Raw genomic sequence first — 111182 nt, 5'->3', positions numbered from 1 at the left:
GGCCGCTGGCACCAAGAAGAAAAAGGTCGACCCGAAAACCGGCAAGAAGATCGCCAAGAAACCCGCGGCGAAAACCCCGGCCAAGCGCAACACGGTGAACAAGCCGAAGAACGATGCAGGACTGGTCAGCCAGGACGGCCTGGCGCCGCTCAAGCGCAAGGCGCCGTCGACCGACGCCTGATGATTGCTTCGGTCACCGGCAGCTATTGCCGGTGACCCTCACTGCACCTGTTCCTCGACCTCACCGCCGATCTCTTCGAGCTCCTGCAGACGCTGGTCGTAAGCATCGCAATCGGTGGCGTGCTGGCCGCTGCTTTCGGGCTGCGCCTGCTTGAGCTCCTGACGCAGCACCGCGGCCCGCTGTGGGTCGCGCTGGGTAATTTCTTCGATCTTGGCCGCCAGCTCCTGGGCCTTGGCGGTCGCTTCGTCGGCCGTACAAGCCTGCGCCTGGCCCATGCCGTAACAGGCCGTTGAAAAACTACCTACGTCGCCATTGCTGCGTTAAAAACAGCCTAAAAATGCTCATTTACAGCAAGTAAACTGCGCTTTTTCGGCTGTTTTTGCCTTGCACTGGCTTCCTCGCCTACATTTTTCAACGGCCTGTAAAAGGTCAGGCCGCAAAGCGGCGCGATGTGCTTGATCATGCTCGAATCCTCACACTTTGCAGGGTCATGTCCGAGCGGTTGAGTGCCTGCCAGCGCTGAAGGTTCAGGGCTTCGGTCTACTGCTTGTTGTTCAGGCTGCGCACGGTCAAATCCAGGGCCTTCTGCATGTCCAGCCGGGCGGAGCGGCCGATGTCCTTGTCGTTGAGATCGAAGCCGCGTTCCGATGGCAGGATCGGCGCGGTGAGGTCATCGGCGTCGGTGGGCTCGAAGTCGAATTCTTCGCCGATGGTCATGGCGCTGCGGCGCAGCAGCATGCGCAGCTGATCGGGATGCAGATCGGGGTTGATCGACATCAGCGAAGCCACCACGCCGGCCACCAGCGGCGTGGCATAGGAGGTGCCGCAATGCACGCTGCCCTGCTGGTTCTCTTCAGCCGTGGAGGCGCGTACGCAGGCGGCGGCGGTGATGTCCACGCGGGTGTCGACGTTCGACGAGCTGCGCCGTTTCACGTACGCCGGGTCGTCTACGGCGACATCCTTGCGGTCGCTGCGCTGGTGGCCGCCAACCACGAACAGTTGCTCGGTGACGAACGAGGAGGGCAGACGATAGTCATCGGCACCGGAAAACGAGGCGCCGTTGCCGGCCGAGTTGATCACCACCACATCCGGATGCTCGCGGCGCAGCCACAGGAAGAATTCCTCCAGCAGCTCTTCATAGCCGCTCATGGCCACGCCCGAGCGAACCAGCGAGTCGATCTCGTCGCCGTGAATGTTCTTCGCGCCGATACGGTGGATGCCCCAGCTCCAGTTCAGCACCCGCACGCCGTCCTCGACCAGGTTGACCGAGGCTGCGATGTTGGCGGTGATGCCGGCATCCGAGTTGCGGTCGACGATCACCTCGAAGCCCGGGCCGGCGCCATCCAGGCCACGCAGAAAGCCGGTGTTGCCACCGTCGTCCCAGCGTGCCGCCAGGATGCCCGCCACGGTGGAGCCGTGGCCGTCCGGCTTGTCGGCGTCGCGGCTGTACAGGCGAGTGTGAGGCGTGTTGCCCTGACGCTCGGCGGCGCCCAGGTAGTCCTTGAAATCCGGCGCGTCGAAGTCGACGTTGCGCTCGATCAGGCCGATGCGCACCGGCTTGGTGGCGATGGGCGAGCGTTTGGACGGAATGCGCCGCTGGTAGTAGTTGACCGCGTCGACGAAACGGTTGGCCGCCCATTCCTCCTCGCCCAACTGCTCCTCGTTGCTGGCGCCAGCGGACGCTTCCTGCTCCTCGGCGGAGGATTCCTCGATCACCACGGCGTCCACGCTCAGCTCGCTGCCCAGGCGCAGCACCATGGCGTCACGCTGGATCAGATCCTTGGCCGGCAGGCGCAACTGGTAAGTGTTGAGCGGCGCGATGGCGCCGACCACTCCGGCGCCATATTTGCTGGCCAGCGCCTTGGCGGTATCCAGGCCGTGGGCATCTTCCTCGATGACCACGCTGACCAGATCGACATAGGTGTTGAGGCCGTCCATGTTCTTTGCCACCTCACCTGGCTTGGCTGCCAGCACGTGGCTGCCGGCCATCGACAGCCACACCGGGTTGCTCACCTCGTCGCCCTGTTTCAGCCATAGCGGGCCGCTCTTGTAGCCCTTGCTGTCGAGGGTGATGCGCAGCCCGTCCTCACGTTTCACGGCGCTGGCCGGCAGCGGCTTGCCATCGAGCAGCACCTGCAGCTCGCCGTCGGCCAGTCCGCGTGCGGTCAGGCAGAAGGTCTGGCGCTGGGTATCGAGCACGTCTTCGCAGCGATACAGGTGCTTGAGCCGCAACGGCTCGGCCGCCAGTGCCGATGGCGCGATGCTTGCCACGAGCAGAGCGCTGAGAACGGGGCGCAGCAGGGGCCGGCTGAGCATGGCGAAATCCTTTGTGCAGGGGGGATGCGCCTCAGACTGGCGGCGCAGGCCTTGGTTCAGGCTGCGTTCGGCAGATAGCCCGAACCTTGTTCGCGGCGCTGGCGTCACACCTTCACAGGCGCTTGTGGCGCCGAAGAGAAGGGAGACGAGGCTATGACGACTCATCAGCACACCCACAACTGGGATCTTGTCGAGCGCATGCTCCACGCGGTGCAGAACGGTGCGGGCCAGCCGTTCGTGCCACGCCGCTGCGCCGAGGAATTGGCCGACGCCTTGCAGCAGGCCGGCAAACCGGTCGACAACGTCGACTCATTGAAAGCGCAGGCCGACGACTACGAGGCCACGCTGCTCAAGGGCGGCTACATCGAGCCGCGCCCCGAGGAGGAAGGTGGCAATGGCGAGAACTTCGTCCTCACCCCGCGCGGTGCTCAGTTGTTGAGCATGATCGACAGCACCTTCCCCGGTGAGGAACACCCGCGCGAGGTGCTCGACCGCCACGGCCTGGCAGCGCTGAACCCCGAGGTGTTCGACGGGCTGGCGCCACGGGCGACGCTGGTCTGATACCCACCTGCGCCCTGGCCGCGTAAACTGTGCGCTGATGACCTGGCTCGCCAGGCCACGGGTACGGTCGGCGCGGCGAGGGCGGTTGTGCAATGAAATGGTGGGCAATCGGACTGCTGCTGTTGGCGATCGACGTCACGGCCGACGAGCTGAGGATCGGCTTCGGTACGCACAAGCCACCCTATATCTTCGAAGGCGAGCAGCGCGGCATCGAGTACGACATCGTGGTCGCTGCGGCCCGTGCCGCGGGCATCACCGTCGTGCCTTCCTATGCGCCGATGGAGCGCCTGCACCGTGCATTCAGCCGTGGCGAGCTCGACGGCATCGCCACCACGCGTCTGCAGGGCGGTGTGACGAGCTTCTATTCTCAGCCCTATATTCGCTACGACAACGTGGCAGTCGCCCTGACTTCGCGCGGTTACCGAATCGAGCACATCGCTGACCTGGGCAAGCACTCGGTGCGCGCCTTCCAGCGCGCGCGAGTGCTGTTGGGCGAGGAGTTCCAGCGCATGGCCGAGGCCAACCCGCGTTATCACGAAGAGGCCCAGCAGATCGCCCGCAACCGCTTTTTGTACAGCGGCCGTGTGGAGGTGGTGATCGCCGATCGGCGGATCCTGCGCTATTTCAACCGTGAGGTTTACCGCCAGGTGGACGTCAGCCAGCCGATCAGCGAATACCCGTTGTTCCCTCCCACGCCCTATCAGCTGGGGTTGCGTGACCAGTCGATGCGCGATCGCTTCGATCAGGGGCTGGCCGACATCATCGCCAGTGGCGAGTACGCCCAGATCGAGCGCCGCTACGCCATGTACTGAACCGACTCTTCATTGGGTCGTTTCTTCTGACTCGTCTTCGAGGGTGGCGGCCAGCATCTCGGTCTCGATCGGGCGCGTCTCGACGCTGAAATCGGCGATTTCGATGGAGCCCTTGCCTTCGCCCATCAGGTGAAAGGAGAACGCCTTGCGGGTGTCCAGATTGTCGAAGGTGAAGCTCAGCTCCACTGGCTGGCCCTTTTTCAGCCGCGGTATCTCCGGGACGTTGATCAGCACGTCACGGTCGAATTCCTTGGTCTTCAGGCGCAGCGTGGCGCCGGCTTCGCTCATGTTCAGCGCGTTGATCTTCAGGGTCACGCGGGTCTGGGTGCCCTTGGGCAGCTCCAGATACTGGGCGCCGATCAGGTTGTCGGCCCAGTCGTCCCCGGGCGTGGCACGCAGGCGAATGCGCTCGTTGCTGGCGAACTGCAGCAGTTGGTTGCCCTGGCCATCGCTGAGCGAACGATCCAGCAGCTCGGCACGCAGGCTCACCTGGCGTGCCGGCTTGCCACTGACGCGGCCCAGGTACTCGGCCTGCTCGGCAATGAATCCCGGGCTGGCATAGCGCCGGCAGACCTGCTGGAAGTTGCACTCGGTCAGCGTGCCCTGGCCATCGTGCTCGCGCAGCAAGCCGTTGGTATAGGAAATGATCTGGCGGCCGTGGCTGTAATCGCGCAGCATCGAGCGCCCGGCGATGTTCTCCGGCAGCGGCAGGGCCAGGTAGTCGAGCACCGAGGCGGTCAGGTCGATGTGCCCGTACACGCCACTCTTGAGCGACGGCAGTTGCGCCTGCTCGGGCGCCAGCATCAGGTTGAAACCCCAGGCTGACGCCAGGCGCACGTTCTCGATGCCGTGGGATTCGTCCGAGGTCACCACTACCAGGGTGTCGTCGAGCACGCCGCGTTTTTGCAGGGCATCGAGGAAATCGCCAATGGCGTCGTCCAGGTAGGCAATGGCCGCCTGCTTGGCGCTGGCGTGGCGGGCGAGGTAGTCGTCCGGCGCGGAGTAGGGCTGGTGGGTGCCGACGGTCAGCAGGGTCAGCATCCATGGCGTCTTCTGCGTGCGCAGGCCGTCGACGTAGCTCAGCGCGCCTTCGAAATAAGCCTTGTCGTCCATGCCCCAGGCGAAGTCGAGGTAGGGCGTGTTGCGGAACCAGTCGCGGCCCAGGGTCTTGTCGAAGCCCATGCGCGGCATGATCTGGTCCTTGGCCATGAAGCGCAGCCCGGCGCCCTGCAGGAAATGCGTGCTGAAACCGTTGTCGCGCAATTGCGCCGGCAGGCACTGGGCCGCGCGCTGGGCGTTGCCCAGCAGCTCGATGCCCTTGGGAGTGCCCGAGGCCAGTTTGTCGTAGTCGCCACAGAGCATGGCGTACAGCCCGCGAATGGTCTGGTGGGCATGCAGCACGTAGTCGCTGGTGAGCATGCCGCGCTCGGCCCAGGCGCTCAGGCGCGGCATCAAGTCATCCTGGTAACTGCTGCCGATGGCCCGTCGGCTGGCATCGAGATAGGCACCGGGAATGCCTTCCAGGGTGATGATCAGCACGTTGCGGGCGCGGCCTGGTTCGGCCAGCAGCGGCGTGCCGTCCATGTCCAGGCGGGTGAGGCCGGTGATGTCCGGTGGGCTGTTGGGCTGGCCACGAGTCATCCAGTCCTCGACGCCCAGCTGGGCGACGCTGATGCCTTCGGCTAGCCATTTGTGCGGCAGGTTGAACTGCACCCACTGGTCCGCTTCGCTGGGGCTGCGGTACTGGTAGGCGGCATGGGCAGTGAGCAGCGCCATTGGTGCCAGCAGCCAGACCGCCGACGGCTTGCGCACGCGCACACGGAAGGCGAGCAGGATGAGGAACGCCAGCGCGGCGGCGATGGAGGCGCCTGCCAGCCAGGGGTGAGTGAGGCCACCGCCCTGGGTCGAGTGGCTGAGAAACTGTGTGTCGGTCAGGTAATGCAGGTCGGCCGGCTCGGGCATGCGGCCCACCGCGCTGACCAGCTCGATGGTGCCCAGGTTGAGCACCACCCAGATCAACGCCAGTGGAAGGCCCAGCAGCAGGCGGCGACGCAGCGCCAGCCATAACAGCAGGCTGCCAATGGCCAGATCGGAGAGGTAGCCGAACGGATGGGACCAGCCCAGCGCGTAACGGCTGAGCAGCGGCAATGCAATAAACAGGACAACCAACACCAGCAGGATGCTGGCCGGCCGCTGCAGCCAGGGGCTGAGAGAACGCACGTATCTTCCTTAAACGATGATCGACAGACGATGGCTTTCAGCGTGCTTCACGGCTTGGGCGAAGGGCTGAGCGCTGATAAAGCGACTGACATCATTTTGAAACATGCGTGTGCTCATCGCTAGCGACAAGCGCCGAAGACGCGAAATAAGTCGTTCAAATCATTGCCCGGACGGGCGAGGGGGAGGGACTAGTACCTAGGCTGCCGACCTGGCGCCCGGTATCGGGCGCTGCAGGTCGATACAGACGAAATTACTTCTTGGAAATGGTGATGTGGCGGCTGGCAGGGCCATTGGTCTGGCCGCTGACGCCCTTGGCGATCTCTTGGATCTTGCCGCCGGACTTGAGGAACGCCGCTACCTGAGCGTCGATCGATTCACTGGTTTCCACCGCGGGAGCGGGTTTGGCTTTGCTGTGGGATGCTTTGACGCGCATGACGGTCATATTGCCTACTCGAGTCATCAAGATGGCCGCCCATTGTATCACCGCTGAGCGCTCAGCTGTTCATTCGATGACCAGTGGGCAAACGGCTGGTTGCCGGTCGGGCTTCGCGGCGACGACTCGGGTACACTGCCGGCCTGAAAACGAGGGTAGGTACCATGGCTGTTATCGGACGTATGAATTCCTTGCAGGTCGTCAAGCACACCGACTTCGGTCTGTATCTGGACGGCGGCGCGGACGGCGAGATTCTCTTGCCCAAACGCTATATTCCCAAGGACACGCCGAGCGATGTGGACGACTGGCTCAACGTGTTCGTCTATCTGGACAGCGAAGACAAACTGATCGCCACCACCGACAAGCCCAAGGTGCAGGTCGGCGAGTTCGCCAGCCTCAAGGTCGTCGACATCAACCGAGTCGGCCTGTTTCTCGACTGGGGCCTGCCCAAGGACCTGCTGCTGCCGCATTCGGAAGAAAAGCGCCCATTGCAAATCGGCGATTACTGCGTGGTGCACGTATTCGTCGACAAGCGCAGCCGCCGCATCACCGCCACCGCGCGCCTTGACCGCTACCTGGACAAGGTGCCGGCGACCTACCAGGCCGGCGACGAAGTCGACCTGCTGGTGGTCGAGCCGACCGACATGGGTTTCAAGGCGATCATCAACGGCAAGCACTGGGGCCTGATCCACAAGAACGAGGTGATCGGTTTCATGCGTGGTGGCATCCGCCAGCCGGGTTTCATCAAGGAAATGCGCAGCGACGGCAAGATCAGCCTCAGCCTGCAGCCAGTCGGCCAGCAAGTGGCTGACAGCCTTGGCGAACAGATTCTCCAGCGCCTGCGTGACAGCGGCGGCATGCTGGAGTTGAGCGACAAGAGCTCGCCAGAACGCATCAGCGCGATGTTCCGGGTCAGCAAGGGCAACTTCAAGAAAGCCATCGGCGGCCTCTACAAGCAGGGCCTGATCCGCATCCATGACGAGCGCATCGAACTGGTGAAGTAACCACGCGACGGGCAGGCGCCACAAAAAGCACTTGAGCGACACGCGGCGCTTGCCAATAATGCGAGCCCCGCCGGTGTAGCTCAGTCGGTAGAGCAGCGCACTCGTAACGCGAAGGTCGTAGGTTCGATTCCTGTCTCCGGCACCATCTCAATATGTGAAGTCAGTGCCCCGGAAGCCGCCAATTGGCGGTTTTTTATTGTGTCGATGCATCTGACGATCAAGCTTGCCAGTGCATTTTGTATTCGAGAAGCATTGGCAATTGAGAGTGGCTGCAGATAGCGCTAAGCTCGCGCTCTCTCTTTCACGCTGATGCTTCCCTGTGATCACGCAAAAGCCATCATCGCTTCTGGCCTGCTTCATTTCCGAGCGCAAGCGCCTGGTTCATTACCTGACCGGCCGCACCGGCTGTGCGGCCACGGCCGAAGACATCCTGCAGGACGCCTGGCTCAAGCTCGACCGCTCCGAGAACCGCGGGCCGGTGGGCAATCCCCTGGCGTATCTGCAGCGCATAGCGCGCAATCTGGCCATCGACAATGCCCGCGCGCACTCGCGTCGGCGGCTCGATACCGTCGAAGTCGAGGCCTTGTTGGCATTTCCCGACGAGGCCCCGAATGCCGAGCAGAAAGTCAGCGATGCCCAGCAGCTGGAGTGTCTGGCGCAGATCGTCGAGGAGCTTCCAGCACGCTGCCGTGATCTGTTTCTGGCCGCGCGCATCGAAGGCACGCCGCACAAGCAGCTGGCCGAGCGTTTCGGGGTCAGCGTGCGCACCGTCGAACTGGAGGTCGCCCGGGCGCTGGATCATTGCAGCGAGCGCTTGCGGCAGATCAGCGGCGAGGCGGGGGGATAGCATGGTGCTGGTGTACAGTACCGCCTCTGCCGCCGATGCCTGCCTGTGATGACTCAACCTGCCGCACCCGAACCGTCCGACATGACCCTGAGCCAGCAGGCCAACGCCTGGGTGGCGAGGCTGACCTCCGGGCACGCCACCGTGGAAGACGCCGCGGCCCTGCGCCAGTGGTGCGCGCAAAGCGAAGCGCACGCTGCGGCCTATCGCGAGGCGACGCGCCTGTGGCGTCAGGCCGGCAGCTTGGCAACGCCACGGCGTTTCAAGCCGCGCCGCAGGTTGTTCGCGGCCAGCGCCGTAGCGGCCTGCCTGGCGCTGGCCGTGGTGGGCGGCACCTTGCTCGGCGTAGTGCCTGATGGTCGCGCGCTGCTGGCCGACCATCACACCCAGCGCGCCGAGCACAAGATCATCGATCTGGCCGATGGCAGTCAGGCGGAGCTGGACGCCGAAACACGCTTGAGCGTTGATTTCAGTGCGGCGCAGCGGCGTCTCGATCTGGCCGATGGCGCGGCGCTCTTTAATGTTCAGCACGATACCGCGCGGCCATTCGTGGTGCATGCCGCGGACATGACGGTGACCGCTGTCGGCACCGTGTTCGAGGTGCGCCACCTGGCCGCTGGCATCAGCGTGACCTGTACCGAAGGCGTGGTCGAGGTGCGCCAGGGCGATGGCACCCGGCAGCGAATCAAGGCCGGCGAGCAGGTGGTCTACAGCGCGGCGGGTGCCAGCCCGCTGCAGCGCATCGACAGCACCAGGGAACTGGCCTGGCGCGAGGGCGTGATGGTGTTTCGCAACCGGCCGCTGCAGGAGCTGGTGCACGAACTCAATCGCTATCACCAGGGACGTATCGTGATCGCCAGCGAGAAGGTTGCGCAGATGCCGGTCAGTGGCGTGTTCCACCTCAATCGCGCCGACGAGGCGCTGCGCCATATCGAGCAGGCCCTGCAGCTCAGTGCCATGCGCCTGCCGGCGGGCGTTGTGGTGCTGCGCTGAACTATTTTGCAGATTCCTTTGCGGGTCGCTTCTCCGAGCAGCGTCATTGAGGTAAGAGCGCCATCTAGCGCGCTTATCTGACGACGCTTCGGGGTATGTAATGGGGAAGATGCGCAATCCACGCTGCAAGAAAACGACTGCTGGTACCCGCCACATGCTGGCCTGTTCGCTGCTGCTGGCCATCGCCGGCCTGCCGGCCCAGCCGCTGCTGGCTGCGGATGCGGCCGCCGATTCGGCACGCGAGCAACAACGGCTGCGTTTCGACATTCCCCCGCAACCTCTGGATGAAGCGCTGGCCAGCTATGGCATCAGCAGTGGCGTGCAGGTGCTTTACGGGGCGTCGCTGACCGGCGGCCTGCAGTCCAGCGCGGTGCAGGGCGAGATGACTCGCCAGCAGGCGCTGGCGCAACTCTTGTCGGGAACCGGCCTGAGCTATCGTTTCACTGCCGAACGCAGCGCCACGCTGAGCGCCGAGTCCACCCCCGCGCCTGCGTTAGGCAGCCTGGAATTGTCGCCATTGATGGTCAGCGGCGAGAAGATCGGTCGCACCCTGGAGCAGACCATGACCAGCGTCGCGGTCAATACCGATGACGACCTGCGCGAACATGCCGACAAGGACTTGGGTGACGTGTTCGCCCGCACGCCTGGCGTCTACACCCAGGCCGGCAACGAGAACTGGGGCATTCGCGGCGTACCGGTTTCCGGGTTCGACGATCAGGGCCCGGCCACCCTCAACGGTGCAGTATCGGTATTCGTCGACGGCGCTCAGCAGCCCAATCGCGCCCTGACCCTCGGGCCTGTCCCGTTGTGGGACGTGGAGCAGGTGGAAGTGCTGATGGGCCCGCAGTCCACCACCCAGGGCCGTAACTCCCTGGCTGGGGCAGTGGTGGTGCAGACCCGTAACCCGACGTTCGAGCCGGACCTGCGCGCGCAGACCCGTGTCGGCAATCATGGCGAGCGGGGCGCGGCGGTTGCCGTCGGTGGCGCCCTGGTCGACCAGGTGGTGGCGGGGCGCCTGGCCGTCGATTACCAGGACGGCGATGGTTACATCGACAACATCACCACCGGCGGCAACGCCAACCCGCAGCGAGCCAGTACTGTGCGCGGCAAGCTGCTGGTACTGCCCAGCGACGGCCTGGACGTGCTGCTCAGCTATTCGCGCGGCGAGAACCGCCAGGGCGAAAACTCCAGCCTGCGTCAGGGCGACCGCGTGCGTTACTACAAGGTCGCTTCCAACACCCAGGCGTACGACGACCTCGAGCAGGACACCGGCAGCGCCAAGATCGACTATCGCCTGGACGACTTCTGGACCTTGACCAGCCAGACCGCGCTGACCCGCGCAGACTACCGGGCACTGCTGGATTTCGACCAGGGCGCCACGGCCAATCGGGAAGCGCATCGCCGCCAGGACACAAGACTGTTCAGCGAGGAATTGCGCCTGGGCTACGAAGGGGAGGATGTGCGCGGTTTCGTAGGCGCCTATTACGGTCGTACTACCAATGATTACCATGATCGGTTAACCAACAACGGTACGCTGCTGGGCACCGTAATGGGTGATACTCGGATTGATAACCGCGCACTGTTCGGCGAGCTGAACTGGACCTTCGCGCCAAAATGGACGCTGATCACCGGATTGCGCTATGACCGCGAGCGCAACCGGACCGACGTGCAGCAGGACGACTTCTCTACGCCCGGCAAGGTCTCCAATACGTTCAGCGCGCTGTTGCCCAAGCTTGGCCTGGATTACCAGTTCGCCGATAGCCAGTACCTGGGCGTTACCGTGCAGAAGGGCTACCGCGGCGGTGGCGTGAACGTCAGGGCAGGTGGCGGACATGTCGCCTATGATCCGGAATACACCACCAACTACGAGCTCTCCTATCGTGGCGCCTGGCGCGAGGAAAGCGTACGCTTGCGTGTCAACCTCTTCTATACGGACTGGAAGGATCAGCAGGTCAGCGTGCTTGACGACGACGGGAACTTCTTCCAGGTCTATAACGCAGCCAACAGCACCATCAAGGGGCTTGAAGTTTTCCTCGAACAGGACCTGACCAGCCAGTTGAACATCAACGCCGGTCTGGCTTATACCGATGGACGATACGGTGACTTCGTGACCGGCGACGGCGAAGACATGGGTGGAAAACCATTCCTTTATGCGCCCCGCTACAAGGCCTCGACCGGCGCGCGCTACCGCTTCGCCAATGGCCTGATGGTGGGCGCAGACTTGGTGTATCAGGAAGGTGCGCCGAGTCAGTACGAGTTCGGTGCCGACGGCAAGGTCACCCGCACCCATGTGGCCGATCACTACGTACTGATGAACCTCAATGCCGGATACGCGCTGACCGAGCAACTGCTGCTATCGGGCTACGTGAAGAACCTATTCGACAAGCACTACATCACCAACAACCGCAACGACGAGATCATCGACGTCGGTGCGCCGCGCAGCTTCGGGCTGGTGCTCGACTACAAGCTGTAGGGCGCCGCCATGCCTGATCGGCCCGAACCTTCGGGACCATCAGGCTACTTCGCTGCCGAGCAGTAGGCGCAATTCGTTCATCAAGAAGGCCGGCCCCTGGTACAGCGCCTTGGAGGAGAGGGTATGGGTGCGTTCATCGACCCGTACCAGCAGTTGCGGCACGCCCTGAATGCCGAAACGGTTCATCAGTGCCTGGGTGGTCTGGATGCGTTCGTCGGTCTGCCGCGCAAGCGCTTCGCAAGAAGCCAGTTGCCGAGCCAGCACCACGCTGTCGATTTGGTGGCCGATCCTGATGAGGAATTGGGCCGTCAAGCGCGCCACCACCTGGGTGTTGGACGTGTTTTCACCTTGCAGGTACCTGGCCAGTTGCAGGTGTCTGAGTAGACGTGGCTCGAGGGTGGCGTCGATCTGTTGAGCTGCCGTCAGGGCGCGGTTGATAGGGGACGAGTCGAATGCGGTGTCGGTATCGGCCAGCACCTTGTCACGGTAGGCGATGCTGAAGACCTCCCGGGTTGCCGCTTCTATGCGTTGGTCATTGCTCCAGGCGTGGGCCGCCCAGGCGGTCGACAGGGTGCGGGCGCCAGCGCCGGAGAATAACCCGCTCGGCAGCATGTTCAGTTGCCCTGGCCAGCGATCGGCCAAAGTCGCGAGGATTTGTGAGCTGGCATAGCACCAGCCGCACAGTGGATCGAAAATGTACAAAAGATTGAACGATGTCATGAGCTGTCCTCGATAAGGAAGATCGCGGCACCATACTGCTTCGATGGGCTAGGAAATAGGCAGGTCGGGTTGCAACTGTGTTGCGCAGGCCGTGCAGATCGGTAAGCGGGTAGGCGGCAATCTTCACATCAGGTGGCGAACCAGGGCGGCTACCAGTATGCCCGCGGCAATGGCGGCAAGCGGCTTTTTGACCAGCAGCATGACGACGGCAGTGCTCAGCAGCGCCAGCCTGGCGCCTGCATCGCCTTCGAGCGCCAGTGGCGCGAGAATCGCCACCAGCACCGAGCCGGACATGGCGCTGATGAACTGCTGGGTTCTCAGGTTGATCGGCACGAAGGACATCACGAACACGCCACCCCAACGGGTGGCCAGGGTGACCACGGCCATGACGACCACCACGATCAGGGCGCCGGATCCGGCTGTTTCGAGCATCATGGCTGTTTCTCCATCCATAGTGCGCCCAGGGCACCGCCGGCCAGGGCACCGACCACCACGTGGCTGTTGCTGGGCAGGTACCAGTAGGCCAGCAGCGATGCGACGGCGGCGACCGCCCAGATGATCAGGATGCGCAGATTCTTCTGCCCGCCGACCACCATGGCCAGCAGGAAGCAGCCCATCACCATGTCGAGGCCGAAGCTCACCGGGTCGTCGATGGCGCTACCGAAATAGATGCCCAGCCAGGTGCCGACCAACCAGGCCAGCCACAGCGCCAGGCCGCCCCCGAGCAGCAGGCCGAGGCCGGGCTTGCCGGCACCGAATGCCTGCATCGACATGGCCCAGTTGGCGTCGGACGCCACCAGCATCACGCCATAGCGCTTGGCCGGCGGCAGGCTGCTGAGCCAGGGATACAGCGTGGCGCCCATCAGCAGATGGCGGGCATTGATGGCGAAGACCGTCAGCGCCAGCGGCACCAGCGGAATGTGCGTGCCCCACAGATCCAGCGCGGCGAACTGCGAGGCACCGGCGAATACCAGGGCGCTCATGACCAGGCTGGTTTCACTGCTCAGCCCGGTTTGCGTGGCGGCGAGCCCGAATGCCAGGCCGAACAGCACCACGAAGGCCGAAATCGGCAGAAATTGCCGAAAGCCATCCCAGGTCAGTGCGAGGTCGAGTGCTTGTAAAGGGCGTTGCTCTTGGGCGGACATGGGGTTCCTGATGGTCGTGATCAAGCGGCGCCGCTGGGTGCTTCGGCGCGGCGAAGGAAATCGGAATCGGCCGTTTGGCTGGCCGATTCCATAGGGCGGCTATCAGCCCTTCAACGGCGGTGTACGCGGCGGAATCTGCCGTTTGCTACCGGTCGACTCGTAGGCCGAGGCCAGGTGCAGCAGCGCGTTATCGTCATAGGCGCGGCCGGCGAAGGTCAGGCCGACCGGCATGCCGATATCGGCCATCACGCCCATGGGCACGGTCACGGTCGGCACGCCGAGGTGGCGAATGGCGAGGTTGCCGTTGGCGACCCAGATGCCGTTGCTCCAGGCGATGTCGGCGGACTGCAGGTTCACGTCGGCATCGGCCGGGCCCACGTCGGCAACGGTGGGGAACAGCACGGCGTCCAGCCTGAGCGCGTCCATCCACTGTTCGAGGTCGAGCTGGCGGGTCTTTTCCAGGCCGCGCAGGCCGTCCGGCACGCTGGCGATTTCGTCCCAGGCCTTGAGGCCGCGCTGGGCCATGCGCACGTACTCGTCCATGCCGGCGGCCAGGTCGTCTTCACGGTTGGGCAGGGTACCGGGGTCATGGGGGAAGATCTGCGGGCCGTCGACGTCGGCCAACTGATTGAGCTTCGGATCACCGTTGGCGCGCAGGAAGTCATCGAAGGCCCAGCCCGACAGTTCCCACAGCTCGTCATGCAGGAACTGGCGGGACACCAGGCCGCGGTTGAACACCGTCGGCGCGCCAGGGCGATCGCCCTCGCAGTTGGAGACCAGCGGGAAATCCACCTCGACCACCGTGGCACCGGCCTTTTCCAGGGCGGCGCGAGCCTGCTCCCACAGCGCGATCACCGAGGCCCGAGTATGGATGCGCTGGCCGGTCGGGCCGCCAATGCCGGGCTTTTCGCTGGTGCCGGCCAATTCGTCCTTGTTGATGTACATACGCGGCACGCCCAGGCGTTTGCCTTTCAGGGCTTGGGGGCTGGCGGCCAAGTCCAGGTAGGACGCCGGGCGTACCTCGCTGGCCTTGGGAATCGGCACCCAGGTCTGCAGGCGCCACAGATCGCCGCGGGCATCGGCGTCGTCGGCGACCACCACGTCCAGCACTTCGAACAGGTCGGCCATGCGGCGGGCAAAAGGCACCACCACGTCCATGGTCGGAGTCAGCGGCCAGTTGCCGCGCACCGAGATCACCCCGCGCGATGGCGTGTAGGCGCACAGGCCGTTGTTCGACGCCGGGCCGCGGCCGCTCGACCAGGTTTCCTCGGCCAGGCCGAAGGCAGAGAAGCTCGCGGCGGTCGCGGTGCCGGCTCCGTTGGAGGAGCCGGAGGCGAACGGTGCGGTGAGGTAGTTGGCGTTGTAGGGACTTTCGGCGCGGCCATAGACGCCGCGCTGCATGCCGCCATTGGCCATCGGCGGCATATTGGTCTTGCCCAGGCAGATGGCGCCGGCCGCACGCAGGCGCTCGATGGTGAAGGCGTCGCGCTGGGCGACCAGATCCTTGAAGGCCGGGCTGCCCGAGGCGGCGGTCAGGCCCTTGACCAGGTAGCTGTCCTTGGCGGTGTAAGGAATTCCATCCAACGGGCTCAGGGTTTCGCCACACGCGCGACGGGCATCGGAGGCCTCGGCCTCTGTCAGGGCATCGGGGTTATGCACCACCACGGCGTTGAGTCGGGTGGCCGTATCGGCGCCGTCGTAGGCATCGATCCGCGCGAGGTAGGCCCTGACCAGTTCGACCGCAGTGACGCGGCCAGCCTCGAGCGCGGCGCGCAGCTCGGCGATGGAGACTTCGGTTACCTCGAACATGCTGTCACCCCTGATGGCTCATGGGCCGGCGACGTTCTTTGCGCGCCTGATGCCCGGTGCAATGGCGGCTCGCATGGAGCCGGTCGACCGTCGATTCTAGTGCCAGCCGTGCAGAAGGGGCAGCCCCAGGCGTTCAATTTTTTGCACAGGCCTGATGTTGTACAGTGGCGTCTGAATTCCAGTGAGGTGCCGCAATGCCCGATTCGATGAAGCCCGTGAGCCTGGACAAGGCCTATCGACTGCTCAGCCATGGCCCGACGGTGCTGGTATCGGCTCGTCATGACGGGGTCGACGGGGTGATGGCCGCCGCCTGGGCCTGTGCCCTGGATTTCGATCCCCCCAAGCTGACCGTGGTGCTCGACAAGATCACCGCTACCCGTGTGCTGATCGAGCGCAGCGGGCAGTTCGTCATCCAGGTACCCACCGCCGCGCAACTGGAACTGACCTATCAGGTCGGCTCGCGCAGCCTCAATGATGAACCGGGCAAGCTGGCCGACAGTGGCGTCGAGCTGCTTTCCATGGGGGATCTGGATCTGCCGTTCGTGGCCGGTTGCTCGGCGTGGATGGCCTGCCGCCTGATCGACGAGCCTCATAACCAGCAGGCGTACGACCTGTTCATCGGCGAAGTCACCGCGGCATGGGCCGACGACCGGGTATTTCGCGATGGGCGCTGGCATTTCGAGGACGCCGATCCGGCCTGGCGCAGCCTTCACCATGTCGCCGGCGGTCACTTTTATGGCATCGGCGAGGCGCTGACCCGCAAATGATCCGCGTCTGGCGTTGTCCCAGATAGACATGCATCGAGGGCGCGTTCGCGCCCCTTACGGAGTTCGCCATGAAAGCATCGATCAGTCTTGCTCTGGCGCTGACCATCATGGCCGGCGCTTGTGCCGCGTCTGCCGATGAGCGTGCGCCGCAGACCATTCGCGTGATCCCCAAGGCGTATGTCAGCCCCGGAGCGAGCGGCAGCGTCGACACTTACGAGCGCCAGGAGCGCTACAACCTCTACGGTGGCCAGCGTATTCCCCAGGGCATCGACTCCAGTCGCTATGAAAGCGGCCAGCGCAGCTCCACCTTCGAAACCCGCGGCGGTATCCGTCAGAGCATCGAGTATCCCAACGGTTACGAGGTGCAGCGCTATCCGGGGCAGGGCACCCAGCGGTACGAGCAGCGTCGATAGGCCGCATTAGACTTTGGTCTAAAAAGCCGAGTGCTTCGACTAAGGTCGTCTGTCGCAAGTCGAATGCTGACATACAGTTATCCGTACCAGCATCCTGCTGTGGAGGATAACAATAAAATGAACGACAGCATCTACCGGCGGATCGAGCAAAATCCGCGCTTTCAGGAGCTAGTAGCCAAGCGCGAGCGATTCGCCTGGATACTCTCTGCCATCATGCTCGGCATCTATGTCGGCTTCATTCTGCTCATCGCCTTCGTGCCTGGCCTGCTCGGAACCCGCATCAGTGCGGATTCGCCGATCACCTGGGGCATTCCCATCGGCGTCGGCGTGATCCTGTCGGCCTTCGTGCTGACGGGTATCTACGTGCGCCGCGCCAACAGCGAATTCGACAACCTGAACCAGGCCATCCTGGACGAGGTGGGCAAATGATCGGCCGTATCCTTAGCGCCCTGGCCCTGATGGCCATGGCACCGGCCCTGTGGGCCGACGCGCTGACCGGTGACGTGCAGCGTCAGGCGGTCAACACACCTGCCATCGTGATGTTCCTGGCCTTCGTCGGTGGCACCCTTTGCATCACCTACTGGGCTTCGAAGCGCAGCAAGTCGACATCCGACTTCTATACCGCAGGGGGCGGTATCACTGGCTTCCAGAACGGCCTGGCAATCGCCGGTGACTACATGTCGGCGGCATCTTTCCTGGGTATTTCCGCCCTGGTGTTCACCTCAGGCTACGACGGCCTGATCTACTCGATCGGCTTCCTGGTCGGCTGGCCGGTGATCCTCTTCCTGATCGCCGAGCGCCTGCGCAACCTGGGTAAATACACCTTCGCTGACGTAGCTTCCTACCGCCTCAAGCAGAAGGAAATCCGCACCCTCTCGGCCAGTGGCTCGCTGGTGGTGGTGGCTTTCTACCTGATCGCGCAGATGGTCGGTGCCGGCAAGCTGATCCAGCTGCTGTTCGGTCTCGACTACCACGTGGCCGTGGTGCTGGTCGGCATCCTGATGGTGATGTACGTGCTGTTCGGCGGCATGCTGGCCACCACCTGGGTACAGATCATCAAGGCGGTGCTGCTGCTCTCCGGTGCGTCGTTCATGGCGCTGATGGTGATGAAGCACGTCGGTTTCAACTTCGCGACCCTGTTCTCCGAAGCCATCAAGGTGCACGCCAACGGCGAAGCGATCATGAGCCCGGGGGGCCTGGTCAAGGATCCGATCTCGGCGATCTCCCTCGGCCTGGCGCTGATGTTCGGTACTGCCGGCCTGCCGCACATCCTGATGCGCTTCTTCACCGTGAGCGATGCCAAGGAAGCCCGCAAGTCGGTGTTCTACGCCACCGGTTTCATCGGCTACTTCTACATCCTGACCTTCATCATCGGCTTCGGCGCGATTCTGCTGGTCAGCACCAACCCGGCCTTCAAGGACGCCACCGGCGCGCTGCTGGGCGGCAACAACATGGCGGCGGTGCACCTGGCCAACGCAGTGGGCGGCAGCATCTTCCTGGGCTTCATCTCGGCCGTGGCCTTCGCCACCATCCTCGCGGTGGTTGCCGGTCTGACCCTGGCAGGCGCTTCGGCGGTTTCCCATGACCTGTACGCCAGCGTGTTCAAGAAGGGCAACGTAAACGAGAAGGACGAGCTGCGCGTTTCGAAGATCACTACCGTGTGCCTGGGTGTCCTGGCCATCGGCCTGGGGATTCTTTTCGAGAAGCAGAACATCGCTTTCATGGTCGGCCTGGCGTTCTCCATCGCGGCGAGCTGTAACTTCCCGGTGTTGTTCCTCTCCATGTACTGGAAGAACCTGACCACCCGCGGCGCCATGATCGGCGGCTGGCTGGGCCTGATCACCGCAGTGGTGCTGATGGTGCTCGGCCCGACCATCTGGGTCTCGGTACTCGGCCACGCGAAGGCGATCTTCCCGTACGAATACCCGGCGCTGTTCTCGATCATCACGGCCTTCGTCGGCATCTGGTTCTTCTCGATCACCGACAAGTCCAAGGCTGCCGAAGAAGAACGTGCGCTGTTCCTGCCACAATTCGTGCGTTCGCACACCGGCCTGGGGGCCAGCGGCGCTTCGGCCCACTGATCCATATCGGGTAGACAAAGGGCGATCTTCGGGTCGCCCTTTTTCATTCTGGTGCCGCACAGATAGATGGAGGGGCGAGCGTGCCTGCTTACCGCCCATGGCCAAGCCGGCAGCGACGGGCAGTCAACGCGGCGCCTCGTGGTCTGGCAGAGGGGCGTCGGCAGGCTGGGCGGGCTTGAGCGCTTATAGCCTGTTCACGTCTTGTATGCGCATGAAGGGGCAACTACAAGGCAGAAGCGGCCACTCAAACCAAGCTGTGGGAGCCCCGACCTCGGGGCGAAACGATTGCAGCCTGACTGCCTATCGGTGGTGCCTGACTAATTCGCTGCGAGGTCGCGGCTCCTACAAAAACGGGCCGAGTTCTTAGGGTGGTTCAGGGTGCGTGGCTGACGCTTCGTCTGCGCGCCCCTTCCATCCTGTAGACCCGCTCCCACAGTGGATCAGCGAGTGGCCGCTACCGCTTACGCCGTTGCCGGCACCTGATAGGTGTCGATATGGATCCGGTTGCGCCCGGCGCGCTTGGCTTCGTAGAGCTGATGGTCGGCGCGTTGCAGCCAGTCCTGCCAGCGCTCGTTGGCGTACAGCACCGCGCCGCCCATCGATACCGTTACCGGCCCGTCCGGGGTCTTCAGGTGCTGGGCGATCTGCGCCTGCAACTGCAGAGCCGCCGCCCGCAGGCCCTTCTCGTTGGTGTTGCACAGCAGCAACAGGAACTCTTCACCGCCAAAGCGGAACAGCCGGTCTTCGTGACGGAAGCAGCGATTGGTCAGCTCGACGAAGCTCACCAGCACCTGATCGCCCGCGGCGTGGCCGAAGCGGTCGTTGACCTGCTTGAAGTGGTCCATGTCGATGACCAGAACGGCGCTGCTGGTGTGGTGGCGGCGCTTGTTGGCCACGGCGATCTTCAGCTCCTGATCCATCACGCGGCGATTGCGGGCGCCGGTCAGCGGATCTCGGGTGGCCCAGGACTGCAACTGTTTGCGCTGGTAGCGGGCGCGCTGGGCGAAGATGAAGCTGAGGGTACTGGCCATCATTACCGTGACGATGAACGACAGCATCTGGTAATCGCTTTCGAACACCGCTCCCGGCATCAGCCTGGCATAGATTACCAGTGCGACCAGCACCGCGACGGTCGCCAGCAAGGCCAGCAAGGGCGGTGCCATGAAGAAGTTGACGAGGATCAGCGGGTAGATCCAGAACAGGCCGTTGATCCCCAGCTTGACGGCGATCAGCGTGGCACAAAGCGAATCGACCACGACCAGGAACAGGCCGGGCTTGCGGGTATCGCCGGTTCGCCAGGCGTAGCCCATGGCGAACAGCGTCGACAGCACGATGATCGTATCGGCGATGCCGACCGGATAATTGCCTTGCGAAAGTCTATAGACCGCGTAGGGGGTAATGCCGAGCACCCCGAAGAAGCCCATCAGGGTGATGATGGAAAGCTGAAAGTCCTTGCGCAGCCGCGCAAGAGCACGATTGAAAGGTCTGCCCATGGCCTGTTGTTCTCATTGGTCCGCGTACGCCTGGCAGCAGTGCTCGCTCGTCGCTAGCGCTTGAGTCCATGGCCGGCGGCCATGGCGGGCAGAAAGCGCTAACCCGAAGCGAGTCGGCTCGATTGCCAGCGTCACGTCAGGCCTTATGAGATATCAACGTGCCATTACGTTCAATATTTTTTTCTGTTTGTAACGTAGCAGGCGGTCAGCCAGGGGGCCAGGCGGTGATGTGCAAGGCGAAAAGCCCAGGCGAGCGTAGAAGGGTTCGAGATCGGGATGGCAGAAAAGCCACACCGGTGTGTCGATCGCTTGTAATGCGTGGGTGACGAGGGCGCTGGCCACGCCCTGCTGGCGCTGCTCGGCATCGACCAGCAGGCTGGTCAGCCATTGGCCATGAGCCACGGGCTGCAAGCACAGAGCGGCGATGATCTGCGCACGTTCGGCCACCCACACCTGATGGGCGGCTCGGGTGCGCATGGCCGAGTGTTGGCTTCGGTAGAACTTATCGGCCAGGGGCCGCAGGTGGTCGGGCAGGCAGCGAAACTCGGACATTGATGCAGGGCAGTGAAGGGCGGGGCGCCAGTCTACGATTCAGTTGCCATGGCTGCTAGGCTCACGCGCTGCGTTGCAGCAGGCGCACGGCGCTGATTTCCGGAAGGTCATCGCGGCGCAGGTAGATGCGCAGTGGTTCGCTGATAGCCAGGCGCTCGTCGATGCGCAGTTCGATCAGCAGACGCAGTCGGTTGCGCTTGAGGGTCATCAGCTCCCCATCGTCCGCGGCTTGCCAGACGAACTCGCTGGTCGGGGTGATGCTGTCTTCGGCAACGTCCAGGCCGAAGGAGTCTTCGCTGAAACGGACGATATGCTGGCCGGTCTTGAGGTTGAAGCCGACGAACCCTTGCAACTGGTCGGCTGCGGCGCAGATGCCGGCGGAAGTGATAGCCATGGTGAGCCCTCGTGATAGCGCAATGGATCGGCTCAGGCTAAGCGCTGCGTGCAGAAGTGCGTTGTCGTGGATCAACGAATCGGTAGCGGGCCACTGCGCCGCGCTGTACGCGTTGTCGCAGTCGCCGCCCATGCCGTCGCTGCGCGGTCGATCAGCCTTCCGGCAGTACGCGAGGTTGCGGGCCGATATCGCGGATCGAGTTGGATACGCGGTAGCTGGGTGCCTGCAGAGCGCCGCGGATCTTTTCGTAGTCCTCGTATTGCAGGCCGCTGCGGCTGAGCATTTCCAGGGCGAACTGCTTGATCTCGGCGTCGGTATAGGGGCGTTCGGCAGCCGACTGCGGGGTGGCGCAGCCGGCAAGCGAGAGGGTAAGAAGGGTCAGCAGAATGAGCAGTGAACGTTGCATGGTGGGCACCTGTGAGCGAAGCCGTATGGGATAGTGCTTAGGCTATTGGCTGGCTCGCTGGCGCAGAAATCATTCACTTCGATAGTGGCTATCGGCGCCCCTGTGGCCGAACGTTCAGAGCTGGCGTGCGGTCCAGATCAGCGGCAGTACATGCAGGCGCAGCAGCGGCGCCAGGTCGTCTCCACGTGGATCGTCCGGGTGCAGCCAGCGCAGCTCCTCGAGCTCGGCGGCTGGCGCCACCGGATGGTCGATGGCGGCGCGAAAGATATCGGCTTGCACGCGGGTGTCGGCTTCGTTGGCGGCTATTTCATTGAAATGGCCCAGTGGCGTGAACGCCGCTTCGCAGAGCTGCAGGTTCAGCTCTTCGTCGAGTTCGCGGGTCAGGGCCTGCAGGGCGCTTTCACCGCTTTCGCGCTTGCCGCCCGGTAGCATGAACATCCGCGTGCCGCGTTTGCGCACCAGCAGCAGCCGGCCCGCGTCGTCGAGCAGGCAGGCGGCTGCGATGTTCAGGGTACGCGACGGCATGTTCAGCGCAGGTGGCTGGGCGGGGTTTCCAGCAGGCCGACCTTCACCGCCATCAGCGGCGAGTTGTTGATCCACACGTCGTCGATGACGATGGTGCGGCCGATGTCTTCCTTGTCGGCAGCCACCAGCAGGTAGTAGGTGCCATCTTCCGGCGCTTCGCCATCCCAGCCCATGCTGGTCATGCCGATCACCGCGGAGGGGCGGGCCGGCTTGTTGGGGATCACCGTGCCGTAGGCGTCCATCAGAACCGCACGGGGCTTCAGGGCGAACTTGTTGATGCCCATGCAGGTGTGGTCGCACAGCGAATTGACGTTGAGGCGGTAGCGCTCGCCCTGCTTGAGCTTCAGGGAGTAGACGCGGTAGTTGGACAGCGAACTGCCGAACTGCATGCTGGCATCGCTGGCGATACCGTGAGGCACGCTGCTCTGCGGGTCCAGCGGCAGCGGCACGACCTGGGCGTTATGGATCGCCTCCAGGTTGCTGCGTACGATGCGGTCCTGAACGTCCGGGGCGGACGAGTGTGGGGCGCTGCTGCAAGCTCCGAGCATAAGGCAGGCGGCGATGAAGAGGGATTTGTGCACGATGAAGCTCCTGTAAGGCTGTATTCCGCTGCGCCTTTGAGCGGCGCAGAAGGAAGCCGGACAGTATACCGGGTTATTGCGGCAATACCGTGATGGATTGCCGCAATTTACCCTTCTGGCCGGATTAGCCAGCCAGCCCCACGTAAACGTTCTGCACGTCATCGTGGTTGTCGATGGCTTCCAGGAAGGCTTCGACTTCTTCGAGTTGCTCCGGCGTAAGGCTGGTGACCGGGTTCTTCGGGCGGTAGCCGAGTTTGGCCGAGTTGACGGTGAAGCCTTGGTCGGGCAGGGCGCGGCTGACCAGGTCGAGGTCGGTCGGCTCGGTGATGAACAGCGTGTTGCCTTCGTCGGCCTCGTCGAAATCCTGGGCACCGGCTTCGATGGCGGCCAGCTCGGGGTCGGCGTCGCTGTCACTGGAGGCCTCGATCAGGCCGACGTGGTCGAAATCCCAGGCCACCGAGCCACTGCCGCCCAGCTGGCCCTTGCGGAACAGCACGCGGATCTCGGCCACGGTGCGGTTGACGTTGTCGGTCAGGCATTCGACGATCAGCGGCACCTGATGGGGCGCGAAACCCTCGTAGGTGGTGCGCTCGAAGTTCACCGTCTCGCCGCTCAGGCCCGCGCCTTTCTTGATGGCGCGATCGAGGGTGTCCTTGGGCATCGAGGCTTTCTTGGCCTGGTGGATGGCCAGGCGCAGCTTGGGGTTCATGTCCGGGTCGGCGCCATTGCGCGCGGCGACCATGATCTCCTTGACCAGGCGGCCGAAGATCTTGCCCCTGGCGTTGGCGGCGGCTTCTTTAGGTTTGGCTTTCCACTGGGCGCCCATGTCTGTTCTCTCGGCTGTGCGAATGGTGGTGTGGCGCAGCCTCGAGGTGACCGGACGGGCTGTGCAACGAATTAGGGTGGCAGATTTTAATGCGTCGGCGCCGTGCTGGCACCCGGCAAATCACATTTTGCGTGTGAGCATCCGATATCGGCGCTCTGCAAGGCAGTCAGCGACTGCTCGGCAGGAGCGGGCCAAGGCTCCCTGGCCCGCTGCATCCGGTTCAGGGCGTCTGAATCAGCGTATCGACCAGCTCCAGGGCTTTCTCGAAGGATGGGTAGCCGCTCTTGGCGACATCCAGCTCGGCGTAGTCGGCGCGGTACTCTTCAGCGCGGATGAGGTCGGCCTCATCGACCAGATAAGGTTGCGACCAGATCCGGTAGAGCAGCGCCACGGCATAGGGCTGCTGCTTCTCGGCGGCAGTTTCCAGCTTGGCGAGCACGTCCTCGGTCTGCGGGCCCTCGCGGATCATCAGGATCGCCTGGTAGAACTCCACCTCGCCGCGTTCGTCTTCGCTCGCCGCACGGCGCAGCAGGGCGTTGGCCAGCTCATGGCTTTCCATGTCGCCGGACATCACCAGCATCTTGGCCTGCAGCATGTCGTTCTGATAAAGCAGCTGGCGATCGCGGCAGCTGTCGCCGCTCAGCGGCTCGTCGCAGGTGGTCGGTGAGGCGCAGCCTGCGAGCATCAGGCTCAGCAGCAGGCAGCCCACGCCATGTCGGCAGTCAATCATAGGAGTTCCCCAGGCAAATCTGATGTATCGACCCGCGCGCCGCCTTCAGGTTCGGCGCGCCGGTGCTTTCCCGTTCAACGCAGCGCTTCGACCGCCGCCCCGATGAAGGCGTAGGTTTCCATTTCCCGCTCATCCATCTCCGGCTTCGGCCAGGTGCTCCACACCACCGCAACGACCTTCTCCCTGGGGTTGATGTACAGGAACTGACCGAAGATGCCCTGAGCCTCGAAGGCACCGCCGTCGTGGTTGGGCAGCGCTGTGCTGCCGGTGGGGAACAGCCACCACTGGTAGCCATAGCCCAGGGCGTATTCGCCGTCGTACAGTTTGCCAGGCTCCAGGTGCGAGCCTGCTGGCGCGCGGGTGGCGCGTTGCAGCCAGCCGGCCGGCAGGATGCGTTCGCCATCAATCACCCCGTCATCGAGGATGAACTGGCCGAAGCGGCCGTAGTCACGCAGCGTCGCCGACAGGCCGCTGCTGCCGATTTCCTGGCCCGCACGGCTGTCGAGCTGCCAGAACGCGTCGCGCTCCATGCCCAGGCGCGCCCATATGCGTTCGGACAGATAATCGCTGGCCGTCATGCCGGTCGCCGCATGGACCAGCTCGCTCTGCAGGTGCGATTCACCCGTGCTGTAGTTGAAGGTGGTGCCGGGTGCCTGCGCCTTCTTCAACGCAGACATCTGCTTGAGCAACGCGCCAGGGTCGTTAGCCAATTGCAGTTCGAACATACGGCGCCTGTCCGATTGCGGGTCTCGGTAGGTTTCGTCCCAGGCCACGCCGGAGCTCATCTGCAGCACCTGTTCGACGCTGACGCCGTCGTAGGCGCCGCCCTTGAGTTGCGGCAGATAGCGGGTGATCGGGTCGTTTACGTTAGCGATCTTGCCCTGCTGCACCGCAGCGCCGACCAGGGTCGAGGATATCGACTTGACCACGCTGAAAGACGTCCAGCGGGTGCTGGCGTCGTTACCCATGGCGTACCGCTCCAGCGCCACCTTGCCATCCTTGAGAATCAGCAGCCCGCTGACCTGATTGCGCTGCATGAACGCGTCGACGCCCAGGCGCTGGCCGCCTGCTGTGTATTGCACCGGTACTTCGCTGCCCTTGGGCAGCGGCAGAACCTGCGGGCCGCGGTGCACGGTGCGGGTGTAGAACAGCTCGTCCATGTTGCGGTAGGTACCCGCCTGATAGGTCGGCGGTAGCTCGTAGAGATCCTGGGCGCGGCCGATGCGCTCGGGCTTGTCGGCGGGCGGCGTTGGCACGTGGGCGCAGGCGCCGAGCAGCAGGGCGATGGTGGCTGGGAGAAGGGCGGTGCTGCAACGTTGCGAAGTGATCACGAGGCGTCCCCGGTGCGTGGTCGATGGCTCAACCATAGCCGATAACGACCCCCGATAGCGCGCTGCGTCGCAGCCGAGAGGTTGAACTGTCGTTTGTCGGCGCGGCTCTACACACCACACAGCAACTGATGGAGACGCCCATGGAACTGCCCAATAAAGACCTCGGTACCCTGTTCGAGCAACTGGGACTGCCTTCCGACCCTGCCAGCATCGACGCCTTCATCGCCAAGCACTATCCGTTGCCCGATGACGTGAAAGTCTCCGAAGCGCCGTTCTGGAACCAGGCCCAGGCGACCTTTCTCAAGGACGAACTGCTGGAAGACGCCGAATGGGCGCCGGTGGTGGACGAGCTGAACGTGCGGCTGCACGAGAACAAGCTGGCCTGAGCGCCACCGCGCTCGCAGAGACGCTGGGCACCCCCACGCGGTGCCCAGCGATCGCTGGTTGGGTTAGTGCGACGCTGCCAGCAGCGCGCCCAGGCCGATCAACAGGCCGCCGAATAGCCGATCGATCCACTGCCTGGCCGACAACAGACGCCTTCTGACCGAGCCCGCCGAGAAACACAGGGCCACCAGGCTGAACCAGCCCACGTGGGTCAGGGCGATGAAGGCGCCATAGGCGATCTGCGTGGTCGTCGGAGTGCCAGGCTGAACGGCCTGCATGAACAGGCTGATGATGAAAACCGACGTTTTCGGGTTCAGCGCATTGGTCAGCAGGCCACCGCGCAGGGCCACCAGGCTCGATACGGGCGTGGGTGAGGCGGCGGCCGGTGTGTCGACGGCCTTGCTGCGCAGCATGGCGATGCCAAGGTAGACCAGGTAGGCGGCCCCTGCCAGCTTGAGTAAATTGAACAGCCAGGTTGATTGCTGAAGTAGCAAGCCGACCCCCAGCAGCGTGTAACTCAGGTGAACCAGCACGCCCAGCCCGATCCCCATCGCCGTGAACAGTCCGGCGCGCTTGGAAAGCATCAAGCTGTTGCGCGTGACCAGCGCGAAGTCCGCGCCAGGGCTGATCACCGCCAGCAGGGTGATACTGATTACAGCTATCCATTCATTCATCGCTTATCCTGTCGAAGTTTCTACAACAGGCCGATTATTCAATTCCGGCAGCGTAGGTGGATAGCGATGACTTTTGACATGAGTGGTGAGCCAGGCTCACAACCAAGGCGGACGCGGCTACCGTCGCTCATGGCGCTGCGTTGTTTCGAAGCGGCTGCGCGCCTGGAGAATTTCAGCCAGGCGGCGCAGGAGCTGCATCTGACCCACGGCGCCGTCAGCCGCGCCGTGCGGTTGCTGGAGGACGACCTGGGCATGCCACTGTTCGAGCGGCGACGGCAGCGGGTTTTTCTCAATGGTGCAGGGCGCACCCTGGCACGCGCGGTCGGTCAGGGGCTGGATCTCATGCACGAGGCCGTTCGAGCGCTGCGTGACAGCGTTCGACAGCCGCGCCCCGCGGTGCTGTCCTGCGAACCGACCTTGCTGATGCGCTGGCTGATACCGCGCTGGAGCGGTTTTCAAGCGTCGCACGGAGGCCTGGAGCCACACCTGGTAGCGGGCGGCGGCGCATTCAGCTTCGAGGCGGGCGTTGATCTGGCCATCCGCCGCGACGACTTCGTCTGGCCCGCCAGCTATCACGCCGAAGTGCTTTTCCCCGAGCGGGTCGGCCTGGTCTGCCGGCCTGAAAGGGTCAGCGAATGGTTCGTCGGTTCCGCCGCAGCGTTGGCGCTACTGCCAACGGCGCCGCTGCTGCAGACCCGCACGCGCTCCGGCGCCTTCGAGGATTGGGCTCAGGCCAGCGGACGCCCGCTGCCAGCGGGGCCGGCGCGCACCTTCGAACACTTCTATTTCAGCTTGCAGGCGGCGGTTGCCGGGCTGGGTATCGCCATCGGGCCATGGCACCTGGTGCGGGACGATATCGACGCGGGGCTTCTCGCCGCGCCACTGGGGTTCGTGGAGGACGGTTCGCGTTACTGCCTGTTGGCACCACAGCCGATTGCAGCCGAAAGCCTGGAGGCCAGGCTCGTGCAGTGGCTGCGAGCGCAGGGCGCCTGAGCTAGGATCGCCCTGTGCTCAGGCGCTGCAACTCGCGCCTGACCATCGCCGCGTATTCCGGCGGCGAGAGTTGATAGAGCTCGCTGGCCACCCAGGTCAGCCAGCCAGCGCCAAGGCTGGCCTGGCGATCCAGTAAACGCTGGGCGTCGGCGCTGGCTTGGGAGGCACGTTGCTGGTGGAAGTCGGCGCGGCTCACGCTTGTCTCCTGTCTGGTGGAGCGAAGCGCACATTGTCCCCGGCGTCGGGCGCTTGGTAAACCGGGCGCTGCGCGTTAGGCTCGCGGCTTGTGTGCCTGATCGAGAGCCTGACGATGCCAGCAGCGGTGAACTTCAAACAGCGAATCTGCGCATTGCGCCCTGGTGATCAGGCTGGCGGCGATGTCGATCTGCTCTACGCCTTCGAAAGCGATCGCGGGCGGATCATCAATTCCGCGGCCATTCGCCGCCTGCAGCAACGCACCCAGGTGTTTCCCCTCGAGCGCAATGCGGCGGTGCGCAGCCGCCTGACCCACTCCATGGAGGTGCAGCAGACCGGACGCTTCATCGTCCGTACCCTGTATGCCCAGCTCGGCGAGCGGGCTGCGGACTACGGCCTTGACGACTTGCAGGGAGCGCTGGAAAGCCTAGTGGAAATGACCTGCCTAATGCACGACATCGGCAACCCGCCATTCGGGCATTTCGGTGAATTCGCCATTGGCGAATGGTTCGAGCGGGCCCTGGATGGGCTGTTCGCCGTGGCCGTGCCGCAGCACCATGGCAACCCTGATCTGCAAGCACGCATGCGCGCCGACCTGCGCAACTTCGAAGGCAACGCCCAGGCGGTGCGGCTGGTGGTCAATTTGCAGCGCCTGCGCCTGACCTACACCCAGACCGCCGGCCTGCTCAAGTACCTGCGCCCGGCCTACCAGCCCAGGCCCGGCAAGGGCACGGCCGGCGCCTACCTGAACAAGAAGCCGGGTTTCTATCTGTCCGAAGAGCATTTCGTCGCCGAACTGCAGCAGGCGCTGGGCCAGGCGCCGGGGACTCGTCATCCGGTGGCCTACATCATGGAGGCCGCCGACGACATCTCCTATTGCCTGGCCGACATCGAGGATTCGGTGGAGAAGGGCATCCTCACCGTGACCGAGCTGGCGCCGCTGCTGGTGTCCACGTTCGAGAAGCTGAAATCCCCGGACACTCCGATTCCCGGCTCCAAACAGTCATTCCGAGGCCTGGTCGAGCAAGCCCTCGAGCGCTATCACCAGGAAGAGATCAACAAGGCCGGGGAATTCTTCGTCAAGTTGCGCGTCAGCATGATCCACCCGCTGGTGCAGCACGCGGCGCGGCAGTTCATCGACAACATCGACGCGGTGCACGCCGGTACCCTGGACCGCGCCCTGATCGAGGATGACAGCTTGCCCCATGCCATCGTGCAGACCTTCAAGGACGTGGCCATGGCCCGGGTGTTCTGCCACCGCGAGGTGGAGACCCTGCAACTGCAGGGCCACCGCATCATCCAGGGCCTGTTGGATAGCTACGGCGCGCTGCTACGGGTAGATGCTCAGACCTTCGCCGAGCTTACCGAGGGCAATTGCCGTCGCGAGGCTTATCTGCAGATGCTGGTGCGGCGCCTGCCGGGCCAGTTGATCAAGGCCTATCGCCAAGCCGTGCGTGAGTGCGGCGAGCCGGATCGCGCCGCCTGGGAGTTCTACCACCGTTGCCGACTGGTGCAGGATTTCATCAGCGGCATGACCGATCAGCATGCCCATGACGAGTATCGGACGCTGTTCGCGCTGTAGGTGCGATTTGGCTTGGAGCCTGTTCATGACCATTCGGCCCAGGTTCGTTGATTCAGGCGGCTAGGTGGCGGTAGCGGCCGTTCCCCGATCCACTGTAGGAGCCGCGACCTCGCGGCGATTCGCTCAGGCACCGCCGAAATAGGCAGTCAGGCTGCAATCGTTTCGCCCCGAGGTCGGGGCTCCCACAGGTTGGTTTGAGTGGCTGCTTATGCTTGTACTTGCCGCTTAAGGCACATAAAAATCGTGAACAGGTTCCTAGATGTTCTTCCAGATCAGCTGCAGCCCAGCCAGCAGCATGCCCAGGCGGGCGATGCGGTAGAACCAGGTGTGGTTGACCCGTGACTGCAGCCACAGGCCCGTCCATACGCCGAGCGGCACGATGGGTGCGAGCATCAGGCTGAGCAGCAGGTTTTCTCGGCTGAACTGGCCGAGCCAGGTGTAGGGAATCAGCTTCATCGCGTTGGTGAGCAGAAAGAACAGGTTGATGGTAGCCACGTAGCGCAGCTTTTCCAGTTGCTGAGGCAGTAGGTGCATCATCACCGGTGGGCCACCGGCATGGGCGACGAAGCTGGTGAAACCCGCCACCGAACAGAGCGCCAGGCCCCGGCTGGGTCGCAACGGGCGAGGCGCCGGGTCGCTCTTGAGCAGCCCCAGCAGCACGAAGGAAATGGCAATGACGCCGATCAGCAGGCCGATCAGGTTTTCGTTGAGCAGCTCGAAGGTCAGCGAGCCGATGACGATGCCGATCACCGCGCCAGGAATCATGACCTTGAGGTTGGCCGTATCCCATTTTCCCCAGTAGGCCTTGAGCCCTACCACATCGGCCAGGCAGAGGATCGGCAACATCACCGCAACCGCCTGCATCGGCGAGGTGGCCAATGCCAGCAGCGGCACGGCAATGCCGCCCAGCGCGCCGCCGAAGCCGCCCTTGGACAGGCCGGTCAGAAAGACGGCAGGAATGGCGAACAACAGCAGGTCAGCGAGGGTCATTGCAGGAGGGCTCATTCAACGAATGCGCAGGGTAGAGGCTGTCGCCGCTGCCTCGCAAGCCAGCGCTGTCGTGCCGTCCCTGGGCGCGCCCGGAATCAGCCCTGGCCGAACTCGGCGAACACCTGCTCGCCGGTCAGCTCGCGGGTCTGGTTGGCGAAGCAGTAATAGGCCGGCCTGGATTCGACGAAGATCTGGCTGTCGAACTGCCAGTCGCCATGGTCGTCGAGCAGACCGACCGGCACGGCATGGTGGCCGTTGCTTTTCAGGCGATAGAACAGGTGGCTGCCGCACTGACCGCAGAAACCGCGCTCGGCCCACTCCGATGAGTCGTGGATGCGCACCTGATGCTCGCCACTGAGCTGCGCCAATTCACCCTCGGCTACCAGCAGCGGGCCGCCGCCCCATTTGCGGCAGGTCGCGCAGTGGCAGGCGCTGATGTCGGGGCTGGCGGTGCGCAAGGTCAGCTTGACGGCGCCACACAGGCAGCTTCCGTGTCGGTCGAGTTGAGTCATGCAAGAACTCCTTCAGCTTGGCCGGTGCCTGGACCAGCCGGGCTCAATGGTTCGGGGACGCCGCCTCGACGACCCGGTGGATGAACTGCAGCTTGCCGACCACCGCAGCCGACAGCACGAACGGATAGAGATCCTTGTGGCCCATGCTGCGTGCCAGCTCGTTGAGCATAGCGGCCAGCTCGATCCAGGCATTGATGAACTGCAGGAATTCCTCGGCCTGGGGATCGCCCGGGTCGTACAACGCGGCCCGGGTGTAGGGCCGGAACTCCAGCTCCACGTCGCCGGCACGCATGCCGAAGCTCAGGGCGGTGTCCAGGGTGTCCATCATGTGCAGGTAGTGGGCCCAGGTTTCGGCCCAGTCTTCCCAGGGGTGCATGGTGGCGTAGGCGCTGACGAAGGAGGCCTGCCAGTCGGCCGGGGCGCCCTGTTCGTAGTGGCGTTGCAGCGCGGCACCGTAGTCGGCGCGCTCGTCACCGAACAGCCGGCGGTAGTCGTCCAGCCACGCGCTGCCGGCGATCAGCCGGTCCCAGTAATAGTGGCCGACCTCATGGCGGAAGTGGCCGAGCAGGGTGCGATAGGGCTCGTGCAACTGAATGCGCGTCTGCTCGCGCACGTCGTCGTCGGCTTCGGCGATGTTCAGGGTGACCAGGCCGCTGGCATGTCCGGTCATCGGCGGTTGGCCGCTGAGATCCGGGCCGAGGAAATCGAAGGCCAGGCCGCGTTCGGCATCCTCGTATTTGCTGAGCAGTGGCAGACCAAGGTTCAGCAATTGCGCGACCAGCCGACGTTTGGCCATTTCCAGGCGCGCCCAGCGCTGTTCATTGCCGGGTACCGACAGGTCGGGAATGGTACGGTTGAGCTGGCAGGCGATGCACAGCGACGCTTCGCTGGCGTGCGGCAGCAGCCAGTTACAGCCGGCGGCGGCATGCAGGTTGGCGCAGCGCCGGTAGCGCCGGGAGTCGCCGTCGATACGCCAGCTGTGGGCATCCTCGCCGGGAATCAGGGTCACCACCTGGCCACGTTCGGGCTCGTAGCCCAAGGGTGACTGGCAGGCCAGGCACTGGCTGTTGCGAAAGAAGATGGGCTGGCCGCAGGTGCATTTACCCAGGGCTTTCTGACTGGGCATGCGGGTTTGCTTGGCCGAGTCGCCAATGCGCAGGCCAAGGGCCTGGAAGAACCGGTTCATGTGATGGCCTCGCCCACGCTGACTACCGCAGCGGTAGAGTGGTGCGCAGGGGCGGCGGTTCCAGGCTTTTCGAAGGCCAGGTAGGGGGAGGCGGGGGCGCGAGGGGAACGCCTGGCACCAGGGCGGCGCCAGGCGAGGCGTGAATCAGTCCTGGCGGCTGGTCACTTCGAGCAGGTGGTAGCCGAACTGGGTCTTCACCGGACCCTGCACCACGTTGACCGGGGCGCTAAATACCACGGTATCGAATTCCTTGACCATCTGGCCCGGGCCGAAGGAACCCAGGTTGCCGCCGTCACGGCTGGATGGGCAACTGGAGTTGTCTTTGGCGACCTGGGCGAAATCGGCACCGCCTTCGATGGCAGCTTTCAGTTCGTTGCACTTCTCTTCGGTGGCAACCAGGATGTGGCGGGCAGTGGCTTTGGCCATGGGGAAACACTCCGTTCAAATGAGCTGCCGAGCCTACCGGATTCGCCCTGCGAGTCAAATTTGCGTTAGCGCCTCACGCCGCGAATCGCGGGCTCGCGTCAAGGGCGCCAGTCGTCGCGCAGGCTGTGCACGACATGTTCGATGAAGGCGCGCACCTTGGGCGTCAGCTCGAAGCGGTCGCGCACGCACAGGTAGTAGTCGAGCGGTTCGATGAGCGCCTGGTCACCGGCATCCTGCGAGGGGGTGAACAGCTGCTGCAATTGCCCGCTCGCCAACAGCGGCTCGGCGACGAAAGCAGCCAGGCGGGTGATGCCACCGCCATTGACCGCCGCGCGGGCCAGCACGTCGATATCGTCACTGACCAGCGCGACTCGGATCGGCGCCTCGAAACGCACGCCGTCGCGCACGAAGCGCCAGGGCATCAGGCGGCCATCCACAGCGACCTTGAAGGCCAGGCAGTCATGCTCGCGCAGCGCTTCGGGGGTGTCCGGCATGCCGGCTTTTTGCAGATAGGCCGGCGAGGCGCAATAGATCGACGGCACGCTGGCGATGTGTCGCGCTACCAGGCCGTCCTCCAGCTGCTGGGGGATGCGGATACTGACGTCCACCGATTCCTGGATGTGGTTGACGCTGCGATCGGTGGTGCTGAGCTCGCAGGCGATACGCGGGTAAAGGGCGCCGAAGGCCGGCAGCATCGGTGCCAGCACATAGCGGCCGAAGGCGGCGCTGGCGGCGATGCGCAGGCGTCCTTGGGGATGGTCGTGCTGCAAGGTGGCGCTGCTGCGCGCCAGCTCGAGGTCACGCAACACGTTGCGCACTTGGCTGAAGTACAGCTCGCCGCTTTCGGTCAGAGACAGGCTGCGCGTGGTGCGGGTGAGCAGGCGAATGCCCAGGGACGCTTCCAGTCGCGCGATGTTCTGGCTCGCGGCTGCCGCACTGATGCCCAGCAAACGTGCACCCGAGGCAATGCTGCCGCTTTCCACCGCCTTCACGAAGCTCTCGATGCCACGCAGAGTATCCATAGCCAAGCTTTCTTCTGGTTGCCTGATTGATAAGGTTTGCTTGGTACTGACCTTACCTGCGGCGTGCTACTCGGGGCAACGGCTGCTGCAGATAATGGCCGCGCTTACCGCAACATCAATCACCTCCAAAAGGACTCTACGGATGCCCGATTCGACGCTGAACGTAACCCGCACGACCTGGAAACTGCCAGCGAAGTTATCGCCTGTCGCCTTCGCTTTTTTCATGTCCAGTATCATGGCGTTCCTGATGTGCCTGGTCATCACCGCCACCAATCGCGGCCTGGCCGAGGGTTACCTGGGGGCCGTACTGGAAGCCTATCGGCTGGCCATGCCGGTGGCCTTCATCTGCGTGATGGGCGTCCGGCCCGTGGTGCTGAGCCTGGTGAAATTGACGGTCAGAAGCTGATCGTCGGGGCGCCTGAATGTGAGATGTATCCAAAAATGACGTAACGTTACTAAATGATTCTGCAATGAATGATAGGCTGGCGCCCGAAATTCAGCCGATCTCACGGAGTTGCAGATGTTCTACAAGGAGTTGTTATTGGCCAGCCTGCTGGCTTCCACCGTTCCGCTGGCCTGTGCGGACCAGGCACCGGCCGAGGACGCGCAGCAAGCCACGGGCACGCAGGAGGCTGAAGGCCAGTACCTTAGCGAGGAGCAATTCCTCGACAGCCTCCACTTCCGCTCCGGCAAGGTGGTTGTCGGCAGCAACCTGGCGACCCTCAACCTGCCGGACAACATGGTGTTTCTCGATGGCGCCGACGCCGAGCGCGTGCTCGTCGAAGCCTGGGGCAACCCGCCGGACGACAAGCTGCCCCTGGGCATGATCCTGCCCAAAGGCGTTTCGCCGCTGGCCGATGAGTCTTGGGCGGTAACCGTCGAGTATGAGGAAAGCGGCTACGTGTCCGACGAGGACGCCGCCGATATCGATTACAACGACATGCTCAAGGATCTGCAGGACGGCGCCAGGGCCGACAACGAGTGGCGCGCCGAAAACGGCTACGAGCCCATCGCCATCGTCGGCTGGGCGTCGGCGCCGCACTACGACGCCGCCGGCAAGAAGCTGCACTGGGCCAAGGAAGTGAAGTTCGGCGACAGCGACGAGCACATCCTCAACTACAACATCCGCGTGTTGGGCCGTAAAGGCGTGCTGGTGCTCAACTTCATCGCCGGCATGCACCAGTTGCCGCAGATCGAGGAGAACGTGCCGGCCGTGTTGGCCATGACCGACTTCAACGATGGCAACCGCTACGCCGATTTCAACCCGGACCTCGACGAAGTGGCGGCCTACGGCCTCGGCGCACTGATCGCCGGCAAGGCGGCGGCCAAGGTCGGCCTGTTCGCCGCGGCGCTGGTGCTGCTGAAAAAACTGTGGTTCCTGCCCGTACTGCTGATCGGTTGGGTCTGGCGGCGAATGACCGGCAAGAAGCAGCAGCCGGCGCCTGTCGAGCCCCAGGTGCAGCCGCAAGCCAAGGCCGAGCCTGCCCCGAGCGAAACGCCGCCGCCGGTGTCCAGCGTGATGGATCTGAACAATGCGCCGGACGATAAGCCCAGGTAACGCAGTCCCGAAGAACGAACGGCCCCGGCATCGACCGGGGCTTTTTATTGGGTCGCTCAACCGTGCTAGCGAAGCGAGGGGCTCCGTGTTCAGAGGAAATAACCGAGGAACACCAATAACCAGAGCAGTACGCCCGGTACCATGCACAGGTAGTTCGCGACACTGAAACGGCTGTTGCTGCTGCCATCGGAATCGCCGCTGACCAGATTGGCTTTGGCTTGAATGATCGAAAGCGGCCAGGCCGGCAGGATGGTGCCAACCAGCAACAGCATGAGTTCCAGCGTGGCGCCGAGGTGGCCGTCGGCACGCGAAAGCCCATTGCTGACGAAGATCAGAACAATGTACGCCCACGCCACGCCCGCATACTTCCAATCCCCCAGGCCTTTGGCCTGCAATTGCCTGGCGATCAGCCTGCACAGCGAGTGAATGAAGAATATCTGGAAGATCGAGCGCGCAGCCGGGCTGATCTTCTTGGGGCGCATCGCGGCTCTTTGCGTATCCCATTGCTTGTAGACCCAGTAAATCGAGTAGAGCCCGAGCGTCACGAAGTACAGGGTGAAGAGTTTGTTCAGAGAGGTGACGAAGAACGCATCGCGGGGGCGCTCTTCGATCAGAAGTTCAGCGCTGGGCGTTTTATACAGGTTATCCATTGACCTTGAGTCTCGCAGGCACCGCCTGGGGCTGGCGGCGTAGTGGTTCAACGCTCGTCACATGCCTTGCAGCGCGGCGAACGGCTCCTCCAGGAGCGCGAGAGATTTTACCGGGTATTTCCAGGATGTGGCGTGTCACGAGTCCTGGAAGGTGGGCCGTCGCGGCCCACCGGATGATGTGCTCAACAGTAAGTGTCGAGCAGTTCCTGCTTCTGGTCACGGGGGCGGGCCCAGTCGTGCTGCAGAGTGCGCAGCACGTTACCAATGAAGTCGCGATCGGCGGCGGCGCGGCGGCCTACATAGCCCTGGCCGCGGCGGTAGGTGCGCAGGCGGGTACGCATGTTCGGCCGCTCGCTCACGAACTCCTGCTCCGGCTTGTCGGCAGGCAGGCGGTCGATGCGGACTTCACCCGATTCGCATACCCACAGAATATGGTTGTGCAGGCTGTCCTTGTGCTGGGAGAACAGCTGGGCGAGGTCGTCGATGGTCGGTTGCTGATTCAGGTTCATGGCGTTTACCCCTTCATTCTCTGATCTGTCTAGGGCGACCGCTGCAGTGCGGCCGTCATTGCCCGTGGCGTTTGAGTGCTGCCGACAGCTGTGTAGTGATGCGTGGATATCGCTACGCAACGGCGGCTAACCGAGGTCGAGGAGGTGGGGGAGAAGGCCGTGAAGACAGGATCGGATGCAGGTGATCGGCAGGATCAGCCACAGGCATCATGACAATGTCTCGCTAACGCTCTCGTCCGCACGGGACGCTCGACTTCATCAATCTGCCTTGTGGGCAGTACATATCGTGGAACGCTCGGCTGGTATTACCGAGCTCGCCCAAGTGCCCTTGTCAGGGCTCCCGTCAGGGGAGGCGAGCCCATCATGCAAAAGCGCACAGGGGTCGTCAACAGTTTTGTAGTGATTTATTTTGCTCGCTACAAAAAATCTTCGAGCCCGCTGCAAAGCGTCTGGCGCGCCGAAAAATGACCCTCTGGTCAGCCTTCAGAGAGGCGCCCGTCGCGCTCGCGCTGAGCATCACGTTGCATCGACTCGAGGTTCTTTTCGATGGTCTCGCACAGGGTGTCCATCTGGATCTGGTGTTCGCTTACCTGGAAGGGGCTCTGCAAGTCGCTGCCTACTCGTTCGATCGCCAGCAGCATGAAGCCGACCACCGTCGAGGCCAGCGGTGTGTACCACTCCAGAGTCTCGACCAGGCCGATTGGCACGATCACGCAGAACAGGGTGATGAACAGCCGCGGGAAGTAAACGTAGGGGTAGGGCAGTGGCGTGTTGGCGATACGCTCCAGGCCGCCCTGGCAGTTGGAGACGTCGACCAGCGTCGACTCAAGACGGGTAAGGCGTATGCTGTCGAGCCGGCCCGCCTTGTATTCGCTGGCCAGCATGGCCGCCGAGCCGTTGAGAATGTCGTTGGGAAAATTGTTGGTGGTGCCGCGCCGCTCGAACTCCTCGGCGGACACGAAGGCGCGTACCTCGTCGTCGCAGGGCTGGTTGCGCAGGCTGGCGGACAGGCTTCGGATGTAGGCGACATGGCGGCGCAGTAGCACCACTTTCACAGGATTGCTGCCTTCATGGTCGTCGATCAGGGTCAGCGCCTGGCGGGCGAAACTGCGCGAGCTGTTGATCAGCGCGCCCCAGATGGTGCGGGCCTCCCACCAGCGGTTGTAGGCGCTGCTGTTGCGAAAGCTGATCAGCACTACCAGGGCCGAGCCGAGCAGGGTCAGCGGCATGGAGGGCAGTTTGATGCTGCGGTCGAGGAACAGCATGTAGTCGACCGTGACGATGATGTCCCAGATCAGCAGCCAGAACAGCGACCAGCCGACATAGCCGAAGGTCTTGAGTAGATAGCGATAACCACGGGTGAGGGAATGCATCACGTGGAATTCTCCGCGAGCGAGTGAGGCGAAAGCGCAGAGATTCGGACGTGGGGCCGCGGGAAAGGTTCGCAGGGTCGGTGAATCAGCCTCGTTGGCGAGCCTTGGCCAGCTCGCGGAAGAAGGCCAGGTACTGGCGCGGCCCGCCGGCGAAGATAGTATTCAGGCGCAACGGATCTCTGGCATCGGTGATGCCGTCGAGCGCCGGCCAGGGATCCCGAGGGTGATCGCGCAGGTACGCGGCATTCACGCCGGGGCGCTGCACCTCACCCTGGCTGCTGTCGACGTAGAGCACGCGGTTGTCCTGTGCGAACGCCTTGCCCAGTTCTTGCACCAGGGTGAGAAAGCCGCGGTCGCTGCCGCCGCGCAGCCAGGTGCTATCGCCAGCATCGGTTGTGGCGGGCGAGCTGGTCAGGGTATCACCAACGCCGACCAAGCGCGGCATGCCGCGCGGATCGAAGCGCTCGACGGCCAACTGCAGCAACGCGTCGAGGCTGGCTGGTGCCTGGCGCACGTTGAAGTCCTCGCCCAAGGGGAACGTGCCGGTACGCTGCCCGTAGTAACGGTTGAGGATCACCAGCACACCGGCTTCCTTGACGGCGCCGCGTAGCATCAGTTGCAGATCGGTGGTACCCGCCGCGGTGCCTTGCGCCGGGCGCAGGCGCTCGTGGCCCTCTGCATCACGACCGAGATTGGGGGCGTAATGGACGAAGAACGATTGCGCCAGGCCCTGCGCAGCGGCCCTGTCGAGTAATTGCCCAAGGAGCCCGGCGCCGTCGATCTGGATACGCGCATACAGCGCCGGGTGGTCATGCCAGTGATGATGGAAGGCGTTGAGATTGAGCGTGGGCGACACCGGGTTGTCGAGCACGCTGCTGGCCAGTAGTCGCTCGATATCGCGATCCGCCAGGTGGTAGGGCGCCTGCCGCAGCAGTTCTTTCAGCGATTCGTTCAGCCATGCAGGCGCTGCGTCGAGAAACGCCAGCTCCTCGGTGCTGACGCCTGGATGGGCGATGCGTCCGTGGCGATCCTGCAACTGCACACCGCCGGCGGCCAGCCCTGGCAGGTACAGGCCCTGCTCCTGGCAGTGCCGCGCGCTCCCCATGGCACATTCGACCAGGCCGTTCACACCACGGTTGCCGATGTGCTCGCCGTTGGTCAGCACCTGGAAGTGACCATCCAGCTCGCGGGCCGCCTGCAGGTAGGCAGGATCCAGCGTACGGGTTAAGGGGTCGCGCACCAGGGCCATGCACACGCCATCCAGATCCTGGATGATCAGCAGGTCATCGGTGCCAGCGAGGCTATCGAGCAGAGAAGTGGGGTCGAGCGAATACGCGGTTTCGGTCACAATCATGGGCCCGAGTCTAACGCGGTTTCACCTGATGGGGCGATTCACTGAAGCATTTGGCCATAGCGGTTGTCCATCATCAGATTGGCAGAGCGGATTTGAGAGGAAGCACGGATGAGTGATTCACCCAAGCGGGTTCGGCAGATCGTTACGGCAGCGCTGCTGCTTTGCGCGAGTGCCGCAGGTACTGCGAGGGGCGATGAAGCCGCGCAACTGGCCAAGCTGATCAACAGCTACCGCGAGGCCGGGCAGGGCTGTGGCGGGCAAGCCAGCCCGGCGGCCGGCCCACTGGCGCCTGATCGACGCCTGGCTGGGCAGAAGGTCAATTCTTCCGATCAACTTCAGCAGGCGTTGCAACAGGCTGGCTATCAGGCTGCGGCCGTGCAACTGATCCGCGTCACCGGCCCGGACACCCCGGAAGCGGCCATGGCCATGCTGCAGCAGTCGTATTGCAAGCAATTGCAGGATGCGCAATTCGCCGACATCGGCGTGCTGCACGAGGGCAACAGCTGGCAGGTGGTGCTCGGCCGGGCGCTGTTGCCAGCGCGTCTGGGCGATTGGCAGGAAGAGGGCAAGGCGATTCTCGAGGCGGTCAACCAGGCTCGCGGCACGGCTCGCCAATGTGGCGACCAGCCATTCGATGCGGCCGAACCGCTGAGCTGGAACGACGCGCTGGGCCAGGCCGCCCTGGCTCACAGCCGCGACATGGCGATGAACAGCCTGTTCAGCCACCAGGGCAGCGACCGTAGCCTGGTCGGCGCCCGGGCCACGGCGGCCGGCTATACCTGGACGGTGATCGGCGAGAACATTGCCGCCGGCCAGGGCCGCGCCCAGCAGGTGGTCGAAGGCTGGCTGGCCAGCCCTTCGCACTGCTACAACCTGATGAACCCGGACTTCCATGAAATGGGCGCGGCCTACGCCAGCAACCCGCAGAGCCAGGCAACCATCTATTGGACGCAGGTATTCGGCACGGCGGGACGCTCGGGGCTTTAGGCGGATTTGCTGGTTCGCAGCTCCCGCAGAGGCAGAGGCTGCGCCAACAACGGCCTGTTGTTATTGGGCGTCAGACCTGACGATCACTCAACAGCGGCGGCATAGGGCAATCCAGAGTGTCGGCGACGGCACGCATCAATTCCGCCTCGCCCGCGCTGATGCGTCCGTCATGCTCGATACAGCGGGCCATGGCCTTGAGTAATTGCGGCTTCTGCAGCGGGCGCATCTGGTTGAGGCGGTTGAGCGCATCGTTCAGTTCGCTGACTCCCGCGCGGCGCTGCTCGGCAAATACCCGGGCGGTGAACGGCAGGGTGCTCCAGGCGGCCTGGAACGCTTCGCTGGCCGCCTGCTCGCCGGCATTGCCGGCCCGTGCCAGGGCGGCCAGCAGCACGCAGCTTTCATTGCCCAGCGCGGCCAGCGGCAGACGGCCTTGCACGGGGCGTTGCATGCCCAGGTTGCGTTCGACGATGCGCAGCAGCGCCCATTCCATCAAGCCCAGTTGCCCGGTGCTGATCAGCAGGGTGCCGATATCGCGCTTGAGGCTGACGAAATCCTGGGGTTCGAGTTGCTTGAGTGCGGGGATGGCCAGCTCCAGCAGCGGCAGGCGACGCCCGGCGGGCAACCGTTGCAGCGGCTCGGCCAACTCCAGCAGGCGGTCGGCCAGTAGAGGTGGCAGGTTGGCCTGCATCCAGGCCATGCGCTGCTGGCGGGCAGCGTCATCAGGGCCCAGCAGCAGGCCGTAGAGAATCGTCAGGGCGCCGTGTGGATCGTGGGCGGCGTCGCGCAGGCGCTCGTCGATCTGCGCCAGGCTCTCGCGTGCCTCTTCGAGATGCAGCGGTTGTGGCTCGCCGATGCTGGCGATGGCGGCGCTCGCCGCGGCAGCGCTGAAGCCTGCGGTCGCCGCCTGTTGCGGCGCGACGGGCTGCGTCGACGCTTCGAACACCTCGTCGCCGAGCACCACGCCTTTCCAGTTCGGATCGATGCGGCGGATGCGCTCCTCCAGCGGCGGGTGGGTGGCCATCATCCGGCTCAGCGCCAGGCCCTGGCCGAAGTACATATGGCTGTACTCGGCGGCGTGGCTGGCTTCCAGGCGTGAACCGCGGCCGAGCTTCTTCAGCGCGCCGGCGATGCCGTTGGGGTTGCGGGTGTACTGCACGGCCGAGGCGTCGGCGAGAAACTCGCGCTGGCGGCTGACGGCAGCCTTGATCAGGTTGCCGAAAAAGGTGCCGGCGTAGCCGATCACCAGCAGCGCCAGGCCGACCACCATGACCAGCGCGACGGCGTTGCCACGGCCTTTGTCGTCCGAACGGCTGGACGAGCGCGCCGGGCCGCTGTGGCCCACACCGCGCATCAGCAGCTCGCCGATCAGGCCGAGCAGCAGGATGCCGTGCAGCACCGCCACCAGGCGGGTATTGAGGCGCATGTCGCCATGCAGGATATGGCTGAATTCATGGGCGATCACGCCCTGCAGCTCCTCACGGTTGAGCCGCTCGATGGCGCCTCGGGTCACGCCGATCACCGCGTTCTCCGGTCGCAGCCCGGCGGCAAAGGCGTTGATGCCCGGTTCTTCGAGCAGGTACACGGGCGGTACCGGTACGCCGGCGGCCAGCGCCATTTCCTCGACCACGTTGAGCACCCGCTGCTCGTGCAGGCCCTCGGGCTTGAGGTTGAGCAGGCGCCCGCCAAGGCGCTCGGCGACCACCTTGCCGCCTGCACGCAGTTGCGAGGTCTTGAACGCCCAGCCGAGGATCACCACGCCGACGACCACCGCGGCCACGCTGAGCAGCAACTCCTTGCTCAGCGCCTCGAGGCTGTAGTTGCCGTATTGGTAGACCTGCCAGGCGACGGCGATCACCAGCGTAGTGCTGACCACCAGGGTTATCACCGCCAATACCAGCAGTATCACCAGGCGCGAGCTGTTGCGTCGGGCACGGTCCTGTTGTTCGAAGAAATCCATCCGATAGCCCCGGTGCTCAGAAGGCGACTTTGGGCGCGTCCTGAATCGCCGCGCTGTCGGCGAATTCCAGCAGGGCCGCATCGCTACCGTGGCCGAAGGCGCCCGCCAGCACTACCGGCGGGAAGCTCTGGCGGTAGGCGTTGTAGGCGGTGACCGCATCGTTGTAGGCCTGGCGGGCGAAGGCCACCTTGTTCTCGGTGCTGGAGAGTTCTTCGCTGAGCTGCTGCATGTTCTGCGAGGCCTTGAGGTCCGGGTAGGCCTCGACGGTCACGTTGAGGCGGCCCATGGCATTCTTCAGCACGCCCTCGGCGTTGGCCAGGAGGTTCATGCTCTGGGCATCGCCCGGATTCTGCGAGGCCTGCTTGAGGCCCTCGACCGCACCATTGCGCGCGGCCACCACGGCCTCGAGGGTTTCGCGTTCGTGGGCGAGGTAGGCCTTGGCGGTTTCCACCAGGTTGGGGATCAGGTCATAGCGGCGCTTGAGTTGCACCTCGATCTGCGCGAAGCCGTTCTGGTAGCGGTTGCGCAGGCTGACCAGGCGGTTGTAGACGCTGATCACGTAGAAAACCACCACGACCAGTACGGCGATGATGATAAGGGTGGAGATATCCATGAGATGTCCCTATCGGTTGGTGAACGTCGCCGCATGGTAGCGGAAAGTGCAGGTCGCCGGGCGCACCATGACTGGGCAGTCCGCGCGGATGTGCGGTGGTTCCGGTTACTGCTCGTCCGCCTTGTTCGGGCTGAGCGCCATCATCTGGATGGTCAGGCGCGGCGTCGCCAGGCTCAGGCCGGATTCGTCCAGGTGGCGCTTGAGCGCCAGGTTGAAGGCGCGCGACACCTCCCACTGGCGGATCGGCGCGGTCTTGAAGCGGGCACGCAGCACCGCGTTGCCGGAATCGAAGCTTTCCACGCCCTGGATCTCCAGGGGCGACCAGATGTTGCGGCGCATCAGCACGTCGTTGCGCAGCTCGGTGGCCACCTCGCGCAACAGCTTGATGGCATCGTCGATGTTCATGTCGTGGGGCACGGCGACGCGAAAGATGGCGTAGCCGAACTCGCGCGAGTAGTTCTTGATGCTCTTGATCTCGCTGAACGGGATGGTGTGCACTATGCCGTCGATATCGCGCAGGCGCACGGTGCGGATGGTCAGGCCTTCGACGGTGCCGAGGTGGCCGCCGACGTCGACGTAGTCGTCGATGGCCAGGGAGTCCTCGATGATGATGAACAGGCCGGTGATCAGGTCCGCCACCAGCGATTGCGCGCCAAAACCGATGGCCAGGCCGATTACCCCGGCGCCAGCCAGCAGCGGGGTGACGTTCATGCCCATGTTGGCCAGGGCGACGATGGCCGCGATGATGAAAATGCTGACGAACAGCACGTTGCGGATCAGCGGCATCATGGTCTGCGCGCGGGCGTTGGTCTGGCCCTTGCGCGAGCGGGTGAGGGCGTGATGCACCGCGGTGTCGGCGAGAATCCACACCAGCCAGCCGCAGGCCAGGGTCGCGCCCAGGCCGACCAGCTTGAGGCTGATCTCGTGCCCGTCGCCCTCGGCGAAGCGGATCAGCGACAGCCCCCACACACGCAGGCCCAGCTCGATGAACAGCAGCCACACGGCCAGGCTCAGCATGGTGTGGAAGAAGTTCTGGAAGCGCTCGAAATACGCGGCATGCCGGCGATGCCGCGAACGGCTCCTGAACAGACGCCGCCTGATCAGCCCGTTGACGACCATGCAGGTGACCAGCAGCACGGTGCAGACCAGCGACTGACGGAAGGCGGTGCTGGTGTCGCCGGCCGACACGAAGGTCGCCGACAGGGAAATCGCCACCAGGGCCAGGGCCGGCAGGTACCAGAAGCTGCCGAGCAGCTCCACGGTCTCGCTGATGCCGCGCTGGCGCAGACGCCGTGCCAGGGGTTGGTTGCGGATCAGGTGGGCGATCGGACGACGGAAGCGCAGGATGAACAGGCCGGTGCACAACGCCGCCAGCACGTTGGTCAGGGTGGCAGTGGTGTGCGCCAGGTTGGCGCCGAGGCTGGCGACCAGACGCGGATCGTTGAGCGCCTCGCCAAAGGCAGCGAAGCTGCCGATCAGCCACAGCGGGCGAAAGGCGCGGCGGCGCAGGATGTTCAGCGCGGTGCGCCGGTGCGGGCCGTCGAGCAGCGAAAAGGCGATCACGCAGATGGCGGAGAAGCAGGTGCCCACCACCAGTGCGTAGGCCAGCACCATCGCCAGGTCGCGGCCCAGGGAGGCGGGCAGCACGTAGCTCAGGTAGCCGGTGATCAGCAGGGCAGCGAACCAGGGGCCGAGCTTGCGCAGGGCGAAGCGCAGCAGGTCGGTGGGGCGTGGGTTCTGTGGCAGGTCCTCGGCGAGGCCGAAGCGCAGGCGAACCTGGTGGCTGAGCGCCCGCAGCCCGAAGGCCAGCAGGCTCCAGATACCGATGATCAGCGCGAAGTTGCTGACCAGCGCAAACCGCTCGCCGGCCTCGGGCAACAGCGCCGCCAGTTCGCTGCGGCTGCGTGACAGCTCCAGCTGCCAGCGCGCCAGCGGGCTGTGCTCGCCGGAGAACTGGCTTTCGATACCGCTCAGGGTATTGCCGATCAGCCCCAGCACGCCGTCGCGGCTCTCGGTCTGGGCTTTCTGGGTGGTGTCGCGCAGGGTCTTCAGGTCGTTGAGCAACTGCGCGCGTTGCTTGTCGTTCTCCAGCGACTGGATCACTTCATCGAGGGAGCGATCCAGCGGTTGATCCGCCTGGGGCTGGGTGCTGGCTTCGCCAGTGCCGCCAAACAGGGTCGGGATGCCCGCCGCCTCGGCAGACGCGCAGGTGAACATGACCAGGGTGAGCAACAGCAGGCGGCGCAGCAGGGCGTTGAGGCGGATCACGCGCGAATTCTCCAACACGCGGGTGAGTGTCGGGCGGCGTCGGCTGACGCCGCCCTGGGCTCAGGCGTAGTTTTCCGGGCTGAGACGACGCTCGACCAGTTCGATGAGGATGTGGATGACCTTGATGTGCAGCTCCTGGGTGCGATCGGCGAAATCGCCGCCCGGCGCGCAGATGCACACGTCGGCCAGACTTTCCAGCAGCGAGCCTGGCTTGCCGGTCAGGGCGATGACCTTGATGCCGAGGGCCTTCGCTGCCTCGGCGGCCTTGACCACGTTGGGGCTCTTGCCGCTGGTGCTGATGGCCAGCAGCACATCGCCTTCGCGGCCGTGGGATTCAACGTAGCGCGAGAAGATGTGGTCGTAGCCGAAGTCGTTGGCTACGCAGCTGATGTGGCTGGCGTCGCTGATCGAGACCGCCGCGATGCCCGGGCGGTTCTTGCGGTAACGGCCGGTGAGTTCTTCGGCGAAATGCATGGCGTCGCACATCGAGCCGCCGTTGCCGCAGGAAAACACCTTGCCCTTGGCCTCGAAGCTGCTCACCAGAAGGTTGGCGGCGTGCTCGATATTGGCCAGCGTCTGCTCGTTGCCGATGAAGGCGTCGAGGGCGCGCTGGGCTTCGATCAGGCTGTTGCGGATATGTTCGATCATGGTCGCCTCAGGGCAGGTCATGGCTGTTGTAAAAGGCGCCCAGCACTTTCACCAGGTGCGCCAGATCCTGGCTGCCGGCCAGCTCGCGAATCGAGTGCATGGCGAAGGTCGGCAGGCCGATATCGACGGTACGCACGCCCAGCTGGCTGGCGGTGATCGGACCGATGGTCGAGCCGCAACCCATGTCGCTGCGGGTCACGAAGCTCTGTACCGGCACTTCGTTTTCCAGGCACAGGTGGCGGAAGAAACCGGCGGTTTCGCTGTTGGTGGCGTAGCGCTGGTTGCTGTTGATCTTGATCACCGGGCCGGCGTTGAGCTTGGGCCCGTGATTGCCGTCGTGCTTGGCTTCGTAGTTGGGATGCACGCCGTGGGCGTTGTCCGCCGAGACCAGCAGGGAACGCTGGATGGTGCGCACGAAATCATCGCCCTGGGGCAATACGCGGCGCAGCACCTGCTCGAGCATCGGGCCATCGGCGCCGCACGCCGAGCTGGAACCGACTTCTTCATGGTCGGTACACACCAGTACGCAGGTTTCATCTTCACCGGCGTCGAGCAGCGCCTGCAGGCCGGCATAGCAGGACAGCAGGTTGTCCAGGCGCGCACTGGCGATGAAGTCCTGATTCAGGCCCACCACCGCAGCGCTCTGGGTGTCGTAGAAGCTCAGCTCGTAATCGAGCACCGCATCGGCGTTGAAATCGTGCTCCATGGCCAACTGCTCGCTGAGCAGGGCACGGAAGTCGGCACCCTCGGCACCGGCCAGTTGGGCGAGGATCGGCGGCAATTCGTTCTGCGCGTTGATCGCCCAGCCCTGATTGGCCTCGCGGTTGAGGTGGATGGCCAGGCTGGGGATCACGGCAATCGGCTGGTAGAAGTCGATCAGCGCGCTTTCCACCTTGCCGTCGCGGCGGTAGGTGACGCGGCCGGCCAGCGACAGGTCGCGGTCGAACCAGGGGGCCAGCAGCGCGCCGCCGTAAACCTCGACGCCGAGCTGGAAGTAACCCTGACGCTCCAGCTCCGGGTTGGGCTTGACGCGCAGGCAGGGGCTGTCGGTATGGGCGCCGACCAGGCGCACGCCGCCTTCGACGGGCGAGCGCGTGCCGAGCTGGAAGGCGATGATCGAGGAATCGTTGCGGGTCACGTAATAGCGGCCACCGGCTTCGGTGTACCAGGGCGCGCGCTCGTCGAGCTGGCGGTAACCAGCGGCTTCGAGGCGCATGGCCAGGCTGCTGGTGGCATGAAAGGGTGTAGGGGAGGCGTTGAGAAAGTCGAGCAGGCCTTGATTCAATTCTTCGCGCATGGGGCACTCCGGACGGCAATGTGCCGAGTTTATCGGATTTGCCCGCGGCGCTGTTGGCGTTTCCTCGCGTATGCAGGGATCAGTTCAGGTAGCCCGGTGTTGAGCGAAGCGATACCCGGGGCGGTCTTGAAAACGGCGGTGTATTCGAGTTGGCCCTGGGTATCGCTGCGCTCAACCGCAGGCTACAAGAGCAAGTGCTCGTTCAGGCCTTGATGGCCACCAGGCTGAGTACCTGATTGTCTAGCTCGGCATACATGCCGGCCAGTTCGGTTTTGGCTTGCCACTCTTCGCTCAGGTCGATCAACAGGCGCAGGCGCGCGCTGCCTTGTTCGGCGTCTAGGTCGAGCAGTTCCGCATCCTGGAAATAGAAGCGCGTGAGCACCAGCGGGTAGAGCGCCTTGAACAGGCTTTCCTTGAGCGAGAAGGTCAGGCTGATCCACCAGGCGCGCTGCTCTGGGCATAGTTCGGCGATGCGTGCCAGCTCATCGGCGGTGAGAATCTCGCCGACCAGCCGCTCGGCGCGCTCGCTGGACAGCAGCCGCTCGACGTCCAGGCCCAGCCCTCGCCAATCCCGGGCGGGCGCGACGATGGCGGCGGCCCAGCCCTGGCCATGGGTGATCGACCCGCTGACCTGCGCCGGCCATTGCGGCGCCCGGTCCTCACCGACCGCCGGTACGCTGGCCACGCCGGTGACCCGATACAGCGCTTCGCGTGCGCACAGACGCCCGGCCAGGTGCTCGGCCTGGCGTTTGGCGACGCCGCGCACCGGCGGTACGCCTGCGGCCAGGTAGTCGCCTTCGTCGAGTCGGGTTGGGTCGAAATGGGTGCTGATCAACTGCGCGCCGGCCAGTGGCCGCGTGAACGGCCAGTGATCGGCGAGGGGGCTGCAGCAGCGGGGCAGAGGGGCTTTGCTCATGGCCGGCATTCTGCCGCGCCGGCCCGCCGCTTACCAGCCGGGCACGCCGTGCATGTCCGGCAGCTTGTGGGCGATACCCTTGTGGCAGTCGATGCAGGTGGCTTCGCCGTTGGCCAGCGCCGTGGAGTGCATCTGCGCGGCGCGCTTGCTCTGGCGGGTGAAATCCATGAAATCGAAGTTGTGGCAGTTGCGGCACTCCAGCGAGTCGTTGGCCTTGAGGCGTGCCCACTCGTGTTCGGCCAGCTCGCGGCGTTTCTCGAGGAATTTCTCGCGGGTGTTGATGGTGCCGAAGATCTTGCCCCATACCTCCTTGGAGGCCTGCATCTTGCGCGCGATCTTGTCCGTCCACTGGTGCGGCACGTGGCAATCCGGGCAGGTGGCACGCACTCCGGAGCGGTTGTTGTAGTGGATGGTGTCCTGCAGCTCGACGAACACGTTGTCGCGCATTTCATGGCAGGAAATGCAGAATTGCTCGGTGTTGGTGGCCTCCAGCGCGGTGTTGAAACCTCCCCAGAAGATGATCCCGGCGATGAAGCCGCCCAGGGTCAGGAAGCCCAGGCTGTAGTGCACGCTGGGACGGCGCAGGACCTTCCAGTAAGTGCCGAGCAGGGCGAGCAGCGATTTCATGGTGCCTCCTCAGGGGTGCCCGGCAGGTTTGCGTTCATCCTGCAGAATCTGGTCGATGTTCCTGAAACCGTTCTCCACCAGCGGCTTCACCTCGGCCTGGGTGACGTGGCACTGGGTGCAGAAATAGCGGCGCGGCGACATCGCTGCCAGGGCCTGGCCTTCGCGGTCCATGTAATGGGTGATGCTGATCATCGGCGCCTGGCTGCGCGCGCTGTTGGCGCGGCTGTGGCAGGCCATGCAGCGGTTGCCGAAACGGTCCACCTGGTAGCCGACGATGGTGTGCGGGATGGTCGGCGGCTGTTCGGGGTAGTTGCGCTCGCGGCGGATGTCCTTGTTTTCCTCGGGCGCGATGCGCGGCGCCGGGAATTCCTGGGTCAGGGTGCCGCCTGGGCGGCGCCCGTCCGGTGCCGGGGCGTCCAGTGGGTAGCCGAGGTCGGCGGCCACTGCCACGCCGAACACGGCGAGCAGCAGCAATGGCAGATAACGCAGTTTCATGGCTGTGCTCCTCATGCCGCGCTGATCAGTTGGATCTTCACCGCGCACTTCTTGTAGTCGGTCTGCTTGGAGATCGGGTCGGTGGCGTCGAGGGTGACCTTGTTGATCAGCTTGTTGGCGTCGAAGAACGGCACGAACACCAGACCGCGTGGCGGCTTGTTGCGCCCGCGGGTCTCGATGCGCGCGCGGATCTCGCCACGCCGGCTGATTACCTTCACCTCGCTGCCGCGCCGGGCCTTCATGGCCTTGGCATCGTCGGGGTGCATGTACACCAGGGCATCGGGCACGGCGCGGTGCAGCTCGTCGACGCGTTGGGTCATGCTGCCGGTGTGCCAATGCTCGAGCACGCGGCCGGTGCTGAGCCAGAACGGGTAGTCGTCGTCCGGCGCCTCGGCTGGCGGCTCGTAGGGCAGGGCGAAGATGATCGCGCGGTTGTCGGGGTAGCCGTAGAACTGCACGTCGCTGCCCTTGGCCACATAAGGGTCGTGGCCCTCGCGATAACGCCAGCGGGTTTCCGAACCCTCGACCACCGGCCAGCGCAGGCCGCGTTCGCTGTGGTAGCGGTCGAACGGCGCCAGGTCGTGGCCATGGCCACGGCCGAACTGGGCGTATTCCTCGAACAGGCCCTTCTGCAGGTAGAAGCCGAAGGCCTGCGCTTCGTCGTTGCGAAAGCCCTTTTCCAGCTGTTCGGCCGGGAAGGCGTCGACCTGGCCGTTCCGGTAGAGCACCTCATAGAGCGTCTTGCCCTTGAGCTGCGGCGTCTGGGCCAAAAGCTCGGCCGGCCAGACTTCATCGGTGGTGAAGCGCTTGGAGAATTCCACCAGTTGCCACAGGTCGGATTTGGCCTCGCCCGGTGCGCCGACCAGCTGGTGCCAGAACTGCGTGCGACGCTCGGCATTGCCGTAGGCGCCTTCCTTCTCGACCCACATGGCGCTGGGCAGAATCAGGTCGGCGGCCTGGGCCGAGGTGGTCGGGTAGACGTCGGAGACGATCACGAAGTTGTCCGGCTTGCGCCAGCCGGGCAGCACCTCCTGCATGATGTTCGGGCCGGCCTGCATGTTGTTGCTGACCTGGGTCCAGTACACCTTGAGCACGCCGTCCTTGAGCATGCGGCTCTGCTCCACGGCGTGGAAACCGGGCTTTTCCTGGATGGTGCCGGCGGGCAGCTTCCAGGTCTTCTCGGCGGTGGCGCGGTGTTTCGGGTTGGTGACCACGAGATCCGCCGGCAGGCGGTGGGAGAAGGTGCCCACTTCGCGGGCGGTGCCGCACGCCGAGGGCTGGCCGGTCAGCGAGAAGGGGCTGTTGCCCGGCTCGCTGATCTTGCCGGTCAGCAAATGGATGTTGTAGATCAGGTTGTTGGCCCACACGCCTCGGGTGTGCTGGTTGAAGCCCATGGTCCAGAACGACACCACCTTGCGCTTCGGATCGGCGTACAGCTCGGCCAGCGCCTTGAGACGTTCGGCCGGCACGCCCGATTCTCTGGCGGCGCGCTCCAGGGTGTAGGGTTTGACGAAGGCGGCGAACTGCTCGAACGACATGTCGCTCCAGGTGTTGGCGTTCTTCGCGTTCTTGGCCTTCACCTCCAGCGGGTTGTCCGGGCGCAAGCCATAGCCGATGTCGTCGGCGCCGAGGGCGAAGCGGGTGTGGCGCTTGACGAAATCCTGGTTCACCGCGCCGCTCTGGATAATGTGGTTGGCGATGTAGTTGAGGATCAGCAGGTCGGTTTGCGGCTTGAACACCATGGGGATGTCGGCCAGGTCGAAGCTGCGGTGTTCGAAGGTCGACAGCACCGCCACCTTGACGCCGGGCTGGCTCAGGCGCCGGTCGGTGACCCGGCTCCACAGCACCGGGTGCATCTCGGCCATGTTCGAGCCCCATAGCACGAAGCTGTCCGTGGCTTCGATGTCGTCGTAGCAGCCCATCGGCTCGTCCATGCCGAAGGTGCGCATGAAACCCATCACCGCCGAGGCCATGCAGTGGCGCGCGTTGGGGTCGATGTTGTTGCTGCGAAAGCCGGCCTTCATCAGCTTGTTGGCGGCGTAGCCTTCCCAGATCGTCCACTGTCCGGAACCGAACATGCCGACCGCCTGAGGGCCGTGCTCGCGCAGGGCGGCCTTGAATTTCTCCTCCATGATGTCGAAGGCCTGCTCCCAGCTGATCGGCTGGAATTCGCCCTGCTTGTCATAGACGCCGTTCTTCATGCGCAGCAGTGGTGTGGTCAGACGATCGACGCCGTACATGATCTTCGACAGGAAGTAGCCCTTGACGCAGTTCAGGCCGCGGTTGACCTCGGCCTTGATGTCGCCGTGGGTGGCCACCACGCGGTTGTCGCGGGTGGCGACCATCACGCTGCAGCCAGTGCCGCAGAAGCGGCAGGGCGCCTTGTTCCACTCCAGGCGGGTGTTCTCCGCATCGGCGACCAGGTTGCTGGCGCTGGACGCGATCGGCAGGCCAGCGGCGGCTGCGGCGATGGCTGCAGCCTGGGCCTTGGTGAATTCGCGGCGGGTCATGCTCATCGAGCGGCTCCTTCCGAAGTGAGGCATTCGTGGTAGATCAGTGCGGCGTTGAGCACGCCGGGCAGCGCGTTGACCTGATCGATGCGCTGCAGGATGAGTTTTTCGTCGACCGCTTCGATCACCACCACGGCCTTGCCTTCCGGGCTGTGCTGATGCACGTCCAGGTCGTCGAGCAGGCGCAGGTTGGCGAGCACCGCATCGAGCTGCTCGGGGCGGGCATGCACGATGAAGCTGGCGATGTGCAGGGGGGCGTCCATGACGGGCTCCTGTAAGCCGAGGTGAATCAGTTGAGTGGGCCGGGCGGGCCGAAGAGCATCTGCAGGAACCAGACGGCAAAGCCGTAGGTGCCGACGAGGGCCACGGAAAGCAGCGGGAAGAGGAATATCACCAGGAATAGAAACAGCCGGCGTTCGCGGCGTTTGCCCCCGGTGTCTTCGGAAGGGCTAGGCATGGGCAGGTCTTCATCGGTCAGGCGTGTGCATGTGCCGTCATGGATTGGTGCCACGCTTCTGGCGTTGGCAATCTGACGGTCTCTGGTCGTTAAGCCCGACCTTAGTCGCACTGGCCAGTGGGGTATTGACCCTGGTCAATGCCTGGGCCATTACGCCGTGGCAGGCGGCGAAAAGCCTGCTGGTCGGTCGTTCAGGCGAGGTTCAGCAAGGGTTCAGGAGGGGTTCAGTCGACCCAAGGCAGGATGATTCTCGAGTTCTTCATCAACCCACTGCCAATCGAGAGGCATCTCCATGAAAGCGACTCTGACCAAACTGGCTCTGGCAACTTCCCTGGTCGTCGGCGCTGCGTCCACCGCCCATGCCGACAACAACTTCGCCGGCTTCACCTGGGGCCAAACCAGCAACAACATCCAGAAGTCCTCGGCGTTGAATGCCAACCTGGGTGATCCGAACTTCGACGGCGTGATCAACAACACCAGCACCTGGGGCGTGCGCGCCGGTCAGCAGAACGATGCCGGCCGTTACTACGCCACCTACGAGTACATCTCCGGTAGCAACGACGGCCTCAAGCTGCGTCAGCAGAATCTGCTCGGCAGCTACGACGCCTTTCTGCCACTGAACGAGAACGGCACCAAGCTGTTCGGTGGCGGCACCCTGGGTCTGGTCAAGCTGGAGCAGAACAGCCCCGGTGTCTCGCGTGACACCAATGTCGGGTATGCTGCCGGCTTGCAGGCGGGCTTGCTGCAGGAAGTCAACGATAACGCTTCCATCGAGGGTGGCTACCGTTACCTGCGCACCAATGCCAGCACCGAATTCGCCCCGCACGGCGAGGGCAAGGTCGGCTCCCTGGATCTGCATAGCAGCGGGCAGTGGTACATGGGCGTCAACTACAAGTTCTAAATCTGTTGTCGAGGACTCGGGTCGCCCTTTGGGCGGCCCGGCTTCACTCCTGATGAAGAGGGCATGCAACGATGAAATTGCTGGTCGTGGAGGATGAGGCGCTGCTGCGTCACCATCTCTATACCCGACTCGGCGAACAAGGCCACGTGGTGGACGCGGTCGCCAATGCCGAGGAGGCGCTGTATCGCGTCGATGAATACCACCATGACCTGGCAGTGATCGACCTCGGTCTGCCGGGCATCAGCGGGCTGGATCTGATTCGCCAGCTGCGCAGTCGTGACAAGACCTTTCCCATCCTGATTCTCACCGCCCGTGGTAACTGGCAGGACAAGGTCGAGGGCCTGGCCTCCGGCGCCGACGATTACGTGGTCAAACCCTTTCAGTTCGAAGAACTCGAAGCGCGCCTCAATGCGCTGCTGCGCCGTTCCTCGGGCTTCATCCAGTCGACCATCGAGGCCGGCCCGTTGTTGCTCGACATGAACCGCAAGCAGGCGCTGATCGATGGTGCGGGCATGGGGTTGACCGCCTACGAGTACCGCATCCTCGAGTACCTGATGCGCCACCATCAACAGGTGGTGCCCAAGGAGCGGCTGATCGAGCAGCTATACCCCGATGACGAGGAACGCGACCCCAACGTGATCGAGGTGCTGGTCGGCCGTCTGCGCCGCAAGCTGGAAAACTGCAACGGCTTCAAACCGATCGAGACGGTACGCGGCCAGGGCTATCTGTTCACCGAGCGCTGCCGGTGACGTCAGGCTTGGCGCGGTTGAAAACACATTGGGTGTCCTCCCTGCGCCTGCGCCTGATGCTCGGCAGCACGGTAATCGCCGTACTGTTCATGCTGGCGCTGTTGCCGGCTTTGCAGGGCGCCTTCCTGATCGCGCTGGAAAAATCCGTGGAGAAACGCCTGGCTGCCGACGCCGGAGCCCTGATATCCGCCGCCCGCACCGACGATGGCAAGTTGCGCATGCCCAGCAAGCTGCCCGACGAGGAGTTCGATCTGCCCGACGCCCAGTTGCTGGGCTTCATCTACGACCGCGACGGGCAGCGTGTGTGGCAGTCCCCGTCGACCCGTGACATGTCGGTGTCCTACCTGCCGCGTTATGACGGGCGCGGCGACGAACTGCTGCGCACCACGGATCGCCAGGGCCGCGAGTTCTACCTCTATGACGTGGAGATCAAGCTGCTGCGCGGGCAGAGCGCGGCATTCAGCATCGTCACCATGCAGCCGGCCAGCGATACCCTGGCGCTCTATAACGATTTCACCAAGCAGCTCTACCTGTGGCTCGGCGGCGCGCTGTTGCTGCTTCTAGGGTTGTTGTGGTTCGGGCTGACCTGGGGCTTTCGCAGCCTGCGCGGGCTGCGTGAAGAACTGGACGAAGTGGAGGGCGGCACACGCGAGCGACTGAGCGATGACCACCCCCGCGAGCTGCTGCGCCTGACCGGCTCGCTGAACCGCCTGCTCGACAGCGAACGCCAGCAACGTGAGCGCTACCGGCACTCTCTGGACGACCTGGCGCACAGCCTGAAGACGCCGCTGTCGGTGCTGCAGGGCGCCGCGGAGGTGATCGCCGCCAAGCCCGAGAACCGTGAGCAGTCGCAGATACTCCAAGGCCAGATCGAGCGCATGAGCCAGCAGATCGGCTATCAGCTGCAACGCGCCAGCCTGCGCAAGAGCGGCCTGGTGCGCCATCGGGTGCCGTTGGCCAGCGTGGTGGACAACCTCTGCGGGGCACTCGACAAGGTCTACCGCGACAAACAGGTCAGCGTGCAGCGCCAGTTCGATGCCTGGCTGGAAATTCCCATGGAGCGTGCCGCGCTGCTCGAGCTGCTCGGCAACCTGCTGGAAAACGCCTACCGCCTTTGCCTGGGCCAGGTGCGCATCAGTGCCCGGATCGAAGGTGGCACCTGTCAGCTTTGCGTAGAGGACGACGGGCCGGGCGTGCCGGTGGATCAACGTGAGCGCATCCTGCGCCGTGGCGAGCGTCTGGACGCCCAGCACCCCGGGCAGGGCATCGGTACCGCGGTGGTCAAGGACATCATCGAAAGCTACGAAGGCGAGCTTTTTCTCGAAGAGTCCGATCTGGGCGGTGCGGCTTTCCGGGTGCGCATCTGATCGCGTTCAGATGCGTTGGTGGGAATCCGCCATGCCCACACGAGACGCGTGCGGAAAACCGCCATTGGCGGCGTAAATGCGCCTGCGGTTCTTTTTAAAATCCAGCTATATCAAAGGTTTATCCTGTTTTTTCTTGTATGGCATGGCGCTTGCTTTTGCTGCGTCAAGGTCGCGCTAGCGTCCTACTAACAAATCCCTCCAGGTCAGGAGGGTTGGCGCCTAAACAAGAAAGGTGGTGCGGACGTCGCTGGATGTCAGCCGCACCCATGAGGATTCACCATGACTGCCACAACGAACGAAGTTGTCCGTCAACCGTTCTACAAAATGCTTTACGTCCAGGTGCTGTTCGCCATTACCGTGGGCATCCTGCTCGGCCATTTCTATCCAGAAACAGGCGTCGCCCTCAAACCGCTCGGCGATGGCTTCGTCAAGCTCATCAAGATGGTCATCGCACCCATCATCTTCTGTACCGTCGTCAGCGGCATCGCCGGCATGCAGGACATGAAGGCAGTCGGCAAGACCGGCGGCTACGCGCTGCTGTATTTCGAGATCGTGTCCACCATCGCCCTGATCATCGGTCTGGTCGTGGTCAACGTGGTGCAGCCAGGTGTTGGCATGCACGTCGACCCGAGCACGCTGGATGCCAGCAAGATCGCCGCCTACGCCCAGGCCGGTGAAGCGCAGACCACCATCGGCTTCCTGCTCAACGTGATCCCGGCCACCGTGGTCGGTGCCTTCGCCAACGGCGACATCCTGCAGGTACTGTTCTTCTCGGTGATCTTCGCCTTCGCGCTGCAGCGCATGGGTGAGTTCGGTCGCCCAGTGCTCGAGTTCATCGACCGCATCGCCCATGTCATGTTCGGCATCATCAACATGATCATGAAGGTCGCGCCCATCGGTGCCTTCGGTGCCATGGCCTTCACCATCGGTCAGTACGGTGTCGGCTCGCTGGTGCAGCTGGGTCAGCTGATGCTGTGCTTCTACATCACCTGCTTCTTCTTCGTGCTCATCGTGCTGGGCGGCATCTGCCGTGCCCACGGCTTCAGCGTCCTGCGTCTGATCCGCTACATCCGCGAAGAGCTGATGATCGTGCTGGGTACTTCGTCGTCCGAGTCGGCCCTGCCACGCATGCTGACCAAGATGGAAAAACTCGGTGCCAACAAGTCGGTCGTCGGCCTGGTGATCCCTACCGGTTACTCCTTCAACCTCGACGGTACCTCGATCTACCTGACCATGGCCGCGGTGTTCATCGCCCAGGCCACCGATACCCCGATGGACATCACCCACCAGATCACCCTGCTGCTGGTGCTGCTGGTTGCCTCCAAGGGCGCTGCTGGCGTGACCGGTAGTGGCTTCATCGTGCTGGCCGCCACTCTGTCTGCCGTCGGCCACCTGCCGGTTGCCGGCCTGGCGCTGATCCTGGGTATCGACCGTTTCATGTCCGAAGCCCGCGCGCTGACCAACCTGGTCGGTAACGGCGTCGCCACCATCGTGGTGGCCAAGTGGTGCAAAGAGCTGGACGAAGACACCCTGCAGCGCGAGCTGGCCTCCGGTGGTCGTCCGGACGTGGTGGCCGTGCCTGCCGATAACGCTGGCAAGGTTTCCTGATAGAAATGTCGTCGACCTTCCCGGCAGGGAAGGTCACCTGGCCCGCCCTTGTGGCGGGCTTTTTTATGGGCGGCCGAAAACCGGCGGGCTGGCATCTCGCCTCTAGGCCACCTGTTCTATTGAGCCAGGCCCGGTCTTGCAAGAGGATTTTGGGGCGGGTGGCGTGTCATGAGTTGGACGGCTGCGGTGCGATGCGCTGCCCATCAATCCTGGATCGATGGAGAGATTTCCGTGAAAAACATGAAGAAGGTGAGTTCACGTCGTTTTGGGCTGGCGGCAGCATTGCTGGCCGGTATCGCATTCAGTGGCACCGCCAGTGCCTGGACGTTCGAGCATGGCTGGAGCTGCCAGAACAAGTGGTATCAGATGGGGCTGATCGAGCTGATTGCCTGCGGTGGCGGAGGCGAGGGCTGAACCGTCTGGAGCCTTTGGCCCAGCAATGCCAGACAAAGCCCGCAGAGCGGGCTTTTTCATGCCTTGTAGGACGAGGCGTATGGCAGGGGAGTGGCGCTGGCGTCCATGGAAGATGGATGCCAGGGCGCCAAAACGAAAAAACCGGCCGCGAGGGCCGGTTTTTCTGGGATTTGGTCGGAGAGACAGGATTCGAACCTGCGACCTTCTCGTCCCGAACGAGACGCGCTACCAAGCTGCGCTACACTCCGAATGCGCCAAATTCTACTCAAAAACTTTTGCAACACAAGGGGTTAGCAAAAATTTTTAATCGGGGCGCCGCACCTGGCGTGCGCCCACGACCCGAATGGCGCTTACAGCTCCTTGACGGTACGAACCTGGTCCTTGTTGACCTTGGTGCGCTTGCCATCCAGCTGTTCGAACTCGTAGAAACCGGTGTCGTCGTCGAAATCAGGGCGATCGACGGTCTGGATTTCACGGCCATCATTGAGAGTGATCACCGATGGCGTGGAGCAGCCAGCCAGGGTCACCAGGCCGAGGGCGAGTAGAAACGCAGCGGACGTCCGTTGCTTCATGACGTGTCTCCTTAAGTCGAGGCAGAGTGATTACCTTGGCTCAGACGAGTAGGCCGAGCCCAAGTTCCACCCTATTTATCCACCTGTGGCCCCATGCCGCAAGCTTTCAGCCGAGCAGATCGGGGGAGTTGAGGTTGCTCAGGCGCGGATCGTCGGTCTCGCAACGCAGTGCGGCGGGGTCATGCGCGCGCAGCCAGCGCTGGGTGCTGCGCTCGCCCTCAAGCCAGGCCTCTTCCAGCGACGGCAGCAGGCGGCGAGGGATGACCGCGAACAGCGGCTCCCAGTAGCCGTCGCGCTGCGCCATCGACGGGCGCCCGTCTGCCAGGGCCAGCAGGCCCTCGATGAGTGCGCGGTCGACCCTGGGGGCGTCGCACGGCAGCACCAGCAGCAACGGGTGGCGGGCGACCTGCAGGGCCGCGCGGATGCCGGCAAGGGGCCCCGGATAGTCGGCGCTGTCGTCGCCGACCAGGCGATCGGCGTAGGCGGCATAGGCCGACTGGTTGCGATTGCAGGAGATGATCAGGTCATCGGTGAGCGGGCGAACCACCTCGTGCAGCCATGCGATCATCGGTCGCGCCTGCCAGTGCACCAGGCCCTTATCCAGGCCGCCCATGCGCTGGCCCCGGCCACCTGCGAGCAGAACCACCGAAAAGGGCTGGGGCGTTGCGGTGGCGGGCATGGCGGGGTCTCCGGAGGTGGCGCTGTGGTATAACACCGGCCTTTGTTCACGACAACTGGAAGCCTGCCATGAGCCACAAGGCCGATGCGCCATTCGTGCCCCTGAATATCGCCGTGCTGACGGTCAGCGATACCCGCACGCTGGAAACCGATACCTCCGGGCAACTCTTCGTCGACCGCCTCAAGGCGGCAGGCCACAACCTTGCCGAGCGCGTGCTGCTCAAGGACGACCTGTACAAGATCCGCGCCCAGGTCGCCACCTGGATCGCCGAAGATGTGGTGCAGGTGGTGCTGATCACTGGCGGCACCGGCTTCACCGGGCGTGACAGCACGCCGGAAGCGGTGGCCTGTCTGCTGGACAAGCAGGTCGATGGCTTCGGCGAGCTGTTCCGGCAGATATCCATCGCCGACATCGGCACCTCGACCATCCAGTCCCGCGCGCTGGCTGGCCTGGCCAACGGCACCCTGGTGTGCTGCCTGCCGGGCTCGACCAACGCCTGCCGCACCGGCTGGGATGGCATCCTCGCCGAACAGCTCGATGCGCGCCATCGCCCGTGCAATTTCGTGCCACACCTGAAGCTCGCCGCGCCCTGCGAGAGCCGCGGATGAGCGAGGCGCATTCCCCGCTGATGCCGGTGGAGCAGGCGCTGGCCCGGCTGCTGGAATTGGCCGAGGCGACGCCGATCGTCGAGCACGAGCGGGTCGACCTGGCCGAGGCCGATGGTCGTGTGCTGGCCGAGCCCATGGTCGCCGGTCTGGATCTGCCGCCCTGGCCGAACAGCGCCATGGATGGCTACGCATTGCGCCTGGCCGACTGGCAGGGCGAGCCGCTGCCGGTCAGCCAGCGCATTCTCGCCGGTATGGCGCCCGATGCGCTGCGGCCCGGCACCTGCGCGCGCATCTTTACCGGCGCGCCGGTTCCTGAGGGCGCCGATACGGTGGAAATGCAGGAGAACGTCAGTGTCGGTGACGACGGCTGCGTGCATTTCAACCAGGCCCTGAAGGTCGCGCAGAACATTCGCCCCCAGGGCCAGGAAAACCGCAAGGGCGAAACACTGCTGGCTGCCGGCACGCGGCTGGGGCCCATCGAGCTGGGGTTGGCCGCCTCCATCGGTCTGGCACAGCTGCCGGTACGGCGCCGACCGCGGGTGGCGGTGCTGTCCACTGGTGACGAACTGGTCGAGCCCGGCAACGCGCTGGGCGGCGGGCAAATCTATAACAGCAACCGATACCTGCTGGTCGCTTGGCTGAAGCGTATGGGGTGCGAGGTCGTCGATGGCGGCATCCTGCCGGATGACCTGGACCGCACGCGCCAGGCGCTGGGTGAGCTCGATGACGTCGATCTGATCCTGTCCACCGGCGGAGTGTCAGTGGGCGAGGCGGATTTTCTCGGCATCGCCCTGCGCGAAGCCGGCGAACTGGCCCTATGGAAGCTGGCGATCAAGCCCGGCAAACCGCTGACCGTCGGCGAATTCCGCGGCCGCCCGGTGATCGGCTTGCCTGGCAACCCGGCCTCGACCCTGGTGACCTTCGGCCTGCTGGCGCGCCCGTATCTGCTGCGTCGCCTCGGCGTGCAGAAGGTCGAGCCCTTGGGCTTCAGCGTGCCGGCGGGTTTCGCCTGGCCCAAGCCGGGCAAGCGGCGCGAGTTCCTGCGCGCACGCCTGGAAAACGGCCGCGTGGTGCCCTATTCGAACCAGAGCTCGGGCGTGTTGCGCAGCGCCGCCTGGGCCGAGGGGTTGGCTCAGGTATTGGAGGGCAGCACCGTTGCCGAAGGCGATGCCGTGCACTTCATCCCGATGAGCGAGCTGCTCGGCTGACACCGGCAAGCGGCACGAGCGTGCGGTGGGCGTGATTATTTGCCCCGCACGCTGTCTGCATTAGGCAGCACAGTGTTCAATTCCCGTTTTCGGAGCCGTTATGCAAGAGCGTAAAGCGCTGTTGATCCTTCATGGTAAGCAGTCCCTCAACGAAGAGGTGCGTGCGGCAGTCAGCAGCCAGCGCGAGAACGGCTGGGAGCTGACCGTGCGGTTGACCTGGGAAGCTGGCGATGCACAGCGCCTGGTCGCCGAGGCCTTGCAGGCGGGTTATCCGACCGTGATAGCTGGTGGCGGGGACGGCACGCTGCGGGACGTGGCCGAGGCCATGGCCAAGGCCGAAACCGATGCCAGCCTGGTGCTGCTACCGCTGGGTACCGCCAACGATTTCGCCCATGCCGCGGGCATTCCGCTGACGCCTGGTGAGGCCCTGGCTATGCTGGACACGCCTGCCCAGCCGATCGACCTGGGCGAGGTCGACGGCGAGCTGTTCCTCAATATGGCCACGGGCGGCTTTGGCTCGAATATCACGGCCAATACTTCCGAGGATCTCAAGCGCTTCCTGGGCGGTGCGGCCTACATGCTCACCGGCCTGACTCGCTTTGCCGAAGTGCGTTCGGCCTTTGGTCGCTTCAAGGGCCCGGATTTCGCCTGGGAGGGCGAGTTTCTCGCCCTTGGCATCGGCAATGGCCGCCAGGCCGGTGGCGGGCATGTGCTGTGCCCCCATGCTCGCGTGAATGACGGCTTGCTGGACGTGTGCATCGTGCCGGCCGCCTCCGATGTGGTCGGTACGCTAGGCACACTGCTGTCCGGCGGCCTGAAAGGCATCGAGGGGGTATCGATCAGCGCGCGCCTGCCGTGGCTGGAAATCGACGCACCCGAAGGGCTGGATTTGAACCTCGACGGCGAGCCTCGCGGCGGGCATCGTCTACGCTTCGCTGCAAGGCCCCAGGCATTGCGTCTGCATCTGCCGGCGCAGTCGCCGTTGCTGCGTGACTGACCGGCGGGTACTGGTGCGGCGCCGCGCGCTGGTGCAAGATGGCGTTGCGCCATGCCGCCTACAGTAATTGCACGACTGGCCGATAGCTTCATACGAACATCACGCCTCACAGGAGCGAATAATGGCCGGTATTCTCGACACCGTTGATCAACGGACGCAGTTGGTAGGCGAGAACCGCCTGGAAATTCTGATGTTCCGTCTGGCGGGCCGGCAGTTGTTCGCCATCAACGTGTTCAAGGTGCAGGAAGTGCTGCACATGCCCAAGCTGACGCTGATGCCGCATCGTCATCGCTTCGTTTGCGGGGTGATCCACTTGCGCGGCCAGACGCTGCCGGTGATTGACCTGTCCCAGGCCATCGGCATGCGCCCGATCGTGCCGGATGAGCGCAGCACCATCATCGTCACCGAGTACAACCGCTCGATCCAGGCGTTCCTGGTCGGTGGCGTCGACCGCATTCTCAACCTCAACTGGGAATCCATCCTGCCGCCGCCCGGTGGTGCAGGGCGCCAGCATTACCTGACGGCCATCACCAAGGTCGACGACCAACTGGTGGAAATCATCGATGTGGAAAAGGTGCTGGCCGAAATTGTGCCGTACGACACGCGCATTTCCGGTGACCGTCTGGCCGATCCATTGCTGGAAAAAGCCCGTGGCCGCGAAGTGCTGCTGGTCGATGACTCCAGCGTGGCCCTGGCGCAACTGCGCGATACCCTGTCGCAACTGGGCATCAAGCTGCACGTCGCCACCGATGGCCTCAAAGGCCTGCAGATGCTCAAGGCCTGGGCCGATGCCGGTGAAGTCATCACCGACAAGCTGCTGATGATGTTCACCGACGCCGAGATGCCGGAAATGGACGGCTATCGCCTGACCACCGAGGTTCGTCAGGATCCGCGCCTGCGTGACCTGTACGTGGTGCTGCACACCTCGTTGTCCGGCAGTTTCAACGATGCGATGGTCAAGAAGGTCGGTTGCGACAACTTCCTGTCCAAGTTCCAGCCGGACAAGCTGGTGGATGTGATTCGTCAGCGTCTGGCGCTCGACGAAAAGTAGAGCTCTGCTGGCTTGAGCCCTGGCGGCGGTTTGCGTATAACCGCCGTTTCGCTCAAGTCAGGACGCCGAGCCATGCACCTCTCCACGCTATATCGTTTCCCTCTCAAATCCGCCATGGGCGAGTCTCTGCCTAGCCTGCAGCTCGATGGCCTGGGCGTGGCCGGCGATCGCCGCTGGATGTTCGCGGATGCGCAAACCGGTCGGTTCATGACGCAGCGCACCTTTCCCCATATGAGCCAGTTGCAGGCGCGTTGGAATGTCGACGGTGGCCTTACCCTGCAAGCGCCTGGCATGCCGGTGTTGCAGGTGGCGTTGCCGGATCCTGACCAGGCGCTGCGCGGTGTGATCATCTGGCGCGACACTCTGCGGGTACCGGATGCCGGTGACGAGGCCGCCGCCTGGGGCAGCGAGTTCATGGGCAAGAGCTGCCGGCTGGTGCATGTGCCGGCAGAGCGGGCGCGCTTCATTGAAGGCAACGTCGATGGCGACGAGAAGGTCGGCTTCGCCGATGGCTTCCCATTGCTGCTGATCGGTCAGGCTTCACTGGATGATCTGGTGGCCCGGGTCGGCAGGCCGCTGGAGATGCTGCGCTTTCGTCCCAACCTGGTAGTGCAGGGCAGCGAACCCTACGCCGAAGACGGCTGGAAGCGCATTCGTATCGGTGACGTCGAGTTCACCCTCGCCAAACGCTGCTCGCGCTGCGTGATCACCACCATTGACCCCAGGACCGGGGAGCGCAGCGCCGACCGTGAGCCGCTGACCACTTTGCGCAGCTATCGCCAGGGCGAAGACGGCATCATGTTCGGACAGAACCTGATCAACCACGGCAGCGGCGAGCTGCGCGTCGGCATGCCGGTTGAAATATTGCAGTAGGGTGGAGCTACAAACGCGTATCACACGGGGCTGCCATCCGTGGCTCGGCCCGTGTTGCCATTTCGACTCTTACTACGAAGAGTAACGAGTCGAAAGGCGCAGGTGCTCGTACAGTCAGCGCATTTAGACCATCTCTATACCATCTTCCTCATTCGGCTGTTGCCGCTGGCGCTGACGTAGTTCATTGACTTGCCCCATCAGCTGTCGAGTTATCGCGTCCGAGTCGATGCTACCCACCATGGCGGCAGCGGTATCGAGCGTTTGTCGGCCTGTTGCAAGTGCCGAGTTGATGCCATTGCGTGTGGATTCGAGCGCTTGGTTTGCGCCGTTACGCGTGGCTTCTATGGCGTGGCTTGTCCCGTTGCGTGTTGCCTCGAAGGCGTGCTTTGTCCCGTCACGCGCGGACTCCATCGCCTGGCGAGCGGCCGCTTTGGGGGCCGCGTGGTTGTCTTTGTCGTACCACTCTGAGGCTTTATCGGCCACTTTCTGACCCACGGCGTTCATGGCGCCGTACACGCCAAACGCCGTAGCTGAGCCGACAAGGTTGATCGCGTTGTTGACCGCAGCCTTGGCCAGAGGATTGCTGATTGGGGCCGTAGCCGCTTTCTGAATGGCGCTGACCCCGCTAAACGTTGCCGCAAAGCCGCCATTGGCCAGAACGCTACGCGCGGTACCGAGGCTTCGTACGCCGTCCAGGGTACTACTCAGGGTGCCCATCGCGGCATTGCCTACCCGGCTGGCACCATGACTGGCCATGGCCTTCCAACTGGTGTCTTTGGCCGCTTTATAGATGTCGTACCAGTCCCTTTCATCAGCGAGATTTTCCTTGGGCTCGGCATCTTTGCGCGCGAAGATTTGCGCAGGATCGCGTAGGCCACTCTTTTCTTCCCGCATACGTGCAAGATGCGCTGACCCCATTGTCGCTAAAACACCGCCGGCACTGGTGATTGTCGTCCCGGCGTTCGCGGCCTTGGTTGTCGCTGCCGCTTGCGCTTCCGGCCGAAGACCGGGCTGATTCGCCTGAGAAGAGAGGTGTGTGTCAAGGCCGTTACGCAACACATTACGCACACTGAACGTTTGCATTTCCGCGGCGCCAGTACCGGACTGAGTCAACCATCCTGGCTCCTTGTCTTTCAACGCCTCCACCATGACATCGTGCAGGTTGTCCTCAGGTGCTTTGAAAAACAGCAAGTCCTTGTTCATTTCATTCTGAGCGGCGGTGGATACCTGATCGAGCGCGACCGCTTCTAGAGCAGCAACCAGGCCTTGAGCTGCCGCTTCGGCATATGGGGAAGTGGTGCCAGCAAGGCTGGTCAACATCTTGGCAGGGGCCTCCACCAGGTTGGGTTTGAGATGCTGAGCAATCGCAACCAAGGCGAACGGCAATCCTGCGACCAATGAAGAGCCTGACGTCGACTTGCTGTCGAGTGAATGGGCGTTATCCAGCGTTCTGCGAACTGAATCGAGATCTTCGCCTTCACTCGCCAGCAGCTCGGCTCGGGAGCTCACCAGAGCGTCGATCTTTGTATTGTGCTCGGCGACTTTCGCATGATCTTGCGCGCTAGCGCCTGGTGGCAGCGTGGTGGGTTTGCGATATTTCTGGAACATACCGTCCAGGTGTTCATGTATCTCACGCTGGTTCTGTGCTTGGCGCTGTGCTGCACTTATCTCGGTTGCCCGGCGGCCCTCGGCGCGAGAGTCATTTTCGACCTGGGTATGCGATACAGCTGGTAATGCAGGGGTACCGCGCGAAACTCCATCCATAACGAATCCTCTTTTCTTTATGAAATACAAGGCATCAAGCCGCGTAGCAGGGCAGTCAGTGATGTTGCTGTTTCATCGTTGTTATGTGCTTTGGGCTGAAATGGCCTAGCTCCTTGCGCGCAGTTGGAGGGCTGGGGCAGTAATCAGCCGCCTTCTCCAGTGAGAAAGCCATATCGCTGGGTGGTTTGGGCGGCGAACTGGTTCCCTGCGTGAGTCAACTACGTTACCCACAAGCGGCTGATCGAGCCTTGGAGGTTGCGGATCACTGCGCCAGAGCGCTGCGGATGCCGAGCGAGGAGGGAGGATGCTGGAGGCGGTCAGCTACATAGCTGGAGAGACTGGAGGCAGTCACAGGGCTCAGCCAAGCAGGCTGTTCTGCGTACGATCCGCTGCAGGCTTGCCCTGCAGCGGCTGTTGTCGGGGTTGTGGTTTCAGTCAGTGGAGGCCAGGGTGACAGAGCCGGAGCTCAGCATTTTGGCTGATGTTCATTGATCCTCGAAGAAGCGCTCATGCCAGCCAACCAGCGGCTGGGGCGCGTTGAGCTTGTCGCCGTAGATCACCGCGTAGGACAGTACGTTCTGCACGTATTGGCGGGTCTCGTTGAACGGAATGTTCTCCACCCACACGTCGTAGGACAAGTGATCGGCGCCGCGCAGCCACTGGCGCACGCGGCCCGGGCCTGCGTTGTAGGCGGCCGAAGCGAGCACCCGGTTGCCGTTGAACTGGCCGTAGATCTGGCTCAGGTAGGCGGCGCCCAGTTGGATGTTGACGCTGGGCAGCAGCGCGTTGTTAGGGTTGCTCAGGGGGATGCCGAACTTGCGCGCGGTCTCCTTGGCAGTGGCCGGCATCACCTGCATCAGGCCCAGGGCCCCGGCGTGGGACTTGGCATCGGCCATGAAGCCGCTCTCCTGGCGGGTGATGGCGAATACCCAGCTCGAATGCAGGCCGCGCTTCTTGGCTTCCGCGGTTAGCGGCTCGCGATGGGCCATGGGGAAGCGGATGTCCAGGTCGTCCCAGTACTTGGCCTGGCTGATGGTACGGATTGCCGGGAAATACCATTGCATGTCGTAGGCCAGGCGCGCCTGGGCGACCAGCTCGTCACGGTCGAAATGGCGGCTGGCGTGGTACCACTCGCGGCGGCCTTCGACGATCTGTCCGCGGTCGTGGAATTCCATGGCGCGGCGGATGCCGGGCGCGTTGCGTACTTTCTTGATCACGGCAGGGCTGAGCTGCAGCGGTGCATTCTTCAGGTAATAGGGCTCCTTGACCTGGTCGGCGGCCATGAAACCATAGAAGTCGCGCTCCTTGGCCAGGTCGTGGAACAACGGCTGGGCGGCCTTGCTGTTGGGCTGGGCCAGTTGCAGGCTGCGCGCCTGCCAGTAGCGCCAGCGGTTGGTGCTGGCCAGGGACTCGGGCATGCGGCTGATCAGCTTATTGGCTTCGTCCCAGCGGCCCAGGCGCAGCAGCAGGCGGGCGCGCCACTCGCTGACGGTGTCGTCACGCAGGTTGGGGTCGTACTTGGCCATGATGTCGAGGGCGCGTGGGTCGAAGCGGCGCGCCAGGGTCAGGCCGATCTCGTTGGCGATGGCGACCTTTTCCTGATCGGAAAAATGCATGCGCTGGGAGTAGCCCTCGAGCAGGCTCAGGGCCTGTTCCGGATCCTGGCGCGCGAGGCGACGCAGACCGAGGCTGACCACGTCACCCATGGCGTCGTCGGCCGGCGTGAAGCGGGCGGTCTGGGTGAGAATCTGCGGTTTCTGAGCGACTTCCACGAGGAGCTTGCCGTGGTTGCTCAGGGTCGGCAGGTCCTTGCTCAGGAAGGTTGCCAGGCTGTAGTTGCGCGCTTCGGCGGCCAGTTTGGCGCGCTGCCAGCGACGTTGCTCGGTCAACTGGCCTTCGGCGGCCCAGCGATCGAACAGGCGGTCACAGGCTTCGGGCTGGGATTTGCCCACCAGCCAGAGCTTCTCGGCGGTGGCATAGCCTTCGGCGGTCTGGCCCTGGGCAAGCTGGCGCTGGCCGTTCAGGCAGTCCAGTTCGGTAAAGTTGAGCCCCGGGTCGTAGTACTTGGCGAAGGTTTGCCATTCGCCGCGTTCGGCGAGCCAGCGCAGCCAGCGCAACTTCATCCAGTTGGCCTGGGGCAGGTCACCATGGGCGGCGAGAAAGGCTTCGATTTCCTGATTGCTGGCCCATTTCAGCCGTGCGGTCAGCTCGTCGTAGGTCAGATACGGCGTCAGCGGGTAGTCGCGCAGCGCGCTGGCGTAGCGCTCGTAAGGCCCCTTGTCACCCTTGGCGAGAGCGGCCTTGGCCTCGTCGTAGTACTGGCGTTGCTGCTGCAGGCTCGCGGCCTGGCTCAGCGTGGATGTGGCGGCGCAAAGAATCAGGCAGGACAGCAGACTGGGCAAACGACAGCGCATGGCACTTCCGGGGTCATCTCGTGATCGGGCGCGACTGGCTGGTGCCGGTCGCCTGATGTGCCCTTGGGGCGGTTACCGGTGTGCGCCGCTGCGAAACGTGCATCGTCAGGCGCGGCGGCGGCAATGGTCGCTAGCTTAGCCTTTTGCCTGCGTGCCGCGAAAGGGCCGCCGGTACATGGCGCATGTCTGTTTATGTCACATCAATGCGGGCTCACAGACGCCGCCGGCCATCTCGGTTAGAATACGCGCCCGTTTTTGGTTGGCGCACGCGTCGGCCAGATCACTTTCGTGGTCGGCAGCAACGAGGCCTTGGTCGCGCCCCAGGTTTTCGTCCACCACTCCCGCGTATTGTCCGAGGCAACCCTGATGACCCTGCTCAAGTTCACCGATGTTTCCCTGGCCTTTGGCGCCATGCCGCTGTTGGACAAGGTGTCTTGGCAGATCGCGCGCGGTGAGCGGGTGTGCATCATCGGTCGCAACGGTACCGGCAAGTCGAGCATGCTCAAGCTGGTCAACGACCAGCAGAAGCCCGACGACGGCACGATCTGGCGGGCGCCGGGCCTGAAGATCGGCGAGTTGCCCCAGGAGTTGCCGGTCGCCGATGGCCGTACGGTGTTCGACGTGGTCGCCCAGGGCCTCGACGGCGTGGGTGATCTGCTCGCCCAGTACCATCACCTGGCGCAGAACTGCGTGACCGAGGAAGACCTCAACAAGCTGATGCATGTGCAGCAGGAGCTGGAAGCGAAGGACGGCTGGCGCCTGCAGCAACTGGTCGACAGTACCCTGAGTCGCCTGCAACTGCCGGCCGACAAGACCCTCGCCGAGCTGTCTGGCGGCTGGCGCCGTCGCGTGCTGCTGGCCCAGGCGTTGGTCAGCGAGCCGGATCTGCTGCTGCTCGACGAACCGACCAACCACCTGGACATCGGCGCCATCGCCTGGCTCGAAGAAGCCATCAAGGATTTTCAGGGCGCCGTGCTGTTCATCACCCACGACCGTGCCTTCCTGCAGAGCCTGGCCACGCGCATTCTCGAACTGGACCGCGGCGGGTTGATCGACTGGAACGGCGATTACGCCAGTTTCCTGGTGCACAAGGAGGCCGCGCTGGCCGCCGAAGAAACCGCCAATGCGTTGTTCGACAAGAAGCTGGCCCAGGAAGAGGTGTGGATCCGCCAGGGCATCAAGGCACGCCGCACTCGTAACGAAGGCCGCGTACGTGCCCTGAAGGCCTTGCGCGTGGAGCGCAGCGAGCGCCGCGAGCGCACCGGCAAGGCCAATATCCAGCTGGATGTGGCGGACAAGTCCGGCAAGCAGGTAATGGTGCTGGAAAACGTCAGCTTCGCCCATCCGGGCGGCCCGCTGCTGATCAGGGACTTTTCCATGGTGCTGCAACGCGGTGATCGCATCGGCCTGCTCGGCGCCAACGGCACCGGCAAGACCACGCTGCTCAAGCTGATGCTCGACGGTCTGCAGCCGACTGTCGGCAAGGTGGAGCAGGGCACCAAGATCGAAGTGGCGTATTTCGATCAGCTGCGCCACCAACTGGATATCGAAAAGACCGTTATCGACAATATTTCCGAGGGCCGCGACTTCATCGAGATCGATGGCCAGAACCGTCACGTGCTGAGCTACCTGGGCGACTTCTTGTTCAGCCCGCAGCGTGCACGCACGCCGGTCAAGGCGCTGTCCGGTGGCGAGCGTGCGCGCCTGCTGCTGGCCAAGCTGTTCAGCAAACCGGCCAACCTGCTGGTGCTCGACGAGCCGACCAACGACCTCGACGTGGAAACTCTGGAGCTGCTCGAAGAGGTGCTTTCCAACTTCAAGGGCACCGTGCTGATGGTCAGCCACGACCGGGCCTTCCTCGATAACGTGGTGACCAGCACCCTGGTCTTCGAGGGCGAAGGGCGAGTCCGTGAGTACGTCGGCGGCTATCAGGACTGGCTGCGCCAGGGCGGCTCGCCGCGCCTGCTCGGTGTGGGCGAGAGCAAATCGGGCAAGGCAGAACTGGGCTCGGCCATCGTCGAAGCACCCGTGGTCGAGGCGGCGGTCGTCGAAACTACCGCCGCTGTACCGGCAGCCAAGAAGAAGCTCAGCTATAAGCACCAGCGTGAGCTGGACGCCATGCCGGAGATGATCGATACCGCCGAGCAGGCGATTGCCGCGCTGGAAGCCAAAATCGCCGATCCGGCCTTCTATCAGCAGCCGGCCGAGCAGACCTCCGCGGTATTGGCGCAACTGCAGGCCCAACAGGAAGAGCTGGATCGCCTGGTCGAGCGCTGGGCTGAGCTGGAAGGCTGACAGGCTAAGGCGGCGCAGCGTCGGAAGGATCGGGTGGGATGACGCCGGGCGGGTACCCGGCGTCATTCGGCAGGGCTGATCAGGCCGCTGGTTTCTTCAGGCTGACCGCCAGTACGTCGCACGGCGCGCCATGCAGCACGTCGTTGGCGGTGGAACCGAGCAGCAGGGCCAGGCCATGGCGGCCATGGCTGCCGACGATGATCAGGTCGCAGTGCTGTTCGGCGGCCAGGCGGTGGATTTCCTGACGCGGCTGGCCGTAGGCCAGGTGACGGTTCTCGGCGGTGAGTTGCGGGTGTTTGATGGCAAAGGCGTCGAGGCGCTCCTTGGCCTGTTCGAACTGCTGCTGTTGCAGCATCGACAGGTCCATCGGCACGTCGCCGCCGAAAGCCATGGCCATGGGTTCGACGATATGCACCACGGAAAGCTTGGCCTGGGTGCTGCTCGCCAGAGCCTGGGCGCGCTTCATTACCGGGTCGCACTCCTCGGTCAGATCGACGGCGACCAGAATGTGCTGGTAGGACATGGGGTTGTCTCCTTACAAGGGTGACCAGTGATTTCAAGTATGGCTGGTTTGAGCATTTACCACAGGTTGCGCAGTCGAGATAGAAATTATGACGGGATGGATCGTTCTCGCCCTACTGGTTTTCGCCCTCAGCCCGTTGGTCTGGCTGGTGCCGTCGCGTCGCCAGCGCGGGCAGATGGACGTGCGCATGCAGGCCCGGCGTCTCGGTTTGGCGATGCAGCTGGCCCGCGAGGAGTGGCCGTACTGGCTGAGTAAAACGCCGCCCAACCCCTGCCCGCAGTACCACAGCCCGCGCCCTAGGGGCCGACAGGACAGCTGGTGCTACTGGCAGAGCGAGCCGGGCAAGTGGCTGAACAAGTGGCAGGAACCCTGCGCGGATGCGTCGCTGAGCGAGCAGCTCGCCACCTTGCCCGCCGACGTCTACAAGGCCGAGGCCACGCCGCAGATGATCGCGCTGTTCTGGGGCGAGCGCGCGCAGCCGGAATCCCTGGCGGCGATTGCTGCCTTTCTCAAGGGCCGCGCCTGAGTCGCAGGCCGGTTCATGGCAATGGATCACGACTGGCTGCCTGGCTGCGCGTAGATCGCGTCGACATCCGCCAGGCTGCGGATGATGCTGTCCGAGTACTTGTTGACCAGAAATGGCACGCTCTTTTCGTTGTAGTTGCGCAGCGAACCCTCGATATAGCGCCATTTGGTTGCCACGCCGTCGAGCGTGGTATTGACCGCCACGCTGTTGCCGGGCTGCTTGCGCAGTGCGGTCAGGCGCGCGGAAAAGTCGGCCACCAGCTCCTCGATGGGGCGTTCGCTGCTGTCCCCCGAAAAACTCGCACCCACCGAGGCGCTACGCGCGGCGTAGTTCACCGCGATGCCTTGCATCAGCACGCTGAGCTCGCGTGTGGCCGCCATCTGTGCGCTGATGGCGCTGTCGTCCATGCGTTGCAGCGCTTCGTAAAGCGCCTGGGCGGTGGCCAGAAGCTGGCGGTTGCGTGCGGCCAGGTCCGCTACCGGCTGCAGGTCCGTGTAGCCCTGTTTCTGCAGCGCGGCCATCAGGGTCGTCAGCTCCCCGTCGTACAACTGCCATTGTTGCTGCAGTTGCGTCTGCAGGCGCGCGGCGCCCACATCGGCCAGGTTCGCCAATTTGTTCAGCCCGTCGCGCGCCTGTTGGCGTGAAGCGTCGATCATTCGCGCGTAACGCTGATCGCCTTCCATGGCGTTGTACATGTAGAAGTCGCCCAGGCTTTTCTGGGTGGCGAGATGGAAGGTCTGCAGATGCTGGAAATCGGTGGTGGTGCTGGCGTGCCCGGTGCTCGAGAGCAGCAGGGCGGTCAGCAGGAGGGTACGCAGAGAGAAGGCACGCAAGTAGGCTGGCATGCTGGCACCTCGGGTCATCGCTCGTTCTTGTTGTTTTTTTGGTATTCGGTGGCAGCCGAATGGCCGCGACTCTACCCGCGGTCGGGCGTTTTGGCTAGCGCCTGCAAAGGGGTTATCTGCGCCGCCCGAATGATGTGTTATCGACACCGATGATCGACTTTTCGCCCAGGCTGAAAGTGACTGTATGGTCTGCGTAGTGCCGGCTTCACTCGGCTACATAACGCCAATTGACAATCGCAGGCTTTTCCGAGAAGGTGTGCTCACCCAAATCAAACGGGCGTATGAATTGAGCGTTTGCCTCGCTGGCAGTGCCCAATTCAGTCCGACTATCGCATCGGCGGGTAGCTCTTTTTCGTCTACGTTGTTCGTAGCGTGAATTGGCCGGTTGGCTCCGGTGTGTACTGTTCAGATTCCCTTAGCGTGGAGATCAGTTGATGATTTACGAAGGTAAAGCCATCACGGTTAAGGCTCTTGAAAGCGGCATCGTCGAACTCAAGTTCGACCTCAAGGGTGAGTCCGTCAACAAGTTCAATCGTCTGACCCTGAGCGAGCTGCGCCAGAGCGTCGATGCGATCAAGGCCGATGCCTCGATCACGGGCGTGATCGTCAGCAGCGGCAAGGACGTGTTCATCGTCGGTGCCGACATCACCGAGTTCGTCGACAACTTCAAGCTGCCCGAGGAGCAGCTGGTTTCCAGCGGCCTGGAAGCCAACCGGATCTTCAGCGATTTCGAAGACCTGAACGTGCCCACCGTGGTTGCCATCAACGGCATCGCCCTGGGTGGCGGTCTGGAAATGTGCCTGGCCGCCGACTATCGGATCATGGCCGAAGGCGCCAAGATCGGTCTGCCCGAAGTCAAGCTGGGCATCTACCCGGGCTTCGGTGGCACCGTGCGCCTGCCGCGTCTGATCGGTACCGACAACGCCGTCGAGTGGATCGCATCCGGCAAGGAAAACCGCGCCGAGGAAGCGCTCAAGGTCGGCGCGGTCGATGCCGTGGTCGCCGCTGACAAGCTGCAGGCCGGTGCCCTGGACCTGATCAAGCGCGCCATCTCCGGTGAGCTCGACTACAAGGCCAAGCGTCAACCCAAGCTTGAGAAGCTCAAGCTCAACGCCATCGAGCAGATGATGGCCTTCGAAACCGCCAAGGGTTTCGTTGCGGGTCAGGCTGGCCCGAACTACCCGGCGCCGGTCGAAGCGATCAAGACCATCCAGAAGGCCGCCAACTTCGGTCGTGACAAGGCCCTGGAAGTGGAAGCCGCCGGTTTCGCCAAGCTAGCCAAGACCTCCGTGGCGCAAAGCCTGATCGGCCTGTTCCTCAACGACCAGGAGCTGAAGAAGAAGGCCAAGGCCCATGACGCCATCGCCCAGGACGTGAAACTGGCCGCCGTGCTGGGCGCCGGCATCATGGGTGGCGGTATCGCCTATCAGTCGGCCTCCAAGGGCACGCCGATCCTGATGAAGGACATCCGCGAGGAAGGCATCAAGATGGGCTTGGGCGAGGCCTCCAAACTGCTCGCCAAGCGCGTCGAGAAAGGCCGCATGACCACTGCGCAGATGGCCGAGTCGCTGAGTGCCATCCGCCCGACCATGTCCTACGGCGACTTCGGCCACGTCGACATCGTCGTCGAAGCCGTGGTCGAGAACCCCAAGGTCAAGCAGGCCGTACTGGCCGAGGTCGAGGCGACGGTCAAGGAGGGCACCATCCTGGCGTCCAACACCTCGACCATTTCCATCAGCCTGCTGGCCAAGGCCCTCAAGCGTCCGGAAAACTTCGTCGGCATGCACTTCTTCAACCCGGTGCATATGATGCCGCTGGTCGAAGTCATCCGTGGCGAGAAGTCCAGTGATGAAGCGGTGGCCACCACCGTGGCGTACGCCAAGAAGATGGGTAAGAACCCGATCGTGGTCAACGACTGCCCGGGCTTCCTGGTCAACCGCGTACTGTTCCCGTACTTCGGCGGCTTCTCCAAACTGCTGAGCTTCGGCGTCGACTTCGCGCGCATCGACAAGGTCATGGAGAAGTTCGGCTGGCCCATGGGCCCGGCGTACCTGTCCGACGTGGTCGGTATCGACACCGGCCACCATGGCCGTGACGTGATGGCCGAAGGCTTCCCGGACCGCATGGCCGTGGAAGGTCGTACCGCCGTCGACGTGATGTACGAAGCCAACCGCCTGGGCCAGAAGAACGGCAAGGGCTTCTACGCCTACGAGACCGACAAGCGCGGCAAACCGAAGAAGGTCAGTGATCCCGAGGCGTACGAACTGCTCAAGTCGATCGTGGCCGAGCAGCGCGAGCTGAGCGACGAGGACATCGTCAACATCATGATGATCCCGCTGTGCCTGGAAACCGTGCGCTGCCTGGAAGACGGCATCGTCGAGACCGCCGCCGAGGCCGACATGGGCCTGATCTACGGTATCGGTTTCCCTCCGTTCCGGGGGGGCGCGCTGCGCTACATCGACAGCGTCGGGGTCGCCGAATTTGTGGCCCTGGCCGACAAGTACGCCGATCTGGGTGCGCTGTATCAGCCGACCGAGAAACTGCGTGAAATGGCCAAAAACGGCCAGACCTTCTTTGGTTAATCGCGCAACGATTGGAGCGAGAGTGAATTTATGAGCCTGAATCCAAGAGATGCAGTCATCGTCGACTTCGGCCGGACCCCGATGGGTCGTTCCAAGGGCGGCATGCACCGTAACACCCGCGCCGAAACCATGTCGGCGCAGCTGATCAGCAAGCTGCTGGAGCGCAACGGCAAGGTCGATCCCAAGGAAGTCGAGGACGTCATCTGGGGTTGCGTCAACCAGACCCTGGAGCAGGGCTGGAACATCGCGCGCATGGCGTCGCTGATGACCCAGATCCCGCACACCAGTGCCGGGCAGACCGTCAGCCGCCTGTGCGGCTCGTCGATGAGTGCGCTGCACACCGCCGTGCAGGCGATCCAGACCGGCAACGGCGATGTATTCGTGGTCGGCGGCGTCGAGCACATGGGCCACGTTGGCATGATGCACGGGGTCGACCCGAACCCTCACCTGTCGCTGTACGCGGCCAAGGCGTCCGGCATGATGGGCCTGACCGCCGAAATGCTGGGCAAGATGCACAACATCAGCCGCGAGGCCCAGGACAAGTTCGGCGTGCGTTCGCACCAGTTGGCCCACAAGGCCACGGTGGAAGGCAAGTTCAAGGACGAGATCATCCCGATGCAGGGCTATGACGAGAACGGCTTCCTGAAGGTCTTCGACTACGACGAAACCATTCGCCCGGAAACCACCCTGGAAAGCCTGGCCAACCTCAAGCCGGCGTTCAACCCCAAGGGCGGCACCGTGACCGCGGGTACCTCCTCGCAGATCACCGATGGCGCTTCCTGCATGATCGTCATGAGCGCCCAGCGCGCTCAGGATCTGGGTATCCAGCCGATGGCCGTGGTGCGTGCCATGGCCGTGGCCGGTGTCGATCCGGCGATCATGGGCTACGGCCCGGTGCCGTCCACCCAGAAGGCGCTCAAGCGCGCCGGCCTGACCATCGACGACATCGACTTCGTCGAGCTCAACGAAGCCTTCGCGGCCCAGGCACTGCCTGTGCTCAAGGACCTCAAGCTGCTCGACAAGATGGAAGAGAAGGTCAACCTGCACGGCGGCGCCATTGCGCTGGGTCACCCGTTCGGTTGTTCCGGGGCGCGTATCTCCGGTACCCTGCTGAACGTGATGAAGCAGAACAGCGGCACCTTTGGCGTGGCGACCATGTGCGTTGGCCTTGGCCAGGGCATCACCACGGTGTTCGAGCGCATCTGAGGATTCGCCAGGGGCTGCTGCGCCGCACGCGTTTCGCGCAGCAGGCTTTGGCAAAATCCGTTGTATGGGTTGCACGACCGGGGCTTCTGCCCCGGTTTTTGTTTTTTTGCGTTGCGCCAATGTGCGCGGGCCCTGGTGAAAATCACGGTCGACCCTTTCTATCAGACGAAAAATATTTCCAGGAAATTGAATGATGTCGCTGCAACCCGGTCTCTACCGTCATTACAAAGGTCCCGAGTACCGCGTGCTGGGCGTGGCCAGGCATTCGGAGACGGAAGAGGAAGTCGTCGTCTATCAGGCGTTGTACGGCGAGTTCGGGCTCTGGGTAAGGCCGCTGGCGATGTTCGCCGGTGAGGTCGAACTGGACGGCAAGCGGGTTCCACGCTTTGCTTTCGTCGAGGCCGAGGCGAGCGTTCTGACCCGTCCCTGACGGCACATCAGGAAGCGGTCGCCCTTGACCTCGCCTTGACCGCCACTATATATAGCGGGGCCAAAGCTGATCGCAGGGCAGTCATGATCGTGCAAGAGCGCGATATCGGTCTGGAACCCGCGGCAGCACCACGCTTTTTGCGTTCGCTTCATCGGGCGAGCGCCTTCATCGTCGACGTGATTAGCGTCGGCCCGATACGCCCAATAGTGTTTCCAGGCGTCCGTCGCCTTCACCTACCGAATTTCAGGAATTTTCCAATCCATGGGTAAATCGCTGGTCATCGTGGAATCCCCGGCCAAGGCCAAGACAATCAACAAGTACCTGGGTAGCCAGTACGTGGTGAAGTCGAGCATCGGCCATATCCGCGACCTGCCCACCAGCGGCGGGGCGGCTACCAAGGAACCTGCCAAGCGCGGCAAGGCAGCAGCAGGCGAAGCGCCGGCGCTGTCGCCGAAGGAAAAGGCCAAGCGCCAGCTGTTCGCGCGGATGGGCGTCGACCCGGAGCATGGCTGGAAAGCCAAATACGAAATCCTGCCCGGCAAAGAAAAGGTGGTCGAGGAACTGCGCCGCCTGGCCAAGGAAGCCGACACCATCTATCTCGCGACCGACTTGGATAGAGAGGGGGAGGCCATCGCCTGGCACCTGCGCGAATCCATCGGTGGCGATGACAGCCGCTACAAACGCGTGGTATTCAACGAAATCACCAAGAAGGCCATCCAGGAGGCGTTTTCCGCCCCGGGCGAGCTGGATATCAACCGTGTGAACGCCCAGCAGGCGCGCCGCTTCCTGGACCGCGTGGTGGGCTACATGGTCTCGCCGCTGCTGTGGGCGAAGATCGCCCGTGGCCTGTCGGCCGGCCGCGTGCAGTCGGTTGCGGTGAAGCTGGTGGTCGAGCGCGAGAAGGAAATCCGCGCCTTCGTACCCGAAGAATACTGGGAAGTGCACGCCGACCTGGGTACCGCCAAGGACGCCCAAGTGCGTTTCGAAGTGGTTCGTGAGAACGGCGCCGCCTTCAAGCCGCTGAACGAATCCCAGGCCATGGCCGCGCTGGCGACCCTCAAGGCGTCGAGTTACAGCGTCGCCAAGCGCGAGGACAAACCGACCAGCAGCAAGCCGTCGGCACCGTTCATCACGTCCACTCTGCAGCAGGCAGCGAGCACGCGCCTGGGCTTCGGGGTGAAGAAGACCATGATGATGGCCCAGCGTCTCTACGAGGCCGGCTACATCACCTATATGCGTACCGATTCGACCAACCTGTCGGCCGACGCCATCGAGATGGTGCGCGGCTTCATCGACAGCGAGTACGGCAAGAAATACCTGCCGGAGAAGCCCAACTTCTACTCCAGCAAGGAAGGCGCCCAGGAGGCGCACGAAGCGATCCGACCTTCGGACGTCAACCTGCGCCCGACCCAGCTGTCCGGCATGGAGCGCGATGCCGAGCGCCTGTACGAGCTGATCTGGCGCCAGTTCGTGGCCTGCCAGATGCCGCCGGCCGAGTACCTGTCGACCACCGTGACCGTCACCGCTGCGCAATTCGAACTGCGTGCCAAGGGCCGTATCCTCAAGTTCGACGGTTACACCCGCGCCCAGCCGCAGATGAGCAAGCCGGGCGACGACGCCGTGCTGCCGGAAATGAAGGAAAGCGAGTCGCTCAAGCTGATCAAGCTCGACCCCAGCCAGCACTTCACCAAGCCGCCGGCGCGCTATTCGGAAGCCAGCCTGGTCAAGGAAATGGAAAAGCGCGGCATCGGCCGCCCGTCGACCTACGCGGCGATCATTTCCACCATCCAGGACCGCGGCTACGTGGCCCTGCACAATCGCCGCTTCTATTCCGAGAAGATGGGCGACATCGTCACCGAGCGCCTCAGCGAGAGCTTTTCCGACCTGATGGACTACGGCTTCACCGCCGGCATGGAAGAGAACCTCGATGACGTCGCCCAGGGCGAGCGCGAGTGGAAGAACCTGCTCGACGAGTTCTATGGAGACTTCAAGAAGAAGCTCGAAGTGGCCGCCGACGGCGACAGTGGCATGCGTGCCAACACGCCGACGCTGACCGATATCCCGTGCCGCGAATGTGGCCGGCCGATGATGATCCGCACCGCGTCCACCGGTGTGTTCCTCGGTTGCTCGGGCTATGCCCTGCCGCCGAAAGAGCGCTGCAAGGCCACCATCAACCTGGTGCCGGGCGACGAGATCGCCGCTGACGACGAGGGCGAGTCGGAATCTCGCGTGCTGCTTGGCAAGCATCGCTGTCCGATCTGCGCCACCGCCATGGACGCCTATCTGCTGGATGAAACCCGCAAACTGCATATTTGCGGCAACAACCCGGATTGCGCCGGCTATGAAATCGAGCAGGGCCAGTTCCGCATCAAGGGCTACGAAGGCCCGAGCCTGGAATGCGACAAGTGCGGCAGTCAGATGCAGCTCAAGACCGGCCGCTTCGGCAAGTTCTTCGGCTGTACCAACAGCGAGTGCAAGAACACCCGCAAGCTGCTGCGCAATGGCGAGCCTGCGCCACCCAAGATGGACGCGGTGAAGATGCCGGAGCTCAAGTGCGAGAAGGTCGACGACACTTACGTGCTGCGCGACGGCGCCTCGGGGCTGTTCCTGGCCGCCAGCCAGTTCCCGAAGAATCGCGAAACCCGCGCGCCGCTGGTGCTGGAACTGATTCCGCACAAGGACGAGATCGATCCGAAGTACCACTTCCTGATCGATGCGCCGGCCAAGGATCCGGAAGGCCGCGCAGCGGTCATCCGCTACAGCCGCAAGACCAAGGAGCAGTACGTGCAGACCGAAGTGGACGGCAAGCCCACTGGTTGGAAGGCGTTCTTCGACGGCGGCAAGTGGAAGGTCGAAGACAAGCGTTGATCCGTGTTCGGTGCGCGCTTGATGGGCGCACCTGAAGGAGTGCAAATGGCTGGCGAACTGTATACCCGCACCAACCAGAAGATCTTTTACGCCGGGCTCTCCCTGGAGTCCTGGCGCAAGGCCGAGGAAGGGCGGGCGATGAATGCCCAGGCGCTGGTACAGGCCGAGCGCGAGGCTACGCTGTTCCACCTGTACGGCGCGTTGCTCGGGCTGTGCCATGAAATCGCCGGTTTCTACCGCTTGCCCAACAGCAGCGCGGCCCGTGCCGAAGTGCTGCTCGATCGTCAGAACCTCGATGGGGCGCCGAGCCCGGAGCTGGCTGAGCTGATCGAGTTGGCCGAGAACCGGCAGACCTGGCTGGGGCAGCTTCTGGCCGCCCATGCCGAGCTGTTCAAACCGCCGCGTCCGCCGCGCGAGCAGAAGAGCGATCCCGGCGCTTCGACGTTGATCGAGGCGGTAAGCGTGGGCGACGAGCCGCCATTGCTCGAGCGCGAAACCCTGGAAAGCTGGCGGCAGGAACTCAAGGCGCTGGCCCAGCGTTTTCGTGTCGGCCTCAGTGAGTGGTAATCACGCCGCTTGCCATTGATTGAACGCCCGTTCGGCAATTGGCGGTTTTTTCGCCAAGCGATCGGGCGGGCTCGCTGTTACACTGGGCGGCCTTTCGTGGAGAACCCGAGTCATGCCTACGTCTTTCCTTGAAATCGTCGAACTGCCCGATGGGCGTATCGCCCTGCGTCGAGCCGACGATGAGGAAGCACTGGTGGTGCTGGACTTCTCGGAAGATGCCAAGGCGTTCCTGCAGGGCCAGCATGTGGAGGTCGCCAAGGCGATGCTCAACGTCGGCGTGCAGATGGCCGGCCGAATGGCGGAAGGTGATTTCGAGCACGAAGAAGACGAGCAGCCGCGCGTTCTTCACTGACAGGCATTCGTCTGCATCCAGTCAGGCGAACGCAACTAAACGAAAGGCCAGCATATTGCTGGCCTTTGTCTTTCTGGATTGATGCTTACCCGCTGCTGAATCTTAGCCCAGGCTGATGTTCAGGCTTTGCGCCTTGCCGATACGGGCGGCAGCTTCCAATTGCTGGCGTGCATGTTGGGGCAGGGGATGCAGCCAGCTGACCACGGTATGGCTACGACCGAGCTTCAGTGCTTCCTGGGCCAGTTGCAGTGCGCTCTGATTGTGGCGTGGTTGCAGCAGCAAAATGCGCTCGCGGTTCAGGCCCGCCTCGCGAAGCCAGCTCTGGGTCAGGCTGGCGGGTGGGGTGATCAGGGTCAGCCAGCGCTCGTCATCTTTCTCACTCAGTTCCCGCAGCATGGGCGCCAGTAGCGTCAGGCAATGCCCCGCGGCACCACGCAGCGACACCTCGCTGAAGGTGGCTTCGTGGCTGGTTGGTTCCTCGACGGCTGCGATGGTCGATGCCAGGAAGGCATCGAACAGGGGCAGCTGGTTACGGCTCAACGACTGGGGAAACTGCATGACGCCTCCAATTAGCGGCGGATGACGCCGACACTCAAACCTTCGATGATCAGGTCCTGCTCTTCCAGATTCACTTCGATCGGGGCGAACTCCGGGTTTTCCGCCAGCAGCCAAACGGTGTTGCCTTCACGCTTGAATCGCTTGACCGTCACTTCGTCATCGATGCGCGCCACTACCACCTGGCCGTTGCGTGCCTCGCTGGTGGTGTGCACCGCCAGCAGGTCACCGTCGATGATGCCGATATCCTTCATGCTCATGCCGCGCACGCGCAGCAGGTAGTCGGCCTTGGGGCGGAAGAAGTCCGGGTTGATCCGGCAGGCCTCCTCTATATGCTGCTGCGCCAGGATGGGTGCGCCGGCGGCGACCCGGCCGATCACCGGCAGGCCATCTTCCTCTTCCTGGTTGGGTTCGAAACCCGGAATACGGATACCGCGGGAAGCGCCTGGGGTCATCTCGATGGCGCCTTTGCGCGCCAGGGCCTTGAGGTGTTCCTCGGCGGCATTCGGCGACTTGAAACCGAGCGCCTGAGCGATCTCCGCGCGGGTCGGCGGGTAGCCGTTGTCTTCCAGGCACTGCTTGATGAAGGCGAGAATTTCGCCTTGGCGGGGCGTCAGCTTGATCATGTGAGGCGCTCTGGCTTTTTATACAGTGACTGGTATTATATACAGTAAGGCGTGCTTGGCAATCGATTGATGAAGGTGCCGCCCATATAAGAACTTGTTCAGAGTGTTGTATGCGCATGAAGAGGCAACTACAAGGCAGAGGCGGACATCGTTGCTTCACCTGTGGGACCGTCCATGCCCGTGATTTTTCGCGGGCATGGCCCGCTCCCACAGCCACGTAGGGTGGATGACGCTCTTTTCATCCACCGTTGCGATCACGAAGCGGTGGACGGGTCGGGCCGCTTAGGTGAAGCGTCGTCTACGCGACCCGGTCCACCCTACAAATGTCCGCCCCACTTAGCCGCCAAAGTCGACGAACCTGGGCTTAAAGATTATGAACAGGTTCTAACAGCCGGGCGGCGGATGACCGGTAGCCTTCGAGACACCGGATAGCGTGGTTGCGTGCGACGCTATCGCCAAATGATGACTGAGCATCCAGAATACGCCTTGCGCGACTTGACAGTGGCACGCGCTGAAACGTATGTTTCAAACACTTGTTTGTCTGGTGGATGTCATGGCGCAATCTGAAACCGTTGAACGCATTCTCGACGCTGCGGAGCAGTTGTTCGCGGAGAAGGGCTTTGCCGAAACGTCGCTGCGCCTGATCACCAGCAAGGCCGGGGTGAACCTGGCGGCCGTCAATTATCACTTCGGCTCCAAGAAGGCCCTGATCCAGGCGGTGTTCTCACGCTTTCTCGGGCCATTCTGCACCAGCCTGGAGCGTGAACTGGACAAGCGCCAGAGCAAGCCAGGGGTCACCTTCAGCCTAGAGGAGCTGCTCGAACTCCTGGTCGAGCAGGCCCTGGCGGTCAAGCCGCGCAGTGGCAACGATCTGTCGATCTTCATGCGCCTTTTGGGCCTGGCATTCAGCCAGAGCCAGGGCCACCTGCGTAAATACCTCGAAGAGGTCTACGGCAAGGTGTTCCGCCGCTACATGTTCCTGGTGCATGAAGCTGCTCCCGGTATTCCTCCCCTCGAGCTGTTCTGGCGCGTGCACTTCATGCTCGGTGCGGCGGCGTTCAGCATGTCCGGCATCAAGGCGTTGCGCGCCATGGCCGAAAGCGACTTTGGCGTGGACACCTCCATCGAGCAGGTGATGCGCCTGATGGTGCCTTTCCTGGCGGCCGGCATGCGTTCGGAGAGCGGCGTGACCGATCCGCGCCTTGCCGCTGCCCAGCTCATTCCTCGCCACAAAAGCCCGCCCATCATCAAGCCATGAGTCGGGGGCACTGCTTGCCCGTGGCTCCTGGCTGCCCCTAAGCTAGCGTCCTTCGAGATAACCGCCCACGGCCCGGAACTCTGGCCGGCACCAATGTCCCATGGGCGTGAAGCTTCTATTCAAGGAATACGCGTTGTGACGACTCCCCTGTATGGCTCCCTGATGGTGGACATCGCCGGTACCTGGCTGACCGCCGAAGACCGCCAGTTGCTGCGCCAGCCCGAAGTGGGCGGCCTGATCATCTTTGCCCGCAATATCGAGAGCCCGCGCCAGGTGCGTGAGCTGTGCGAGTCCATCCGTGCGATTCGTCCCGATCTGCTGCTGGCGGTGGATCAGGAAGGCGGTCGCGTGCAGCGTCTGCGTCAGGGCTTCGTGACGCTGCCGGCCATGCGGGCGATCGCCGGTTGCGCCGACGCCGAGCAACTGGCGCGCCAGTGCGGCTGGTTGATGGCCACCGAAGTGTTGGCGGTGGGGCTCGATCTGAGCTTTGCCCCGGTACTGGATCTGGACCACGCGCGCAGCGCGGTGGTCGGCCATCGCGCCTTCGAGGGCGACCCCGAGCGCGCTACCCAGCTGGCCGGGGCCTTTATCCGCGGTATGGCAGAGGCGGGCATGGCCGCTACAGGCAAGCATTTCCCTGGCCATGGCTGGGCCGAGGCCGACTCCCACGTGGCGATTCCTACCGATGAGCGCAGCCTGGAGGAAATCCGCCAGAACGATCTGCGGCCCTTCGCGGCGCTGAGTCGTGACCTGGCCGCCGTGATGCCGGCCCACGTCTTTTACCCGCAGGTCGATAGCCAGCCGGCCGGCTTCTCGCGTCGCTGGCTGCAGGACATCCTGCGCGGCGAGCTGGGCTTCGATGGAGTGATTTTCAGTGACGACCTGTCGATGGCGGGCGCCCACGTGGTTGGTGATGCGGCCAGTCGTATCGAGGCGGCGCTGACTGCCGGCTGCGACATGGGCCTGGTATGCAACGACCGGGCGGCCGCGGAGCTGGCCCTGTCGGCCGCGCAGCGTCTCAATGTCTTTGCACCCAAGGGCCTTGCACGCATGCGTCGGCGGGCCTTTCCGGGCGTCGACTATCGCCAGGATCCGCGCTGGGCGCAGGCGCTTTCGGCGCTACGCGCGGCGCAGTTGGTGGAGTGAGCTTGAGGCGAGTCGCCGCGAAGTGACAGGGTAGGCAGTCTGTGGGAACGGGCCATGCCCGTGACTTCTTTCGCGGGCATGAACTAGGCGTCCCCGTCCGCTCCCACAGAGTATTACTTTCGGCTGTGTCTGCTTTAGCTCAACCACAAACGCTCAGGGCCGCATAAGCGGCCCTGATCATTTTCAGCTCTTCACCGTCGCCAGCAGCCGCTCCATCAGTGCTTCCAGGGTATTGAAGCGTTCCTCGGCGCGCTCCATCGGTACCGAGAAGCGGAACAGCGTGGCACCTTCGAACTTGTAGCGGTTCGGCGCGCTCTGGATCAGCTTGATCAGCGTCAGCGGATCGACCGGTGTTTCCGCCGCGAATTCGATGCGCCCGCCCTGCGGGCCCGCATCGATCTTCTTGATGCCCAGCCGCTCGGCTTGCAGCTTGAGCAGCGTGATGCGCACCAGGTTCTTGGTCGGCTCGGGCAGCAGGCCGAAGCGGTCGATCATCTCCACCTGCAGTTCCTTGAGGCCGTCCTCGTCGGTGGCGTTGGCGATGCGCTTGTAGAGGATCAGGCGGGCGTGCACGTCCGGCAGGTAGTCCTCGGGGATCAGCGCCGGCACCCGCAGGTTGATTTCCGGGCCGCCGCCCAGGGGCTGGTCGAGGTTCGGTTGCTCGCCCTTGCGGATCGACTTGACCGCACGTTCGAGCATTTCCATGTACAGGGTGAAACCGACCGCCTGAATCTGACCGCTCTGGCCGTCGCCGAGCAGCTCGCCGGCGCCGCGGATTTCCAGGTCGTGGGTGGCGAGCACGAAGCCGGCACCCAGGTCCTGAGCGTTGGCGATGGCCTCCAGGCGCTTTTGCGCATCGTCGGTCATCTGCTTGCGTGGCGGGGTCAGCAGGTAGGCGTACGCCTGATGGTGGCTGCGGCCGACCCGACCGCGCAACTGGTGCAGCTGGGCCAGGCCGAACTTGTCGGCACGCTCGATGATGATGGTGTTGGCGCTCGGCACGTCGATGCCGGTTTCGATGATGGTCGAGGCGATCAGCACGTTGAAGCGCTTGTGATAGAAGTCGCCCATCACCTGTTCCAGCTCGCGCTCGTTCATCTGCCCGTGGCCGATGCCGATACGTGCTTCGGGCACCAGCTCGGCCAGATCCGCCGCGCATTTCTCGATGGTTTTCACGTCGTTGTGCAGGTAATACACCTGACCGCCGCGCAAGAGCTCACGCAGCAGCGCTTCCTTGATGGTCGGCTTGTTCTGCTCCATGACGAAAGTGCGTACCGACAGGCGCCGCGCCGGCGGGGTGGCGATGATCGACAGGTCGCGCATGCCCGACACGGCCATGTTCAGGGTGCGCGGGATTGGTGTGGCGGTCAGGGTGAGAATGTCCACCTCGCTGCGCAGGGCCTTGAGGGCCTCCTTCTGGCGCACGCCGAAACGGTGTTCCTCGTCGATGATCACCAGGCCAAGGTTCTTGATCTTGACGTCGTCCTGCAGCAGCTTGTGGGTGCCGATGATGATGTCGATCTTGCCCTCGGCAAGCTGCTCGATGGCGGCGCTGACTTCCTTGGCGCTCTTGAAGCGGCTCATCACCTCGACGGTTACCGGCCAGTCGGCGAAGCGGTCGCGAAAGCTGTTGTAGTGCTGCTGGGCGAGCAGGGTGGTGGGGACCAGAATCGCCACCTGGCGGCCGCCGTGCACGGCGATGAACGCCGCGCGCATGGCCACTTCGGTCTTGCCGAAGCCGACGTCGCCGCACACCAGGCGATCCATCGGCTTGGCGGCGAGCATGTCTTCGCGCACCGCCTCGATGGCGCTCTGTTGGTCCGGCGTCTCCTCGAACGGGAAGCCGGCGCTGAAGGTTTCGTAATCGGCCTTTGGATCGCGGAACGCGTAGCCTTCACGGGCGGCGCGGCGTGCGTAGATGTCGAGCAGCTCGGCGGCGACGTCGCGCACCTGTTCGGCAGCCTTGCGCTTGGCCTTCTGCCAGGTTTCCGAGCCCAGGCGATGCAATGGCGCCAGGGCGTCGTCGCTACCGGTGTAGCGGGCGATCAGGTGCAGGCTGGCCACTGGCACGTAGAGCTTGGCTTCCTCGGCGTACATCAGCGCCAGGAACTCGGCGGCCTGGCCGTCGAACTCCATGGTCACCAGGCCCAGATAGCGGCCTACGCCGTGATCGATGTGCACCACCGGTGCGCCTTCGCGCAGCTCGGTAAGGTTCTTGATCACGTTGTCGCCGGCATCGCGGGTCTTCTCGCGGCGACGGCGCTGCATGATGCGTTGGCCGAACAGCGGGCTTTCGGCGATCAGCGCGATATCTTCGAGCTGCAGGCCTTCATCGAGCGGCGCGATGGTGATGCCCAGGCGCTCCTTGCTCGCGCAGAACTGTGGCCAGCCCTCGACTTCCTTGGGCTTGAGCTTGAGACGGGCGAGCAGCTCGAGCAGCACCTCGCGGCGCCCCGCGGATTCTGCGCAGAACAGCACGCGGCCCGGATACTCCTCGATGAAGCGGCGCAGCGCCGCCAGCGGCTCGCTGGTCTTGGCCTGGATCGCCAAGTCGGGCAGGGCGGCGGCCTCGAAGCGCGTGCGGCCAACGCCCGGCTCGATGTCGTCGGCGCTGACCACTACGCGCGGCCAGTCCTTCAGGCGCGCGAAGCAGTCCTCGACCGGCAGGAAGATATCGGCTGGTGGCAGCAGCGGGCGCTCGAGGTCCACGCGGCGCTCGTCGTAGCGGTTGCGTGCGTCGAGCCAGAACTGCTCGGCAGCCTTTTCGATACCGGGTAGCGAGAACACCTGGGTGTCCTGGGGAAGGTAGTCGAAGAGGGTGGCGGTTTCCTCGAAGAACAGCGGCAGGTAGTACTCGATGCCCGCCGGGGTGATGCCGGTGGACAGGTCCTGATAGATCGGGCAGCGCCGGAAGTCGACATCGAAGCGCTCGCGGAAGCGGCCGCGGAAATCGGTGACGGCTTTCTTCTCCAGTGGAAATTCCCGTGCCGGCAGCAGCTTGATCGACTCGACCTTGTCGATCGAGCGCTGGGTTTCCGGGTCGAAGGTGCGCAGGGTTTCGATCTCGTCATCGAACAGATCGATACGGAACGGCTGCTTGCTGCCCATGGGAAACAGGTCGATCAGCGCGCCGCGTACGGCGAACTCGCCATGCTCGTAGACGGTATCGACATAGCGATAACCGGCCGCCTCCAGGCGCGCGCGCATGTCGTCGACATCGATGCGCTGGCCCACGTCCAGCACCAGGCTGCTGCCCAGCAGGAAACGCTTTGGCGGCAGGCGATGAAGGGCGGTGGTGATCGGCACCACCAGCACGCCATGGCTCAGCGACGGCAGGCGATAGAGCGCCGAAATGCGCTGGGAGATGATGTCCTGGTGCGGCGAGAACAGGTCGTAGGGCAGCGTTTCCCAGTCTGGGAAATGCAGCACGGGCAATTCCGGCGCGAAGAAGCTCAATTCCTGCTCCAGGCGCTCGGCGCTCTGGCTGTCGGCGGTAAGCAGCAGGGTGAAGCGTTTGGCGGAGCTGGCCGCCTCGGCGATGGCCAGGCTCAGCGCGGCACCGGGCAGGTTGCCCCAGTGTTGTTTACCGGCGGTGGCCGGCAAGGACGGCAGACGCAGTACAGGCACGGGTGGCTCGCGATTGGTAACGATATGGCCCCCGATTGTAACTATCCGCGAGGATGACTGTCAGTGTTTCGACCGCTGCAGATTGCCGACCCACAGCTGGGTCGTCATAATGTAGCCCCTTTTTTCAGCCCCTACATGTGGAAGGTATTGCCGTGACTCAGAAGCCCGACCAGTGTCTTGGTGAATGGATTGACCGTGAAGCCCTCGCCGAGGCGATGATTCCGCTGATTGGTCAGCTGTACCGCAACAACAACGTGGTGCTGTCGATCCATGGCCGCAGCCTGATCAACCGCTCGGTCATCGAGATTCTCAAGGCGCATCGCTTCGCCCGTCACCGTCAGGCTGATCAGAACGGCCTGGCCGTTCACGATTCCTACGCCGTGCTCAAGGCCATGAGCGAGCTCAAGCTGGGCGCTGCGTCCGTCGACCTGGGCAAGATGGTCGGCAAGTTCAAGGCCGAAGGTAATGGCCGCAGCATCGAGCAGTTCGTCAAGCACGAGCTGGCCGACGTCGCCAACCAGCAGAACGCTTCGCCGCGCAAGGGCACCGACGTGGTGCTGTACGGTTTCGGCCGTATCGGTCGTCTGCTGGCACGCATCCTGATCGAACACACCGGTGGTGGCGACGGCCTGCGTCTGCGTGCCATCGTGGTGCGCAAGGGCGCCGAGAACGACCTGGTCAAGCGCGCCAGCCTGCTGCGCCGCGACTCGGTACACGGCAAGTTCGATGGCACCATCACCATCGACGAAGAGAACAGCACCCTGACCGCCAACGGCAACCTGATCCAGGTGATCTATGCCAAGGACCCGTCGGCCATCGATTACACCCAGTACGGCATCAAGGATGCGCTGCTGGTCGACAACACCGGCGTATGGCGTGATGCCGAGGGCCTGGGCCAGCACCTCAAGTGCCCGGGTATCGACCGCGTGATCCTCACCGCGCCGGGCAAGGGCGCGCTGAAGAACATCGTGCATGGCATCAACCATGGCGAGATCACCGCTGACGACAAGATCATTTCGGCCGCTTCCTGCACCACCAACGCCATCGTGCCGGTACTCAAGGCCGTCAATGACCAGTACGGCATCGTCAACGGTCACGTCGAGACCGTTCACTCGTACACCAACGACCAGAACCTGATCGACAACTTCCACAAGGGCAGCCGTCGTGGTCGTAGCGCCGCGCTGAACATGGTCATCACCGAAACCGGTGCAGCCACTGCCGCTGCCAAGGCACTGCCGGTGCTCAAGGGCAAGCTGACCGGCAACGCGATTCGCGTACCGACGCCGAACGTGTCCATGGCCATTCTCAACCTGAACCTGGAGAAGGCCACCAGCCGCGAAGAGATCAACGAGTACCTGCGCCAGATGGCCATGCACTCCGACCTGCAGAAGCAGATCGATTTCGTCAGCTCCCAGGAAGTGGTTTCCACCGACTTCGTCGGCTCGCGCCACGCCGGTGTGGTCGATGCCGAAGCCACCATCGCCAACGACAACCGCGTCGTACTGTACGTGTGGTATGACAACGAGTTCGGCTACAGCTGCCAGGTGATCCGCGTCATGGAAGACATGGCCGGGGTCAACCCGCCTGCTTTCCCGCGCTGATCGCAGCGCACCGCGCGACACCAGATGGGAGCCTTCGGGCTCCCATTTTTTTGCCTGCCGTTTTTGCGCGGCCGCTCAACGGCGGAGCCGGCGGGTAGGGTGGTGCGGCGTTATGTCGCCGCCTGGTGAGCCTGCCATCGCTAAATTCCTGTTGCGTTCTGTAACGGAAATCCGAAAAAAGCCGGCCGCCCGGGTGGCTTCACGTTGTCGCATAACTCTATAATCCCGGCGATTTCTTACCTGCGTTCGACATTGATCTACACCAGTAGCGATATTGGGGTGCGTCTTGCTTTGTGACTGACGGTTTGTCGAGCGTCATTCAAAAATTTATAAGCTCAGTGGTTAGGCAAACCTATGATCAAAATAAAACGTGGGCTCGATTTGCCCATAGCGGGCGCGCCGGCTCAGCAGATCGATACCTCGAGACCGGTGCGCAGCGTGGCTGTCATAGGCTTCGATTATCACGGGATGAAGCCCACCATGGCGGTACAGGTGGGCGACCGGGTCAAGCTGGGCCAGATTCTGTTCTCCGACAAGCGCTCGGAAGGCATTCACTACACCGCGCCAGGTGCCGGTGTGGTGAGCGCGATTCACCGCGGTGAAAAACGGGTGCTGCAGTCGGTGGTCATCGATCTCGATGGCGACGAGCAGGAAACCTTCGCCCAGTATCCGGCCGCCCAACTGGGCAGCCTGGAGCCTTCGCAGGTGCGCGACAACCTGCAGCAGTCCGGCCTGTGGACGGCGCTGCGTACGCGGCCGTTCAGCAAGGTGCCGGCAGTCGATGCCGTGCCGAGTTCGATCTTCGTCACCGCAATCGACACCCACCCCCTGGCTGCAGACCCAGCCCCGATCATCGCCGAGCATGCTGGCGATTTCGAAAACGGCCTCAAGGTGCTGGCTCGTCTGAGCCCGGTATTCCTGTGCAAAGCGCCAGGCGTGAGCGTGCCGGGCGAGCAGGCAGAAGGCGTGCGCAGCCAGGCCTTCGCCGGGCCGCACCCGGCTGGTTTGCCGGGTACCCACATTCATTACCTGGACCCGGTCAGCGCCAGCAAGAGCGTGTGGAGCATCAACTACCAGGACGTGATCGCCGTCGGCAAGCTGTTCACCAGCGGCCAGCTATGGGTCGAGCGCGTGGTCGCGCTGGGCGGCCCCGTCGTCGAGCGTCCGCGCCTGCTGCGTACCCGTCTGGGCGCCAACCTCACCGAGCTGACGGCAGGTGAACTGGCACCTGGCGAGAATCGAGTGATCTCCGGCTCGGTACTCGGTGGTCGCACTTCGCGTGGCGCCTGCGCCTACTTGGGGCGCTACCACTTGCAGGTGTCGTGCCTGAGCGAAGGCACCGAACGCGAAATGCTGCATTACCTGCGTGCCGGGGTGAACAAGCACTCGATCCTCAATATCTTCGTGTCCAAGCTCAACGCCGCCAAGCGCTTCGCGTTTTCCACCAGCACCAATGGCAGCCCGCGCGCCATGGTGCCGGTAGGTAACTACGAGGAAGTGATGCCGCTGGACATCCTGCCGACGCAACTGCTGCGTTCGCTGATCGTCGGCGACACCGAGATGGCCCAGCAGCTCGGCTGCCTGGAGCTCGACGAGGAAGACCTGGCGCTGTGCACCTATGTTTGTGCCGGCAAATACGAATACGGTCCGATCCTGCGTGATTGTCTGGCCCTCATCGAGAAGGAGGGTTGAACATGGGCGTTCGCCAGTTCCTCGACAAGATCGAGCACAACTTCGAAAAAGGTGGCAAATACGAAAAATGGTACGCCCTCTACGAGGCCGTTGACACCTTCTTCTATCGCCCCGGCAGCGTGACCAAGACCACCGCCCACGTGCGTGACGGCATCGACCTCAAGCGCATGATGATCACCGTGTGGGCCTGCACCTTTCCGGCCATGTTCTTCGGCATGTGGAACACCGGTTACCAGGCCAACCTGATCTATGCGCAGAGCCCTGACCTGCTCGCCGCCCAGGACGGCTGGCGCTTCGCGCTGATCGGTGCGCTGGGAGGCTTCGACCCGACCAGCCTGTGGGACAACTTCATCCAGGGGGCGGCGTACTTCCTGCCCGTGTACCTCACGGCGTTCATCGTCGGCGGCTTCTGGGAAGTCTTGTTCGCGTCCATCCGCCGTCACGAGGTCAACGAAGGCTTCTTCGTCACTTCCGTGCTGTTCGCCCTGATCCTGCCGCCGAGCATTCCGCTTTGGCAGGTCGCGCTGGGCATCAGTTTCGGCGTGGTGATCGGTAAGGAAGTGTTCGGTGGTACCGGCAAGAACTTCCTCAACCCGGCGTTGGTCGGTCGCGCCTTCCTGTTCTTCGCCTACCCGGCGCAGATATCCGGTGACGGCGTGTGGACGGCCGTCGATGGTTACGCAGGCGCCACGGCGCTGACCGCTATCGCCGACGGCGGCGTCAACGGCCTGGTCAACGATGGCCTGACCTGGACGCATGCCTTCATCGGCCTGATGCCGGGCTCCATCGGCGAGACCGGCACCCTGGCGATTCTGCTCGGCGGCGCGGTGCTGCTGATCACCAAGATCGCCTCGTGGCGCATCGTCAGCGGCGTGATGATCGGCATGATCGCCACCGCCACGCTGTTCAATGCCATCGCCTCGGACAACAACCCGCTGTTCGCCATGCCTTGGTACTGGCACCTGGTCACCGGGGGCTTCGCCTTCGGGATGATCTTCATGGCCACCGACCCGGTGTCGGCCTCCATGACCAATACCGGCAAGTGGATCTTCGGCATTCTCATCGGCCTGCTGGTGACCATCATCCGTGTGGTCAACCCGGCGTTCCCGGAAGGCATGATGCTGGCGATCCTGTTCGGCAACCTGTGTGCGCCCCTGATCGACCATTACGTGGTGCGGGCCAACATCAAGCGGAGGCTGGCGCGTAATGTCTAAGCTCAAAGAAACCCCGACACGCACGCTGGTCGTCACCCTGGTGATGTGCCTGGTGTGCTCCATCGCCGTCTCGGCCGCTGCACTGATCCTGCGTCCTACCCAGCAGGAAAATGCCCTGGTGGATCGCCAGCGCGCGGTGCTGGTGATCGCCGAGCTGTGGCAGCCCGGCATGTCCAGCGACGAAGTGCGCGAGGTGTTCGCCTCGCGCGTCACGCCGCGCCTGGTCGACCTGCGCACCGGTGATTACAGCGACGCCTTCGACCCGCACACCTTCGACCAGAACAAGGCCGTTGCCGATTCGTCGCTGTCCAGCGCGATTCCGGAAGAGCGCGATATCGCCTCGATCCGTCGCCTGGAACACTACGCGGTGGTCTACCAGATCGAGCAGAACGGGCAGATGGATCGCCTGGTGCTGCCGGTGCGCGGCTACGGCCTGTGGTCGACCATGTACGGTTTCGTGGCCCTGCAGGGCGACCTGGAAACGGTGGCCGGCATCGGCTTCTACCAGCACGGTGAAACGCCGGGCCTGGGTGGCGAGATCGACAACCCCAACTGGCAGGCCAAGTGGGTCGGCAAGAAGGTTTACCAGAACGGTGAGCCGGTATTGCGCGTGATCAAGGGCAGCGTCAATGCCCAGAGCCCGCAGGCCGATTACCAGGTGGACGCCATCGCCGGGGCGACCATCACCGCCAACGGCGTGACCCACATGATCCACTTCTGGCTCGGTGAGGATGGCTTCGCGCCGTTCCTCAAGAAGCTGTCCGCAGGGGAGGCTTGATCCATGTCCAAACCCACCATGAAAGAGCTGTTGCTCGATCCGATTCTCAACAAGAACCCGATCGGCCTGCAGATTCTCGGCATCTGCTCGGCGCTGGCGGTTACCTCCAGCCTGAGCACCGCGTTGGTACTGTCCATCGCGCTGACCCTGACCACGGCGTTTTCGAGCTTCTTCATCTCGATGGTGCGCCACCAGATCCCGGGTTCCATTCGCATGATCGCCCAGGTGGTGATCATCGCCTCCCTGGTGATCGTCATCGACCAGTTCCTCAAGGCCTATGCCTACAGCCTGAGTCAGCGTCTGTCGGTGTTCGTCGGCCTGATCATCACCAACTGCATCGTCATGGGCCGTGCCGAAGCGTTCGCCATGTCCAACCCGCCGGTGGCGTCGTTCGTCGACGGCCTGGGCAACGGTCTGGGCTACAGCGCCATGCTGGTGGCATTGGGTATCGTGCGCGAGCTGTTCGGTGCCGGTTCGCTGATGGGCGTGCAGATCTTGCACACCGTCAACAATGGCGGCTGGTACCAGCCCAACGGCCTGCTGCTGCTGCCGCCGTCGGCGTTCTTCCTGATCGGTCTGTTCATCTGGGCCCTGCGTAGCTACAAGAAGGAGCAGGTCGAGAAGGTCGAGTACCGCATGGCGCCGCAAGTGAAGAACGAGGAGGCTTACTGATATGGAACATTACATCAGCCTGTTCGTCCGCGCGGTGTTCATCGAGAACATGGCGCTGGCGTTCTTCCTGGGCATGTGTACCTTTCTGGCGATTTCCAAGAAGGTCGAAACCTCCCTGATGCTCGGCCTGACGGTCATCGTGGTGATGGTCATCACCGTGCCGCTGAACAACCTGTTGTACGTCTACCTGCTCAAGGACGGCGCGCTGGCCTGGGCCGGCCTGCCGGAAGTCGACCTGAGCTTCCTCGGCCTGATCTGCTACATCGGCCTGATCGCTGCGGTGGTGCAGATCATGGAGATGGTGCTCGACAAGTACCTGCCCGCGCTCTACAACGCGCTGGGCATTTTCCTGCCGCTGATCACCGTGCACTGCGCCATCTTCGGCGGCACGCTGTTCATGGTCGAGCGCGACTACAACTTCACCGAGAGCGTGGTCTACGGTGCCGGTGCCGGGGTGTCCTGGGCGCTGGCCATCGTGCTGCTGGCCGCCATCCGCGAGAAGCTCAAGTACAGCGACCCACCCGCCGGCCTGCGCGGCCTGGGTTTGACCTTCATCACCGTTGGCCTGATGTCGCTGGGCTTCATGTCGTTCTCCGGCGTACAGCTGTAAGGGGTTGCCGATGGCTTTCGAGATTCTAGTAGCAGTCTCCATGTTCACCGTGGTGATCATCCTCCTCGTGGCGGTGATCCTCATGGCGCGTGCGCGTCTGGTTTCCGCCGGCGACGTGAACATCGAGATCAACGGTGAGCGCACCATCACCGTTCCGGCCGGCGGCAAGTTGCTGCAGACCCTGGCCGAAAACGAGATATTCCTGTCGTCCGCCTGTGGCGGCGGTGGAACCTGTGCGCAGTGCAAGTGCATCGTGGAAAGCGGTGGTGGCGAGATGCTGTCCACCGAGGAGTCGCACTTCAACAAGCGCGAGGCCCGCGAGGGCTGGCGCCTGTCCTGCCAGACGCCAGTCAAGCAGGACATGAAGATCGAAGTACCCGAAGAAGTGTTCGGCGTGAAGAAATGGGAGTGCACGGTCGAGTCCAACCCGAACGTGGCTACCTTCATCAAGGAGCTGACCCTCAAGCTGCCGGAAGGCGAGAACGTCGATTTCCGCGCTGGTGGTTACGTGCAGCTGGAGTGCCCGCCCCACGAAGTGCACTACAAGGACTTCGACATCCAGGAGGAGTATCGCGGCGACTGGGACAAGTTCAACCAGTGGAAGTACGTGTCCAAGGTCGACGAAACGGTGATTCGTGCCTACTCCATGGCCAATTACCCGGAAGAGCGCGGGCTGGTGAAGTTCAACATCCGCATCGCCTCGCCGCCTCCCGGCAAGGATCACCTGCCGCCGGGGCAGATGTCCTCGTACGTGTTTAGCCTCAAGCCGGGTGACAAGGTCACGGTTTACGGGCCGTTCGGCGAGTTCTTTGCCAAGGACACCGATGCCGAGATGGTCTTCATCGGCGGGGGTGCCGGCATGGCACCGATGCGCTCGCACATCTTCGATCAGCTCAAGCGCCTCAAATCGACGCGCAAGATCAGCTTCTGGTACGGCGCGCGCTCGATGCGCGAGGCGTTCTATACCGAGGAGTACGACCAGCTGCAGGCGGAGAACCCGAACTTCGAATGGCACCTGGCGCTGTCCGACCCACAGCCGGAAGACAACTGGACCGGCCTCAAGGGCTTCATCCACAACGTGCTCTACGAGAACTACCTCAAGGATCACCCGGCGCCCGAGGATTGCGAGTTCTACATGTGCGGCCCGCCCATGATGAACGCCGCGGTCATCAAGATGCTCACCGACCTGGGTGTCGAACAGGACAACATCCTGCTCGACGACTTCGGCGGATGATTGCAGCCGCTCTGAAGCAGCCCGCCCTTGTCGCAGCCCTGGCTGCGACATTGGTTGCTACGCTCGTGAGCTGCGGTTTTTCCGAGACCGTCGAAGAGTTCGGTGGGCCCGCCCAGGGCAGCACCTACTCGGTCAAGTACGTCAGCGCCAAAGGCGTGCCGGACAAGGCCACGCTCAAAGCCGATGTGGAGGCAATCTTCGCCGAAGTCGACGAGCAGATGTCCACTTACCGCGATGATTCGCTGATCGAGCAGTTCAACCGCGCCCCCGCCGGCACCTGCATGCCGATGCCGGCGGGCGTGCTGCAACTGATCGAGACCGGCAATACCCTGCATCGCGACAGTGGCGGCGCCTTCGACCTGACCCTCGAGCCGTTGCTCGACCTGTGGGGCTTCGGTCCGCGCGGCAATGGCCAACGTCAGGTGCCGGATGCCGAGGCGCTGCAGGAGGTGCGCGGGCGTATCGGCCAGGAGCATTTGCACATCGACGGCGAGCGCCTGTGCAAGGATCTCGACCTGCAGGTCGACTTCAACAGCATCGCGGCCGGCTATACGGTTGATCGAATCATTGCGCGGCTGGTCGAACAGGGGGTGAGCAGTTACCTGGTCGAAGCCACGGGTGAACTCAAGGCGGTAGGGCGCAAACCCGACGGCCAGCCCTGGCGCATTGCGCTCGAGGCGCCTCGAGACGATCAGCGTGCCATCCAGCGGGTGATCGAACTGGACGGTTACGGCATTTCCACCTCAGGTGACTACCGCAATTATTTCGAGGAGCAGGGCGTACGTTATTCCCACACCCTCGATCCGCAGACCGCCGCACCGATTCAGCACACCCTGGCGGCGGTCACCGTGGCCGCGCCCACTACGCTGATGGCCGACGGCCTGTCCACCGTGCTGCTCGTGCTCGGCCCGGATAAGGGCTTCGAGTACGCGGAGCGCGAAGGTATCGCGGCGTTCTTCGTGACCCGTGAGGGTGACGGATTCGTCACACGCAGTACCGCCACTTTCGAGCAGCTATTCGCTGCGGGAGGCAAGCAATGACATTCGTGATGGTTTTTCTGATCATGCTCACCGTCGTCGGTCTGATGGCCGTCGGTGTGATGATGGGCCGCAAGCCCATCGCCGGTTCGTGCGGCGGTATCGCCAACCTGGGGATCGAGAAGAAGTGCTCGATCTGCGGTGACGACCGCGAGAAGTGCCCGGAAGTGTCGGGTGATGCCGAAGGCAATGGCAAATCCGGCGTGCAAACCTACGACGCCAGCAAGCGCTGATCGCCAAGCGCCGCATAGGGCGTTACCCTATGCAACGTTTTGCATGATGTTGCGTGCCAGGCCGCCCGGTCGGCCTGGTTCTGTCGATAACGCGCGATAAGCGTTACGGCGTGATCAGAGGAGTGAACATGGCGGTCTACAACTACGATGTCGTGGTATTGGGCTCCGGCCCTGCAGGTGAAGGGGCGGCGATGAACGCGGCCAAGGCCGGTCGCAAGGTGGCGGTGGTCGACGACCGCCGTGAAGTCGGCGGCAACTGCACCCACCTGGGCACCATCCCGTCCAAGGCGCTGCGCCACTCGGTGCGGCAGATCATGCAGTTCAACACCAACCCCATGTTCCGCCAGATCGGCGAGCCGCGCTGGTTCTCCTTCCCCGACGTGCTGAAAAGTGCCGAGCGGGTGATCGCCAAGCAGGTCACCTCGCGCACCGGTTACTACGCGCGCAACCGCATCGACGTGTTCTTCGGCACCGGCAGCTTCGCCGACGAGCAGACCATCGAAGTGGTCTGCCCCAACGGCGTGGTGGAAACCCTGTCCGCCAAGCAGGTGATCATCGCCACCGGCTCGCGCCCTTACCGCCCGGCGGATGTCGACTTCAACCATCCGCGGGTCTACGACAGCGACACAATCCTGACCCTCAGCCACACCCCGCGCCGCCTGATCATCTACGGTGCCGGCGTGATCGGCAGCGAGTATGCGTCGATCTTCAGCGGCCTGGGCGTGCTGGTCGATCTGATCGACAACCGCGATCAACTGCTGAGCTTCCTCGACTCGGAAATTTCCGATGCCCTGAGCTATCACCTGCGCACCAACAACGTACTGATTCGTCACAACGAGGAGTACGAGCGCATCGAAGGCTTGGACAACGGCGTGATCCTGCACCTGAAGTCCGGCAAGAAGATCAAGGCCGATGCGCTGCTGTGGTGTAACGGTCGTACCGGCAACACCGACAAGCTGGGCCTGGAAAACATCGGCATCAACGTCAACAGCCGTGGCCAGGTGCAGGTCGATGAGTACTACCGTACCGAAGTCCCGAACATCTATGCCGCGGGTGACGTGATCGGTTGGCCGAGCCTGGCCAGTGCCGCCGCCGACCAGGGCCGTTCCGCCGCCGGCAGCATCGTCGACAACGGTAGCTGGCGGATCGTCGACGACATCCCGACCGGTATCTACACGATTCCCGAGATCAGCTCGATCGGCAAGAACGAGCACGAGCTGACCAAGGCCAAGATTCCCTACGAAGTCGGCAAGGCGTTCTTCAAGAGCATGGCGCGGGCGCAGATTTCCCACGAGCCGGTGGGCATGCTGAAGATCCTCTTCCACCGCGAAACCCTGGAAGTGCTCGGCGTGCATTGCTTCGGCTACCAGGCTTCGGAGATCGTGCACATCGGCCAGGCGATCATGAACCAGAAGGGTGAGGCGAATACCCTCAAGTATTTCGTCAATACCACCTTCAACTACCCGACCATGGCCGAAGCCTACCGGGTGGCGGCATTCGACGGCCTCAACCGGCTTTTTTGAGCGGCTCCGGCCGGCGGCCTGAGCCGGTCGGGGATCCGTTCGCCGACTCCCGCGACTGGCGCTGGCCAAACCGCGAGAGCGTCTGAGCAGGCCAGAAAACCGATTCCCAGTGGATCGGTTTTTTTATGGGCGATCCCTGGCGTTTTCAAACGCGCGCTTACGAATAGGCGGCTAGGTGCTCGATGAGCAGCGCCAGCGCTGCATCCGTCGATAGCTGCGCGGTATCGAGGGTCAGTGGCGCCTGCAGCCAGGGCTCGTACTCGTGGACCATGACCGATTGCCAGTCCGGCACCACCAGCCCCGGTACGTCGCTGATTCGGGACTCCACGCGCCGGCGATGTTGATCAGGATCGGAACAGATGATCCGAACGTTCAACAATGGGCACCGTGCTTGTGCGGCTGTATCGGCCCAGGCCTGGCGGCTTTCCTCTACCGGATTGACGCAGTCAGCGATCACCCGACGTCCCATCTTGAGGTTGTCCAGCGCGATGGCGTTGGCCACCTGGTAGCCGCTGCTACCGACGCCCTGGCTGAGTACCGTGCTGTTACGCAGTGCCTGCTCGATGCTGTCGATGCGCAGGTAGACGGCTTCGAGATGGGCGGCCAGGACTTTGGCGAGGGTGGTCTTGCCGGTGCCCGGCAGGCCGCTGAGGACGATCAGCATGTTCGATCCATTTGTGCTTGCGCCTTCACTGCGGGGCAGGAAGTGGGAGCGCACCATGCGCGCGAAATCACCGGCATGGCCCGTTCCCACATTAAGGAGCCGCTTCGCTTAGCTGCGCAGCGTGTTGACGGCGATACCGGGAAAATCGGTAATGATGCTGTCGGCACCGAAGTCGGTGAGACGGCGCATCAGGGCGGGTTCGTTGACGGTCCACACCGACACGTGCAGGCCGGCTTTCTGCGCCTTGAGCAGGCGTTCCGGGGTGCACAGCGTCCAGTTCAAAGCGAGCAGGTCGCAGCCATAGTTACGTGCCACCTTGATCGGGTCCAGCCAGGCGTATTCGGCGACCAGGCCGCGACCCAGATGTGGCGTCAGGCGCTGGGCGGCGCTGAGCACTTCGCGAGAGCTGGAGGTGATGGTGATCTTGTCGTCCAGGCCGAAACGGCGGCTGAGCAGGGCAATGGCTTCCACGGTTCGTGCCGCGCGCACCTTGGAGGCGCTCTTGACCTCGAGTTGCCAGTGCTCGAAGTCGCATTGCTCGAACAGTTCGCTCAGCCGTGGAATGGGGCAGGGGTGCCGCCAGCCCGGGCCGCCGCGGCGAGCGTCGTAATGCACCAGTTCGGCGGCATCGTGCTCGACCACCTTGCCGCGCTGGCCGGTGGTGCGCTTGAGCGTCGGGTCGTGGATGACCATCAGCTCGCCGTCGCGCGACAGGTGCAGGTCCAGCTCACAACGGCGTACGCCGTGCTCCAGGCACTGCTGAAAGCTGACCAGGGTATTTTCCGGGGCTTCGCCCTTGGCGCCGCGATGGCCGTAGATCAGGGTCACGGTTGCTCCTTACTCGGTGGCGGTGGTGCGCGGTTGCAGGTGGCGCACGCTGTCGATCACATGATCGTATTCGAAGTAGACGCTGAATTCGCGGTAGTCCCAGCGGGTGATCGGCGGCTTGCCGACCGCGGGGTGTTCTTCATCGGCGAGGCCGAAGCGTTCCAGTACCGAACGCTTCGACTGGCCCTTTTGCGGCAGGTCGGTGAGATCGGCGCCTTGCTGGCCGACGGGAATCGTCAGGGTCTCGGCCTGGGCTGCCAGGGGCAGCAGCAGAACCAACGAAAGCAGCAATCGGGACGGTATCACGTGAGTTCCTCGCGGGCCTGGCGGCGCTCCTGCGCCTGACGCTGCAGGATATGCCGGGCGAGCAATTGGCGTTGTGCGTCAGTCAGCGCTTCGAACTCGGCGCCGATCTCGAACTGGCCGTCACGCTCGGTGCAATGCAGCACCTTGGCGCGCAGCAGCAGGCCGAGTGCCTGGGGCATCAAGACCATCTTCATGGCCAGGTGGCTGTCGATTGTTACCGGCTGTGTGTTGAGAAAACTGATGCCGCCCTCGGACAGCGTCACCCGCTTGGGCGGGCCGATATCGCGCAGCAGGCTCTGGGCCATCGCCTGGCCGAGCAGGTCGATGCGCTTGTTGACTACCTTGAGGTAGCCCGCCAGGGTGCGGTCGCGCTCGCTGATGTTGCGCAGCAGGTGTTGGGATTCGAAGTCCATCACGTGCAGTTCGCTGAGCAGGTTGAACAGGGGGGATGCGTCGTGAAGCTCGTCACTGGCCAGGGCCTCGGCGCCGGCCAGGGGGGTGAAATCCAGTGCGATCGTGTCCTCGATACGGTAGTATTCGCGGCGATCGTTTTCGTCTTGAGTCGACATGGCGAACCCATGGCAGCAGTGGTGGTCAGAGTGTAAGGCCGCTCGCCAGGCCCCGCCACAAGGACGTTTCTCTTTCCCTCGAACAAGCGCCCCACATGTTCAGACCCCTGTCCGTTTTTCTCGGTACGCGCTACACGCGGGCCAAGCGTCGCAACCACTTCGTTTCGTTCATTTCCCTGACCTCGATGATCGGGCTGGCACTTGGTGTGCTGGTGATGATCCTGGTGCTGTCGGTGATGAATGGCTTCGACCATGAAATGCGCACCCGGGTGCTCGGCATGGTGCCCCACGCGACCATCGAGAGCGCTACGCCGATCACCGACTGGCAGCGCCTGGCCGACCGCGCGTTGAAGAACCCGCAGGTGCTGGCGGTGGCGCCTTTCAGTCAGATGCAGGGCCTGCTGACCAACGACGGCAAGGTGCAGAAGGTATTGATCAATGCCGTGGATCCCGTCGAGGAGCCCAAGGTGTCGATCATCGGCGACTTCTTCCGGGAAGGTCGCCTCGAGGATCTGCAGCCGGGCACCTTCGGCATCGTCATCGGCGACAAGGCCGCCGCCAAGCTCGGCGTCGGCATGGGCGACAAGATCACTTTCGTGGCGCCGGAAGTCACCGTTACCCCGGGCGGCGTGTTCCCGCGCCTGAAGCGCTTTACCGTGGTCGGCATCTTCCATGTCGGTGCTGGCGAAATCGACGGATTCATGGCCATGACTCACGTCCAGGATCTGGCCCGCCTGCAGCGTCATCAGCCTGACCAGGTCCAGGGTATCCGCCTCAAGTTCGCCGACCTGTTCCAGGCGCCGCGCACCGCCTGGCAACTGGCCCAGAGCTTCGGTCAGCAGGATTACCTGGCCCGCGACTGGACGCGCACCCACGGCAACCTCTATCAGGCCATCCGCATGGAAAAAGCCATGATCGGCTTGCTGCTGCTGCTGATCGTTGCCGTCGCCGCGTTCAACATCATTTCCACGCTTGTGATGGTGGTCACCGACAAGAAGGGCGACATCGCCATTCTGCGCACCCTGGGCGCCACGCCGATGCAGATCATGGCCACCTTCATGGTGCAGGGCACGGTGATCGGGGTAATCGGCACCATCATCGGTGCGGTGCTGGGCATTCTCGCCGCGCTGAACATCAGCGCCATCATCGCCGGCGTCGAGCGCCTGCTGGGCTTCAAGTTTCTCAATGCCGACGTGTATTTCATCGACTACCTGCCGTCGCAGCTGATGCTCGCCGACGTGGTGCAAGTGTGCGGTGCGGCATTGGTCCTGAGTTTCCTCGCTACTCTTTATCCGGCCTGGCGCGCGGCGCGCACCCAGCCCGCGGAGGCATTACGTTATGAGTGAACCGGTCGTGCAGGCGCAAGGCGCCGTGCTCAGCTGCCGCAACCTGAGCAAGCGCTACGAAGAAGGCCCGCAATCGGTGGTGGTGCTCGACGATCTGCAACTGGAGTTGTTTCCCGGCGAGCGCGTGGCCATCGTCGGCAGTTCCGGTTCGGGCAAAAGCACGCTGCTCAACATGCTCGGTGGCCTGGATACGCCGAGCAGCGGCAGCGTCTGGCTGGCTGGCGAGGAGCTGTCGGCACTCAACGAGAAGCAACGCGGCCTGCTGCGTAACCGCGCGCTGGGCTTCGTCTACCAGTTTCACCACCTGCTTGCCGAGTTCACTGCGCTGGAGAACGTGTGCATGCCGCTGTTGATCGGCAAAACGCCGATTCCCGAAGCGCGCCAGCGCGCCACCGAGCTGCTCGAGAGAGTCGGCCTTGGCCATCGCCTGAGCCACAAGCCGGCCGAGCTGTCCGGCGGTGAGCGCCAGCGTGTGGCGATCGCCCGGGCACTGGTCAACCGCCCCGGCCTGGTGCTGCTCGACGAGCCTACCGGCAACCTCGATTCCCATACTGCCCAGGGTATTCAGGAGTTGATGCGCGAGCTGAGTAGCCAGTCGCAGACCGCCTTCCTGATCGTGACCCACGATCTGCATCTGGCGCGGCAGATGGACCGGGTGCTGAGCCTGGAAGACGGCAAGCTGGTGCGCGCCTGATGTTTCGCCCGCTGAGTGTCTTCATCGGCCTGCGTTATACCCGCGCCAAGCGGCGCAATCATTTCATCTCGTTCATTTCCCTGACCTCGATGATCGGCCTGTCCCTGGGCGTGCTGGCGATGATCGTGGTGCTGTCGGTGATGAACGGCTTTCACCGGGAAATGAGCTCGCGCATCCTCGGCATGGTGCCCCACGCGACCATCGCCGGGGCACCTGCCCTGGCCGACTGGCAGGCGCCGGCCAAGGTGGCGCTGCAAAATCCGCAGGTCGAGGCTGCGGTGCCGTTCGCCGAGCTGGAAGGCATGCTTTCCTACCGCGGCGTGATGCAGCCGATTCAGCTGCATGGCATCGACCCTGCGCTGGAGCCGAAGGTCTCGATCATCGGTGACCACATGGTGCAGGGCCGGCTGAGCGATCTGCGCGAAGGCGAGTACGGGGTGATCATCGGCGAGATCACCGCACGGCGTTTCCAGCTACAGATCGGCGATCGCCTGGCGCTGATCGTGCCGGAAGTCAGCTCCGTGCCTGGTGGCATCACGCCGCGCATGCAGCGTTTGAACGTGGTCGGCATCTTCAAGGTCGGCGCCGACCTGGACAGCTCCCTAGCGCTGATCAACGTCGCCGATGCCGCGCAGATCCAGCGCCTGGAGCCGGGTTCGGTGCAGAGCATCCGCCTCAAGCTCAAGAACCTGTATCAGTCGCCCCAGGTGGCGGCGGCGATTGCCGCGCAATTGGGCGAGGGCTACCACGCCAGCGACTGGACCCAGACCCAGGGCAGCCTGTTCAGCGCCATGAAGATGGAAAAGACCATGATCGGTCTGTTGCTGCTGCTGATCGTCGCGGTGGCGGCCTTCAACATCATCGCCACGCTGATCATGGTGGTCGCCGACAAGGGCGCCGATATCGCCATCCTGCGTACGCTGGGTGCCACGCCACGGCAAATCATGGGCATCTTCATGGTCCAGGGCACGGTGATCGGCGTGATCGGCACACTGATCGGCGGCGTGCTGGGTGTGCTGGCGGCGCTCAACGTCAGCGAACTGGTGGGTTGGCTGGAGCGCGTCAGCGGCCAGCACGTGTTCAGCTCCGACGTGTACTTCATCAGCACCTTGCCGTCGGAGCTGCAGGTCGCCGACGTGGTACTGATCTGCAGTGCCGCGCTGACCCTGAGCTTCCTCGCCACCTTGTATCCGTCCTGGCGCGCATCACGTACCCAGCCGGCCGAGGCATTGCGTTACGAGTGACGCCCGCCGCCGCATCATCCGCCTGCTAGGCTCGCAAGGCCGCTATGAACGTAGCGGCCTTCGCGTTTCTGTACCCTTTGCTCAGCGGGACGTCCATGGACGGCACTCGAACAGGCGATTTACGTAGCGCTTTGCTGGCATTGGCAGCCGGCTTGCTGCTGCTGCGCTTCCTGCCGCAACTACCGCCCACCTCTCTGTTGTGGATGACGGCGCTGCTGGGGCTGGTACTTCTGGTTTCTCGCGGCTATCTGGTCGGTCTGTTTCTGCTTGGTTTCAGTTGGGCATGTACCTCTGCGCAATGGGCGCTGGATGATCGCCTGGAGCCGGAACTGGACGGTCGCACGTTGTGGTTGGAGGGCAGGGTGGTCGACCTGCCGGACGTGCGCGAAGGCGTGGTGCGCTTTCATCTGGCCGAGCCATACTCGCGTCGCGCCGAGCTGCCGCAGTTGCTGCGCCTGTCCTGGTACGACGGGCCGGAGATTCGTGCCGGTGAGCGCTGGCGCGTGGCGGTGAACCTCAAACGGCCCCATGGGCTGGTCAATCCGCAATCCTTCGATTACGAGGCGTGGCTCTTGGCCCAGCGCATCGGCGGGGTGGGCACCATCAAGTCCGGCCAGCGCCTGAGCGAAGCCGGCGGCAGTTCGGCATGGCGCGATGGGTTGCGCCAGCACATGCTCGCCAAGGATCCCCATGGCCGCGCCGGTGGCCTGGCCGCTCTGGTGCTGGGCGACAGTTCTGGCCTGTCGGTGGCCGACTGGCGGGTGCTGCAGGACACCGGCACCGTGCACCTGTTGGTGATCTCCGGCCAGCACGTGACGCTGGTGGCCGGCATGTTCTACGGCCTGGTGTTTTGGCTGGCGCGCCTGGGCTGGTGGCCGCGCGCGCTGCCCTGGCTGCCGGTTGCCTGTCTGTTGGGCTTCGCATCGGCGCTGGGCTACAGCTTGCTGGCGGGTTTCGAGGTGCCGGTGCAGCGCGCCTGCGCAATGATCGGCCTGGTACTTTTATGGCGCTGGCGTTTTCGTCACCTGGGTATCACCTTGCCGTTGCTGATGGCGCTGGTCGCAGTGCTGATTCTCGAACCGCTGGCAGTCTTGCAGCCAGGCTTCTGGTTGTCGTTCGGCGCGGTGGGGCTGCTGATTCTGATCTTCGCCGCGCGCCTGGGGGCCTGGGCCTGGTGGCGCACCCTGGGTCGCGCGCAGTGGGCAATGACCGTGGGCCTGCTACCGATGTTGCTGGCCCTCGGCCTGCCGGTCAGTGCCAGCAGCCCGCTGGCCAATCTAATCGCCGTGCCCTGGGTCGGCTTCGCCGTGGTGCCGCTGGCATTGCTTGGCACCTTGCTGCTACCGGTGCCCTGGCTCGGCGAGGGGCTGCTGTGGCTAGCCGGCTTCTCGCTGGAGTGGCTGTTTCGCGTGCTTGGGGCGATGGCCGAGTGGCTGCCGGCCTGGCTGCCCAGCGACCTGCCGCTGTGGGGCTGGTTGCTGGTGGCGCTGGGGGCGTTGTTCATTCTGCTGCCCAGCGGTGTGCCAGTGCGCGGGCTGGGGCTGATCCTGCTGCTGCCGCTGCTTTTCACGCCTGTACCGCGGCCTGCCGAGCAGCGCGCCGAGGTGTGGATGCTGGATGTCGGCCAGGGCCTGTCGATGCTGGTGCTGACCCGCCATCACGCGTTGCTGTACGACGCCGGCCCCAGTTTCGGCGACTTCGACATGGGCGAGCGGGTGGTGCTGCCGTCGTTGCGGGCGCTGGACGTGCGCGGGCTGGACATGCTGCTGATCAGTCATTCGGACAACGATCATTCCGGAGGTGCCGAAGCGGTGGCGCGTGGCATGCCGGTCAAGCGCGTAGTCAGCGGCGAAGCCCCCGAGCTGCCCGGCGGGCTTGGTGCGGAGGATTGCGAGGAAACGAGTTGGTCGTGGGATGGCGTGCAATTCGACACCTGGCGCTGGGCCGATGCGGCGAACAGCAACCAGTCATCCTGCGTGTTGATCATCGAGGCTGCCGGCGAGCGCATCCTGCTGACCGGTGATATCGATGCCCGGGCCGAGCGTGCACTGATCGACACGGGCCGTGACCTGCAGGCTCACTGGCTGGTGGCGCCGCACCACGGCAGCCGCAGCTCGTCGTCCTGGGCGTTGCTCAAGACGGTGCAGCCCCGGGCGGTGCTGTATTCGCGGGGCAACCATAACGCCTATGGCCATCCCCATCCGGCAATCGTCTCTCGCTACGAGGTCTTCGATGCCCGTGCCTACGACAGCGTCGAGACCGGCGCGCTGCGTATCGACCTCGGCAGCTTTGACGAGCCGCAGGCGTTGCGTGAAATACCGCGTTTCTGGCGGGAAAAATGAGAACCGCAGCCGTCGGCGACATCACGACCCTATGCTAGAGTGGCGCCACTTTTGCGAAGGGGATCTGCCACCGTGTGGGAACTGGTTAAAGCTGGCGGCTGGGTGATGCTGCCGATCATTCTGTGTTCAATCGCTGCCCTGGGCATCATTGTTGAGCGTCTGTGGACGCTGCGCGTCAGCCGCGTCACGCCACCGCATCTGCTGGGGCAGGTCTGGCGCTGGATCAAGGACAAACAGCTGAACAGCCAGAAGCTCAAGGAACTGCGCGCCGACTCCCCACTCGGTGAGATCCTCGCTGCGGGCCTGGCCAACTCCAAGCATGGTCGCGAGATCATGAAAGAGTGCATCGAGGAGGCCGCCGCACGGGTGGTGCACGAAATGGAGCGCTACCTCAATGCGCTGGGCACCATCGCCGGCATCACGCCGCTGCTCGGCCTGCTCGGTACGGTAATCGCCATGATCGACATCTTCGGCTCGTTCATGGGCGGAAGCACCGCCAACCCAGCGCTGCTCGCCGGCGGCATCGCCAAGGCGCTGATCACCACCGCATCGGGCCTCACCGTGGCGATTCCAGCCCTGTTCTTCCACCGCTTCCTGCAGCGCCGTGTCGATGAACTGGTCATCGGCATGGAGCAGGAGGCGATCAAACTGGTGGAGATGGTGCAGGGCGAACGCGACGTCGACCTGGCCGAGGAGCCCAAGCCGGCCAAGGGGAGCAAAAAGGCGTGAAGTTCAGACGTAGACGGCGTGAGCAGGTCGAGATCAATCTCGCCTCGCTGATCGACGTGGTGTTCATCCTCCTGCTGTTTTTCGTGGTAAGCACCACTTTCACCCGTGAGACCCGCATGCAGGTCGATCTGCCCGAGGCGGCCAGTGGCACGCCGCCGGAGCAGAGCGAGCTCAAGCAACTGGAAGTGGTGATTTCCGCTGACGGCGCCTTCTCGCTCAACGGTCAGGCGCTGATCAAGAACGACCTGGACAACCTGATGGCGGCGCTGCAGAAAGAATCCGGCGGCGACAACAGCCTGCCGCTGACCATCAGCGCCGATGCCAAGACCAGCCACCAGTCGGTGATCACTGCCATGGACGCTGCCGGCAAGCTGGGCTTCGCGCACCTGCGTATCACCACGGTCGAGACCCAGGCCGCACCCTGATGGCGAGCCTGTCCGACCGCCTGGTACGGGCGTGGTATGCGGGGCACCCGGCGCTGGCTTTGTTGCGCCCGCTGGAGGCCCTTTACCGCCGCGTGGTAGAGCGCAAGCGCGAGCGTTTCCTGGCCGGTGACGGCGAGATCTACCGCGCGCCGGTGCCGCTGATCGTGGTGGGTAACATCACCGTCGGTGGTACCGGCAAAACCCCGTTGATTCTCTGGCTGGTCGAGCAGTGCCAGGCCCGCGGCCTGCGCGTTGGGGTGATCAGCCGCGGCTACGGCGCCAAGCCGCCGAGCCTGCCCTGGCGGGTTCGCGCCGAACAGAGTGCCGAGCAGGCGGGGGACGAACCCTTGCTGATCGTGCAACGCAGCGGCGTGCCGTTGATGATCGACCCGGATCGCAGCCGTGCGGCCCGCGCGCTGCTTGCCGAGGAGCCGCTGGATCTGTTGCTCAGCGACGACGGCCTGCAGCATTACCGCCTGGCCCGCGACGTGGAGCTGGTGCTGATCGACGCCGCCCGCGGCCTCGGCAATGCCCGCTGTCTGCCTGCCGGGCCGCTGCGCGAACCGGCCGAGCGCCTGCAGAGCGTGGATGCCTGCCTCTACAATGGCGCGCCCGAGGATCCACCTGGCGGCTACGCCTTCACCCTGGTGCCCAGCGCGCTGATCAACCTGCGCAGCGGTGAGCGCCGTTCACTCGATCATTTCCCCCCCGGCCAGGCCGTGCACGCCGTGGCCGGCATTGGGAACCCGCAGCGTTTCTTCAAGACCCTCGAGGCGCTACACTGGCGGCCTGTCGCGCATGCCTTCGCCGACCATGCTGCCTACAGCGCGGAGCTGCTGAATTTCTCGCCGGCGCTGCCGCTGGTAATGACCGAGAAGGATGCGGTGAAATGCCGGGCCTTCGCGGCCGACGACTGGTGGTACCTGGCCGTCGATGCCCAGCCGTCCGCTGCTTTCCGCGCCTGGTTCGACGCCCGGCTGGAACGTCTGCTCGGCGAACGGCACTAAGCCTGCGCGCCTATTTCCTCCCTGTTCTCAAGGATTTCCCATGGACCCGAAACTGCTCGATATCCTGGCTTGCCCAATCACCAAGGGCCCACTCAAGCTCAGCCAGGACAAGACCGAACTGATCAGCAAGGGCGCCGGTGTGGCCTATCCGATCCGCGACGGCATTCCGGTCATGCTGGAAAGCGAAGCCCGCACCCTCAACGATGACGAGCGCCTGGACAAGTAACATGAGCAACGCCTTTACCGTGGTTATTCCAGCGCGCTATGCGTCGACCCGCCTGCCTGGCAAGCCGCTGCAGGACATCGCCGGCAAGCCGATGGTCCAGCATGTCTGGGAGCAGGCCTGCAAGAGCAGTGCGACCCAGGTAGTAGTGGCCACCGACGATGCGCGCATCGTCGAAGCATGCAAAGGCTTTGGCGCCCAGGTGCTGCTGACCCGCGTCGACCATAACTCCGGTACCGATCGCCTGGCCGAAGTGGCCGCGGCGCTGGGCCTGGCAGCCGATGCCATCGTGGTCAACGTGCAGGGCGACGAGCCGCTGGTGCCGCCGTCGATCATCGATCAGGTGGCCGCCAACCTGGCTGGCAATCCCCAGGCGGGCATCGCCACCCTGGCCGAGCCGATCGAGGATGTCGCCGCGCTGTTCAATCCCAACGTGGTCAAGGTCGCCAGCGACCTCAACGGCCTGGCGCTGACCTTCAGCCGAGCGCCGTTGCCCTGGGCGCGTGATGCCTTTGCCGCCGACCGTGACGCGTTGCCGGCGGGCGTGCCTTACCGCCGGCATATCGGCATTTATGCCTACCGCGCCGGGTTCCTGCAGGATTTCGTCGCCTGGGGCCCGTGCTGGCTGGAGAACACCGAATGCCTGGAGCAGCTGCGTGCGCTCTGGCATGGCGTGCGTATCCATGTCGCCGACGCCCTGGAAGCACCGCCCGCGGGCGTCGACACCCAGGAAGACCTGGATCGTGTCCGTCGTTTGCTAGGTGCCTGATGCGCGTCCTGTTCGTTTGCCTGGGTAACATCTGCCGTTCACCTACCGCCGAGGCGGTCATGCGTCAGCGCCTGCAGCAGGCCGGCTTGGCCGAGCGTATCGAAGTCGACTCCGCCGGTACTGGCGACTGGCACGTGGGCAAGGCGCCGGATTCGCGCACCCAGCAGGCGGCCAGCCGCCGTGGCTATGACCTGTCCAGCCTGCGCGGCCGCCAGGTCTCGGTGGATGATTTCGCGCGTTTCGACCTGATCCTGGCCATGGACGGCGCCAACCTGCGCGATCTGCAGCGTATGCGTCCGGCCCAGGCGCGGGGCGAGCTGGACCTCTATCTGCGCCGTTTCGAACTGGCCGAGGACGACGTGCCGGATCCGTATTACGGCGGCAGCGAAGGCTTCGAGCATGTGCTGGATCTGCTCGAGCAGGCCAGCGATGCCTTGTTGATCGAACTCAAGGGGCGGTTATGAGCCTGGTGGTGCAGTCGGGCGTATCGCTCAAGGCCTACAACACCTTCGGTGTGGATGTGGCCGCGCGCTACTGGGCCGAGGCGGGCGACGTGCAGCAGGTTCGTCAGGCGCTCGAAGCGGCGCACGAGCGTCAGGTGCCGTTGTTGGTGCTAGGCGGTGGTAGCAACCTGCTGTTGACCACCGATATCGAGGCGCTGGTGCTGCGTATGGTCGGCCGCGGCATTCGCGTGCTGGCCGATGACGGCAAGCACGTGCAGATCGAAGCCGAAGCCGGCGAGCCCTGGCACGACTTCGTGCTGTGGACGCTGGGCCAGGGCTTGGTCGGTCTGGAGAATCTCAGCTTGATTCCCGGCACGGTCGGCGCTTCGCCGGTGCAGAACATCGGCGCCTACGGCGTTGAGCTCAAGGACTGTTTTCTCGGTCTCACGGCCCTGGATCGGCAGAGCGGCGAGGTTCGCGAGTTCAGCCTGCAGGACTGCGCCTTCGCCTACCGTGACAGCCTGTTCAAGCGCGAAAGCGGGCGTTGGATCATCCTGCGCGTGCGCTTCGCCCTGAGCCGCAACGCAGCGCTGCATCTGGATTACGGTCCGGTGCGCCAGCGTCTGGCAGAGCAGGGCATCGAGGCGCCAACCGCCCTGGATGTCAGTCGCGCCATCTGCGCGATTCGTGGCGAGAAGCTGCCGGACCCGGCGCTGCTCGGCAATGCCGGCAGTTTCTTCAAGAATCCGCTGGTGCCCGCCGAACTGGCGCAGCGCCTGCAGTCCGAGTACGTCGACCTGGTGGCCTACCCGCAGGCCGATGGCCAGGTGAAACTGGCTGCCGGCTGGCTGATCGAGAAGGCCGGCTGGAAGGGCTACCGCGATGGCGACGCTGGCGTGCACCGCCTGCAGGCGCTGGTGCTGGTCAACCATGGCAACGCCACCGGGCAGCAATTGCTCGGCCTGGCGCAGCGCATTCAGGTGGATATCGCCGAGCGTTTTGGTGTCAGCCTGGAGATCGAGCCGAACGTGCTCTGATTGCGTAGCCCCGCTGCATTGGCGGGGCTGCGTAGGTCTCCTTATCCCATTTCTCGTTGCTCCCGGGTATCGCTGCGCTCAACCGCGGGCTACATCGCGCATATCCCCGCGTGTGCAGGGCAGGCTTTCCGTAGCCTGGGTTGAGTCCGGCGATACCTGGGTCGGTCCAACCAATACTGGAGGCTATGAAGTCTCGAATCGCAGGCAATAAAAAAGGTTCTTCACGGAATCCTGGGAAAGACAGAAACAAGAACGCCGGTTTGATGGATGATGTTCGTGCGAGCAAACATATCTACAAACCGGCGTTCTTGTGCACGATGTTAATACGTTCCTGCCCTTTTGGGAGGGCTTTTCTGTCGTTGGCATCAGATCTGACGGCGAAGCGCTGTTGATCGACCTGATCCCACAGCCCACCAGATTCCCCACCTGCAGCGGCTGCCATCGGCCCAGCACCACCATCCATGAATACTGTCAGCGCTCGATCCGTGACTTGCCCATTCTTGGCCGCTCGGTGCGATTGAATGTGGAGCTGCGGCGCGTCGGATGTGCCGCATGCGGCAAGCGAATGGAGTCAGTCAGCTGGCTTGACCGCTATTCGCGGATGACCAGACGGCTGGCCGAAGCCGTGATTCAGGCTTGCCGGCGGTTGCCCACCCTGCACGTCGCTGAGCTGTTCGGCTTGCACTGGGATAGCGTGCGCTTGCTGGAGCGACGGGCATTACAAACCGCCTTGGAGAAACTACCGAAAGCTCAGCCGAGGCGCTTGGTGATGGATGAGTTCGCCTTGTTCAAAGGGCATCGTTACGCCAGCGTTGTGCTGGATGCCGATACCCGACGGGTGCTGTGGATTGGCGAAGGACGCAGTCGAGCTGCCATCAGGCCTTTCTTTGAAGAACTGGGGGCGGAAGGCTGCGCTCGGATAGAAGCAGTGGCGATGGACATGAATACCGCGTTTGACCTGGAGGTGCGCCAACACTGCCCACAGGCACGCGTGGTCTATGACCTGTTTCATGTGGTCGCTAAGTACGGTCGAGAAGTGATTGACCGAGTGCGAGTGGATGAAGCCAACCGTCTGCGGCATGACAAGCCTGCACGTAAGGTCATCAAGCAAGCGCGGTGGCTGCTGCTGCGCAATCCAGAGAACCTCAAACGCGAAGACCAGCAAGTGCGCCTGCAGGATCTACTGGCCGCTAACCAGTCGCTGATGACGGTTTACCTGATGAAAGCCGAACTTAAAGCGCTCTGGTCGCCCACCACTGCCTGGAGCTGGCGATCAGCCTGGAAGCAGTGGCTACGTTTGGCTGAAGAAAGCGAGATACCGGCACTGAAGCAGTTTGCTAAACGACTGAGGGGCTACTGGCGCGGCATCCTGAGCAGGGTGCGCTGGCCCATGCACACGGGTCAGCTAGAAGGGATTAACAACCGGATCAAGGTCATCAAACGGATGGCTTACGGCTACCGGGACAGCGAATTCTTCTTTATGAAGATCAAGAATGACTTCCCCGGCAATCCGTGAAGAACCATAAAAAACCCGGCCTGAAGACCGGGTTTCTTGAAT

Annotated in this window: 112 protein-coding genes and 2 tRNA genes (1 of these 114 only partly in view); 60 read left to right on the top strand and 54 right to left on the bottom strand. The window is 63.7% G+C overall.

Annotation, left to right across the window (positions count from 1 at the left end):
- A protein-coding gene (locus BVH01_RS06170; RefSeq protein WP_075929485.1) for a DEAD/DEAH box helicase crosses the window boundary here: on the top strand, nt 1–181 show its end. The gene continues 1169 nt to the left of window position 1, outside the view; 181 of the gene's 1350 nt are visible here — the last part of the coding sequence; its start codon lies off the left edge, out of view; the stop codon is at nt 179–181.
- A gap of 38 nt (nt 182–219) precedes the next feature.
- Here BVH01_RS06170 and BVH01_RS06165 read toward each other — a convergent pair whose 3' ends face one another.
- The 3 genes from BVH01_RS06165 to BVH01_RS06160 all read right to left on the bottom strand — a co-directional run bounded on the left by BVH01_RS06165 (nt 220) and on the right by BVH01_RS06160 (nt 2497).
- On the bottom strand, nt 220–456 hold the full coding sequence (locus BVH01_RS06165; protein ID WP_075929484.1) for a hypothetical protein: 237 nt from the start codon (nt 454–456) through the stop codon (nt 220–222).
- Between the two features lie 56 nt (nt 457–512).
- Nucleotides 513–644, bottom strand: coding sequence for a hypothetical protein (locus tag BVH01_RS24920; protein WP_256562713.1), 132 nt, complete (start codon nt 642–644; stop codon nt 513–515).
- A gap of 77 nt (nt 645–721) precedes the next feature.
- On the bottom strand, nt 722–2497 hold the full coding sequence (locus BVH01_RS06160) for a S8/S53 family peptidase (protein ID WP_075929483.1): 1776 nt from the start codon (nt 2495–2497) through the stop codon (nt 722–724).
- Between the two features lie 153 nt (nt 2498–2650).
- Here BVH01_RS06160 and BVH01_RS06155 point away from each other — a divergent pair, with 153 nt between their 5' ends.
- Together BVH01_RS06155 and BVH01_RS06150 are read left to right on the top strand one after the other, a co-directional pair.
- Nucleotides 2651–3058 carry a transcriptional regulator gene (locus BVH01_RS06155; protein ID WP_075929482.1) on the top strand — a complete coding sequence of 136 codons (408 nt, stop codon included), beginning with the start codon at nt 2651–2653 and terminating at the stop codon, nt 3056–3058.
- 92 nt (nt 3059–3150) lie between these two features.
- Nucleotides 3151–3870: an ABC transporter substrate-binding protein gene (locus tag BVH01_RS06150; protein WP_075929481.1), complete on the top strand. Its 720-nt coding sequence runs from the start codon at nt 3151–3153 to the stop codon at nt 3868–3870.
- Nucleotides 3871–3879: 9 nt separating this feature from the next.
- Here the strand turns inward: BVH01_RS06150 and BVH01_RS06145 are convergent, their stop codons facing one another.
- Nucleotides 3880–6090, bottom strand: coding sequence for an LTA synthase family protein (locus tag BVH01_RS06145; RefSeq protein ID WP_083659434.1), 2211 nt, complete (start codon nt 6088–6090; stop codon nt 3880–3882).
- Between the two features lie 250 nt (nt 6091–6340).
- On the bottom strand, nt 6341–6532 hold the full coding sequence (locus tag BVH01_RS06140; RefSeq protein ID WP_170833962.1) for a hypothetical protein: 192 nt from the start codon (nt 6530–6532) through the stop codon (nt 6341–6343).
- 155 nt (nt 6533–6687) lie between these two features.
- Here BVH01_RS06140 and BVH01_RS06135 point away from each other — a divergent pair, with 155 nt between their 5' ends.
- From BVH01_RS06135 to BVH01_RS06115, 5 genes are all read left to right on the top strand, one after another.
- Nucleotides 6688–7527 carry a S1 RNA-binding domain-containing protein gene (locus BVH01_RS06135; RefSeq protein WP_075929480.1) on the top strand — a complete coding sequence of 280 codons (840 nt, stop codon included), beginning with the start codon at nt 6688–6690 and terminating at the stop codon, nt 7525–7527.
- A 69-nt stretch (nt 7528–7596) separates the two neighbouring features.
- Nucleotides 7597–7672 (top strand) — tRNA-Thr (locus tag BVH01_RS06130).
- Between the two features lie 174 nt (nt 7673–7846).
- Entirely contained in the window at nt 7847–8374 is a 528-nt protein-coding gene (locus tag BVH01_RS06125) for an RNA polymerase sigma factor (RefSeq protein ID WP_083659433.1), read from the top strand.
- Nucleotides 8375–8422: 48 nt separating this feature from the next.
- Entirely contained in the window at nt 8423–9364 is a 942-nt protein-coding gene (locus tag BVH01_RS06120; protein WP_083659432.1) for a FecR family protein, read from the top strand.
- 154 nt (nt 9365–9518) lie between these two features.
- Nucleotides 9519–11837 carry a TonB-dependent receptor gene (locus BVH01_RS06115; protein ID WP_256562712.1) on the top strand — a complete coding sequence of 773 codons (2319 nt, stop codon included), beginning with the start codon at nt 9519–9521 and terminating at the stop codon, nt 11835–11837.
- 39 nt (nt 11838–11876) lie between these two features.
- Here BVH01_RS06115 and BVH01_RS06110 read toward each other — a convergent pair whose 3' ends face one another.
- From BVH01_RS06110 to BVH01_RS06095, 4 genes are all read right to left on the bottom strand, one after another.
- The gene (locus BVH01_RS06110) at nt 11877–12557 is read right to left on the bottom strand and encodes a DsbA family protein (RefSeq protein WP_075929477.1); all 681 of its coding nucleotides are present in this window, start codon (nt 12555–12557) and stop codon (nt 11877–11879) included.
- Nucleotides 12558–12680: 123 nt separating this feature from the next.
- Nucleotides 12681–12992: an AzlD family protein gene (locus BVH01_RS06105; protein WP_075929476.1), complete on the bottom strand. Its 312-nt coding sequence runs from the start codon at nt 12990–12992 to the stop codon at nt 12681–12683.
- A complete protein-coding gene (locus tag BVH01_RS06100; RefSeq protein WP_075929475.1) occupies nt 12989–13702 on the bottom strand; it encodes an AzlC family ABC transporter permease in 714 nt (237 codons plus the stop codon). The genes BVH01_RS06105 and BVH01_RS06100 overlap by 4 nt, the downstream gene beginning before the upstream one ends.
- Nucleotides 13703–13804: 102 nt before the next feature.
- Nucleotides 13805–15511, bottom strand: coding sequence for an amidase (locus tag BVH01_RS06095; RefSeq protein WP_075929474.1), 1707 nt, complete (start codon nt 15509–15511; stop codon nt 13805–13807).
- A gap of 194 nt (nt 15512–15705) precedes the next feature.
- Between BVH01_RS06095 and BVH01_RS06090 the strand changes: the two genes are divergently transcribed.
- The 4 genes from BVH01_RS06090 (at nt 15706) to BVH01_RS06075 (ending at nt 18772) form a co-directional block, all read left to right on the top strand.
- Nucleotides 15706–16278, top strand: a complete 573-nt coding sequence (locus tag BVH01_RS06090) for a flavin reductase family protein (RefSeq protein WP_075929473.1) — start codon at nt 15706–15708, stop codon at nt 16276–16278.
- Between the two features lie 68 nt (nt 16279–16346).
- Complete coding sequence (locus BVH01_RS06085) at nt 16347–16691, top strand: hypothetical protein (RefSeq protein WP_075929472.1); 345 nt, start codon at nt 16347–16349, stop codon at nt 16689–16691.
- A gap of 117 nt (nt 16692–16808) precedes the next feature.
- Complete coding sequence (locus tag BVH01_RS06080) at nt 16809–17120, top strand: DUF485 domain-containing protein (protein WP_070886806.1); 312 nt, start codon at nt 16809–16811, stop codon at nt 17118–17120.
- Nucleotides 17117–18772 (top strand): cation acetate symporter, encoded by a 1656-nt coding sequence (locus BVH01_RS06075; RefSeq protein ID WP_075929471.1) that lies wholly within the window; start codon nt 17117–17119, stop codon nt 18770–18772. Before BVH01_RS06080 ends, BVH01_RS06075 begins: the two co-directional genes overlap by 4 nt.
- Before the next feature lie 461 nt (nt 18773–19233).
- Here BVH01_RS06075 and BVH01_RS06070 read toward each other — a convergent pair whose 3' ends face one another.
- The 9 genes from BVH01_RS06070 to BVH01_RS06030 form a co-directional block, all read right to left on the bottom strand.
- A complete protein-coding gene (locus BVH01_RS06070) occupies nt 19234–20265 on the bottom strand; it encodes a GGDEF domain-containing protein (protein WP_075929470.1) in 1032 nt (343 codons plus the stop codon).
- Between the two features lie 153 nt (nt 20266–20418).
- Entirely contained in the window at nt 20419–20817 is a 399-nt protein-coding gene (locus BVH01_RS06065; RefSeq protein ID WP_075929469.1) for a GNAT family N-acetyltransferase, read from the bottom strand.
- A gap of 61 nt (nt 20818–20878) precedes the next feature.
- Nucleotides 20879–21211: a DUF2025 family protein gene (locus BVH01_RS06060; RefSeq protein WP_075929468.1), complete on the bottom strand. Its 333-nt coding sequence runs from the start codon at nt 21209–21211 to the stop codon at nt 20879–20881.
- Nucleotides 21212–21362: 151 nt separating this feature from the next.
- Nucleotides 21363–21617, bottom strand: a complete 255-nt coding sequence (locus tag BVH01_RS06055) for a hypothetical protein (protein ID WP_075929467.1) — start codon at nt 21615–21617, stop codon at nt 21363–21365.
- A gap of 114 nt (nt 21618–21731) precedes the next feature.
- Nucleotides 21732–22142 carry an NUDIX domain-containing protein gene (locus tag BVH01_RS06050; RefSeq protein ID WP_075929466.1) on the bottom strand — a complete coding sequence of 137 codons (411 nt, stop codon included), beginning with the start codon at nt 22140–22142 and terminating at the stop codon, nt 21732–21734.
- Nucleotides 22143–22144: 2 nt separating this feature from the next.
- Nucleotides 22145–22723 (bottom strand): hypothetical protein, encoded by a 579-nt coding sequence (locus tag BVH01_RS06045; RefSeq protein WP_075929465.1) that lies wholly within the window; start codon nt 22721–22723, stop codon nt 22145–22147.
- 124 nt (nt 22724–22847) lie between these two features.
- Nucleotides 22848–23549: a YebC/PmpR family DNA-binding transcriptional regulator gene (locus BVH01_RS06040; RefSeq protein ID WP_075929464.1), complete on the bottom strand. Its 702-nt coding sequence runs from the start codon at nt 23547–23549 to the stop codon at nt 22848–22850.
- A gap of 220 nt (nt 23550–23769) precedes the next feature.
- Nucleotides 23770–24279, bottom strand: coding sequence for a hypothetical protein (locus BVH01_RS06035; RefSeq protein WP_075929463.1), 510 nt, complete (start codon nt 24277–24279; stop codon nt 23770–23772).
- A gap of 74 nt (nt 24280–24353) precedes the next feature.
- A complete protein-coding gene (locus BVH01_RS06030) occupies nt 24354–25646 on the bottom strand; it encodes a serine hydrolase domain-containing protein (RefSeq protein WP_371915583.1) in 1293 nt (430 codons plus the stop codon).
- Between the two features lie 104 nt (nt 25647–25750).
- On the opposite strand from BVH01_RS06030, the gene BVH01_RS06025 reads away from it, so the two are divergent.
- Nucleotides 25751–25996 (top strand): DUF2789 domain-containing protein, encoded by a 246-nt coding sequence (locus BVH01_RS06025; protein ID WP_075929462.1) that lies wholly within the window; start codon nt 25751–25753, stop codon nt 25994–25996.
- Nucleotides 25997–26059: 63 nt separating this feature from the next.
- Here BVH01_RS06025 and BVH01_RS06020 read toward each other — a convergent pair whose 3' ends face one another.
- On the bottom strand, nt 26060–26668 hold the full coding sequence (locus tag BVH01_RS06020) for a LysE family translocator (RefSeq protein WP_075929461.1): 609 nt from the start codon (nt 26666–26668) through the stop codon (nt 26060–26062).
- Nucleotides 26669–26734: 66 nt separating this feature from the next.
- On the opposite strand from BVH01_RS06020, the gene BVH01_RS06015 reads away from it, so the two are divergent.
- Nucleotides 26735–27661 (top strand): LysR family transcriptional regulator, encoded by a 927-nt coding sequence (locus BVH01_RS06015; RefSeq protein ID WP_075929460.1) that lies wholly within the window; start codon nt 26735–26737, stop codon nt 27659–27661.
- Nucleotide 27662: 1 nt separating this feature from the next.
- Here the strand turns inward: BVH01_RS06015 and BVH01_RS06010 are convergent, their stop codons facing one another.
- Entirely contained in the window at nt 27663–27857 is a 195-nt protein-coding gene (locus tag BVH01_RS06010) for a hypothetical protein (protein ID WP_075929459.1), read from the bottom strand.
- Between the two features lie 114 nt (nt 27858–27971).
- Here BVH01_RS06010 and dgt point away from each other — a divergent pair, with 114 nt between their 5' ends.
- Nucleotides 27972–29438, top strand: a complete 1467-nt coding sequence (gene dgt / locus BVH01_RS06005; RefSeq protein ID WP_075929458.1) for a dGTPase — start codon at nt 27972–27974, stop codon at nt 29436–29438.
- Between the two features lie 255 nt (nt 29439–29693).
- On the opposite strand, the gene BVH01_RS06000 is transcribed toward dgt, so the two are convergent.
- The 5 genes from BVH01_RS06000 to BVH01_RS05980 all read right to left on the bottom strand — a co-directional run bounded on the left by BVH01_RS06000 (nt 29694) and on the right by BVH01_RS05980 (nt 33574).
- On the bottom strand, nt 29694–30428 hold the full coding sequence (locus tag BVH01_RS06000; protein ID WP_075929457.1) for a sulfite exporter TauE/SafE family protein: 735 nt from the start codon (nt 30426–30428) through the stop codon (nt 29694–29696).
- 95 nt (nt 30429–30523) lie between these two features.
- Nucleotides 30524–30940, bottom strand: a complete 417-nt coding sequence (locus tag BVH01_RS05995) for a GFA family protein (protein WP_075929456.1) — start codon at nt 30938–30940, stop codon at nt 30524–30526.
- Between the two features lie 43 nt (nt 30941–30983).
- Nucleotides 30984–32126, bottom strand: a complete 1143-nt coding sequence (locus tag BVH01_RS05990; RefSeq protein WP_075929455.1) for a putative zinc-binding metallopeptidase — start codon at nt 32124–32126, stop codon at nt 30984–30986.
- A 144-nt stretch (nt 32127–32270) separates the two neighbouring features.
- Entirely contained in the window at nt 32271–32552 is a 282-nt protein-coding gene (locus tag BVH01_RS05985) for a peptidylprolyl isomerase (protein ID WP_070886824.1), read from the bottom strand.
- Between the two features lie 98 nt (nt 32553–32650).
- The gene (locus BVH01_RS05980; RefSeq protein WP_075929454.1) at nt 32651–33574 is read right to left on the bottom strand and encodes a LysR family transcriptional regulator; all 924 of its coding nucleotides are present in this window, start codon (nt 33572–33574) and stop codon (nt 32651–32653) included.
- Nucleotides 33575–33716: 142 nt separating this feature from the next.
- Between BVH01_RS05980 and BVH01_RS05975 the strand changes: the two genes are divergently transcribed.
- Both BVH01_RS05975 and BVH01_RS05970 read left to right on the top strand, forming a co-directional pair.
- The gene (locus BVH01_RS05975) at nt 33717–33980 is read left to right on the top strand and encodes a DUF2798 domain-containing protein (protein WP_075929453.1); all 264 of its coding nucleotides are present in this window, start codon (nt 33717–33719) and stop codon (nt 33978–33980) included.
- A gap of 114 nt (nt 33981–34094) precedes the next feature.
- Nucleotides 34095–35132 carry a DUF2167 domain-containing protein gene (locus BVH01_RS05970; RefSeq protein WP_075929452.1) on the top strand — a complete coding sequence of 346 codons (1038 nt, stop codon included), beginning with the start codon at nt 34095–34097 and terminating at the stop codon, nt 35130–35132.
- Nucleotides 35133–35221: 89 nt separating this feature from the next.
- Here the strand turns inward: BVH01_RS05970 and BVH01_RS05965 are convergent, their stop codons facing one another.
- The 4 genes from BVH01_RS05965 to stpA form a co-directional block, all read right to left on the bottom strand.
- On the bottom strand, nt 35222–35833 hold the full coding sequence (locus BVH01_RS05965; RefSeq protein ID WP_256562711.1) for an MFS transporter permease: 612 nt from the start codon (nt 35831–35833) through the stop codon (nt 35222–35224).
- Nucleotides 35834–35964: 131 nt separating this feature from the next.
- A complete protein-coding gene (locus BVH01_RS05960; RefSeq protein WP_075929450.1) occupies nt 35965–36291 on the bottom strand; it encodes a hypothetical protein in 327 nt (108 codons plus the stop codon).
- Nucleotides 36292–36767: 476 nt separating this feature from the next.
- Entirely contained in the window at nt 36768–37664 is an 897-nt protein-coding gene (locus BVH01_RS05955) for a bestrophin family protein (protein WP_075929449.1), read from the bottom strand.
- Nucleotides 37665–37749: 85 nt separating this feature from the next.
- Entirely contained in the window at nt 37750–39018 is a 1269-nt protein-coding gene (gene stpA, locus BVH01_RS05950) for a glucosylglycerol 3-phosphatase (protein ID WP_075929448.1), read from the bottom strand.
- Between the two features lie 108 nt (nt 39019–39126).
- Here stpA and BVH01_RS05945 point away from each other — a divergent pair, with 108 nt between their 5' ends.
- Nucleotides 39127–40005, top strand: a complete 879-nt coding sequence (locus BVH01_RS05945) for a CAP domain-containing protein (RefSeq protein WP_075929447.1) — start codon at nt 39127–39129, stop codon at nt 40003–40005.
- Between the two features lie 70 nt (nt 40006–40075).
- Here BVH01_RS05945 and BVH01_RS05940 read toward each other — a convergent pair whose 3' ends face one another.
- The 11 genes from BVH01_RS05940 to napE form a co-directional block, all read right to left on the bottom strand.
- Entirely contained in the window at nt 40076–41962 is a 1887-nt protein-coding gene (locus BVH01_RS05940; protein ID WP_075929446.1) for a M48 family metallopeptidase, read from the bottom strand.
- 16 nt (nt 41963–41978) lie between these two features.
- On the bottom strand, nt 41979–42575 hold the full coding sequence (locus BVH01_RS05935) for a LemA family protein (protein ID WP_075929445.1): 597 nt from the start codon (nt 42573–42575) through the stop codon (nt 41979–41981).
- Between the two features lie 105 nt (nt 42576–42680).
- On the bottom strand, nt 42681–44792 hold the full coding sequence (locus BVH01_RS05930) for a mechanosensitive ion channel family protein (protein WP_075929556.1): 2112 nt from the start codon (nt 44790–44792) through the stop codon (nt 42681–42683).
- Between the two features lie 111 nt (nt 44793–44903).
- The gene (lpcA, locus tag BVH01_RS05925; RefSeq protein ID WP_075929444.1) at nt 44904–45491 is read right to left on the bottom strand and encodes a D-sedoheptulose 7-phosphate isomerase; all 588 of its coding nucleotides are present in this window, start codon (nt 45489–45491) and stop codon (nt 44904–44906) included.
- Between the two features lie 7 nt (nt 45492–45498).
- The gene (locus BVH01_RS05920; protein WP_075929443.1) at nt 45499–46788 is read right to left on the bottom strand and encodes a M18 family aminopeptidase; all 1290 of its coding nucleotides are present in this window, start codon (nt 46786–46788) and stop codon (nt 45499–45501) included.
- A 202-nt stretch (nt 46789–46990) separates the two neighbouring features.
- Entirely contained in the window at nt 46991–47713 is a 723-nt protein-coding gene (locus BVH01_RS05915) for a 4'-phosphopantetheinyl transferase (RefSeq protein WP_075929442.1), read from the bottom strand.
- 21 nt (nt 47714–47734) lie between these two features.
- The gene (locus BVH01_RS05910; RefSeq protein ID WP_075929441.1) at nt 47735–48331 is read right to left on the bottom strand and encodes a cytochrome c3 family protein; all 597 of its coding nucleotides are present in this window, start codon (nt 48329–48331) and stop codon (nt 47735–47737) included.
- A 9-nt stretch (nt 48332–48340) separates the two neighbouring features.
- Nucleotides 48341–48826, bottom strand: coding sequence for a nitrate reductase cytochrome c-type subunit (locus BVH01_RS05905; RefSeq protein WP_075929440.1), 486 nt, complete (start codon nt 48824–48826; stop codon nt 48341–48343).
- Nucleotides 48827–48837: 11 nt separating this feature from the next.
- Nucleotides 48838–51342, bottom strand: a complete 2505-nt coding sequence (gene napA / locus BVH01_RS05900) for a nitrate reductase catalytic subunit NapA (protein WP_075929439.1) — start codon at nt 51340–51342, stop codon at nt 48838–48840.
- Complete coding sequence (locus BVH01_RS05895) at nt 51339–51599, bottom strand: chaperone NapD (protein WP_075929438.1); 261 nt, start codon at nt 51597–51599, stop codon at nt 51339–51341. Before BVH01_RS05895 ends, napA begins: the two co-directional genes overlap by 4 nt.
- 26 nt (nt 51600–51625) lie before the next feature.
- Nucleotides 51626–51793 (bottom strand): periplasmic nitrate reductase, NapE protein, encoded by a 168-nt coding sequence (gene napE / locus BVH01_RS05890; protein ID WP_075929437.1) that lies wholly within the window; start codon nt 51791–51793, stop codon nt 51626–51628.
- A gap of 292 nt (nt 51794–52085) precedes the next feature.
- On the opposite strand from napE, the gene BVH01_RS05885 reads away from it, so the two are divergent.
- From BVH01_RS05885 to BVH01_RS05865, 5 genes are all read left to right on the top strand, one after another.
- Nucleotides 52086–52694, top strand: a complete 609-nt coding sequence (locus tag BVH01_RS05885; RefSeq protein WP_075929436.1) for an outer membrane protein — start codon at nt 52086–52088, stop codon at nt 52692–52694.
- 71 nt (nt 52695–52765) lie between these two features.
- Nucleotides 52766–53443, top strand: a complete 678-nt coding sequence (locus tag BVH01_RS05880; RefSeq protein ID WP_075929435.1) for a response regulator — start codon at nt 52766–52768, stop codon at nt 53441–53443.
- A 56-nt stretch (nt 53444–53499) separates the two neighbouring features.
- A complete protein-coding gene (locus BVH01_RS05875) occupies nt 53500–54810 on the top strand; it encodes an ATP-binding protein (RefSeq protein ID WP_218189092.1) in 1311 nt (436 codons plus the stop codon).
- A 279-nt stretch (nt 54811–55089) separates the two neighbouring features.
- A complete protein-coding gene (locus BVH01_RS05870; protein WP_075929433.1) occupies nt 55090–56418 on the top strand; it encodes a dicarboxylate/amino acid:cation symporter in 1329 nt (442 codons plus the stop codon).
- A 168-nt stretch (nt 56419–56586) separates the two neighbouring features.
- Complete coding sequence (locus BVH01_RS05865; protein WP_139317784.1) at nt 56587–56832, top strand: hypothetical protein; 246 nt, start codon at nt 56587–56589, stop codon at nt 56830–56832.
- Nucleotides 56833–57003: 171 nt separating this feature from the next.
- Here the strand turns inward: BVH01_RS05865 and BVH01_RS05860 are convergent.
- The 3 genes from BVH01_RS05860 to mobA all read right to left on the bottom strand — a co-directional run bounded on the left by BVH01_RS05860 (nt 57004) and on the right by mobA (nt 58083).
- Nucleotides 57004–57080, bottom strand: a tRNA-Pro gene (locus BVH01_RS05860).
- A gap of 102 nt (nt 57081–57182) precedes the next feature.
- Nucleotides 57183–57404 (bottom strand): YgdI/YgdR family lipoprotein, encoded by a 222-nt coding sequence (locus BVH01_RS05855; RefSeq protein ID WP_075929431.1) that lies wholly within the window; start codon nt 57402–57404, stop codon nt 57183–57185.
- Nucleotides 57405–57510: 106 nt separating this feature from the next.
- Nucleotides 57511–58083: a molybdenum cofactor guanylyltransferase MobA gene (gene mobA / locus BVH01_RS05850; protein WP_075929430.1), complete on the bottom strand. Its 573-nt coding sequence runs from the start codon at nt 58081–58083 to the stop codon at nt 57511–57513.
- Between the two features lie 68 nt (nt 58084–58151).
- Here mobA and moaB point away from each other — a divergent pair, with 68 nt between their 5' ends.
- The 5 genes from moaB (at nt 58152) to BVH01_RS05825 (ending at nt 62820) form a co-directional block, all read left to right on the top strand.
- Nucleotides 58152–58691, top strand: coding sequence for a molybdenum cofactor biosynthesis protein B (gene moaB, locus BVH01_RS05845; protein ID WP_075929429.1), 540 nt, complete (start codon nt 58152–58154; stop codon nt 58689–58691).
- The gene (gene glp / locus BVH01_RS05840) at nt 58688–59899 is read left to right on the top strand and encodes a gephyrin-like molybdotransferase Glp (RefSeq protein ID WP_075929428.1); all 1212 of its coding nucleotides are present in this window, start codon (nt 58688–58690) and stop codon (nt 59897–59899) included. Before moaB ends, glp begins: the two co-directional genes overlap by 4 nt.
- Before the next feature lie 100 nt (nt 59900–59999).
- On the top strand, nt 60000–60896 hold the full coding sequence (gene yegS / locus BVH01_RS05835) for a lipid kinase YegS (RefSeq protein ID WP_075929427.1): 897 nt from the start codon (nt 60000–60002) through the stop codon (nt 60894–60896).
- A 121-nt stretch (nt 60897–61017) separates the two neighbouring features.
- Complete coding sequence (locus BVH01_RS05830; RefSeq protein ID WP_075929426.1) at nt 61018–61947, top strand: chemotaxis protein CheV; 930 nt, start codon at nt 61018–61020, stop codon at nt 61945–61947.
- A gap of 72 nt (nt 61948–62019) precedes the next feature.
- Entirely contained in the window at nt 62020–62820 is an 801-nt protein-coding gene (locus BVH01_RS05825) for an MOSC domain-containing protein (protein WP_075929425.1), read from the top strand.
- A gap of 123 nt (nt 62821–62943) precedes the next feature.
- Here BVH01_RS05825 and BVH01_RS05820 read toward each other — a convergent pair whose 3' ends face one another.
- The gene (locus BVH01_RS05820) at nt 62944–64584 is read right to left on the bottom strand and encodes a hypothetical protein (RefSeq protein WP_075929424.1); all 1641 of its coding nucleotides are present in this window, start codon (nt 64582–64584) and stop codon (nt 62944–62946) included.
- Nucleotides 64585–65069: 485 nt separating this feature from the next.
- Nucleotides 65070–66998 (bottom strand): transglycosylase SLT domain-containing protein, encoded by a 1929-nt coding sequence (locus BVH01_RS05815; RefSeq protein ID WP_075929423.1) that lies wholly within the window; start codon nt 66996–66998, stop codon nt 65070–65072.
- A gap of 366 nt (nt 66999–67364) precedes the next feature.
- On the opposite strand from BVH01_RS05815, the gene BVH01_RS05810 reads away from it, so the two are divergent.
- Nucleotides 67365–69293 carry an ATP-binding cassette domain-containing protein gene (locus tag BVH01_RS05810; protein WP_075929555.1) on the top strand — a complete coding sequence of 643 codons (1929 nt, stop codon included), beginning with the start codon at nt 67365–67367 and terminating at the stop codon, nt 69291–69293.
- Between the two features lie 79 nt (nt 69294–69372).
- On the opposite strand, the gene BVH01_RS05805 is transcribed toward BVH01_RS05810, so the two are convergent.
- Nucleotides 69373–69816, bottom strand: coding sequence for a universal stress protein (locus BVH01_RS05805; protein WP_075929422.1), 444 nt, complete (start codon nt 69814–69816; stop codon nt 69373–69375).
- 88 nt (nt 69817–69904) lie between these two features.
- On the opposite strand from BVH01_RS05805, the gene BVH01_RS05800 reads away from it, so the two are divergent.
- Entirely contained in the window at nt 69905–70342 is a 438-nt protein-coding gene (locus BVH01_RS05800) for a hypothetical protein (protein WP_075929421.1), read from the top strand.
- Between the two features lie 26 nt (nt 70343–70368).
- On the opposite strand, the gene BVH01_RS05795 is transcribed toward BVH01_RS05800, so the two are convergent.
- Nucleotides 70369–71187 (bottom strand): hypothetical protein, encoded by an 819-nt coding sequence (locus tag BVH01_RS05795; RefSeq protein WP_075929554.1) that lies wholly within the window; start codon nt 71185–71187, stop codon nt 70369–70371.
- A gap of 434 nt (nt 71188–71621) precedes the next feature.
- Here BVH01_RS05795 and fadB point away from each other — a divergent pair, with 434 nt between their 5' ends.
- The 6 genes from fadB to BVH01_RS05765 all read left to right on the top strand — a co-directional run bounded on the left by fadB (nt 71622) and on the right by BVH01_RS05765 (nt 79192).
- Nucleotides 71622–73769: a fatty acid oxidation complex subunit alpha FadB gene (fadB, locus tag BVH01_RS05790; protein ID WP_075929420.1), complete on the top strand. Its 2148-nt coding sequence runs from the start codon at nt 71622–71624 to the stop codon at nt 73767–73769.
- A gap of 30 nt (nt 73770–73799) precedes the next feature.
- Entirely contained in the window at nt 73800–74975 is a 1176-nt protein-coding gene (gene fadA / locus BVH01_RS05785) for an acetyl-CoA C-acyltransferase FadA (protein WP_075929419.1), read from the top strand.
- A 193-nt stretch (nt 74976–75168) separates the two neighbouring features.
- The gene (locus BVH01_RS05780) at nt 75169–75405 is read left to right on the top strand and encodes a DUF1653 domain-containing protein (RefSeq protein ID WP_075929553.1); all 237 of its coding nucleotides are present in this window, start codon (nt 75169–75171) and stop codon (nt 75403–75405) included.
- Nucleotides 75406–75666: 261 nt separating this feature from the next.
- Complete coding sequence (topA, locus tag BVH01_RS05775) at nt 75667–78273, top strand: type I DNA topoisomerase (RefSeq protein WP_075929418.1); 2607 nt, start codon at nt 75667–75669, stop codon at nt 78271–78273.
- A gap of 45 nt (nt 78274–78318) precedes the next feature.
- The gene (locus BVH01_RS05770) at nt 78319–78840 is read left to right on the top strand and encodes a DUF6586 family protein (protein ID WP_075929417.1); all 522 of its coding nucleotides are present in this window, start codon (nt 78319–78321) and stop codon (nt 78838–78840) included.
- A gap of 112 nt (nt 78841–78952) precedes the next feature.
- Entirely contained in the window at nt 78953–79192 is a 240-nt protein-coding gene (locus BVH01_RS05765) for a hypothetical protein (protein ID WP_027910358.1), read from the top strand.
- Nucleotides 79193–79294: 102 nt separating this feature from the next.
- Here BVH01_RS05765 and sulA read toward each other — a convergent pair whose 3' ends face one another.
- Both sulA and lexA read right to left on the bottom strand, forming a co-directional pair.
- On the bottom strand, nt 79295–79750 hold the full coding sequence (gene sulA / locus BVH01_RS05760) for an SOS-induced cell division inhibitor SulA (RefSeq protein ID WP_075929416.1): 456 nt from the start codon (nt 79748–79750) through the stop codon (nt 79295–79297).
- Nucleotides 79751–79761: 11 nt separating this feature from the next.
- Nucleotides 79762–80373: a transcriptional repressor LexA gene (gene lexA, locus BVH01_RS05755; protein ID WP_075929415.1), complete on the bottom strand. Its 612-nt coding sequence runs from the start codon at nt 80371–80373 to the stop codon at nt 79762–79764.
- A 553-nt stretch (nt 80374–80926) separates the two neighbouring features.
- Between lexA and BVH01_RS05750 the strand changes: the two genes are divergently transcribed.
- Nucleotides 80927–81631 (top strand): TetR/AcrR family transcriptional regulator, encoded by a 705-nt coding sequence (locus BVH01_RS05750; protein ID WP_013792001.1) that lies wholly within the window; start codon nt 80927–80929, stop codon nt 81629–81631.
- Nucleotides 81632–81778: 147 nt separating this feature from the next.
- Nucleotides 81779–82777, top strand: coding sequence for a beta-N-acetylhexosaminidase (nagZ, locus tag BVH01_RS05745; protein WP_177344603.1), 999 nt, complete (start codon nt 81779–81781; stop codon nt 82775–82777).
- A 183-nt stretch (nt 82778–82960) separates the two neighbouring features.
- On the opposite strand, the gene mfd is transcribed toward nagZ, so the two are convergent.
- Complete coding sequence (mfd, locus tag BVH01_RS05740) at nt 82961–86404, bottom strand: transcription-repair coupling factor (protein WP_075929413.1); 3444 nt, start codon at nt 86402–86404, stop codon at nt 82961–82963.
- A gap of 152 nt (nt 86405–86556) precedes the next feature.
- Here mfd and BVH01_RS05735 point away from each other — a divergent pair, with 152 nt between their 5' ends.
- The 10 genes from BVH01_RS05735 (at nt 86557) to sthA (ending at nt 96998) form a co-directional block, all read left to right on the top strand.
- A complete protein-coding gene (locus BVH01_RS05735) occupies nt 86557–88005 on the top strand; it encodes a glyceraldehyde-3-phosphate dehydrogenase (protein ID WP_075929412.1) in 1449 nt (482 codons plus the stop codon).
- A 354-nt stretch (nt 88006–88359) separates the two neighbouring features.
- Nucleotides 88360–89697 carry a Na(+)-translocating NADH-quinone reductase subunit A gene (locus BVH01_RS05730; RefSeq protein WP_075929411.1) on the top strand — a complete coding sequence of 446 codons (1338 nt, stop codon included), beginning with the start codon at nt 88360–88362 and terminating at the stop codon, nt 89695–89697.
- Nucleotides 89698–89699: 2 nt separating this feature from the next.
- On the top strand, nt 89700–90911 hold the full coding sequence (locus BVH01_RS05725) for an NADH:ubiquinone reductase (Na(+)-transporting) subunit B (RefSeq protein WP_075929410.1): 1212 nt from the start codon (nt 89700–89702) through the stop codon (nt 90909–90911).
- Nucleotides 90904–91689, top strand: coding sequence for a Na(+)-translocating NADH-quinone reductase subunit C (locus tag BVH01_RS05720; RefSeq protein WP_075929409.1), 786 nt, complete (start codon nt 90904–90906; stop codon nt 91687–91689). Before BVH01_RS05725 ends, BVH01_RS05720 begins: the two co-directional genes overlap by 8 nt.
- A gap of 3 nt (nt 91690–91692) precedes the next feature.
- Entirely contained in the window at nt 91693–92361 is a 669-nt protein-coding gene (locus BVH01_RS05715) for an NADH:ubiquinone reductase (Na(+)-transporting) subunit D (protein WP_075929408.1), read from the top strand.
- Between the two features lies 1 nt (nt 92362).
- Nucleotides 92363–92971, top strand: coding sequence for an NADH:ubiquinone reductase (Na(+)-transporting) subunit E (gene nqrE / locus BVH01_RS05710; RefSeq protein ID WP_075929407.1), 609 nt, complete (start codon nt 92363–92365; stop codon nt 92969–92971).
- 10 nt (nt 92972–92981) lie between these two features.
- Nucleotides 92982–94205 (top strand): NADH:ubiquinone reductase (Na(+)-transporting) subunit F, encoded by a 1224-nt coding sequence (gene nqrF / locus BVH01_RS05705; protein ID WP_075929406.1) that lies wholly within the window; start codon nt 92982–92984, stop codon nt 94203–94205.
- Entirely contained in the window at nt 94202–95245 is a 1044-nt protein-coding gene (locus tag BVH01_RS05700) for an FAD:protein FMN transferase (protein WP_083659431.1), read from the top strand. Before nqrF ends, BVH01_RS05700 begins: the two co-directional genes overlap by 4 nt.
- Nucleotides 95242–95475 carry a (Na+)-NQR maturation NqrM gene (nqrM, locus tag BVH01_RS05695; protein ID WP_075929405.1) on the top strand — a complete coding sequence of 78 codons (234 nt, stop codon included), beginning with the start codon at nt 95242–95244 and terminating at the stop codon, nt 95473–95475. Before BVH01_RS05700 ends, nqrM begins: the two co-directional genes overlap by 4 nt.
- A 128-nt stretch (nt 95476–95603) precedes the next feature.
- Nucleotides 95604–96998 (top strand): Si-specific NAD(P)(+) transhydrogenase, encoded by a 1395-nt coding sequence (sthA, locus tag BVH01_RS05690; RefSeq protein ID WP_075929404.1) that lies wholly within the window; start codon nt 95604–95606, stop codon nt 96996–96998.
- 157 nt (nt 96999–97155) lie between these two features.
- On the opposite strand, the gene BVH01_RS05685 is transcribed toward sthA, so the two are convergent.
- The 4 genes from BVH01_RS05685 to BVH01_RS05670 all read right to left on the bottom strand — a co-directional run bounded on the left by BVH01_RS05685 (nt 97156) and on the right by BVH01_RS05670 (nt 99365).
- The gene (locus tag BVH01_RS05685) at nt 97156–97662 is read right to left on the bottom strand and encodes an AAA family ATPase (protein WP_075929403.1); all 507 of its coding nucleotides are present in this window, start codon (nt 97660–97662) and stop codon (nt 97156–97158) included.
- A gap of 108 nt (nt 97663–97770) precedes the next feature.
- On the bottom strand, nt 97771–98490 hold the full coding sequence (locus BVH01_RS05680) for a glycerophosphodiester phosphodiesterase (RefSeq protein ID WP_075929402.1): 720 nt from the start codon (nt 98488–98490) through the stop codon (nt 97771–97773).
- Nucleotides 98491–98499: 9 nt separating this feature from the next.
- Nucleotides 98500–98796, bottom strand: a complete 297-nt coding sequence (locus BVH01_RS05675; RefSeq protein ID WP_075929401.1) for a phosphodiesterase — start codon at nt 98794–98796, stop codon at nt 98500–98502.
- The gene (locus BVH01_RS05670; RefSeq protein WP_075929400.1) at nt 98793–99365 is read right to left on the bottom strand and encodes a PilZ domain-containing protein; all 573 of its coding nucleotides are present in this window, start codon (nt 99363–99365) and stop codon (nt 98793–98795) included. The genes BVH01_RS05675 and BVH01_RS05670 overlap by 4 nt, the downstream gene beginning before the upstream one ends.
- A 95-nt stretch (nt 99366–99460) precedes the next feature.
- Here BVH01_RS05670 and BVH01_RS05665 point away from each other — a divergent pair, with 95 nt between their 5' ends.
- The 12 genes from BVH01_RS05665 to BVH01_RS05610 all read left to right on the top strand — a co-directional run bounded on the left by BVH01_RS05665 (nt 99461) and on the right by BVH01_RS05610 (nt 111140).
- Nucleotides 99461–100711, top strand: a complete 1251-nt coding sequence (locus BVH01_RS05665; protein ID WP_075929399.1) for a lipoprotein-releasing ABC transporter permease subunit — start codon at nt 99461–99463, stop codon at nt 100709–100711.
- Nucleotides 100704–101405: a lipoprotein-releasing ABC transporter ATP-binding protein LolD gene (lolD, locus tag BVH01_RS05660; RefSeq protein ID WP_075929398.1), complete on the top strand. Its 702-nt coding sequence runs from the start codon at nt 100704–100706 to the stop codon at nt 101403–101405. The genes BVH01_RS05665 and lolD overlap by 8 nt, the downstream gene beginning before the upstream one ends.
- Nucleotides 101405–102649: a lipoprotein-releasing ABC transporter permease subunit gene (locus tag BVH01_RS05655; protein WP_075929397.1), complete on the top strand. Its 1245-nt coding sequence runs from the start codon at nt 101405–101407 to the stop codon at nt 102647–102649. The genes lolD and BVH01_RS05655 overlap by 1 nt, the downstream gene beginning before the upstream one ends.
- A 95-nt stretch (nt 102650–102744) precedes the next feature.
- Nucleotides 102745–104991 (top strand): DNA internalization-related competence protein ComEC/Rec2, encoded by a 2247-nt coding sequence (locus BVH01_RS05650; protein WP_083659435.1) that lies wholly within the window; start codon nt 102745–102747, stop codon nt 104989–104991.
- 72 nt (nt 104992–105063) lie between these two features.
- Entirely contained in the window at nt 105064–105720 is a 657-nt protein-coding gene (locus BVH01_RS05645; protein ID WP_075929395.1) for a MotA/TolQ/ExbB proton channel family protein, read from the top strand.
- Nucleotides 105717–106145 carry a biopolymer transporter ExbD gene (locus BVH01_RS05640; protein ID WP_075929394.1) on the top strand — a complete coding sequence of 143 codons (429 nt, stop codon included), beginning with the start codon at nt 105717–105719 and terminating at the stop codon, nt 106143–106145. The genes BVH01_RS05645 and BVH01_RS05640 overlap by 4 nt, the downstream gene beginning before the upstream one ends.
- Nucleotides 106145–107152, top strand: a complete 1008-nt coding sequence (gene lpxK, locus BVH01_RS05635) for a tetraacyldisaccharide 4'-kinase (RefSeq protein WP_075929393.1) — start codon at nt 106145–106147, stop codon at nt 107150–107152. The genes BVH01_RS05640 and lpxK overlap by 1 nt, the downstream gene beginning before the upstream one ends.
- Nucleotides 107153–107192: 40 nt before the next feature.
- Nucleotides 107193–107378 (top strand): Trm112 family protein, encoded by a 186-nt coding sequence (locus BVH01_RS05630; RefSeq protein ID WP_013791977.1) that lies wholly within the window; start codon nt 107193–107195, stop codon nt 107376–107378.
- Nucleotide 107379: 1 nt separating this feature from the next.
- A complete protein-coding gene (gene kdsB, locus BVH01_RS05625) occupies nt 107380–108144 on the top strand; it encodes a 3-deoxy-manno-octulosonate cytidylyltransferase (RefSeq protein ID WP_075929392.1) in 765 nt (254 codons plus the stop codon).
- The gene (locus BVH01_RS05620; protein ID WP_075929391.1) at nt 108144–108608 is read left to right on the top strand and encodes a low molecular weight protein-tyrosine-phosphatase; all 465 of its coding nucleotides are present in this window, start codon (nt 108144–108146) and stop codon (nt 108606–108608) included. Before kdsB ends, BVH01_RS05620 begins: the two co-directional genes overlap by 1 nt.
- Nucleotides 108605–109624, top strand: coding sequence for a UDP-N-acetylmuramate dehydrogenase (murB, locus tag BVH01_RS05615; protein WP_075929390.1), 1020 nt, complete (start codon nt 108605–108607; stop codon nt 109622–109624). The genes BVH01_RS05620 and murB overlap by 4 nt, the downstream gene beginning before the upstream one ends.
- 310 nt (nt 109625–109934) lie before the next feature.
- The gene (locus tag BVH01_RS05610; protein WP_075929389.1) at nt 109935–111140 is read left to right on the top strand and encodes an ISL3 family transposase; all 1206 of its coding nucleotides are present in this window, start codon (nt 109935–109937) and stop codon (nt 111138–111140) included.
- Nucleotides 111141–111182 lie beyond the last annotated feature (42 nt).

The organism is Pseudomonas sp. PA1(2017) (assembly GCF_001945375.1).
Lineage (GTDB): Bacteria > Pseudomonadota > Gammaproteobacteria > Pseudomonadales > Pseudomonadaceae > Aquipseudomonas.
The sequence above is the reverse complement of the archived record's forward strand: the minus strand, read 5'-3'. Positions and strand labels throughout refer to the sequence as shown.

Bases quoted from the DNA above. Each gene is read 5' to 3' on its own strand.
- BVH01_RS05870 (WP_075929433.1), top strand. From the start codon at position 55,090: ATGACTGCCACAACGAACGAAGTTGTCCGTCAACCGTTCTACAAAATG.
- napE (WP_075929437.1), bottom strand. From the start codon at position 51,793: ATGCCTAGCCCTTCCGAAGACACCGGGGGCAAACGCCGCGAACGCCGG.
- BVH01_RS06070 (WP_075929470.1), bottom strand. From the start codon at position 20,265: ATGGGCAGACCTTTCAATCGTGCTCTTGCGCGGCTGCGCAAGGACTTT.
- BVH01_RS06065 (WP_075929469.1), bottom strand. From the start codon at position 20,817: ATGTCCGAGTTTCGCTGCCTGCCCGACCACCTGCGGCCCCTGGCCGAT.
- BVH01_RS05825 (WP_075929425.1), top strand. From the start codon at position 62,020: ATGCACCTCTCCACGCTATATCGTTTCCCTCTCAAATCCGCCATGGGC.
- BVH01_RS05990 (WP_075929455.1), bottom strand. From the start codon at position 32,126: ATGAACCGGTTCTTCCAGGCCCTTGGCCTGCGCATTGGCGACTCGGCC.
- BVH01_RS06085 (WP_075929472.1), top strand. From the start codon at position 16,347: ATGAAAGCATCGATCAGTCTTGCTCTGGCGCTGACCATCATGGCCGGC.
- BVH01_RS05650 (WP_083659435.1), top strand. From the start codon at position 102,745: ATGGACGGCACTCGAACAGGCGATTTACGTAGCGCTTTGCTGGCATTG.
- BVH01_RS05960 (WP_075929450.1), bottom strand. From the start codon at position 36,291: ATGAACCTGAATCAGCAACCGACCATCGACGACCTCGCCCAGCTGTTC.
- BVH01_RS06150 (WP_075929481.1), top strand. From the start codon at position 3,151: ATGAAATGGTGGGCAATCGGACTGCTGCTGTTGGCGATCGACGTCACG.
- BVH01_RS06060 (WP_075929468.1), bottom strand. From the start codon at position 21,211: ATGGCTATCACTTCCGCCGGCATCTGCGCCGCAGCCGACCAGTTGCAA.
- BVH01_RS06090 (WP_075929473.1), top strand. From the start codon at position 15,706: ATGCCCGATTCGATGAAGCCCGTGAGCCTGGACAAGGCCTATCGACTG.
- moaB (WP_075929429.1), top strand. From the start codon at position 58,152: ATGAGCCACAAGGCCGATGCGCCATTCGTGCCCCTGAATATCGCCGTG.
- BVH01_RS06140 (WP_170833962.1), bottom strand. From the start codon at position 6,532: ATGACCGTCATGCGCGTCAAAGCATCCCACAGCAAAGCCAAACCCGCT.
- fadB (WP_075929420.1), top strand. From the start codon at position 71,622: ATGATTTACGAAGGTAAAGCCATCACGGTTAAGGCTCTTGAAAGCGGC.
- BVH01_RS05975 (WP_075929453.1), top strand. From the start codon at position 33,717: ATGCCCGATTCGACGCTGAACGTAACCCGCACGACCTGGAAACTGCCA.
- BVH01_RS05795 (WP_075929554.1), bottom strand. From the start codon at position 71,187: ATGCCAGCCTACTTGCGTGCCTTCTCTCTGCGTACCCTCCTGCTGACC.
- BVH01_RS05830 (WP_075929426.1), top strand. From the start codon at position 61,018: ATGGCCGGTATTCTCGACACCGTTGATCAACGGACGCAGTTGGTAGGC.
- BVH01_RS06100 (WP_075929475.1), bottom strand. From the start codon at position 13,702: ATGTCCGCCCAAGAGCAACGCCCTTTACAAGCACTCGACCTCGCACTG.
- BVH01_RS06035 (WP_075929463.1), bottom strand. From the start codon at position 24,279: ATGATTGACTGCCGACATGGCGTGGGCTGCCTGCTGCTGAGCCTGATG.
- BVH01_RS06020 (WP_075929461.1), bottom strand. From the start codon at position 26,668: ATGAATGAATGGATAGCTGTAATCAGTATCACCCTGCTGGCGGTGATC.
- BVH01_RS05920 (WP_075929443.1), bottom strand. From the start codon at position 46,788: ATGCGCGAAGAATTGAATCAAGGCCTGCTCGACTTTCTCAACGCCTCC.
- BVH01_RS05905 (WP_075929440.1), bottom strand. From the start codon at position 48,826: ATGAAACTGCGTTATCTGCCATTGCTGCTGCTCGCCGTGTTCGGCGTG.
- BVH01_RS05685 (WP_075929403.1), bottom strand. From the start codon at position 97,662: ATGCTGATCGTCCTCAGCGGCCTGCCGGGCACCGGCAAGACCACCCTC.
- BVH01_RS06055 (WP_075929467.1), bottom strand. From the start codon at position 21,617: ATGCAACGTTCACTGCTCATTCTGCTGACCCTTCTTACCCTCTCGCTT.
- BVH01_RS05955 (WP_075929449.1), bottom strand. From the start codon at position 37,664: ATGCATTCCCTCACCCGTGGTTATCGCTATCTACTCAAGACCTTCGGC.
- BVH01_RS06120 (WP_083659432.1), top strand. From the start codon at position 8,423: ATGACTCAACCTGCCGCACCCGAACCGTCCGACATGACCCTGAGCCAG.
- sthA (WP_075929404.1), top strand. From the start codon at position 95,604: ATGGCGGTCTACAACTACGATGTCGTGGTATTGGGCTCCGGCCCTGCA.
- BVH01_RS05665 (WP_075929399.1), top strand. From the start codon at position 99,461: ATGTTCAGACCCCTGTCCGTTTTTCTCGGTACGCGCTACACGCGGGCC.
- BVH01_RS05620 (WP_075929391.1), top strand. From the start codon at position 108,144: ATGCGCGTCCTGTTCGTTTGCCTGGGTAACATCTGCCGTTCACCTACC.
- BVH01_RS06050 (WP_075929466.1), bottom strand. From the start codon at position 22,142: ATGCCGTCGCGTACCCTGAACATCGCAGCCGCCTGCCTGCTCGACGAC.
- lpxK (WP_075929393.1), top strand. From the start codon at position 106,145: ATGGCGAGCCTGTCCGACCGCCTGGTACGGGCGTGGTATGCGGGGCAC.
- BVH01_RS05930 (WP_075929556.1), bottom strand. From the start codon at position 44,792: ATGTTCACCTGCGCGTCTGCCGAGGCGGCGGGCATCCCGACCCTGTTT.
- fadA (WP_075929419.1), top strand. From the start codon at position 73,800: ATGAGCCTGAATCCAAGAGATGCAGTCATCGTCGACTTCGGCCGGACC.
- BVH01_RS05885 (WP_075929436.1), top strand. From the start codon at position 52,086: ATGAAAGCGACTCTGACCAAACTGGCTCTGGCAACTTCCCTGGTCGTC.
- BVH01_RS05820 (WP_075929424.1), bottom strand. From the start codon at position 64,584: ATGGATGGAGTTTCGCGCGGTACCCCTGCATTACCAGCTGTATCGCAT.
- BVH01_RS05805 (WP_075929422.1), bottom strand. From the start codon at position 69,816: ATGTCCTACCAGCACATTCTGGTCGCCGTCGATCTGACCGAGGAGTGC.
- BVH01_RS06165 (WP_075929484.1), bottom strand. From the start codon at position 456: ATGGGCCAGGCGCAGGCTTGTACGGCCGACGAAGCGACCGCCAAGGCC.
- sulA (WP_075929416.1), bottom strand. From the start codon at position 79,750: ATGCAGTTTCCCCAGTCGTTGAGCCGTAACCAGCTGCCCCTGTTCGAT.
- BVH01_RS05910 (WP_075929441.1), bottom strand. From the start codon at position 48,331: ATGAAATCGCTGCTCGCCCTGCTCGGCACTTACTGGAAGGTCCTGCGC.
- lexA (WP_075929415.1), bottom strand. From the start codon at position 80,373: ATGATCAAGCTGACGCCCCGCCAAGGCGAAATTCTCGCCTTCATCAAG.
- BVH01_RS05670 (WP_075929400.1), bottom strand. From the start codon at position 99,365: ATGTCGACTCAAGACGAAAACGATCGCCGCGAATACTACCGTATCGAG.
- yegS (WP_075929427.1), top strand. From the start codon at position 60,000: ATGCAAGAGCGTAAAGCGCTGTTGATCCTTCATGGTAAGCAGTCCCTC.
- BVH01_RS05935 (WP_075929445.1), bottom strand. From the start codon at position 42,575: ATGGATATCTCCACCCTTATCATCATCGCCGTACTGGTCGTGGTGGTT.
- napA (WP_075929439.1), bottom strand. From the start codon at position 51,342: ATGAGCATGACCCGCCGCGAATTCACCAAGGCCCAGGCTGCAGCCATC.
- BVH01_RS05720 (WP_075929409.1), top strand. From the start codon at position 90,904: ATGTCTAAGCTCAAAGAAACCCCGACACGCACGCTGGTCGTCACCCTG.
- BVH01_RS05770 (WP_075929417.1), top strand. From the start codon at position 78,319: ATGGCTGGCGAACTGTATACCCGCACCAACCAGAAGATCTTTTACGCC.
- lpcA (WP_075929444.1), bottom strand. From the start codon at position 45,491: ATGATCGAACATATCCGCAACAGCCTGATCGAAGCCCAGCGCGCCCTC.
- BVH01_RS05800 (WP_075929421.1), top strand. From the start codon at position 69,905: ATGACGGGATGGATCGTTCTCGCCCTACTGGTTTTCGCCCTCAGCCCG.
- BVH01_RS05810 (WP_075929555.1), top strand. From the start codon at position 67,365: ATGACCCTGCTCAAGTTCACCGATGTTTCCCTGGCCTTTGGCGCCATG.
- topA (WP_075929418.1), top strand. From the start codon at position 75,667: ATGGGTAAATCGCTGGTCATCGTGGAATCCCCGGCCAAGGCCAAGACA.
- BVH01_RS05630 (WP_013791977.1), top strand. From the start codon at position 107,193: ATGGACCCGAAACTGCTCGATATCCTGGCTTGCCCAATCACCAAGGGC.
- BVH01_RS06115 (WP_256562712.1), top strand. From the start codon at position 9,519: ATGCTGGCCTGTTCGCTGCTGCTGGCCATCGCCGGCCTGCCGGCCCAG.
- BVH01_RS06075 (WP_075929471.1), top strand. From the start codon at position 17,117: ATGATCGGCCGTATCCTTAGCGCCCTGGCCCTGATGGCCATGGCACCG.
- BVH01_RS06105 (WP_075929476.1), bottom strand. From the start codon at position 12,992: ATGATGCTCGAAACAGCCGGATCCGGCGCCCTGATCGTGGTGGTCGTC.
- BVH01_RS06160 (WP_075929483.1), bottom strand. From the start codon at position 2,497: ATGCTCAGCCGGCCCCTGCTGCGCCCCGTTCTCAGCGCTCTGCTCGTG.
- nqrE (WP_075929407.1), top strand. From the start codon at position 92,363: ATGGAACATTACATCAGCCTGTTCGTCCGCGCGGTGTTCATCGAGAAC.
- BVH01_RS05940 (WP_075929446.1), bottom strand. From the start codon at position 41,962: ATGGATTTCTTCGAACAACAGGACCGTGCCCGACGCAACAGCTCGCGC.
- BVH01_RS06135 (WP_075929480.1), top strand. From the start codon at position 6,688: ATGGCTGTTATCGGACGTATGAATTCCTTGCAGGTCGTCAAGCACACC.
- kdsB (WP_075929392.1), top strand. From the start codon at position 107,380: ATGAGCAACGCCTTTACCGTGGTTATTCCAGCGCGCTATGCGTCGACC.
- nqrM (WP_075929405.1), top strand. From the start codon at position 95,242: ATGACATTCGTGATGGTTTTTCTGATCATGCTCACCGTCGTCGGTCTG.
- lolD (WP_075929398.1), top strand. From the start codon at position 100,704: ATGAGTGAACCGGTCGTGCAGGCGCAAGGCGCCGTGCTCAGCTGCCGC.
- BVH01_RS05875 (WP_218189092.1), top strand. From the start codon at position 53,500: ATGCTCGGCAGCACGGTAATCGCCGTACTGTTCATGCTGGCGCTGTTG.
- BVH01_RS05765 (WP_027910358.1), top strand. From the start codon at position 78,953: ATGCCTACGTCTTTCCTTGAAATCGTCGAACTGCCCGATGGGCGTATC.
- BVH01_RS05725 (WP_075929410.1), top strand. From the start codon at position 89,700: ATGGGCGTTCGCCAGTTCCTCGACAAGATCGAGCACAACTTCGAAAAA.
- BVH01_RS05750 (WP_013792001.1), top strand. From the start codon at position 80,927: ATGGCGCAATCTGAAACCGTTGAACGCATTCTCGACGCTGCGGAGCAG.
- BVH01_RS05980 (WP_075929454.1), bottom strand. From the start codon at position 33,574: ATGGATACTCTGCGTGGCATCGAGAGCTTCGTGAAGGCGGTGGAAAGC.
- BVH01_RS05780 (WP_075929553.1), top strand. From the start codon at position 75,169: ATGTCGCTGCAACCCGGTCTCTACCGTCATTACAAAGGTCCCGAGTAC.
- BVH01_RS06095 (WP_075929474.1), bottom strand. From the start codon at position 15,511: ATGTTCGAGGTAACCGAAGTCTCCATCGCCGAGCTGCGCGCCGCGCTC.
- BVH01_RS05815 (WP_075929423.1), bottom strand. From the start codon at position 66,998: ATGCGCTGTCGTTTGCCCAGTCTGCTGTCCTGCCTGATTCTTTGCGCC.
- BVH01_RS05985 (WP_070886824.1), bottom strand. From the start codon at position 32,552: ATGGCCAAAGCCACTGCCCGCCACATCCTGGTTGCCACCGAAGAGAAG.
- BVH01_RS05715 (WP_075929408.1), top strand. From the start codon at position 91,693: ATGTCCAAACCCACCATGAAAGAGCTGTTGCTCGATCCGATTCTCAAC.
- BVH01_RS06025 (WP_075929462.1), top strand. From the start codon at position 25,751: ATGGAACTGCCCAATAAAGACCTCGGTACCCTGTTCGAGCAACTGGGA.
- BVH01_RS05855 (WP_075929431.1), bottom strand. From the start codon at position 57,404: ATGAAGCAACGGACGTCCGCTGCGTTTCTACTCGCCCTCGGCCTGGTG.
- BVH01_RS05970 (WP_075929452.1), top strand. From the start codon at position 34,095: ATGTTCTACAAGGAGTTGTTATTGGCCAGCCTGCTGGCTTCCACCGTT.
- dgt (WP_075929458.1), top strand. From the start codon at position 27,972: ATGCCAGCAGCGGTGAACTTCAAACAGCGAATCTGCGCATTGCGCCCT.
- BVH01_RS06080 (WP_070886806.1), top strand. From the start codon at position 16,809: ATGAACGACAGCATCTACCGGCGGATCGAGCAAAATCCGCGCTTTCAG.
- BVH01_RS05880 (WP_075929435.1), top strand. From the start codon at position 52,766: ATGAAATTGCTGGTCGTGGAGGATGAGGCGCTGCTGCGTCACCATCTC.
- BVH01_RS05655 (WP_075929397.1), top strand. From the start codon at position 101,405: ATGTTTCGCCCGCTGAGTGTCTTCATCGGCCTGCGTTATACCCGCGCC.
- BVH01_RS05865 (WP_139317784.1), top strand. From the start codon at position 56,587: ATGAGTTGGACGGCTGCGGTGCGATGCGCTGCCCATCAATCCTGGATC.
- BVH01_RS05995 (WP_075929456.1), bottom strand. From the start codon at position 30,940: ATGACTCAACTCGACCGACACGGAAGCTGCCTGTGTGGCGCCGTCAAG.
- BVH01_RS06040 (WP_075929464.1), bottom strand. From the start codon at position 23,549: ATGGGCGCCCAGTGGAAAGCCAAACCTAAAGAAGCCGCCGCCAACGCC.
- BVH01_RS05700 (WP_083659431.1), top strand. From the start codon at position 94,202: ATGATTGCAGCCGCTCTGAAGCAGCCCGCCCTTGTCGCAGCCCTGGCT.
- BVH01_RS05945 (WP_075929447.1), top strand. From the start codon at position 39,127: ATGAGTGATTCACCCAAGCGGGTTCGGCAGATCGTTACGGCAGCGCTG.
- BVH01_RS05915 (WP_075929442.1), bottom strand. From the start codon at position 47,713: ATGCCGGCCATGAGCAAAGCCCCTCTGCCCCGCTGCTGCAGCCCCCTC.
- BVH01_RS24920 (WP_256562713.1), bottom strand. From the start codon at position 644: ATGATCAAGCACATCGCGCCGCTTTGCGGCCTGACCTTTTACAGGCCG.
- BVH01_RS05895 (WP_075929438.1), bottom strand. From the start codon at position 51,599: ATGGACGCCCCCCTGCACATCGCCAGCTTCATCGTGCATGCCCGCCCC.
- BVH01_RS06155 (WP_075929482.1), top strand. From the start codon at position 2,651: ATGACGACTCATCAGCACACCCACAACTGGGATCTTGTCGAGCGCATG.
- BVH01_RS06015 (WP_075929460.1), top strand. From the start codon at position 26,735: ATGACTTTTGACATGAGTGGTGAGCCAGGCTCACAACCAAGGCGGACG.
- nqrF (WP_075929406.1), top strand. From the start codon at position 92,982: ATGGCTTTCGAGATTCTAGTAGCAGTCTCCATGTTCACCGTGGTGATC.
- murB (WP_075929390.1), top strand. From the start codon at position 108,605: ATGAGCCTGGTGGTGCAGTCGGGCGTATCGCTCAAGGCCTACAACACC.
- BVH01_RS06030 (WP_371915583.1), bottom strand. From the start codon at position 25,646: ATGGTTGAGCCATCGACCACGCACCGGGGACGCCTCGTGATCACTTCG.
- BVH01_RS05730 (WP_075929411.1), top strand. From the start codon at position 88,360: ATGATCAAAATAAAACGTGGGCTCGATTTGCCCATAGCGGGCGCGCCG.
- stpA (WP_075929448.1), bottom strand. From the start codon at position 39,018: ATGATTGTGACCGAAACCGCGTATTCGCTCGACCCCACTTCTCTGCTC.
- BVH01_RS06000 (WP_075929457.1), bottom strand. From the start codon at position 30,428: ATGACCCTCGCTGACCTGCTGTTGTTCGCCATTCCTGCCGTCTTTCTG.
- glp (WP_075929428.1), top strand. From the start codon at position 58,688: ATGAGCGAGGCGCATTCCCCGCTGATGCCGGTGGAGCAGGCGCTGGCC.
- BVH01_RS06110 (WP_075929477.1), bottom strand. From the start codon at position 12,557: ATGACATCGTTCAATCTTTTGTACATTTTCGATCCACTGTGCGGCTGG.
- mobA (WP_075929430.1), bottom strand. From the start codon at position 58,083: ATGCCCGCCACCGCAACGCCCCAGCCCTTTTCGGTGGTTCTGCTCGCA.